General features: G+C 66.8%; 117 protein-coding genes and 1 riboswitch (2 of these 118 cut by a window edge). Of the genes, 68 read left to right on the top strand and 49 right to left on the bottom strand.

The annotated features are described in order from the left end of the window. Window positions 1–2,051, top strand: the 3' portion of a protein-coding gene (locus tag ATO6_RS05835) for an ABC transporter permease (protein WP_088622956.1). It extends 478 nt beyond the left edge of the window; only the last 2,051 of its 2,529 coding nucleotides appear in the window; its start codon lies off the left edge, out of view; it ends in the stop codon at window positions 2,049–2,051. 171 nt (window positions 2,052–2,222) lie between these two features. On the opposite strand, the gene gcvP is transcribed toward ATO6_RS05835, so the two are convergent. The 5 genes from gcvP to ATO6_RS05810 form a co-directional block, all read right to left on the bottom strand. Further along, window positions 2,223–5,066 (bottom strand): aminomethyl-transferring glycine dehydrogenase, encoded by a 2,844-nt coding sequence (gene gcvP, locus ATO6_RS05830; protein WP_088622955.1) that lies wholly within the window; start codon window positions 5,064–5,066, stop codon window positions 2,223–2,225. Beyond that, window positions 5,063–5,557: an SRPBCC domain-containing protein gene (locus ATO6_RS05825; protein WP_217898970.1), complete on the bottom strand. Its 495-nt coding sequence runs from the start codon at window positions 5,555–5,557 to the stop codon at window positions 5,063–5,065. The genes gcvP and ATO6_RS05825 overlap by 4 nt, the downstream gene beginning before the upstream one ends. Window positions 5,558–5,713: 156 nt before the next feature. Beyond that, window positions 5,714–6,073: a glycine cleavage system protein GcvH gene (gcvH, locus tag ATO6_RS05820; protein ID WP_088622954.1), complete on the bottom strand. Its 360-nt coding sequence runs from the start codon at window positions 6,071–6,073 to the stop codon at window positions 5,714–5,716. A 17-nt stretch (window positions 6,074–6,090) separates the two neighbouring features. Then, window positions 6,091–7,212, bottom strand: coding sequence for a glycine cleavage system aminomethyltransferase GcvT (gcvT, locus tag ATO6_RS05815; RefSeq protein ID WP_088622953.1), 1,122 nt, complete (start codon window positions 7,210–7,212; stop codon window positions 6,091–6,093). Window positions 7,213–7,367: 155 nt separating this feature from the next. Then, window positions 7,368–7,456: riboswitch (glycine riboswitch) on the bottom strand. Window positions 7,457–7,488: 32 nt separating this feature from the next. Further along, window positions 7,489–7,950: an Rrf2 family transcriptional regulator gene (locus ATO6_RS05810; protein ID WP_088622952.1), complete on the bottom strand. Its 462-nt coding sequence runs from the start codon at window positions 7,948–7,950 to the stop codon at window positions 7,489–7,491. Window positions 7,951–8,040: 90 nt separating this feature from the next. On the opposite strand from ATO6_RS05810, the gene ATO6_RS05805 reads away from it, so the two are divergent. Continuing rightward, window positions 8,041–8,607, top strand: coding sequence for a gamma-glutamylcyclotransferase family protein (locus ATO6_RS05805; protein ID WP_088622951.1), 567 nt, complete (start codon window positions 8,041–8,043; stop codon window positions 8,605–8,607). Here the strand turns inward: ATO6_RS05805 and ATO6_RS05800 are convergent. The 3 genes from ATO6_RS05800 to ATO6_RS05790 all read right to left on the bottom strand — a co-directional run bounded on the left by ATO6_RS05800 (window position 8,604) and on the right by ATO6_RS05790 (window position 12,476). Then, the gene (locus ATO6_RS05800) at window positions 8,604–10,775 is read right to left on the bottom strand and encodes a caspase family protein (protein ID WP_088622950.1); all 2,172 of its coding nucleotides are present in this window, start codon (window positions 10,773–10,775) and stop codon (window positions 8,604–8,606) included. The two genes, ATO6_RS05805 and ATO6_RS05800, sit on opposite strands and share 4 nt — an antisense overlap. Window positions 10,776–10,858: 83 nt before the next feature. Further along, window positions 10,859–11,812: a 4-hydroxy-3-methylbut-2-enyl diphosphate reductase gene (gene ispH, locus ATO6_RS05795; protein WP_088622949.1), complete on the bottom strand. Its 954-nt coding sequence runs from the start codon at window positions 11,810–11,812 to the stop codon at window positions 10,859–10,861. A gap of 94 nt (window positions 11,813–11,906) precedes the next feature. Beyond that, window positions 11,907–12,476 (bottom strand): NYN domain-containing protein, encoded by a 570-nt coding sequence (locus tag ATO6_RS05790; RefSeq protein ID WP_088622948.1) that lies wholly within the window; start codon window positions 12,474–12,476, stop codon window positions 11,907–11,909. Window positions 12,477–12,564: 88 nt separating this feature from the next. On the opposite strand from ATO6_RS05790, the gene folK reads away from it, so the two are divergent. Genes folK through rnc form a run of 10 tightly spaced genes read left to right on the top strand, consistent with a single transcriptional unit; the run spans window position 12,565 to window position 20,218 of the window. Beyond that, window positions 12,565–13,191 (top strand): 2-amino-4-hydroxy-6-hydroxymethyldihydropteridine diphosphokinase, encoded by a 627-nt coding sequence (gene folK, locus ATO6_RS05785; RefSeq protein WP_254919074.1) that lies wholly within the window; start codon window positions 12,565–12,567, stop codon window positions 13,189–13,191. 53 nt (window positions 13,192–13,244) lie between these two features. Next, complete coding sequence (gene rpoZ / locus ATO6_RS05780) at window positions 13,245–13,598, top strand: DNA-directed RNA polymerase subunit omega (protein WP_088622946.1); 354 nt, start codon at window positions 13,245–13,247, stop codon at window positions 13,596–13,598. Window positions 13,599–13,636: 38 nt separating this feature from the next. Then, window positions 13,637–15,796 carry a bifunctional (p)ppGpp synthetase/guanosine-3',5'-bis(diphosphate) 3'-pyrophosphohydrolase gene (locus ATO6_RS05775; RefSeq protein WP_088622945.1) on the top strand — a complete coding sequence of 720 codons (2,160 nt, stop codon included), beginning with the start codon at window positions 13,637–13,639 and terminating at the stop codon, window positions 15,794–15,796. After that, window positions 15,786–16,445 carry a DUF2062 domain-containing protein gene (locus tag ATO6_RS05770; protein WP_088622944.1) on the top strand — a complete coding sequence of 220 codons (660 nt, stop codon included), beginning with the start codon at window positions 15,786–15,788 and terminating at the stop codon, window positions 16,443–16,445. Before ATO6_RS05775 ends, ATO6_RS05770 begins: the two co-directional genes overlap by 11 nt. 13 nt (window positions 16,446–16,458) lie before the next feature. Next, a complete protein-coding gene (locus ATO6_RS05765; protein WP_088622943.1) occupies window positions 16,459–17,205 on the top strand; it encodes a pyridoxine 5'-phosphate synthase in 747 nt (248 codons plus the stop codon). Window positions 17,206–17,241: 36 nt separating this feature from the next. Next, a complete protein-coding gene (locus ATO6_RS05760; protein WP_088622942.1) occupies window positions 17,242–17,718 on the top strand; it encodes a nucleoside deaminase in 477 nt (158 codons plus the stop codon). Beyond that, complete coding sequence (locus ATO6_RS05755; RefSeq protein WP_088622941.1) at window positions 17,715–18,179, top strand: hypothetical protein; 465 nt, start codon at window positions 17,715–17,717, stop codon at window positions 18,177–18,179. Before ATO6_RS05760 ends, ATO6_RS05755 begins: the two co-directional genes overlap by 4 nt. A 7-nt stretch (window positions 18,180–18,186) precedes the next feature. Beyond that, complete coding sequence (gene acpS, locus ATO6_RS05750) at window positions 18,187–18,633, top strand: holo-ACP synthase (RefSeq protein ID WP_088622940.1); 447 nt, start codon at window positions 18,187–18,189, stop codon at window positions 18,631–18,633. A 54-nt stretch (window positions 18,634–18,687) separates the two neighbouring features. Continuing rightward, complete coding sequence (lepB, locus tag ATO6_RS05745) at window positions 18,688–19,527, top strand: signal peptidase I (RefSeq protein ID WP_088622939.1); 840 nt, start codon at window positions 18,688–18,690, stop codon at window positions 19,525–19,527. Between the two features lie 7 nt (window positions 19,528–19,534). Then, window positions 19,535–20,218: a ribonuclease III gene (gene rnc, locus ATO6_RS05740; RefSeq protein ID WP_088622938.1), complete on the top strand. Its 684-nt coding sequence runs from the start codon at window positions 19,535–19,537 to the stop codon at window positions 20,216–20,218. Between the two features lie 6 nt (window positions 20,219–20,224). Here rnc and ATO6_RS05735 read toward each other — a convergent pair whose 3' ends face one another. Next, window positions 20,225–20,545: a VOC family protein gene (locus ATO6_RS05735; RefSeq protein WP_088622937.1), complete on the bottom strand. Its 321-nt coding sequence runs from the start codon at window positions 20,543–20,545 to the stop codon at window positions 20,225–20,227. A 188-nt stretch (window positions 20,546–20,733) separates the two neighbouring features. Here ATO6_RS05735 and era point away from each other — a divergent pair, with 188 nt between their 5' ends. Then, entirely contained in the window at window positions 20,734–21,639 is a 906-nt protein-coding gene (gene era / locus ATO6_RS05730; protein WP_088622936.1) for a GTPase Era, read from the top strand. Between the two features lie 4 nt (window positions 21,640–21,643). Here era and ATO6_RS05725 read toward each other — a convergent pair whose 3' ends face one another. After that, window positions 21,644–21,847, bottom strand: coding sequence for a hypothetical protein (locus ATO6_RS05725; RefSeq protein WP_141101941.1), 204 nt, complete (start codon window positions 21,845–21,847; stop codon window positions 21,644–21,646). Between the two features lie 71 nt (window positions 21,848–21,918). Between ATO6_RS05725 and ATO6_RS05720 the strand changes: the two genes are divergently transcribed. Together ATO6_RS05720 and ATO6_RS05715 are read left to right on the top strand one after the other, a co-directional pair. After that, window positions 21,919–22,248, top strand: coding sequence for a DUF1491 family protein (locus tag ATO6_RS05720; RefSeq protein ID WP_088622934.1), 330 nt, complete (start codon window positions 21,919–21,921; stop codon window positions 22,246–22,248). Window positions 22,249–22,321: 73 nt separating this feature from the next. Further along, window positions 22,322–22,855, top strand: coding sequence for a TetR/AcrR family transcriptional regulator (locus tag ATO6_RS05715; protein WP_088622933.1), 534 nt, complete (start codon window positions 22,322–22,324; stop codon window positions 22,853–22,855). Here the strand turns inward: ATO6_RS05715 and ATO6_RS05710 are convergent. The 3 genes from ATO6_RS05710 to ATO6_RS05700 form a co-directional block, all read right to left on the bottom strand. Beyond that, window positions 22,852–23,265, bottom strand: coding sequence for a thioredoxin family protein (locus ATO6_RS05710; RefSeq protein WP_088622932.1), 414 nt, complete (start codon window positions 23,263–23,265; stop codon window positions 22,852–22,854). The two genes, ATO6_RS05715 and ATO6_RS05710, sit on opposite strands and share 4 nt — an antisense overlap. Window positions 23,266–23,279: 14 nt before the next feature. Next, window positions 23,280–23,993 carry a cytochrome c biogenesis CcdA family protein gene (locus tag ATO6_RS05705; RefSeq protein WP_088623426.1) on the bottom strand — a complete coding sequence of 238 codons (714 nt, stop codon included), beginning with the start codon at window positions 23,991–23,993 and terminating at the stop codon, window positions 23,280–23,282. A gap of 67 nt (window positions 23,994–24,060) precedes the next feature. Beyond that, a complete protein-coding gene (locus tag ATO6_RS05700; RefSeq protein WP_088622931.1) occupies window positions 24,061–24,759 on the bottom strand; it encodes a YafY family protein in 699 nt (232 codons plus the stop codon). 71 nt (window positions 24,760–24,830) lie between these two features. Here ATO6_RS05700 and ATO6_RS05695 point away from each other — a divergent pair, with 71 nt between their 5' ends. From ATO6_RS05695 to ATO6_RS05660, 8 genes are all read left to right on the top strand, one after another. Continuing rightward, on the top strand, window positions 24,831–25,442 hold the full coding sequence (locus tag ATO6_RS05695) for a glutathione S-transferase family protein (protein WP_088622930.1): 612 nt from the start codon (window positions 24,831–24,833) through the stop codon (window positions 25,440–25,442). Window positions 25,443–25,516: 74 nt separating this feature from the next. Next, on the top strand, window positions 25,517–26,878 hold the full coding sequence (locus ATO6_RS05690) for an MFS transporter (RefSeq protein WP_088622929.1): 1,362 nt from the start codon (window positions 25,517–25,519) through the stop codon (window positions 26,876–26,878). Further along, the gene (gene mepA / locus ATO6_RS05685) at window positions 26,863–27,810 is read left to right on the top strand and encodes a penicillin-insensitive murein endopeptidase (RefSeq protein WP_088622928.1); all 948 of its coding nucleotides are present in this window, start codon (window positions 26,863–26,865) and stop codon (window positions 27,808–27,810) included. Before ATO6_RS05690 ends, mepA begins: the two co-directional genes overlap by 16 nt. Further along, complete coding sequence (locus tag ATO6_RS05680) at window positions 27,783–28,676, top strand: esterase-like activity of phytase family protein (protein ID WP_088622927.1); 894 nt, start codon at window positions 27,783–27,785, stop codon at window positions 28,674–28,676. Before mepA ends, ATO6_RS05680 begins: the two co-directional genes overlap by 28 nt. A 66-nt stretch (window positions 28,677–28,742) precedes the next feature. Beyond that, window positions 28,743–29,366, top strand: coding sequence for a queuosine precursor transporter (locus ATO6_RS05675; protein ID WP_088622926.1), 624 nt, complete (start codon window positions 28,743–28,745; stop codon window positions 29,364–29,366). A gap of 313 nt (window positions 29,367–29,679) precedes the next feature. Further along, entirely contained in the window at window positions 29,680–30,093 is a 414-nt protein-coding gene (gene arfB / locus ATO6_RS05670) for an alternative ribosome rescue aminoacyl-tRNA hydrolase ArfB (protein WP_088622925.1), read from the top strand. A 243-nt stretch (window positions 30,094–30,336) separates the two neighbouring features. After that, on the top strand, window positions 30,337–30,717 hold the full coding sequence (locus ATO6_RS05665) for a hypothetical protein (RefSeq protein WP_088622924.1): 381 nt from the start codon (window positions 30,337–30,339) through the stop codon (window positions 30,715–30,717). A gap of 7 nt (window positions 30,718–30,724) precedes the next feature. After that, on the top strand, window positions 30,725–31,624 hold the full coding sequence (locus tag ATO6_RS05660; RefSeq protein WP_088622923.1) for a hypothetical protein: 900 nt from the start codon (window positions 30,725–30,727) through the stop codon (window positions 31,622–31,624). Between the two features lie 15 nt (window positions 31,625–31,639). On the opposite strand, the gene pncB is transcribed toward ATO6_RS05660, so the two are convergent. Beyond that, entirely contained in the window at window positions 31,640–32,932 is a 1,293-nt protein-coding gene (gene pncB, locus ATO6_RS05655) for a nicotinate phosphoribosyltransferase (RefSeq protein ID WP_088623425.1), read from the bottom strand. A 163-nt stretch (window positions 32,933–33,095) separates the two neighbouring features. Here pncB and ATO6_RS05650 point away from each other — a divergent pair, with 163 nt between their 5' ends. Next, window positions 33,096–33,629, top strand: coding sequence for a hypothetical protein (locus tag ATO6_RS05650; protein ID WP_088622922.1), 534 nt, complete (start codon window positions 33,096–33,098; stop codon window positions 33,627–33,629). Between the two features lie 4 nt (window positions 33,630–33,633). Here ATO6_RS05650 and pncA read toward each other — a convergent pair whose 3' ends face one another. Beyond that, on the bottom strand, window positions 33,634–34,230 hold the full coding sequence (gene pncA, locus ATO6_RS05645; protein ID WP_088622921.1) for a bifunctional nicotinamidase/pyrazinamidase: 597 nt from the start codon (window positions 34,228–34,230) through the stop codon (window positions 33,634–33,636). Between the two features lie 109 nt (window positions 34,231–34,339). Here pncA and ATO6_RS05640 point away from each other — a divergent pair, with 109 nt between their 5' ends. From ATO6_RS05640 to ATO6_RS05625, 4 genes are all read left to right on the top strand, one after another. Further along, on the top strand, window positions 34,340–34,588 hold the full coding sequence (locus ATO6_RS05640) for a hypothetical protein (RefSeq protein ID WP_088622920.1): 249 nt from the start codon (window positions 34,340–34,342) through the stop codon (window positions 34,586–34,588). Then, window positions 34,585–34,956: a hypothetical protein gene (locus ATO6_RS05635; RefSeq protein WP_088622919.1), complete on the top strand. Its 372-nt coding sequence runs from the start codon at window positions 34,585–34,587 to the stop codon at window positions 34,954–34,956. Before ATO6_RS05640 ends, ATO6_RS05635 begins: the two co-directional genes overlap by 4 nt. Window positions 34,957–35,027: 71 nt before the next feature. Further along, entirely contained in the window at window positions 35,028–35,567 is a 540-nt protein-coding gene (locus tag ATO6_RS05630) for an NADPH-dependent FMN reductase (protein WP_217898969.1), read from the top strand. Between the two features lie 54 nt (window positions 35,568–35,621). After that, window positions 35,622–36,524: a rhodanese-related sulfurtransferase gene (locus ATO6_RS05625; RefSeq protein ID WP_088622917.1), complete on the top strand. Its 903-nt coding sequence runs from the start codon at window positions 35,622–35,624 to the stop codon at window positions 36,522–36,524. A 15-nt stretch (window positions 36,525–36,539) separates the two neighbouring features. On the opposite strand, the gene ATO6_RS05620 is transcribed toward ATO6_RS05625, so the two are convergent. Together ATO6_RS05620 and ATO6_RS05615 are read right to left on the bottom strand one after the other, a co-directional pair. Next, window positions 36,540–37,211 (bottom strand): SDR family oxidoreductase, encoded by a 672-nt coding sequence (locus ATO6_RS05620; protein ID WP_088622916.1) that lies wholly within the window; start codon window positions 37,209–37,211, stop codon window positions 36,540–36,542. A gap of 68 nt (window positions 37,212–37,279) precedes the next feature. Continuing rightward, window positions 37,280–38,491: an MFS transporter gene (locus ATO6_RS05615; protein WP_088622915.1), complete on the bottom strand. Its 1,212-nt coding sequence runs from the start codon at window positions 38,489–38,491 to the stop codon at window positions 37,280–37,282. Window positions 38,492–38,590: 99 nt separating this feature from the next. On the opposite strand from ATO6_RS05615, the gene ATO6_RS05610 reads away from it, so the two are divergent. Beyond that, a complete protein-coding gene (locus ATO6_RS05610; protein ID WP_088623424.1) occupies window positions 38,591–39,358 on the top strand; it encodes a cyclase family protein in 768 nt (255 codons plus the stop codon). 355 nt (window positions 39,359–39,713) lie between these two features. Here ATO6_RS05610 and ATO6_RS05605 read toward each other — a convergent pair whose 3' ends face one another. Then, window positions 39,714–40,322 (bottom strand): alpha-ketoglutarate-dependent dioxygenase AlkB, encoded by a 609-nt coding sequence (locus ATO6_RS05605; RefSeq protein WP_088622914.1) that lies wholly within the window; start codon window positions 40,320–40,322, stop codon window positions 39,714–39,716. Continuing rightward, the gene (locus ATO6_RS05600; protein ID WP_176440838.1) at window positions 40,315–40,893 is read right to left on the bottom strand and encodes a TetR/AcrR family transcriptional regulator; all 579 of its coding nucleotides are present in this window, start codon (window positions 40,891–40,893) and stop codon (window positions 40,315–40,317) included. The genes ATO6_RS05605 and ATO6_RS05600 overlap by 8 nt, the downstream gene beginning before the upstream one ends. A 111-nt stretch (window positions 40,894–41,004) precedes the next feature. Here ATO6_RS05600 and ATO6_RS05595 point away from each other — a divergent pair, with 111 nt between their 5' ends. The 5 genes from ATO6_RS05595 to ATO6_RS05575 all read left to right on the top strand — a co-directional run bounded on the left by ATO6_RS05595 (window position 41,005) and on the right by ATO6_RS05575 (window position 47,514). Then, window positions 41,005–41,997 carry an SDR family NAD(P)-dependent oxidoreductase gene (locus ATO6_RS05595; RefSeq protein WP_088622912.1) on the top strand — a complete coding sequence of 331 codons (993 nt, stop codon included), beginning with the start codon at window positions 41,005–41,007 and terminating at the stop codon, window positions 41,995–41,997. Window positions 41,998–42,259: 262 nt separating this feature from the next. Next, the gene (gene dnaK, locus ATO6_RS05590) at window positions 42,260–44,170 is read left to right on the top strand and encodes a molecular chaperone DnaK (protein ID WP_088622911.1); all 1,911 of its coding nucleotides are present in this window, start codon (window positions 42,260–42,262) and stop codon (window positions 44,168–44,170) included. A gap of 78 nt (window positions 44,171–44,248) precedes the next feature. Next, entirely contained in the window at window positions 44,249–45,400 is a 1,152-nt protein-coding gene (gene dnaJ, locus ATO6_RS05585) for a molecular chaperone DnaJ (protein ID WP_088622910.1), read from the top strand. Between the two features lie 210 nt (window positions 45,401–45,610). After that, window positions 45,611–46,330 carry a DNA repair protein RadC gene (gene radC, locus ATO6_RS05580; RefSeq protein ID WP_254919073.1) on the top strand — a complete coding sequence of 240 codons (720 nt, stop codon included), beginning with the start codon at window positions 45,611–45,613 and terminating at the stop codon, window positions 46,328–46,330. Window positions 46,331–46,596: 266 nt separating this feature from the next. Then, window positions 46,597–47,514: a cation diffusion facilitator family transporter gene (locus ATO6_RS05575; protein WP_088622908.1), complete on the top strand. Its 918-nt coding sequence runs from the start codon at window positions 46,597–46,599 to the stop codon at window positions 47,512–47,514. A 6-nt stretch (window positions 47,515–47,520) separates the two neighbouring features. Here the strand turns inward: ATO6_RS05575 and ATO6_RS05570 are convergent, their stop codons facing one another. The 4 genes from ATO6_RS05570 to ATO6_RS05555 form a co-directional block, all read right to left on the bottom strand. Beyond that, window positions 47,521–48,219 carry a YafY family protein gene (locus ATO6_RS05570; protein ID WP_088622907.1) on the bottom strand — a complete coding sequence of 233 codons (699 nt, stop codon included), beginning with the start codon at window positions 48,217–48,219 and terminating at the stop codon, window positions 47,521–47,523. Beyond that, on the bottom strand, window positions 48,219–48,593 hold the full coding sequence (locus tag ATO6_RS05565) for a VOC family protein (protein ID WP_088622906.1): 375 nt from the start codon (window positions 48,591–48,593) through the stop codon (window positions 48,219–48,221). The genes ATO6_RS05570 and ATO6_RS05565 overlap by 1 nt, the downstream gene beginning before the upstream one ends. Before the next feature lie 91 nt (window positions 48,594–48,684). Next, window positions 48,685–49,434: a hydroxypyruvate isomerase family protein gene (locus ATO6_RS05560; RefSeq protein WP_088622905.1), complete on the bottom strand. Its 750-nt coding sequence runs from the start codon at window positions 49,432–49,434 to the stop codon at window positions 48,685–48,687. Between the two features lie 83 nt (window positions 49,435–49,517). Beyond that, window positions 49,518–50,123: a DUF1285 domain-containing protein gene (locus tag ATO6_RS05555; RefSeq protein WP_088622904.1), complete on the bottom strand. Its 606-nt coding sequence runs from the start codon at window positions 50,121–50,123 to the stop codon at window positions 49,518–49,520. 54 nt (window positions 50,124–50,177) lie between these two features. On the opposite strand from ATO6_RS05555, the gene ATO6_RS05550 reads away from it, so the two are divergent. Genes ATO6_RS05550 through ATO6_RS05535 form a run of 4 tightly spaced genes read left to right on the top strand, consistent with a single transcriptional unit; the run spans window position 50,178 to window position 56,918 of the window. Further along, window positions 50,178–51,203, top strand: coding sequence for a MoxR family ATPase (locus tag ATO6_RS05550; protein WP_176440837.1), 1,026 nt, complete (start codon window positions 50,178–50,180; stop codon window positions 51,201–51,203). Continuing rightward, window positions 51,200–52,078: a DUF58 domain-containing protein gene (locus ATO6_RS05545; protein ID WP_088622903.1), complete on the top strand. Its 879-nt coding sequence runs from the start codon at window positions 51,200–51,202 to the stop codon at window positions 52,076–52,078. The genes ATO6_RS05550 and ATO6_RS05545 overlap by 4 nt, the downstream gene beginning before the upstream one ends. After that, window positions 52,075–54,867 carry a DUF4159 domain-containing protein gene (locus tag ATO6_RS05540; RefSeq protein WP_088622902.1) on the top strand — a complete coding sequence of 931 codons (2,793 nt, stop codon included), beginning with the start codon at window positions 52,075–52,077 and terminating at the stop codon, window positions 54,865–54,867. The genes ATO6_RS05545 and ATO6_RS05540 overlap by 4 nt, the downstream gene beginning before the upstream one ends. Then, on the top strand, window positions 54,864–56,918 hold the full coding sequence (locus ATO6_RS05535; protein WP_088622901.1) for a hypothetical protein: 2,055 nt from the start codon (window positions 54,864–54,866) through the stop codon (window positions 56,916–56,918). Before ATO6_RS05540 ends, ATO6_RS05535 begins: the two co-directional genes overlap by 4 nt. Window positions 56,919–57,122: 204 nt before the next feature. On the opposite strand, the gene ATO6_RS05530 is transcribed toward ATO6_RS05535, so the two are convergent. Beyond that, window positions 57,123–58,151 (bottom strand): NADP-dependent oxidoreductase, encoded by a 1,029-nt coding sequence (locus tag ATO6_RS05530; RefSeq protein WP_088622900.1) that lies wholly within the window; start codon window positions 58,149–58,151, stop codon window positions 57,123–57,125. Between the two features lie 103 nt (window positions 58,152–58,254). Between ATO6_RS05530 and smpB the strand changes: the two genes are divergently transcribed. From smpB to ATO6_RS05495, 7 genes are all read left to right on the top strand, one after another. Continuing rightward, window positions 58,255–58,728 carry an SsrA-binding protein SmpB gene (smpB, locus tag ATO6_RS05525; RefSeq protein WP_088622899.1) on the top strand — a complete coding sequence of 158 codons (474 nt, stop codon included), beginning with the start codon at window positions 58,255–58,257 and terminating at the stop codon, window positions 58,726–58,728. Window positions 58,729–58,798: 70 nt separating this feature from the next. Continuing rightward, window positions 58,799–59,413: a ribonuclease D gene (locus ATO6_RS05520; RefSeq protein ID WP_088622898.1), complete on the top strand. Its 615-nt coding sequence runs from the start codon at window positions 58,799–58,801 to the stop codon at window positions 59,411–59,413. A 71-nt stretch (window positions 59,414–59,484) separates the two neighbouring features. Beyond that, window positions 59,485–60,096 carry an LPS export ABC transporter periplasmic protein LptC gene (gene lptC, locus ATO6_RS05515; RefSeq protein WP_176440836.1) on the top strand — a complete coding sequence of 204 codons (612 nt, stop codon included), beginning with the start codon at window positions 59,485–59,487 and terminating at the stop codon, window positions 60,094–60,096. Further along, entirely contained in the window at window positions 60,093–60,596 is a 504-nt protein-coding gene (gene lptA, locus ATO6_RS05510) for a lipopolysaccharide transport periplasmic protein LptA (protein ID WP_088622896.1), read from the top strand. Before lptC ends, lptA begins: the two co-directional genes overlap by 4 nt. Continuing rightward, window positions 60,596–61,354 (top strand): LPS export ABC transporter ATP-binding protein, encoded by a 759-nt coding sequence (lptB, locus tag ATO6_RS05505; protein WP_088622895.1) that lies wholly within the window; start codon window positions 60,596–60,598, stop codon window positions 61,352–61,354. Before lptA ends, lptB begins: the two co-directional genes overlap by 1 nt. A gap of 254 nt (window positions 61,355–61,608) precedes the next feature. After that, the gene (gene raiA, locus ATO6_RS05500) at window positions 61,609–62,178 is read left to right on the top strand and encodes a ribosome-associated translation inhibitor RaiA (protein WP_088622894.1); all 570 of its coding nucleotides are present in this window, start codon (window positions 61,609–61,611) and stop codon (window positions 62,176–62,178) included. A gap of 58 nt (window positions 62,179–62,236) precedes the next feature. After that, the gene (locus ATO6_RS05495) at window positions 62,237–62,701 is read left to right on the top strand and encodes a PTS sugar transporter subunit IIA (protein ID WP_088623422.1); all 465 of its coding nucleotides are present in this window, start codon (window positions 62,237–62,239) and stop codon (window positions 62,699–62,701) included. Window positions 62,702–62,755: 54 nt separating this feature from the next. Here ATO6_RS05495 and ATO6_RS05490 read toward each other — a convergent pair whose 3' ends face one another. The 8 genes from ATO6_RS05490 to cysQ form a co-directional block, all read right to left on the bottom strand. Then, complete coding sequence (locus tag ATO6_RS05490; protein ID WP_088622893.1) at window positions 62,756–64,186, bottom strand: sulfotransferase domain-containing protein; 1,431 nt, start codon at window positions 64,184–64,186, stop codon at window positions 62,756–62,758. A 6-nt stretch (window positions 64,187–64,192) separates the two neighbouring features. Continuing rightward, window positions 64,193–65,893, bottom strand: coding sequence for a beta-1,6-N-acetylglucosaminyltransferase (locus ATO6_RS05485; protein ID WP_088622892.1), 1,701 nt, complete (start codon window positions 65,891–65,893; stop codon window positions 64,193–64,195). Window positions 65,894–65,909: 16 nt separating this feature from the next. Continuing rightward, window positions 65,910–66,920, bottom strand: a complete 1,011-nt coding sequence (locus ATO6_RS05480; RefSeq protein WP_088622891.1) for a glycosyltransferase family 2 protein — start codon at window positions 66,918–66,920, stop codon at window positions 65,910–65,912. A 48-nt stretch (window positions 66,921–66,968) separates the two neighbouring features. Further along, complete coding sequence (locus ATO6_RS05475; RefSeq protein ID WP_254919072.1) at window positions 66,969–68,111, bottom strand: glycosyltransferase family 1 protein; 1,143 nt, start codon at window positions 68,109–68,111, stop codon at window positions 66,969–66,971. A 67-nt stretch (window positions 68,112–68,178) separates the two neighbouring features. Further along, on the bottom strand, window positions 68,179–69,162 hold the full coding sequence (gene galE, locus ATO6_RS05470; protein ID WP_088622889.1) for a UDP-glucose 4-epimerase GalE: 984 nt from the start codon (window positions 69,160–69,162) through the stop codon (window positions 68,179–68,181). Between the two features lie 8 nt (window positions 69,163–69,170). Continuing rightward, the gene (gene galU, locus ATO6_RS05465; protein ID WP_176440835.1) at window positions 69,171–70,061 is read right to left on the bottom strand and encodes a UTP--glucose-1-phosphate uridylyltransferase GalU; all 891 of its coding nucleotides are present in this window, start codon (window positions 70,059–70,061) and stop codon (window positions 69,171–69,173) included. A 115-nt stretch (window positions 70,062–70,176) separates the two neighbouring features. Continuing rightward, window positions 70,177–71,445, bottom strand: a complete 1,269-nt coding sequence (locus ATO6_RS05460; protein WP_088622887.1) for a glycosyltransferase family 2 protein — start codon at window positions 71,443–71,445, stop codon at window positions 70,177–70,179. Window positions 71,446–71,488: 43 nt separating this feature from the next. Next, window positions 71,489–72,286, bottom strand: a complete 798-nt coding sequence (cysQ, locus tag ATO6_RS05455; RefSeq protein WP_254919071.1) for a 3'(2'),5'-bisphosphate nucleotidase CysQ — start codon at window positions 72,284–72,286, stop codon at window positions 71,489–71,491. A 134-nt stretch (window positions 72,287–72,420) separates the two neighbouring features. Here cysQ and ATO6_RS05450 point away from each other — a divergent pair, with 134 nt between their 5' ends. Both ATO6_RS05450 and ATO6_RS05445 read left to right on the top strand, forming a co-directional pair. Next, window positions 72,421–73,242, top strand: coding sequence for an ABC transporter permease (locus ATO6_RS05450; protein ID WP_088622885.1), 822 nt, complete (start codon window positions 72,421–72,423; stop codon window positions 73,240–73,242). Next, window positions 73,239–73,874, top strand: a complete 636-nt coding sequence (locus ATO6_RS05445) for an SH3 domain-containing protein (RefSeq protein WP_088622884.1) — start codon at window positions 73,239–73,241, stop codon at window positions 73,872–73,874. Before ATO6_RS05450 ends, ATO6_RS05445 begins: the two co-directional genes overlap by 4 nt. Here the strand turns inward: ATO6_RS05445 and ATO6_RS05440 are convergent, their stop codons facing one another. The 7 genes from ATO6_RS05440 to ATO6_RS05410 form a co-directional block, all read right to left on the bottom strand. Further along, window positions 73,875–75,191, bottom strand: a complete 1,317-nt coding sequence (locus ATO6_RS05440) for a pitrilysin family protein (protein WP_088622883.1) — start codon at window positions 75,189–75,191, stop codon at window positions 73,875–73,877. It lies immediately after the preceding gene. After that, complete coding sequence (locus ATO6_RS05435; RefSeq protein WP_088622882.1) at window positions 75,188–76,543, bottom strand: pitrilysin family protein; 1,356 nt, start codon at window positions 76,541–76,543, stop codon at window positions 75,188–75,190. Before ATO6_RS05435 ends, ATO6_RS05440 begins: the two co-directional genes overlap by 4 nt. Window positions 76,544–76,730: 187 nt before the next feature. Next, on the bottom strand, window positions 76,731–77,252 hold the full coding sequence (locus ATO6_RS05430; protein ID WP_088622881.1) for a DUF3035 domain-containing protein: 522 nt from the start codon (window positions 77,250–77,252) through the stop codon (window positions 76,731–76,733). Between the two features lie 52 nt (window positions 77,253–77,304). Continuing rightward, window positions 77,305–77,814, bottom strand: a complete 510-nt coding sequence (gene lspA, locus ATO6_RS05425) for a signal peptidase II (RefSeq protein ID WP_088622880.1) — start codon at window positions 77,812–77,814, stop codon at window positions 77,305–77,307. An 8-nt stretch (window positions 77,815–77,822) separates the two neighbouring features. After that, window positions 77,823–79,424 (bottom strand): bifunctional phosphoribosylaminoimidazolecarboxamide formyltransferase/IMP cyclohydrolase, encoded by a 1,602-nt coding sequence (gene purH, locus ATO6_RS05420; RefSeq protein ID WP_088622879.1) that lies wholly within the window; start codon window positions 79,422–79,424, stop codon window positions 77,823–77,825. Window positions 79,425–79,451: 27 nt separating this feature from the next. Further along, a complete protein-coding gene (locus ATO6_RS05415) occupies window positions 79,452–81,194 on the bottom strand; it encodes a heparinase II/III family protein (protein WP_088622878.1) in 1,743 nt (580 codons plus the stop codon). A gap of 96 nt (window positions 81,195–81,290) precedes the next feature. Then, window positions 81,291–82,679 (bottom strand): RsmB/NOP family class I SAM-dependent RNA methyltransferase, encoded by a 1,389-nt coding sequence (locus ATO6_RS05410; protein WP_088622877.1) that lies wholly within the window; start codon window positions 82,677–82,679, stop codon window positions 81,291–81,293. Window positions 82,680–82,745: 66 nt separating this feature from the next. Between ATO6_RS05410 and ATO6_RS05405 the strand changes: the two genes are divergently transcribed. Then, window positions 82,746–82,931 carry a DUF1674 domain-containing protein gene (locus tag ATO6_RS05405; protein ID WP_088622876.1) on the top strand — a complete coding sequence of 62 codons (186 nt, stop codon included), beginning with the start codon at window positions 82,746–82,748 and terminating at the stop codon, window positions 82,929–82,931. Window positions 82,932–82,948: 17 nt separating this feature from the next. On the opposite strand, the gene ATO6_RS05400 is transcribed toward ATO6_RS05405, so the two are convergent. Continuing rightward, window positions 82,949–83,308: a dihydrodipicolinate reductase gene (locus tag ATO6_RS05400; protein ID WP_088622875.1), complete on the bottom strand. Its 360-nt coding sequence runs from the start codon at window positions 83,306–83,308 to the stop codon at window positions 82,949–82,951. Window positions 83,309–83,385: 77 nt separating this feature from the next. Beyond that, window positions 83,386–84,195 (bottom strand): 4-hydroxy-tetrahydrodipicolinate reductase, encoded by an 810-nt coding sequence (gene dapB / locus ATO6_RS05395; RefSeq protein WP_088622874.1) that lies wholly within the window; start codon window positions 84,193–84,195, stop codon window positions 83,386–83,388. 85 nt (window positions 84,196–84,280) lie between these two features. Between dapB and rbfA the strand changes: the two genes are divergently transcribed. After that, a complete protein-coding gene (gene rbfA, locus ATO6_RS05390; RefSeq protein WP_088622873.1) occupies window positions 84,281–84,691 on the top strand; it encodes a 30S ribosome-binding factor RbfA in 411 nt (136 codons plus the stop codon). Continuing rightward, window positions 84,688–85,434, top strand: coding sequence for a phosphodiester glycosidase family protein (locus ATO6_RS05385; protein ID WP_088622872.1), 747 nt, complete (start codon window positions 84,688–84,690; stop codon window positions 85,432–85,434). Before rbfA ends, ATO6_RS05385 begins: the two co-directional genes overlap by 4 nt. Window position 85,435: 1 nt before the next feature. Here the strand turns inward: ATO6_RS05385 and ATO6_RS05380 are convergent, their stop codons facing one another. Next, complete coding sequence (locus ATO6_RS05380) at window positions 85,436–85,882, bottom strand: cytochrome c (protein ID WP_088622871.1); 447 nt, start codon at window positions 85,880–85,882, stop codon at window positions 85,436–85,438. Between the two features lie 132 nt (window positions 85,883–86,014). On the opposite strand from ATO6_RS05380, the gene ATO6_RS05375 reads away from it, so the two are divergent. From ATO6_RS05375 to ATO6_RS05345, 7 genes are all read left to right on the top strand, one after another. Further along, window positions 86,015–87,673 carry a DNA polymerase Y family protein gene (locus tag ATO6_RS05375; RefSeq protein ID WP_088622870.1) on the top strand — a complete coding sequence of 553 codons (1,659 nt, stop codon included), beginning with the start codon at window positions 86,015–86,017 and terminating at the stop codon, window positions 87,671–87,673. Window positions 87,674–87,881: 208 nt separating this feature from the next. Then, window positions 87,882–89,057: an acyl-CoA dehydrogenase family protein gene (locus tag ATO6_RS05370; protein ID WP_088622869.1), complete on the top strand. Its 1,176-nt coding sequence runs from the start codon at window positions 87,882–87,884 to the stop codon at window positions 89,055–89,057. A gap of 48 nt (window positions 89,058–89,105) precedes the next feature. Continuing rightward, window positions 89,106–90,095 (top strand): amidoligase family protein, encoded by a 990-nt coding sequence (locus tag ATO6_RS05365; RefSeq protein WP_088622868.1) that lies wholly within the window; start codon window positions 89,106–89,108, stop codon window positions 90,093–90,095. Continuing rightward, window positions 90,095–90,811, top strand: a complete 717-nt coding sequence (locus ATO6_RS05360; RefSeq protein WP_088622867.1) for a gamma-glutamyl-gamma-aminobutyrate hydrolase family protein — start codon at window positions 90,095–90,097, stop codon at window positions 90,809–90,811. The genes ATO6_RS05365 and ATO6_RS05360 overlap by 1 nt, the downstream gene beginning before the upstream one ends. Window positions 90,812–90,906: 95 nt before the next feature. Then, window positions 90,907–91,356 (top strand): peptide-methionine (R)-S-oxide reductase MsrB, encoded by a 450-nt coding sequence (msrB, locus tag ATO6_RS05355; RefSeq protein ID WP_088622866.1) that lies wholly within the window; start codon window positions 90,907–90,909, stop codon window positions 91,354–91,356. Beyond that, on the top strand, window positions 91,353–91,862 hold the full coding sequence (msrA, locus tag ATO6_RS05350; RefSeq protein WP_088622865.1) for a peptide-methionine (S)-S-oxide reductase MsrA: 510 nt from the start codon (window positions 91,353–91,355) through the stop codon (window positions 91,860–91,862). The genes msrB and msrA overlap by 4 nt, the downstream gene beginning before the upstream one ends. A 230-nt stretch (window positions 91,863–92,092) precedes the next feature. Continuing rightward, on the top strand, window positions 92,093–93,625 hold the full coding sequence (locus ATO6_RS05345; RefSeq protein ID WP_088622864.1) for a hypothetical protein: 1,533 nt from the start codon (window positions 92,093–92,095) through the stop codon (window positions 93,623–93,625). 305 nt (window positions 93,626–93,930) lie between these two features. Here the strand turns inward: ATO6_RS05345 and ATO6_RS05340 are convergent, their stop codons facing one another. After that, entirely contained in the window at window positions 93,931–95,436 is a 1,506-nt protein-coding gene (locus ATO6_RS05340) for a malonyl-CoA synthase (RefSeq protein WP_088622863.1), read from the bottom strand. A gap of 135 nt (window positions 95,437–95,571) precedes the next feature. Here ATO6_RS05340 and ATO6_RS05335 point away from each other — a divergent pair, with 135 nt between their 5' ends. Further along, window positions 95,572–96,489 carry a DMT family transporter gene (locus ATO6_RS05335; protein ID WP_088622862.1) on the top strand — a complete coding sequence of 306 codons (918 nt, stop codon included), beginning with the start codon at window positions 95,572–95,574 and terminating at the stop codon, window positions 96,487–96,489. Window positions 96,490–96,501: 12 nt separating this feature from the next. On the opposite strand, the gene ATO6_RS05330 is transcribed toward ATO6_RS05335, so the two are convergent. The 3 genes from ATO6_RS05330 to ATO6_RS05320 all read right to left on the bottom strand — a co-directional run bounded on the left by ATO6_RS05330 (window position 96,502) and on the right by ATO6_RS05320 (window position 99,061). Then, window positions 96,502–97,743 carry an MFS transporter gene (locus tag ATO6_RS05330; protein WP_088622861.1) on the bottom strand — a complete coding sequence of 414 codons (1,242 nt, stop codon included), beginning with the start codon at window positions 97,741–97,743 and terminating at the stop codon, window positions 96,502–96,504. A gap of 110 nt (window positions 97,744–97,853) precedes the next feature. Continuing rightward, a complete protein-coding gene (locus ATO6_RS05325; RefSeq protein ID WP_088622860.1) occupies window positions 97,854–98,567 on the bottom strand; it encodes a response regulator in 714 nt (237 codons plus the stop codon). Beyond that, the gene (locus ATO6_RS05320; RefSeq protein ID WP_088622859.1) at window positions 98,564–99,061 is read right to left on the bottom strand and encodes a MarR family winged helix-turn-helix transcriptional regulator; all 498 of its coding nucleotides are present in this window, start codon (window positions 99,059–99,061) and stop codon (window positions 98,564–98,566) included. The genes ATO6_RS05325 and ATO6_RS05320 overlap by 4 nt, the downstream gene beginning before the upstream one ends. Window positions 99,062–99,235: 174 nt before the next feature. On the opposite strand from ATO6_RS05320, the gene ATO6_RS05315 reads away from it, so the two are divergent. After that, entirely contained in the window at window positions 99,236–100,108 is an 873-nt protein-coding gene (locus tag ATO6_RS05315) for a branched-chain amino acid aminotransferase (protein ID WP_088622858.1), read from the top strand. A gap of 93 nt (window positions 100,109–100,201) precedes the next feature. On the opposite strand, the gene ATO6_RS05310 is transcribed toward ATO6_RS05315, so the two are convergent. Next, window positions 100,202–100,630 (bottom strand): organic hydroperoxide resistance protein, encoded by a 429-nt coding sequence (locus tag ATO6_RS05310; protein WP_088622857.1) that lies wholly within the window; start codon window positions 100,628–100,630, stop codon window positions 100,202–100,204. Between the two features lie 111 nt (window positions 100,631–100,741). Between ATO6_RS05310 and ATO6_RS05305 the strand changes: the two genes are divergently transcribed. Together ATO6_RS05305 and ATO6_RS05300 are read left to right on the top strand one after the other, a co-directional pair. After that, window positions 100,742–101,188, top strand: coding sequence for a MarR family winged helix-turn-helix transcriptional regulator (locus ATO6_RS05305; protein ID WP_088622856.1), 447 nt, complete (start codon window positions 100,742–100,744; stop codon window positions 101,186–101,188). Between the two features lie 37 nt (window positions 101,189–101,225). Continuing rightward, on the top strand, window positions 101,226–101,999 hold the full coding sequence (locus ATO6_RS05300) for a 23S rRNA (adenine(2030)-N(6))-methyltransferase RlmJ (RefSeq protein WP_088622855.1): 774 nt from the start codon (window positions 101,226–101,228) through the stop codon (window positions 101,997–101,999). Window positions 102,000–102,001: 2 nt separating this feature from the next. Here ATO6_RS05300 and ATO6_RS05295 read toward each other — a convergent pair whose 3' ends face one another. Next, the gene (locus ATO6_RS05295; protein ID WP_088622854.1) at window positions 102,002–102,289 is read right to left on the bottom strand and encodes a DUF1330 domain-containing protein; all 288 of its coding nucleotides are present in this window, start codon (window positions 102,287–102,289) and stop codon (window positions 102,002–102,004) included. A gap of 19 nt (window positions 102,290–102,308) precedes the next feature. Beyond that, window positions 102,309–103,703, bottom strand: coding sequence for an aspartate aminotransferase family protein (locus ATO6_RS05290; RefSeq protein WP_088622853.1), 1,395 nt, complete (start codon window positions 103,701–103,703; stop codon window positions 102,309–102,311). A 138-nt stretch (window positions 103,704–103,841) separates the two neighbouring features. Here ATO6_RS05290 and ATO6_RS05285 point away from each other — a divergent pair, with 138 nt between their 5' ends. The 7 genes from ATO6_RS05285 to ATO6_RS05255 form a co-directional block, all read left to right on the top strand. Then, complete coding sequence (locus tag ATO6_RS05285; protein ID WP_088622852.1) at window positions 103,842–104,927, top strand: polyamine ABC transporter substrate-binding protein; 1,086 nt, start codon at window positions 103,842–103,844, stop codon at window positions 104,925–104,927. A gap of 76 nt (window positions 104,928–105,003) precedes the next feature. Further along, a complete protein-coding gene (locus ATO6_RS05280; protein ID WP_088622851.1) occupies window positions 105,004–106,125 on the top strand; it encodes an ABC transporter ATP-binding protein in 1,122 nt (373 codons plus the stop codon). A 100-nt stretch (window positions 106,126–106,225) separates the two neighbouring features. Next, complete coding sequence (locus tag ATO6_RS05275) at window positions 106,226–107,116, top strand: ABC transporter permease subunit (protein WP_088622850.1); 891 nt, start codon at window positions 106,226–106,228, stop codon at window positions 107,114–107,116. Window positions 107,117–107,210: 94 nt separating this feature from the next. Continuing rightward, window positions 107,211–108,026 (top strand): ABC transporter permease, encoded by an 816-nt coding sequence (locus ATO6_RS05270; protein WP_088622849.1) that lies wholly within the window; start codon window positions 107,211–107,213, stop codon window positions 108,024–108,026. Next, window positions 108,023–109,357, top strand: coding sequence for an FAD-binding oxidoreductase (locus ATO6_RS05265; RefSeq protein ID WP_088622848.1), 1,335 nt, complete (start codon window positions 108,023–108,025; stop codon window positions 109,355–109,357). The genes ATO6_RS05270 and ATO6_RS05265 overlap by 4 nt, the downstream gene beginning before the upstream one ends. A gap of 89 nt (window positions 109,358–109,446) precedes the next feature. Continuing rightward, a complete protein-coding gene (locus tag ATO6_RS05260) occupies window positions 109,447–109,941 on the top strand; it encodes a hypothetical protein (protein ID WP_088622847.1) in 495 nt (164 codons plus the stop codon). Window positions 109,942–109,988: 47 nt separating this feature from the next. Continuing rightward, window positions 109,989–110,752, top strand: partial view of a histone deacetylase family protein gene (locus ATO6_RS05255; RefSeq protein ID WP_088622846.1) — the 5' portion only. 163 nt of this gene lie beyond the right edge of the window; the window shows 764 of its 927 coding nt (coding positions 1–764); the start codon lies at window positions 109,989–109,991; its stop codon lies beyond the right edge, outside the window.

Genomic DNA, 110,752 nt, shown 5'->3' with positions numbered 1-110,752 from the left:
ACACGGTCAGGCTGGGCACGCAAGAGTTCGTGCTGACCGCCGCCCTGACCCGCGAACCGGATGCCGGGGCGGCTGGCTTCTCGCTCGGGCCACGCACCATCGTTTTGCGGACCGACCTCGCCAGTTCGGGCCTGCTGGAACCCGGCACGCTGTTCGACTCGAAATACCGCCTCGACCTGCCGCCCGAGGCCGACCTCGCCGCGCTGAGGGCCGAGGCCGAGGGCCAGTTCAGCGACAGCGGACTGCGCTGGCGGGATTCCCGCGACGGGGCCCCCGGCGTGCGGACCTTCGTCGAACGGCTGGGCGCCTTCCTGATCCTCGTCGGCCTCTCGGGCCTCGCCGTCGGTGGTGTCGGCGTTGCCGCCTCGGTGCGCGGCTACCTCGCCGACAAGACCTCGGTCATCGCGACGCTCAGGACGCTCGGGGCGGAACGCGGGACGATCTTCGCCACCTACTTCATCCAGATCGGCGCGCTGGCGCTCTGCGGCATCGTCATCGGCCTGATCCTCGGGGCGGGGACACCGATCCTGCTGGCCCCGGTGATCTCGGCGGCCCTGCCCGTACCGGCGGCCTTCGGCATCTACCCCGAACCGCTGGCCGAGGCGGCGGTCTACGGCATCCTCACCGCGCTGCTCTTCACCCTCTGGCCCCTGTCCCGCGCCGGTGACGTGCGCGCGGCGGCGCTGTTCCGCGATGCGATGTCGGCGGGACGCGCCCTGCCCCCGCTGCCCTACCTGATCGCCACGATCCTGCTGGCGATCCTGCTGACCGCCACCGCCGCGCTGTTCTCGGGCAACCTCGAACTGACGCTCTGGACGGCGGGGGGCATCGCCTTCGCGCTCTTCGTCCTCGCGCTGTCGGCCTCCGGCATCCGCGCGCTGGCCCGCGCCATCCGCCGCCGCGTGACTCGTCGCCCGCCGCTCCGCTGGGCGCTGGCGGCCATCGGCGGGCCGCGCAGCGACGCGATCTCGGTCGTACTGTCGCTGGGGCTCGGCCTGTCGGTCCTCGCCGCCGTCGGCCAGATCGACGGCAACCTGCGCGCCGCCATTTCCCGCGACCTGCCCGACCGCGCGCCGTCCTTCTTCTTCGTCGACATCCAGAAGGACCAGATCGCAGGCTTCCTCAACCGGGTCGAGACCGATCCCGCTGTCAGCCGCGTCGACAGCGCGCCGATGCTGCGCGGGGTCATCACCCGGATCAACGGCCAGCCGGCCAAGGAGGTCGCTGGCGATCACTGGGTCCTGAACGGCGACCGCGGCGTGACCTACTCCGCCGCGAAACCCGACAGCACCCGCCTGACCGAGGGCGAGTGGTGGCCCGAGGATTACAGCGGTGCGCCGCAGATGAGCTTTGCCGCCGACGAGGCCGCCGAGATGGGGCTGAAACTGGGCGACGAGATCACGATCAACATTCTCGGCCGCGACATGACCGCCACGCTGACCTCGTTCCGCGAGGTCGACTTCTCCTCCGCCGGGATGGGTTTCATCACCGCGATGAACCCCGCCGCGATCGAGGGCGCGCCGCACACTTTCATCGCGACCGTCTATGCCGACGGCCCGGCCGAGGCGGCGATCCTGCGCGACATCTCGAACAGCTATCCGAACGTCACCGCCATCCGCGTCCGCGACGCGATCGACCGGGTGTCCGAGATCCTCGGCGGGCTCGCCTCGGCCACGTCCTGGGGCGCGGGCGCGACTCTGTTGACCGGCTTCCTCGTGCTGATCGGCAGCGCCCTGACGGGCGAAGGCGCGCGGGTGCACGAAGCGGCGGTGCTCAAGACCTTCGGCGCCACCCGCGCACGGATCCTGACCAGCCTCGCCCTGCGTTCCGCACTACTCGGTGCGGCGGCGGGGGTCGTGGCGCTCGGCGCGGGGATCGCGGGGGGCTGGGCGGTCTGCACCTTCGTGATGGAGACCGAATATGCGGTGATCTGGCCGTCCGCGCTGGCCATCGTGGCGGGCGGGCTGATCGCCAACCTTGCCGCCGGGCTGGTGTTCGCGTGGCGTCCGCTCTCCGCCCGGCCCGCGCGCGTGCTGAGGGCGCGCGAGTAGATCTTATGCCTCCGGCGGGAGTTTACCCGGCCAGATGAAGCAGGGGATCGGCACCCTTGTTCATCTGGTCCGGGTGCGCCATTGGGCCGGTCGACACGGGCTTCCGGCAGCGCGCCAAATCCACTGAAGGAATGCGCCGCAGGCGCGCAATCAGGTTAGGCCCGGTTGGCCCTATTCCGCGGCCTCGGCATAGTCCGACATCGGCGGGCAGGTGCAGGTCAGGTTGCGGTCGCCCCAGACGTTGTCCACCCGGTTCACCGGCGGCCAGTACTTGTCCACCCGGAACGCGCCCGGCGGGAAACAGCCCTGCTCGCGCGGATAGGCGCGGTCCCAGTCACCGACCAGATCCTCGACTGTGTGCGGCGCGAAGGCCAGCGGCGAGGCGTCGTGCGACAGGTGCCCTTCCTCGATGTCGCGGATCTCGGCCCGGATCGCCAGCATCGCCTCGCAGAAGCGGTCGAGCTCGGCCTTGGTCTCGGACTCCGTCGGCTCCACCATCAGCGTCCCGGCGATCGGCCAGGACATCGTCGGGGCGTGGAAGCCGCAGTCGACCAGTCGCTTGGCGATATCGTCGACGGTCACGCCATGTTCCGCGAAGGGCCGGGTGTCGAGGATGCATTCATGCGCCACCCGCCCCGTCGGCCCCTTGTAGAGCACGTCATAGGCCCCCTTCAGCCGCGCCGCGATGTAGTTGGCGTTCAGGATCGCCACCCGCGTCGCCTGCGTCAGCCCCTCGCCGCCCATCATCAGGCAGTAGGCCCACGAGATCGGCAGGATCGACGGCGAACCGTAGGGCGCCGCCGACACCGCGCCTTCGGTGCCGAAGTGCGGATGGCCCGGCAGGTGCGGGACGAGGTGCGCCTTGACCCCGATCGGGCCCATGCCGGGGCCGCCGCCGCCATGGGGGATGCAGAAGGTCTTGTGCAGGTTCAGGTGGCTGACGTCCCCGCCAAGGTCACCGGGCCGCGACAGGCCGACCATCGCGTTCATGTTCGCGCCGTCGATATAGACCTGCCCGCCATGCTCATGGGTGATGCGGCAGACCTCGCGCACCGTTTCCTCGAACACACCGTGGGTCGAGGGGTAGGTGATCATGCAGCCGGCGAGGTCGTCTGCATGTTTCTGCGCCTTTTCCAGGAAGTCCGACAGGTCGATGTCGCCGTTGTCCATCGACTTCACCGGCACGACCTTCCAGCCCACCATCTGGGCCGAGGCAGGGTTGGTGCCATGGGCCGAGGTCGGGATCAGGCAGACCTTGCGGTGCCCCTGTCCCTGCGCCTCGTGATACCCCGCGATGGTCAGCAGTCCCGCGTATTCCCCCTGCGCGCCGGAGTTCGGTTGCATGGAGAAGGCCGCGTAACCCGTCACGTCGCAGAGCTTGGCCGACAGGTCGTCGATCAGTTCCTTGTAGCCCTGTGCCTGATCCTCGGGCGCGAAGGGATGGAGCGCGGCGAATTCGTCCCAGGACACCGGGATCATCTCGGCGGCCGCGTTCAGCTTCATGGTGCAGGACCCCAGCGGGATCATCGCCCGGTCGAGCGCGAGGTCGCGGTCCGAAAGGCGGCGCATGTAGCGCATCATCTCGGTTTCGGCACGGTTCATGTGAAAGATATCGTGGGTCAGGTAGTCGCTCTCGCGCACCAGCCCGTCCGGCAGGTCATACGAGGGCGTCGCCGCCGCGCCCCGGTCGGTGATGCCGAAGGCGCGCCAGACCGCCTCGATCACCTTGGGGGTGGTGCATTCGTCCAGCGCGATGCCGATCCGCGTGTCGCCGACGCGGCGCAGGTTGATCCCCTCTTCCCGCGCGGATTTCAGGATCGCGCCCTGGAACGGGCCGACTTCGACCGTGACGGTGTCGAAGACCTTCTTGGGGAACACGTCGAACCCTGCCTCGCGCAGCCCCTCGGCCATGTCGACGGTGCGGGCGTGGACCCGCTGCGCGATGGCTTTCAGCCCCTTCGGGCCGTGGAACACCGCGTACATCGACGCCATCACCGCCAGCAGCGCCTGCGCGGTGCAGACGTTCGACGTCGCCTTTTCCCGCCGGATGTGCTGTTCGCGGGTCTGCAGCGCCAGCCGGTAGGCGCGGTTGCCGCGCGCGTCGATGGAGACCCCGACCAGACGGCCGGGCATCCCGCGCTTCAACTCGTCCTTGCAGGCCATGTAGGCGGCATGCGGACCGCCATAGCCCACGGGCACGCCGAACCGCTGGGTGGACCCGACGGCGATGTCCGCGCCCATGGCGCCCGGTTCCTTCAGCAGGCACAGCGCCAGCGGATCGGCGATGACGATGCCGATGGCCTTGGCCGCATGCAGCGCCTCCATTTGCGGTGTGAAATCCCGCAGCACGCCGTTGGTGCCGGGATACTGGAAGATCGCGCCGAACACCGTCGAGGCGTCGAGGTCCGAAGGCCGCCCGGTGATCACCTCGATCCCCAGCGGTTTCGCCCGCGTGCGGATCACAGCGATATTCTGCGGGTGCAGCGCCTCGTCCACGAAGATGGCCATAGCCTTGGACTTGGCCGACCGCTGCGCCATGGTCATCGCCTCGGCCGCTGCCGTCGCCTCGTCCAGCAGCGAGGCGTTGGCGATCGGCAGGCCGGTGAGGTCCGAAATCATCGTTTGGTAGTTCAGCAGCGCCTCGAGCCGGCCCTGCGAGATCTCGGGCTGGTAGGGCGTGTAGGCCGTGTACCACGCCGGATTCTCGAAGATGTTCCGCTTGATCGCGGGCGGGGTGATCGTGGCGTGATAGCCCTGCCCGATCAGCGAGGTGAAGACCTTGTTCTTCTTGGATACCGCCCGCATGTGGACCAGCAGTTCCTGTTCCGACAGCGGCGTGCCGAAGTCGAGCGGGTCGTCCTGCCGGATGCCCTTGGGCACCGTGTCATCGATCAGCGCGTCGAGGCTTGCGGCGCCCACCACCTTGAGCATCTCCGCCATCTCGGACGGCGAGGGTCCGATGTGGCGGCGGTTGGCGAAGTCATAGGGCTCGTAGTCGGTGGGCGAAAAGCTCATGCGGCCTCCTTGGCGAGGTAGCGGGACAGGTTGGTGAGGGACGAGGCAAGCCCCGCCTCGTGATCGCGGGGGTCGATTCCCGGCGGGACGTTCCACGCGGCGATCCGCACGGTCGTGCCCATCTTGTCGGTGGTGAAGGTCCATTCCATCGTCATGGTCCCCTGGAACTCGGGGCGCTCGGAGTCGAAATCGACCTCGACCGAGATCCGCGCATGGGGCTCGACCACGACGAAGCGCCCCTCGACGACATCGCTGTCGTCGGTCGACTTGGCATCGGCGGCGGGGCCGTCCGTGCGGGTCAGCGTCAGGCGGAAGCTGCCGCCCGGCTGCGGGTCAAAGCGCGCGACCCGGCCGCGCATCCCTTCAGGGGGCAGCCATTCGATCAGCGCGCGGGGATCGGTCCATGCGTTGAACACGCGGGGCGCGGGGGCGTCGATCCACAGCATGGCATGGTCGACGCGGGGCATCTGCGGGCGGGCAAGGTCGGTCATTCGGTTTTCTCCTCGGCGGTTTGTCCGGCACAAAACGCCGGGCGACGTCGGAGGGATCCGCCGGTCGTGACCGACCGGCAGGGAATCGCGTGTCGGGCCCGCTTCGGCAGAACGCCGCGCCCCGTGGGCGATATGTTGCGGGATCCCGTCATGGCGTCAGGAGATCATGTCCTTGTATTCGGACTCGGACATGTAGTCGTCCATCTGGCTGGCGTCCGCCGGCTTGATCTTGAAGAACCATGCTTCCCCCAGCGGGTCGTCGTTCACCATGGCCGGGTTGTCGATCAGCGCGTCGTTCACCTCGACGATCTCACCATCGATCGGGGCGAGGATGTCGGACGCGGCCTTGACCGACTCGATCACCACGCATTCGTCGTCCTTGGACACCTCGGTGCCGACCTCGGGCAGTTCCACGAAGACGATGTCGCCCAGCTGTTCGGCGGCATGTTCGGTGATGCCGACGACGACCACGTCATCCTCGGGCCGCAGCCATTCGTGTTCTTCGGTGAATTTCATGGGACCTCACTGTTGGATCAGCGCTTGAACCGCGCGGGGACGAAAGGGAGTTCGGCGACCGTGGCCGGCAGGCGCTTGCCGCGCACTTCGCCGTAGACCGTGGTGCCGGGCGTGCCGAGGGTAACGGGCAGATAGCCCATCGACATCGGCGCCTGAAGTGTCGGGCCGAAGGCGCCCGAGGTGACATGGCCGACCGGCTCTGCCGCCGTTTCGTCGGCAAAGAGCGCGGTGCCCTCGCGCATCGGGGCGCGGCCATCGGGCAGCAGGCCGACGCGCAGGCGGGACGGGCCATCGGCCAGTTCGGACAGGATGCGGTCGGCACCCGGAAAGCCGCCCGCGCGCTCGCCACCGGTGCGGCGGACCTTCTGGATCGCCCAGTTCAGCCCCGCCTCGACAGGCGAGGTGCTGGTGTCGATGTCATGGCCGTAAAGGCAGAGCCCCGCCTCCAGCCGCAGGCTGTCGCGTGCGCCGAGGCCGATCGGCAGGACGCGGTCGTCGGCCAGCAGGGCGCGGGCGATCTCTTCGGCGCTGGCTTCGGGAATCGAGATCTCGAACCCGTCTTCGCCCGTGTAGCCGGAGCGGGAGATCCAGACCTCGGCCCCCAGCATTTCGGTCGTGAGGACATCCATGAATTTCATGTCCGCCACCGCGGGGGCCAGCGCGGCAAGCGCGGCCTCGGCCTCGGGGCCCTGCAGGGCGATCAGGGCGCGGTCGGTGATCTCGGTGATCTCGACCCCGCCCAGATGGGCCCGCATATGCGCCAGGTCCTCGGCCTTGCAGGCCGCGTTCACCACCATGAAGACGTGATCGCCCCGGTTCGCGAACATCAGGTCGTCGAGGATGCCGCCCGTCTCATCCGTGAAGAAACCATACCGCTGCCGCCCCGGCTGCAGGGCCGCGACGCTGACCGGGATCAGCCCCTCCAGCGCCAGCGCGACGGTTTCGAAACTGTCGGCCTTCAGGATCACCTGCCCCATGTGCGACACGTCGAACAGACCGGCGGCGGCGCGGGTGTGCAGGTGTTCCTTCATCACCCCGGCGGCATATTGCACCGGCATCGCGTAGCCGGCGAATTCCACCATCTTCGCGCCAAGCGAAACATGCAGATCGTAGAGCGGTGTCTTCAACAGGTCGGCCATCCATCCTCCGGCTCATCCTGCCGGGTCTGGCTGTTCAGACCGGCATCACATAGGCGCGCGGACACGTCCCGCACGCTGCAATGCCCCCTCTGTCCGTTTGCCTGAGATCGCTATCCCTTCGGCGGACGCGTCTGGCGCGCCTCTCTCCAGAGTTCAGTCTTGGAACGGTCCGTTTGGCCTGAGAGTTTCCGGGGCGGTTGCTCCTTCGGCACCGGCGCGAAGCCGGTTCTCCCGATCCATTACGGGATGATTATCAGCCGTGGTCGCGGATGCAAGTCAAACCGTCGCAAACGTGCCGCAGCTGACCTTGGGCGCCATGATTTCCATCAGGGCGGTGTTGCCGCAGACCAGCCTGTCCAGCGTCACCTGATCCATACGGGCATAGAACGCCTCGGTCGCGTCGGCGATGGCGGGGCGCAGCAGGCAGGCTTGGGTCAGGGGACAGGTGTTGTCGTCATCCGCGAAGCATTCGGTGATCGGCACGGTCGATTCGATGGCGCGGAACACGTCGCCCACCTTGATCTGGTCCTTGGGCCGGCCCAGCGTCATGCCCCCGTTGCGGCCCCGCTGGGTGTGCAGAAAACCGAGCTGCGCCAGACGGTTGATGACCTGGGCAAGGTGGTTTTCCGACGTGTTGCAGCACTCGGCGATCTCGGATTTCGTGACCAGCCGGTCTTCGTGCACCGCGCAATACATCAGAACGCGCATCGAGATGTTGGTCCGCTTTGTCAGCCGCATGATCGGTCCCCTTTGCCAGAGTGACCGAAAGATGACAGAAGGATGCACCTGAAAACATGATGCAGATCAAATAGGAGCCACGACCCACCCGTGACCGGCGACCCCTGTTTCTTTGGCTATGGCAGCCTCGTGAACCGCAAGACGCACACCTATCCGAACGCGCGGCCCGCCGTCGCGCATGGGTGGCGACGGATGTGGCGGCACATGCAGACGCGGCAGGTGGCCGTGCTGACCGGGGTGCCCGCGCCGGGGTCCGAGATCGAGGGGCTCGTCGCGGCCGTGCCCGGCGCGGACTGGCATGCGCTGGACCAGCGCGAGGCGGCCTATGACCGGGTGCTGACGCGGGACGTGGCCGATGACGGCGGCGCGTCCGAGTTGGCGATCTACTGGATCCCCGAGACCAAGCACCGCCTGACGGATGCGCCCCGCCCGATCCTGCTGAGCTATCTCGACGTCTGCGTGCAGGGCTACCTGACCGAGTTCGGCGAGGACGGCGTGCAGCGCTTCTTTGACACGACGGAAAACTGGGGCCCGATCCGCGACGACCGCGCCGCCCCGGTCTATCCGCGCCACCAGCAGCTGACCGGGGCCGAACGCGACCTGGTCGACGGCCATATCGCCCGGCTGGGTCTGGACCGGCTGGGTCCCTCAGGCTAGCCGTCGTCCTTCAGCAGAAAGACGAAGTCGCCGCCGTCATGGCCCGCGCCTCTCACCTCGCGGAAGTCCGGCTCCTGCGGGGCCTTTCGGATGACGTCGGAATAGATGCGCGCCTGCAATTCGCGGGCCGAGAACACGCTTTCTGCCGGGCTTTCCAAGGCGTCCAGCAGGGCGCGGGCAAAGACCGAATGCCCGCCGCCCCCGCCATCCAGGACCGGCGTGTTGCCCCCGGACGAGATCACGACCCGCGACCGCCGCTCCGCCAGACGCTGCAGCGCCAGCAGCCTGTCGCCTTCGGGCAGCGGCGGCTTGTCCGCGCTGTCGCGGGCCAGCATCCCGGAATAGCAGCTGTCCGAGATCACCAGCACATTGCCCGCCCGCATCAGGTTCAGCGCGTCGGTGACGATCTTGGCGTCGAAATAGGTGGTGGACAGCCCGTCCACCGCGTCGGACGTCAGCCAGTACGCGGTGCCCGTCGCCTGCGTGTAGACGCCATGCCCCGCATAGAAGATCAGCACGGTGTCCTTTTCGCCCGCGTAGCGCGTCAGCATCCCCAGGGCGACCTGTATGTCGCGATAGGAGGCGTCGCGCAGCATCAGCGGCTGCACCCGTCCGTCCGGCAGGGTCAGCTCGGTCTCGAAGCCGTAGCGCTCGGTCAGCACCTTGGCCACCGCCTCGGCATCCCCGATCGGCGTGTCGAGATTGGAGATGCCACTGCCGTCCCCGTAGGACTGGATCCCGATCACCAGCGCATAGCGCCGCCCCTCGCCGATTACTGCGCGGATGTCGCCCTGATAGGTCAGTTCGAACACCCGGCTGATCGTTTCGTCGGCGCGGGTCAGGGCGACGACCTCGACCTTGTTCACGCCGGCCTTGAGTTTCAGCCGCCCTGTGAAGCTGCCATCCTCGCTGAATTCGGCCGCCACCCCGTTCACGGTCACGCGGATCGGTGCGCCACGGGCGGCGATCCGGCCCGCGACCTCGATCTCGGGCCGGGTCAGCGGCACGGCCGCGCGGGTGATCTGGGGCGAGTCGATGATGATCTCGCCACCCGGCGGAGTCTCGGGCCGCTCCTCGGCGATCAGGTCGAGGTCGGGCGAGGTGGAGATCATGCGGTAGGTCTGCCAGCGATCCACCGTTTCCGGCTGCGCCTCGATCCGCCGCGCCAGTGCGCCCAGCGTGGTGCGCCCGTCGCTCGCGATGGCGACGGCCATCTGATAGCTCATCAGCCCGTAGGTCTTCTTGTCAGGCGCGCCTTCGGGCAGTTCCCGCTCTGCGCCGGGATCGTACTCCTCGGTGCTGTAGAACACGGAGAACTGCCCGGCGCGCGGCGACAGGCTGTCGGTGCCGGTCAGGCCGGGGTCGCGGCAGGCGGCGTTCAGACAGTCGGCCCCGCCCGGCAACCGAAACATCGGATAGCGCGTTCGGTCGTGGCGCGCCTGACGCTCGATCAGGTCGAAGCTGACCGCAGACGGCACGTCGAGCGACACGGTCACATCCGCGCCGCGGTTTCTCAGCCTCAGGATCAGGCGCGACAGGTCGGCGGCGCTCAGCAGATCAACGATCCCGCTGTCCGACCGGTTCAGCAGGACATAGGGGCCGTCGTCCAGCGCCTGCCCCGCGGCACCGGGCGAGGTGAAGGTCCCCTGAATGTCGCCAAGCATCCGTGCGTTTCCGATACCGCTGCCTCGCTGGTCCAAGCCGATCAATGCCGCGGGCATTGCGTAGGCCGAGACATGCAGGAACACGGAATCCCCGCACCCGGTCGCGGCGAGCAGGTCCTCCACCGTCTCGGTCAGCCCCGCTCGCGTGGCATCCCGGCCATTCAGCAGCGTGATGGCGTCGGCGCCGACCCCGCGCGAGACCAGCGCATTGGACAGCAGGGCAAGGTCATTGGGCGGTCCCGCCAACGCTGGGAACGCCGGATTGTTCGCCTGTTCCGCGCCGATCATCAGCGCCCGCGTCCTCGCGGTCCGGTCAGGCACACATTCGGGGATGTCCTCTGCATCGGGCAGGGTGAACAGCGCCTCGCCCAGCCCGATATAGACCGAGCGAAACGCCTCCATCGGATCGGCGCGCTGTTCGCTTGGACCGCGCGGCTCGATCAGCACACCGGCGTGCACGGGCAACGCCAGACAGGTCAGCAGAATGATCGCAAGCCATCGCATCGGGCACCTCCGGTGCGGAGGATCGCCCGTAGACCGCGGCCTGTCATGTGAAAAAACCTGTCCTGAGACGCGGGGCGCCGCGATCAGGCCGGTTCGCGCAACACGCGGGGCACCTTGAACTCCACCCGCTCCTGCGCCGTCTCGACCAGTTCGACGGTCACATCGTATCGCGCCTTGAGCGCCGCGATGACCTCGTCCACCAGCACCTCGGGCGCGCTGGCGCCGGCTGTGATGCCGATGCTGCGGATGCCCTCCAGCGCGCGCCAGTCGATTTCCGTGGCCCGCTGCACCAGTTGCGCATAGCCGCAGCCCTGACGCGCCGCGACCTCGACCAGACGGCGCGAGTTGGACGAATTCGGCGCACCGACCACCAGCATCGCGTCGATCTTGCCCGCCATCGCCTTCACGGCCTCCTGCCGGTTGGTGGTGGCGTAGCAGATGTCTTCCTTGTGCGGGCCGACGATAGCCGGGAACCGCGCCTTGAGCGCCGCGACGATCCCGGCGGTGTCGTCGACCGACAGGGTCGTCTGGGTGACGAAGGCCAGCTGTTCCGGATCGCGCACGGACAGGGTCGCGACATCCGCCTCGGTCTCGACCAGCAAGACCTCGCCCTGCGGCAGCTGACCCATCGTTCCGATCGTTTCCGGATGCCCGGCATGGCCGATCATGACGATCTGCAGGCCGTTCTCGGAATGACGCTCGGCTTCGATATGCACCTTGGAGACCAGCGGGCAGGTGGCGTCGACGAACACCATCTCGCGCTGCGCGGCCTCGGCCGGGACGCTCTTGGGGACACCGTGGGCCGAGAAGATCACCGGGCGGTCCGGCGGGCATTCGTCCAGTTCCTCGACGAACACCGCGCCCTTGTCGCGCAGGCCATCGACGACGAACTTGTTGTGCACGATCTCGTGCCGCACGTAGACAGGCGCGCCCCATTTCTGAAGCGCCATTTCCACGATCTTGATCGCACGATCGACCCCCGCGCAGAATCCGCGCGGTGCGGCGAGGTAGAGCGTCAGCGGCGGTCGGTCGGACATGCGGTCACCTGAGTGAAGGGTGTCTGCCTGACGACCTAGGCCAGCGGGCCGCCGACGTAAAGACGCGGACGGCCCCTCGGGCGGTTGTCTGCGATCAGGAACCCGCGACCGCGCGCACGCGGTCGTCGGTCTGATCCCGCGGCGGACGACCGATCACTTCCTTCAGCTCGTCGAGCTCGATGAAGTTGTCGGCCTGACGCCGCAGTTCGTCCGCGATCATCGGCGGCTGGCTGCGGATCGTGGAAACGACAGAAACCCTGACTCCTTGACGCTGGAGGCTTTCCACCAGCGGCTTGAAGTCACCATCCCCGGAAAACAGCACGATATGGTCGACCCGCGGCGCAAGTTCCATGGCATCGACGGTCAGTTCGATGTCCATGTTCCCCTTGACCTTGCGACGGCCCTGGCTGTCGACATACTCCTTCGCGGCCTTGGTCACCATGGTGAAGCCGTTGTAGTGGAGCCAGTCGACCAGGGGGCGGATCGGCGAATATTCGTCGTTTTCGAGGAGGGCTGTGTAGTAGAACGCGCGCAGCAACTTGCCGCGGCGCATGAATTCCTGACGCAACAACTTATAATCAATATCGAACCCGAGCGCCTTGGCAGCGGCGTACAGATTCGATCCATCGATGAACAGCGCCAGCCGTTCGTCTTTGTAGAACATCAAAAACCCTTCCGACTATTTGGGCCGCCTGGCATCCGTGAGTGTCTAATATGGTGCGGCGACCAAGGCTTAATTAGGCTGAACGCGAGTGTGCATCAAGACGGCCACTCTGTCCAAAGGTATAGGAATTTCCGGCATGACTTTGCGTTATCTGGCCGCAATCGGCGGGAATCAGCCACTTGACGATGCTCAACCTCTGGATGTCCTCCATGCAGCACTCAAAAGGATTCGCGGGACCCGTCTTGCAGAACTGCAGGTCAGCAGCCTGTATCGCACCCCCGCCTTCCCCCCCGGCAGCGGGCCGGATTTCGTCAACGCGGCCTTCGCCGCGGACAGCGATCTGCCGCCCCGCGCCGTCTTGGATCTGCTGCATGAGATCGAGACGGAGTTCGGCCGCACCCGCACCCTGAGATGGGGGGGCCGCACGCTGGACCTCGACCTGCTGGCTGCCGGAAACACGGTCGCCCCGGACCCCGTCACATGGTGGCACTGGCACGATCTGCCCGCCGACAGGCAGGCCGCCGAAGCACCGGGCCAGATGATTCTCCCCCATCCCCGGATGCAGGACCGGGCGTTCGTCCTCGGCCCCCTGATGGACATCGCGCCGGACTGGCGTCACCCGGTTCTGGAGCGCAGCGTCGCGGAAATGTGGGCGGATCTGCCCGCGACAGAACGTCAAAGCGTCGTGAGACTGGCCGATTCGCCTTGTGTTTGACGCTGCGAGTGCATAGAAAACGCTCTCTACCTTCCCATGCACTGGAGTGATCCATGGCCCGCGTGACCGTCGAAGACTGCGTTGACAAGGTTCCGAACCGTTTCGAGCTCGTGATGCTCGCCGCACATCGTGCGCGCGAAGTGTCCGCCGGGGCGGCCATTACGGTGGACCGCGACAACGACAAGAACCCGGTGGTCGCCCTGCGCGAAATCGCCGAGGAAACCCAGAGCGCGGACGAGCTGCGCGAACGCCTGATCGAGGCCAACCAGAGCCAGATCGAGGTCGACGAGCCCGAGGACGACAACATGTCCCTGCTCATGGGCGCAGAGATCGACAAGCCCGCCGAAGACGACATGAGCGAAGAGCGCCTGCTGCGCCAGCTCATGGAAGCGCAGGGGCAGGGGTAAGCGGGCCCGACCCGGCAGAGACGAGGCGCAAAGGTAAAATGATCGCCTGCGACGACCTGATCGCCCTGGTCCGCGCCTACAATCCCAAGACCAACGCCAAACTCATCAGCGCGGCCTATGACTATGGCCGCGCCGCGCACGAGGGGCAGTTCCGCCAGTCGGGCGAGCCCTATTTCACGCATCCCGTCGCGGTCGCCGCGATCCTGACCCAGCAAAAGCTGGACGATGCGACGATCATCACCGCCCTGCTGCACGACACGATCGAGGACACCAAGGCCAGCTATGGCGAGGTGGCCGAGACTTTCGGCCGTGAAATCGCGGACCTTGTCGACGGCGTCACCAAGCTGACCAAGCTGCAGCTGTCCTCGACCGAAACCCAGCAGGCCGAGAACTTCCGCAAGCTGCTGATGGCGATGTCCAAGGACCTGCGCGTCATCCTCGTCAAGCTGGCCGACCGCCTGCACAACATGCGCACCATCCGGGCGATGAAGCATGAAAAGCAGGTCCAGAAGGCGCGCGAGACGATGGACATCTTCGCCCCCCTCGCCGGGCGGATGGGGATGCAGTGGATGCGCGAGGAGCTTGAGGACCTCGCCTTCAAGGTGCTGAACCCCGAGGGGCGCCAGTCGATCCTGCGCCGCTTCGTGACGCTCCAGTCCGACTCGGGCGACGTGATCGAGCGGATCACCAGCGACATGCGGACCGAACTGGCTCAGGCGGGCGTCGAGGCCGAGGTCTTCGGTCGCGCCAAGAAGCCCTATTCGATCTGGCGCAAGATGCAGGAAAAGGGCGTCGGATTTTCGCGCCTGTCCGACATCTACGGCTTTCGCATCATCACCCGCAGCGACGACGCCTGTTACCGGGCGCTCGGCGCGATCCACCGCCGCTGGCGCGCCGTGCCGGGGCGGTTCAAGGATTACATCAGCCAGCCCAAGTCGAACGGCTACCGCTCGATCCACACCACGGTGTCGGGCCGCGACGGCAAGCGGGTCGAGGTGCAGATCCGCACCCAGCAGATGCATGACGTGGCCGAGGCGGGCGTGGCCGCGCACTGGTCCTATCGCGATGGCGTCCGGTCCGAGAACCCCTTTGCCGTCGATCCGGCCAAGTGGCTGGCGGGGCTGACGGAACAGTTCACCTCCGAGGAAGATCACGAGGACTTCCTCGAGGCGGTGAAGCTGGAGATGTACACCGACAAGGTGTTCTGCTTCACGCCCAAGGGCGAGGTGGTGAAACTGCCACGCGGCGCGACGCCGATCGACTTTGCCTATGCCATCCACACAAGGATCGGCAACGCCTGCGTCGGCGCCAAGATCGACGGGATGCGGGTGCCGCTGTGGACGCGGATCAAGAACGGCCAGTCGGTCGAGATCACGACGGCCGAGGGTCAGACCCCGCAGGCCACGTGGCTGGAAATCGCCGCAACCGGTAAGGCCAAGACCGCCATCCGCCGCGCATTGCGCGAGGTCGACCGCGAACGCTTCATCAAGCTGGGCTGGGAACTCGCGCGCTCGGCCTTCGAACATGTCGGACGCAAGGCCACGGACAAGGCGCTGGACGCGGCTGCCAAACAACTGCGCCTGCCGGACCGGGACGAGGTTCTGGCCCGTCTGGGCTCTGCCGAGATGTCGGCGCGCGAGGTGGTCAAGGCGATCTATCCCGACCTCGTCCCGCCCGACGGCGATACAGTGGCATGGGAACGCGCGGTCATCGGTCTGGCCGCCGGTCAGAGTTTCGAACGCGCGACCTGCTGCCAGCCGCTGCCGGGGGAACGGATCGTCGGCATCACGTGGCGCGGGCGCGGCGTGGTGGTCCATGCCATCGACTGCGAACGGCTGGCGGATTTCGAGGATCAGCCCGACCGCTGGGTGGACCTGCACTGGCACGCTGGCAAGCACAAGGCGGTCTATCCGGTTACGCTCGACATCACGATGGGCAACGACGCGGGCGTCCTGGGTCGAATCTGCACATTGATCGGAGAGCAGAAGGCCAATATCTCGGATCTGAGATTCGTGGATCGGAAGCCGGATTTTTACCGAGTGTCCGTAGACCTCGAACTCAGGGACGCCGAACACCTTCACACCGTCGTCTCCGCACTCGAAGCGGAGACCGATGTTGCGTCGGTCGAAAGGCGCCGGAATGCGTCGGCGGATCATACTGCAGGCGCCGAGACGCGGAGAGAGGCGGTTGGTCTTTAAGCGACGGGACAGACGACCGATCTGGCAGATCGTGGCCGAATTCCTGTGGCCCCGGACTGGCTGGGCCCGTGCGTTTCACTATGTCAAACACCGCGTCCGCCGCCTGCCCGACAGCCCCGACCGCATCGCACGCGGGATCTTCGCCGGGGTCTTCACCGTCTTCACGCCGTTCTATGGCCTGCATTTCGTGACCGCCGCACTGATCGCCAAGATCATGCGCGGCAACATCATCGCCGCGCTGCTGGCGACCTTCGTCGGCAACCCGCTGACGTACCTGCCGATCGCCGTGATCTCGCTTCAGACCGGGCATTTCCTGCTGGGCCGCCCGCCCCGCCCCGACGGCGAGGTGCACCGCACCATCGGCGGCAAGTTCGCGGACGCCTTCGCCGACCTGAAGGACAACGTGATCGCCGCCTTCACCGATCACGACATGGACTGGCACGGGCTGACGGTGTTCTATCACGACATATTCTACCCCTACATGATCGGCGGCATCCTGCCCGGCCTGATCGCCGGGATCGTGGCCTATTACCTGTCGCTGCCGGTGATCCGCGCCTACCAGCACCGCCGGAAAGGGGCCTTGCAAGAGCGGATCAAACGCATCAAGGCTGCCAAGGCGGCGAAAGCCGAAAGCAAGTCATCGTCCTGAGCGGAGGCACCCCATGCCCCAGCCCCACCTGCGCCTCGGCGTGAACATCGACCATGTCGCCACCGTGCGGAACGCCCGTGGCGGCGCCTATCCCGACCCGCTGCGCGCCGCGAAACTGGCCGAGGAAGCCGGGGCCGACGGCATCACCGCGCACCTGCGCGAGGACCGGCGCCACATCTCGGACGCGGATATCGAAGGGCTGATGGAGGTGCTGTCGGTGCCGCTCAACTTCGAGATGGCGGCGACCGACGAGATGCAGAAAATCGCGCTTCGCCACAAACCGCACGCCGTCTGCCTCGTCCCCGAAAAGCGCGAGGAGCGGACGACCGAAGGCGGGCTGGAGGTCGCGCGCGAAGAAAACAAGCTGGCGCATTTCATCGCGCCGCTGCGCGAGGCCGGGTGCCGCGTCTCGATCTTCATCGCCGCCGACATGAAACAGATCGAGGCCGCGCACCGCATCGGCGCCGAGGTCATCGAACTGCACACCGGCGCCTATTGCGACGCCCATGCCGAGGCGCGCCTGGCAGAGCGGGACGAGGAACTGGTCAAGCTGGCCGAGATGTCCGCGTTCGCCCATTCCCTCGGGCTGGAGGTCCATGCCGGGCACGGGCTGACATATGACACCGTCAAGCCGGTCGCCGCGTTCCCCGAGGTGCGCGAGCTGAACATCGGCCACTTCCTGATCGGCGAGGCGATCTTTCGCGGGCTGGAACCGGCGATCCGCGAAATGCGCCGCCTGATGGACGAGGCACGCGGCTGACGGGAACCGCGATCGGCGCAGCGGGGTTGAGGCGTCATGCCCGAGCTGTCACCCATCACCGAAGCCGAGGACGCCGTCCTTGTCCGCATCAACACCCGCGCCCGTGAACTTGCCGGCGACGGCGCCAAGGCAGGCATCGTCGCCGCCGTCATGCGCGGGGAAGAGGTCCTCGCCCTTGGCGAGAACGAGGTGCATCTGAAGCACGATCCGACCCGTCACGCCGAGATCGTCGCCATCTCGCGCGCCGCCGAGGGGCTGGGCCACTCCGACCTGTCGGGCTGCACGCTCCTTTCCAGCCTTCAGCCCTGCGAGATGTGTCTGGCGGCGATGCGGTTCGCCGGGATCGACCGTGTGATCTTTGCCGCCGGCAAGGCCCATGTGGCGGGCAAGTACTTCATGTTCCCCGGTCTCGATCTGGACGATTTCCGGCAGGCCGCGAAAGGCGGCTTTACCGCCTTCGGCCCGCTGCGCGAGGCCGAGGTCATCAAGCTATACGAGGATGCGCAGGAATGATGCGACACACAGCGACCTTCACCGCCATCGCCTTCGCGGCGATCACCGCCGTCCCGGCCATGGCCGCAGACGTCTCCGAATGCGACGTGCGCGGCTCGGCCCAATTCCTTGCGGAACCGTGGGAGGACAACACCCGCACCTATGCGCAGGGGGCGATCCGCATCGCGGCCATCGACATGATCGAACCCGCCGGCGCGCCGTTCCACCTGCTGATCGTTTCGCCCCCGACCAACGAGATCGGAGAGCGCCAGTGCCGGATCGTCGACCGGGGGCCCGGCGGCTACGGGTTCTATGCGCTCGACATCTCCGCGATCGAGGCCAGCTATGATCCTGCGCGCGGCCTGACGCTCTACGTGCCGGCCGCCGACTATCCGGCCGATGTCTCCCGCCCGGAGTTTCGCACGCTGACAGTCACGATCAATCAGGCTACAGGTCGGATAACGGCGGACTATCCGGACTGACCCCTTCATGATCCTCGGCATCGGCACCGATCTCGCGAATATCGAGCGCATTCAGGGCACGCTCGACCGTTTCGGCGACCGGTTCCGGAACCGCGTCTTCACCGAGGTCGAGCAGCGCAAGGCCGAACGCCGTCACGACACCGCCGGAACCTATGCCAAGAGGTGGGCCGCAAAAGAGGCCTGCTCCAAGGCGCTCGGCACCGGGCTGCGCATGGGGATCGCGTGGAAGGACATGGCGGTGTCGAACCTGCGCACAGGCCAGCCCGTCATGCATGTCACCGGCTGGGCCGCCGAACGGCTGGCCCGCATGACCCCGCCGGGGCACGAGGCGATCATTCACGTGACCCTGACCGACGATCACCCCTGGGCGCAGGCGTTCGTGGTGATCGAGGCGCGGCCGCTCTCGGAAAAAGTGACCGGCGACGCGGGGTCGCCCGTACCGCCTTCACCTTGACACCACGCCCCCCCGACCTCATGAACTTCTGAGGCAGAGCAGAAGGCATCCGACATGGCAGAAGAAGGCGGTTTCGGCAGCGCGATCTGGGAAACCATCAAGACGGTCTTCTGGGCGCTGATCATCGCGGGCATGTTCCGCACGGTCTTCTATCAGCCGTTCTGGATCCCCTCGGGCTCGATGAAGGACACGCTGCTGATCGGCGACTTCCTGTTCGTGAACAAGATGGCCTACGGCTATTCCTATGCCTCCTGCCCGTCGATCCGGCTGCAGCGGTTCGGGATTGACGTCGATGCCAAGGACATCTGCGGCTTCCTCGACGGCGACAACACCCGCATCATGGGCGGCGAGCCCGAGCGCGGCGATGTCGTCGTGTTCCGCCACCCGGCCACCGGTCAGGACTATATCAAGCGCCTTGTCGGGATGCCCGGCGATACGATCCAGATGATCAACGGCGTGCTGCAGATCAACGGCGAGCCGGTCAAGCTGGAAGACGGCGGCCAGTTCTCCGAGGTGTTCGAGCGTCAGGGCCCCGAAGGCCGTCCCCCGCGTTGCGAGAACGGCGCGGTCGGCCCCGGTGCCGAATGCCTCAAGTCGCGCCAGATCGAGACGCTGCCGAACGGCACCCGGCATTCGATCCTGAACATCGGCAGCTTCCGCGGCGCGGATGATACGGGCGTGTTCCACGTCCCCGAAGGCCAGTATTTCATGGTCGGCGACAACCGTGACAACTCGCTCGATTCGCGCTTTGCAACCACTGCGGGCGGCGTCGGCTTCGTGCCCTATGAAAACCTGATCGGCCGCGCTGACCGGATCATCTTCTCGTCCGCCGGACGGTCGATGCTGTTCTTCTGGACATGGCGCAGCGACCGGTTCTTCAAGGGCATCGAATAAGACGGCGATGAAGCTGTCGCGCGATCAGATCGAGTTCCAGACGCGGCTCGGCCACGCGTTCCGCCGGCCCGAGATCCTGCAGCGCGCGCTGACCCATTCCTCGGTCGCCTCGCCGACCCGGTCCGACAACCAGCGGCTCGAGTTTCTGGGCGACCGCGTGCTTGGCCTTGTCATGGCCGAGGCGCTGCTGGACGAGGACAAGAGCGCCACGGAGGGCCAGTTGGCCCCCCGCTTCAACGCCCTGGTTCGCAAGGAAACATGCGCCGAAGTCGCGCGCGAGATCGACCTCGGCGCCGTGCTGCGGCTCGGCCGGTCAGAGATGATGACCGGCGGACGGCGCAAGCAGGCGCTGCTTGGCGACGGCATGGAGGCGGTGATCGCCGCCGTCTATCGCGACGCGGGTTTTGCCGTGGCCAAGGCGGTGGTGCTGAAGCTTTGGGGCAGCCGCATCTCGCGGGTCGAGGCGGATGCCCGCGATGCCAAGACCGCCCTGCAGGAATGGGCACAGGCGCGCGGGATGCAGCCCCCGGCCTATGTGGAACTGTCCCGCGAAGGGCCCGACCATGCCCCCGTCTTCACCATTGCCGCCCGCCTGTCGACCGGCGAGGAAGCGGTGGCAAGCGCGGGCAGCAAACGGCAGGCCGAACAGGCCGCCGCGACCGATCTGCTGTCGCGGCTCGAGGACAACTGATCTGACCTAGAGAGTCAGCGTGACGATGTTCCCGTCCGGATCGCGCAGCCGCGCGAGATAGCGATGATCGCCCGAGGCACCGATGGCGAGCGGTTCGATCCGTTCGCTGCGCGTGCCGATCCCGCGCACCCGCAGGATCAGCGCACCGGTCCCGGCCCGCGTCACATCACGCACAAGCGCCAGCCCCTCGGCCAGCCCGTGCCGCCATTCCGCATGGCTTTCGCCGTGGCGCAGGTCGGGCGCACGGTCGAACAGGTCGGCATACCAGATGGTGCTGGCCTCCAGATCGCGGCAGGCCATGACCGCCGTGGCGGATTGGGACGTCATCGGCTGTTCCTTTCACAGATCCGACAGGAGGGGCGCAGATACCCCTGCCGTCGGCCGATGTCTCGCGCGGAATCGTTACGGCAACATGAAGATCGCCCCGCTGTGGCAATTTTCCGCCCGGCCTTACCGCTGGCGCGGCGCACCGGTTTCCGCTAGACCCGCGCGATACCACTTCCCGGAGTCGCCAGATGACCACACGCGCGGGTTTCGTCGCCCTGATCGGAGAGCCGAACGCCGGCAAATCCACCCTGACCAACCTCATGGTCGGGGCGAAGGTGTCGATCGTCACCCACAAGGTCCAGACCACACGCACACGTATCCGCGGCGTCGCGATCGAGGGCGACAGCCAGATCGTGTTCGTCGACACGCCCGGCCTGTTCCAGCCGAAACGGCGGCTGGACCGCGCCATGGTCGCCGCCGCATGGGGCGGGGCGTCGGATGCGGATGTGATCGTGCTGATGATCGAGGCGCATCGCGGCGTGACGGACGGGGTGAAGCGGATCCTGGACGGTCTGGCCGACCTGCCGAAGGGCCGCAAGGTGGCACTGGCGATCAACAAGATCGACCGGGTCGAGGCGCCGGTGCTGCTGACGCTGGCCGAGAAGATGAACGAGGCGTTTCCCTTCGAGAAGACCTTCATGATCTCGGCCGAAAAGGACCGCGGCGTCGACGATCTGCGCGAATGGCTCGCGCAGGAGCTGCCCGAGGGCCCGTGGCTCTACCCCGAGGATCAGATCGCGGACCTGCCGCTGCGCATGATCGCCGCCGAGATGACGCGCGAGAAACTCACCCTGCGCCTGCATCAGGAACTGCCCTATCAGCTGACCGTCGAAACCGAGAGCTGGCAGGAACGCGAGGACGGATCGGCGCGGATCGACCAGATGATCTATGTGTCCCGCGACGGTCACAAGGGCATCGTGCTGGGCAAGAAGGGCGAGACGATCAAGGCGATCTCGACCGCCGCGCGCGAGGAGATTTCCGAGTTCCTCGGCAGGCCCGTGCACCTGTTCCTGCAGGTCAAGGTGCGGGAGAACTGGCAGGAGGACGCCGCGCGCTACTCCGAAATGGGTCTCGATTTCCGCGACGGGAACTGAGCGCTCAGCGCCGGGCCCGGTCCATCCGCCACCGGAACCGGGCGACCATGTGCCAGGCCACCCCGACCAGGGCCATCACGCCGCCGATCAGCGAGACGATGACGCCGTAGTTGAAGTTGCGCGGCAGGTACGTCGCCCCGACTGTGATCAGAATGCCCGCCACCATCATGATAAGCGCGCCTTTCGGCGGTACGAAACGTTGTGCCATGAAATCCCCCATGCAAATCCGCGTCCGAGATTGTCTGGACCCGATGATCCGATCAAGTGAAAATACCTGACATGAGACTGACCGCATCACTCTGGGTCTCGGCCTATCTGACCCGCCTGCGGCTGGCCGACATCCCCGCCTTTGTCACCGCGCATGGCGACGACACCGGGGGCGCGGTGCTGGTCAAGATGAACACGCTGGACGGCCACGCCACGGCCTTCACCCGCAGCTTCGACCTGATGACCGGCGCACGAGCATGGATCGAGCTCGCGGCCGGGACGGAGGCGGATGTTGATGCGGCGATCGTCCGTCAAAGGGGCTTCGATCCCGACCTGTGGGTGATCGAGGTGGAGGACCGGAATGGCCGTCACTTGCTCGACGAACCCGGCCTTTCGGACTGACATTCCCCACCGGATCGCTGCAATGCAGAAGATTTCACATGCAGAATCGGACAATCCGGTCTAGTTTCGCCGCATGGCAGAGAGACAGCGACTTTCCCCTGACGATTGGCTGAATGCCGGCCTCGACGCCCTCGCCCGGCTTGGGCCCGAGGGGCTGAAGGCCGAGCCGCTGGCACGTGCGCTGGAGACGACCAAGGGGTCATTCTACTGGCATTTCGACGATGTGCCCGCCTTCCAGAAGAAGGTGCTCGATTTCTGGGCGGAAAAGACCGTCCCCGCCGAGGAGCTTCCGAAGAAGAAGAAAGAAGCGGTGGCCGAGCTCAAGGAGCTCATGGAGGACGGGTTCAATTCCGACAACGCGGCTGAGGCTGCGATGCGGGCCTGGGCGCGGACCGATCCGTCTGCGGCCGAGGCGCTGGCCCGGATCGACGGGCAGCGGCTGGAACGCCTGTCGGCGCTGCTGAACAAGATCGGCGTGACGAACCCCGACATTCCCCGCGCGCTCTATGCCGCGCGGATCGGGGCCGGGCAGATCGCCAAGGGCAAGGACAAGGCCAACAAGGCGGCGATCCAGACCCTCGTCGACCTCGTCCTCGCGCTGCGTTAGGCCGTCGCCGCCCCGAGCGCGGCATCCATCAGCATCTTGATCTGGCCTTCGCGCGTTTCCGCGACAAGCCGACCGATCTCGCGGTTGCCCTTCAGCACGACCAGCGTCGACCGGCGCGGAATGCGCAGGCTGCGGGCGAGGTCGGATTTGCCGTAATCGTCCCAGTCGACGTTCACGAAGGTCACCGCCTGTTCGTAGGCCGGGTTGGCCGCCTTGAGCTTGGTCAGCACCTTCTCCTGCGCCTTGCATGTGCTGCACCAGCTCGCCTTGAAGTCGAGGAAAACAGTCTCGCCCTTGGCCAGCCGGTCCTCGACCATGCCGGGGGTGTAGTCGAGCGGCGCGGCGGAGAGGCCGGTGGTGGGCAGGATCAGCGTGGCCGAGCCGAGAGCGATGAAGTGACGTCGGTTCATGGGGTGTCCTTTCGTCAGACGGAAACGGAGAGGTTCAGAAGCCAGTCGGGCATATGCTCGACCGCCCAGGCTTCGGCGATGTGGTGAAGGCGGAACAGGATCGCGAGGCCGACCGCGACGAAGATCACGCCGAGCACGGTCTTGGAGCGCTGCGCGATCGCTTGCATCAGCGCCCGGTTGCGGGTCAGCAGGCCCCGCGCGCCATAACCGAGCCCGAGGATCAGCGTGGCGACCCCGGCGGCGAAGGCGGTCATGATCGCCCCGGCCCGCAGCAGGCTTTCGCCCTGGCTGGCAAGCGAGATGGCGGCACCGAGCGTCGGGCCGACACAGGGGCTCCAGACCGCGCCGAGGAGGATACCGCCGACGAACTGCCCGCCCGCCCCGGTCCGGTCCAGCCGGTCGATACGCGCATCGGCCCCGGCGGCGACACCGGCGGTCGCGGTGGAAAAGACCGTGCCGAACCGGGGGACCAGCAGGATCAGGCCGAAGCCGATCATCAGCACCGCCCCGGCCTGCGCGATGGTCCCTTCGTCGATGCCCAAAGCGTAGCCGAAGGCCGACACCGTCACGCCCAAAGTGACAAAGGCCAGCGCCATCCCGGCGGACAGTGCCAGCGGACCGGCGCGGCTGGCCTGCAGTGCGGAGCCCAGCACAATCGGCAGCACCGGCAGAACGCAGGGGTTGATGAGCGTCAGAAGGCCCGCGATGTATCCGAAGATCAGGTCCATATCCGACCATACGAAGCGGATCGGCATTTGGTTACAAGCGCCGTGCGCCAGCGTCTTCACATCCGCGTCAGCTTTGTTGCGGTGACGCGTTGCCGCGCATCTCTTCCATGATTCCGCGCAGCAGGGCGACGCGTTCGGGGCGAAAGCTCTCCTCGGTCAGCCGCGCCTCGCTGATGCGCGGCAGGCGGAAGCGGCGAAAGCCCCGGCGCAGGCAACACCATGCCAGCAATGTCGTGGCGCGGTCGGTGAAGACGAGGGCCAGTGGCTTCACCCGGCGCCTTGTCATCTGGCCCTGAGCGTCGGAATAGGCGATCTCGACCACCCGCTCTTCCCACGCGGCGTCGCGCAGCAGCTTGGCATGGACACCGGGCGAAGGCGGCGCGAACTGGTAGGACATCGTCACGGCGTGCAGCAACTGGCGCTGCACCCGCTCCGGCACGCTGGCCGCCAGCCGCGCCAGCGCGCTGTCCGCCGCCGCCGCGAGCTCGGCATCCGCCATCTGCCGCACCTCGGCCAGCCCGAGGACCAGCGCCTCGATCTCCAGCCGGTCGAACATCAGGGGCGGCAGGGCCGGATCCTCGGCCAGCGTATAGCCATAGCCCGCCTCACCCTCGATCCGCGCACCCGCGCTGCGCAGGGCGTCGATGTCGCGGTAGAGCGTGCGTTCGCTGACGCCGGTCTCCTCGGCCAGCCGCGCGGCAGTCACCGGCTGCGGAAGGCGGCGCATCAGGTCGAGCAGGCGGAACAGGCGGTCGGTGCGGGGCATGGGCCTCCTGACGGAAACTGACAGGATGGGGGCAGCATAACCGGCGCATCACCCCACACAAGGAGAGACCGATGCTGACCTTCTACCACTCCCCGCAGACCCGCTCGACCCGGATCCTCGCGCTGCTCCGCGACCTCGGCGCGCTGGAGCATGTCACCGTCAAGACGGTGACGATCCCCCGTCAGGACGGCAGCGGGCAGCGCGATCCGGCGAACCCGCATCCCGAGGGCAAGGTGCCGCTGCTGGACCATGACGGCACGCTGATCTGGGAAACCACCGCCATCGCGCTCTACCTCACCGACCTGTTCCCCGAGGCGGGCCTCGGTCCCCGCATCGGCGAGCCGGAGCGTGGCGCCTACCTGTCCTGGCTGGCGTGGTACGGCGCGGTGCTGGAACCGGTCTACATCCTGCACAACGCGGGCCTGTCGCACCCCTGGGTCACGGCGGCGATCCGGGGCGTCCCCGAAGCCGCGGAACGTCTGACGGCAGCCTTCGCGGATGGCCGGCCATGGCTGCTTGGCGAAAGCTACAGCGCGGCGGACCTGATCCTGCATTCGCCCTTCGCCTTCTTCCCCGACAGCGCGCCCGAGGACGCGCGGGTCAGGGACTGGATCGCCCGTTGCATGGCCCGTCCGGCCTATCGCTGGGCCTGGGAACGGGATGCGGCGGCGCTTGCCGCCTGACGCAAGGTCGAAACCTGTTGCCATAGGCACCCCGCCCCGGTCATATCGCAGCAAAACGGGGGCGGGGACACGACATGACCAATCGCAAGCGGATCTGGGGCTGGTATTTCTTCGACTGGGCCAGCCAGCCCTACAACACCCTGCTGATCACCTTCATCTTTGCCCCTTACGTCAAGGAGCTGATCGGCGACGGCGCGCAGGCGCAGACGGTCTGGGGACTTGGCATCGGCATGGCGGGGATCTGCATCGCCGTCCTCGCCCCGATCCTCGGTGCGATCTCGGACGTGTCGGGCAACCGGCTCAGGTGGATATGGCTGTTCTCGGTCATGTATGTCGTGGGCGCCTATGCCCTGTGGTGGGCCGCGCCGGGCGATTTCAACGTGACGACCACGCTGATCTTCTTTGCCATCGGCATGATCGGGATGGAGTTCGCGACGATCTTCACCAACTCCATGCTGCCGGACCTCGGCCCGCGTGAAGAGGTCGGGCGCATTTCCGGCTCCGGCTGGGCCTTCGGCTATCTGGGCGGGCTGATCGCGCTGATCATCATGCTGGCGCTGCTGCAGGAGAACGCGGCCACCGGCAAGACGATGATCGGCATCGACCCGATCCTCGGCCTCGACCCGGCAGAGCGGGAAGGCACCCGCGCGGTCGGGCCGCTGACGGCGATCTGGTACGTCGTCTTCATGATCCCGTTCTTCATGTTCGTGCGCGACCCCAAGCCGCCGAAGCCGCCCAAGGGCGCGGTGGCAGCAGCGCTGCGCGGCCTTGGGGGCACGATCCGCAGCCTGCCGAAACGGCCCTCGCTCTTCGCCTACCTCGGGTCGTCGATGTTCTACCGCGACGGGCTGAACGGGATGTACACGTTCGGCGGCATCTACGCCTCGGGCGTGCTGGGCTGGTCGATCACGCAGATCGGGATCTTCGCGATCATCGCCATCGTGTCGGGCGCCGTGTTCGCCTTCCTCGGCGGTCGGGCCGACCGGGCCTTCGGGCCCAAGCCGGTCATCACCGTCTGCATCCTGATCCTGACCTTCTGCGCGATCTCGATCGTGCTGGTGTCGCGCGACAGCGTCTACCTGATGCCGGTGGCGGCGGGCTCCAGCCTGCCCGACATCGTGTTCTACGTGATCGGCGCGTTGATCGGCGCGGCGGGCGGCGTGATCCAGGCGGCCAGCCGGACGATGATGGTGCGGCAGGCCGACCCGGAGCGGATGACCGAAGCCTTCGGGATCTACGCCCTGGCGGGCAAGGCGACCTCGTTCCTCGCGCCCCTCCTGATCGCCGCGACGACGGCCCTGACGGACAGCCAGCAACTCGGCGTCTCCCCGCTCATCGCCCTTTTCCTGATCGGCCTGATCCTGCTAGGCTGGGTCCATCCCGACGGCGCACCCGCGCCCGAGAAAGAGGACCGAGCAGAATGGCCCGCCACCTGACACTAGCCGCCATCCTTGCGCTGACACTCGCTGCCTGCGGCGGCGGGTCGTCTGACAGCGGGGACGAGGAAACCGGCGCGATGCAGCGTCTGTCGACGCAGCAGGAAATCCCCGCCTCCATGCGCGGCAAGCCCGCCAAACAGTTCTTCGGCGCGCAGCCTGTCGCGGCCGCCCTGCCGCCCGCGCCCTTCGGCAGCTATGCCAAGGGCTGCGTCGCCGGCGCGGCGCAACTGCCGGAGACCGGGCCGACATGGCAAGCCATGCGGCTTTCGCGGAACCGGAACTGGGGTCATCCGACCACCATCTCGTTCCTGCAGGACCTCAGCCGCAAGGCCGCCGCACAGCCCGGCTGGGCCGGCCTCTACGTCGGCGACATCTCGCAGCCGCGCGGCGGGCCGATGACCAGCGGCCACGCATCCCACCAGATGGGGCTGGATGCCGACATCTGGATGCTGCCGCCCAAGTCGCTGTCCCTGTCGCGGGCCGAGCGGGAGAGCATTTCCTCGATCTCGATGCGTCGCGCGAACGGGGCCTACACCAACAGCAGCTGGACCCGGCAGCACCACGAGATCGTCAAGGCCGCCGCCTCGGACCCCCGTGTCGCGCGGATCTTCATCTTCCCCGGCGCCAAGGTGCAAATGTGCGAGGATGAAAAGGGCGACCGCAGCTGGCTGCGCAAGGTCCGGCCCTGGTACGGTCACCATTACCACTTCCACGTCCGGCTCAGCTGCCCGCCCGGCGCGTCCGGCTGCGCGAACCAGGCGCAGCCCCCCGCCGGTGACGGCTGCGAAGAGGCGCGGCAGTGGGTGCGTAACATCCTCAACCCGCCGAAGCCCGACCCGAATGCGCCCAAGGTGAAACCCAAGCCCAAGCGCGAACTGACGATGGCGGACCTGCCCGGACAATGCGTCAACGTACTTCAGGCGCGCTGATCGCGCTTGCCGGTCTGTGCCTCGCGGGACTCGTCTACGCCGGCACGGGCCCCGGCCCCTCGTCACGCATCGACCTGAAATCCGCCCGCGCGGGCCTTGGCGGCCTGTCCGCCGTCGAGGTGTCCGCCGACGGCACCGGTCTGGCGATGATGTCGGACCGCGGCACCTTCGTGCGCGGCACGCTCCGGCGCGAAGGCGGGCGGATCACCGCTGTCGCGCTCGGGCCGGACATCCCGCTGACGGTCGGACGCGGTGCGCATCCGGACGACATCGACGACACCGAGGGCCTGGCCATCGCGGCCGACGGCACTGTGTTTGTGTCCTACGAAGGCCGCCCGCGCATCGTCCGGTTTTCCCGCCCCGACAGACCGGGCGAAGCGCTGACCCTGCCGCCGCAATTCGCCGCCCTGCAACAGAACTCCGGGCTGGAGGCGCTGGCCATCGGACCCGACGGATCGCTCTACACCCTGCCCGAGCGTTCCGGCAACGTCACCCGCCCCTTCCCGCTGTGGAAACGTGACCCCAACGGCCGCTGGAGCATTGTCGCGCAGATCCCGCGTCACGGCGGCTATCTTCCCGTGGGTTCTGACATCGGGCCGGATGGCAAGTTCTACCTGCTTGAACGCAACTTCACCTTTCTCGGCTTCAAGAGCCGTGTCCGCCGGTTCGACCTTTCCGCCCCCGGCGACGGCGAGGTGGTGCTGGAGACCGACCGACTGACCCACGGCAACCTCGAGGGGCTCGCCGTCTGGCGCGACGCCAGCGGGGCGATCCGTCTGGTGATGGTGTCCGACGACAACTTCAACGCCGCGCTCCGGTCCGAGCTGGTGGAATACATCCTTGCGCCGGACGGCCCGAGCCGGTAAACGCCGCCCGTTCCCGGCCTCCGGGACACAAGTCGCCGCTACCTTGTCTAAAAAACGGGCTTCATCATGAACCGCACTCACCTGCCCGGCATTCTTGCCATGGCCGCGATCGTCGTGGCCTCGAATATCCTCGTCCAGTTCCTTTTCGGCCAGTGGCTGACCTGGGGCGCCTTCACCTATCCCTTCGCCTTCCTCGTCACCGACGTGATGAACCGGGTCTATGGGGCCGCCGCCGCGCGTCGCGTGGTGCTGGCGGGCTTTGCCGTCGGCGTCGTCTGCTCGCTCATCGGGACCCAGATCATGGGCGAGTTCGGGCCGCTCGTCACCCTCCGCATCGCGCTTGGATCGGGGCTGGCCTTCCTCGTCGCACAGCTGACGGATGTCTTTGTTTTCAACCGCTTCCGCGAGGGGCGCTGGTGGCGGGCGCCGCTGGTGTCGACGCTGGTCGGGTCGTCGCTGGACACCGCGATCTTCTTCTCCGTCGCCTTCTCGGCCGCGCTGAGCTTTGTCGAACCCACCAACGACACCTCCTGGGCCACCGAGGCGGTGCCGCTCCTGGGGGTCGGACCGGCCCTGCCGCTGTGGGTTTCGCTGGCCGTGGCGGACTGGATGGTGAAGCTTGCCCTCGCTTTGATCGCTTTGGCACCATTCCGTGTGGTTGTCGCCAAATTGACCGCAAAACCTGCCTGAATTCGTTTGGAGATACGGCGAATCTGTGAGACGATTCCCTTATCGAAACAAACCAGAAAGGAGGTGCTCTAGTGTCTATTGGGACTTTGGAGAAAGGTGTTGGAACAGTCCGGAAGGAGGTCAGCTGAGGCAGCCCTTGGCTGAATGACAACCGGATTGGTGGGCAACCTAACCGACCCCACCTCCTTATCTCGAGAGGGGCCGTTCCGTAGATCGGGGCGGCCCTTTCACTTTGCCATTTGCGGCATCGGCATTACCTCGGTATCGCACAGGCCACAGGTCGGTAATCGTGTCGGTGCAAGGAGTTGGCCCCGTGCTGAGGATCACGGATCAGATCAGCCTGCAGGACTGGGAGATGACGGAGCAGTTCATCCGCGCCTCGGGTCCCGGCGGGCAGAACGTGAACAAGGTGTCCACGGCGGTCGAGCTGCGCTTCGAGGCGGAGCGCTCGCCCTCGCTGCCGCCGCCGGTCAAGGCGCGGCTGAAGCGGCTGGCGGGACGGCGCTGGACCAAGGACGGGGCGGTGGTGATCCAGGTCTCGGAGGAACGCTCGCAGGCGAGGAACCGGGAGATCGCCCGGGACCGGCTGGCGGAGCTGGTGCGGCAGGCGACGGTGGCGCCGAAGCGGCGGGTGAAGACGAAGGTGCCGTTGGGGCAGAAGCGGCGACGGCTGGAGGAGAAGAAGGCGCGGGGGGAGGTTAAGGAAGGGAGAGGGTGGGAGCGGTGATCAACTTCGCCTTCGTAAATGAAGCAAGTCAAAGTACATGCCAAGTGAATGATTCGAGTCTTCCTGGCAACACTTTGCCTAACGTGAATCAACATATAGCCCCACGCACACCAAAACTAACAAAAGATGTAGTAGTTGCGTTAGCATGGTCGCACGATGCAGTATCAACCGATCGGGAACATTTAAGTTCTAAGATTGTTTGGATGTGTCGGGAAAGATGGGCAACAATAATTCGAGCATCCTATGACATTCTTTGACCCAGCAGTAAACAACGAGCGCCTCGAGAAAGCCTTGGCGGCAGTCATGGTCTCCGAGATAGTGGAGTTCACCTCGTCAGGCTCGACTAGGCACGTTGTAGTGTTCGATGATCCAATCGACCCTGACTACGTTGGGAGCAGGGTGCGTTTCTATCAATCTGCCGTTTTCTCCTTAGTTGGTAGCTACCCGGAGATAGAGAAGGCTGTCCCCTCATGCCTGAAGATATTCTTCTCACTTCCACCTTTGTCGAAAGAGAACTCAGAAAGAATGAAGCAGTTCTTTGTCGGAAGTGAGTTTAAAAAGCTTTGCGAGGAGGTTTCGATAGTATACGTACAGTTCGGCGGAGCAATTTTCAGACCAAACTGAAGGCACTATGTTCAAAAGATTTGACATGGCGCTCATGTGCGCCAAGGTTGAGGAGTTGGCTGTTGTTCAATCTGTTTTTCGAGAGAGATTCGAACGAATAAGTGACGCTGACAATCCCTACTCCCAGATTTACAGGGTCGAGGGCAGGACAGGAGAGAAGCGGTTACTGTTGAGAACCGCTGGCCAAATGGGTCATATGGCAGCTTCCGCATTGGCCGGAAGTATTATTTCTGCGCACCAACCTTCCGTTATGCTGCTGGTCGGCACTGCCGCAAGTCTAGATCCTAAAAAGGTACAACTTGGCGACGTGGTGGTGCCTAGAAAGGCTGTATTTCGCCTTTATGACAAGGTTTCCGAGGAAGGCCAGCAGGACTATCAGGTCCGAGTAAATGAACATGCAAGCGAAGAATTGTTCTTGCGTAACAACGTGTTGTGCGCTGAATTAGAAACCCAGTTGATTTCTCCACGAATTCTAGAGGCTGTAGCTGGGGTAACTTTTGACGACGTAATTTCAAGGCTGCGGAAGGGACACCCCGAATCAGTCTCACTCTCATCTGAAGCTGAAGTGATTTCGCTTCGAGATCCAAAACTTCACCTTGATGAAGACATCTTTTCGTGCGGCATGGTCGTCGATAGCGTTTCTTATCGCAACTTCATAAATCGTTTGACTGCCGCTGTTAGCCGTAAGTCTACGGTCATCGACATGGAGACATTCGGATTTTTCTCTGCGATAAGCGCATCCAGCTTATATGGCGTTGGCTCCAGTTGTTCCGGGATAGCCATCCGAGGCATCTCAGACTACGCAGGTAGGAAGTCACAAACTGAGCTATTGCCATCTGATTGGAAGTCTATGTCGATGACCAATGCCGCGCTTGTAGCAGCTGAAGTCATTGCTCAAATTGCGTAATCGAATACCAACTCCCTAAACCACAACCTCCATCCGCTCCTGCTCCCCCACCCCGAACACCCGCTTGTACCGGGCGACCTCGTCCGCCGGCCCCATGGCCTTCTCGGGGTTGTCCGACAGCTTCACCGTGGGCCGTCCGTCCGCCGACACCGCCTTGCACACCAGTGAGAACGGGGCCAAAGCGTCCCCCGGCACCAGCCCGCGGAAATCGTTGGTCAGCAGCGTCCCCCAGCCGAAGGACACTCGGACGCGGCCCGAGAACTGGCGGTGCAGCTCCTCGATCTTCTCCACATCCAGACCGTCCGAGAAAATGACGAGCTTGTCGCGCGGGTTCTCTCCGCGCGAGCGCCACCAGTCGATGGCGGTCTCGGCCCCCACAGCCGGGTCGCCGGAATCGATCCGGATCCCCGTCCACCCGGCCAGCCAGTCCGGCGCGCGGTCGAGGAAGCCCTTGGTGCCGTAGGTGTCGGGCAGGATGATGCGCAGGTTGCCGTCGTGCTCCTCGTGCCAGTCGGCCAGCACGTCGTAGGGCGCGCGGGCCAGCGCCGCGTCGTCCCCGGCCAGCGCGGAATAGACCATCGGCAGTTCATGGGCGTTGGTGCCGACCGCCTCGAGGTCGCGCAGGCGGGCGATCAGGCAGTTGGAGGTGCCGGTGAACTTGGGCCCCAGCCCCTCGATCATCGCCTGCACGCACCAGTCCTGCCAGAGGAAGGAATGCCGCCGCCGCGTGCCGAAATCCGCGATCCGCAGCCCGTCGAGCTGGTTCAGCCGTTCGATCTTTTCCCAGATCTTGGTCATCGCGCGGGCGTAGAGGACCTGAAGCTCGAACTTGGCCATGGTGTCGAGGATGGCGCGGCCGCGCAGCTCCATCAGGATGGCGAGGGCGGGGATTTCCCAGAGCATGACCTCGTGCCACTTGCCCTCGAAGGTCAGCTCGTACTGATCTCCGACCCGTTCGAGGTGGTAGGGCGGCAGGCGCAGGCCCTCGAACCACTCCATGAAGTCGGGGCGGAACATCTGGCGCTTGCCGTAGAACATGTTGCCGCGCAGCCATGTGGATTCGCCGCGGGTGAGCGAGAGGGAGCGGACATGGTCCAGCTGTTCGCGCAGCTCGCCCTCGTCGATCAGCTTGGCGAGGGGGACATGCTTGGAGCGGTTGATCAGCGAGAAGGTGACGGTGGTGTCAGGCTTGTTGCGGAAAACCGACTGGCACATCAGCAGCTTGTAGAAATCCGTGTCGATCAGGGAGCGGACGATCGGGTCGATCTTCCAGCGGTGATTCCAGACACGGGTGGCGAGATCGGTCATCATGGGCTCCGGCATTGTTGACCCATGGTTATCAGGCTGTGACCGGCTGGCAAGTCGATGGGCACGGGGGACACAGGTGGGGATTATTCCCCGTGCGTCGGGATTCGCCCGATTTTCGCCTGTATCGTGGGGGACGTTGAAGGTCTTGCTGAGAGGCCAAGCCATGCCGTCCTACGATTTCGACATCGACCTGGAATGCGACCCGCACCGCGCGGGGAGCGCGCGTGCCGTCGCGCGGTTCCGCGATGCGGAGACGGTGGCGGCGCTGTCGCGGGCCGGCGCGGATGTGCGCGACGTCTTCGTCAAGGCCGGGTTCCGGCTGGAGGTGTCCGGGCGCGTGGATCCGGTCGGCACGTTCCGGGCGGGTGAGCGGCACTGGCGCACCTCGGTGGCCGAGCGCGTGGAGCGCGGGTTGCTGGGGCTGGGCGGCAACGTCGCGCGGCTGGACTGGGGCGGGTTCTCGGTCGACGGGTTTCTCTACAACGTGGCGCGGGCGCGGGCGGTCGAAGGACCTGCGATGCCGGAGCCCGAGGTGCGGGCGGCTGTGCCGTCGGAACTGGGTGCGATGCCGCTGGCGCGGCTGGACCAGCCGGTCTCGCTCATCTCGCGGCTGATGTCGAACACCTTCGCCCGGCTGGCGATTTTTGCCGGGGCGATCGCGCTGGTTGTCGTGCGGTCCGACGTGGCGGGGTTCTGAGCCGTCAGACCAGCGTCACACCGGCCGTCAGCATCCCCTCCTGCGCCGCGGCCAGCGACCCATCGAGGTCAATCGCCCAGCAGAGCTGGTTCTGGACCGTGACCGTGAAGCCCAGCTTCGCCGCGTCCACAGCCGAGAAGTTCACGCAGAAATCGGTGGCAAGGCCGACCATCGTCAGGTCGGTGAGGCCGCGCGTTCTCAGGTAGCCCTCGAGCCCCGTGGGCGTGGAGTGGTCGTTCTCGAAAAAGGCGGAGTAGCTGTCGATCGCCGGGTTGTAGCCCTTGCGGACGATCAGGTCCGCGCGGTCGGTGTCGAGCAACGCATGGAACGCCGAACCCGCCGTGCCCTGCACGCAGTGATCGGGCCAGAGCACCTGCGTGCCGTAAGGCATTTCCACCGTGCCGAAGGGTTCCTTGCCGGGATGCGAGGAGGCGAAGGAGGAATGGCCCGCCGGGTGCCAGTCCTGCGTCAGGATCACGGCGTCGAATTCGGCCATCAGCGCATTGATGCCCGGCACGATCTCGTCCCCGCCCGCCACGGCCAGCGCGCCGCCGGGGCAGAAGTCGTTCTGGACGTCGATCACGATCAGGGCGCGGGACATGGCTCTACCTCTCTGCTGCTGGTGCGAAGGTGGCAAGGTGGGGGGCGGGCGTCAATGCGGCTGCATGTGTTGTCTTGTTGTCATGACACGAATCGGTCATCCTTTGCGCATGGCCAAGATCGAACGCATGCAGACCGGCCTGAGGCTGGAAAAACGGATGGTGAAGGTGCTGAAGGGCACGGCGGAGTATCTCGACATGTCGATGTCGGAGCTTGTCGAATGCATGGTCCTGCACGCCTTCGACGGGAAACAGGTCTTTCGCGAGGAAACACGCGCGAAGATCGCGCAGCTGAGCGAGGTCTACGGGTTCAGCCTGACCTCGGAGGATGCGCACGGGCTGGAGGAGGAATTCCGGTGAATTACGACCACATCCTCGACGAGATGGCCGGGGGCGTCTTGCCCTGCACCGGCTTCGGCCACGCGGTGCATCTGGGCACCGCCCATGCGGCGCTGAAACGGTGGGAGTTCTTCGAGGCCGCGCACCGCTATGCCAGTGCGATCCGCGCGGCGGCCAGCGCGGCGGGCGCGCCCGAGAAGTTCAACGCGACGCTGACGCTGGCCTTCCTCTGCCTGATCGCGGAACGGATGGGCGACGAGGACAGCGCGACCTTCGTGGCGCAGAACCCGGACCTTGGTCGTGACGCTTTGCTGGCGGCGGGCTATGACGCGGCGCGGCTGGCCGATCCCAAGGCACGGCGCGTCGGATTGCTGCCCCGCGTGGCCTGACCGCGCCGCCTGCGGTTGCCCGTCCCCTGCCCTGCGCTATCCTGACGGCGGACCAGTCTGGAAGGATGACAATGAAAATCGCCGGTTTCGTCGGATCGCTGCGCCGCGCCGCCTATTCGGGCGTCGTGATGGACACGCTGATCGAACTTCGCCCCGAGGGGATGGAGATCGAGCGGCTGAGCATCGGCGACCTGCCGCTCTACAACGAAGACCTGAAGGAAGACGGCTCGCCCCGGCTGGTGATCGACCTTGCCGACAAGGTGCGCGCAGCGGATGGCGTGCTGATCGTGACGCCGGAATACAACCGGTCGTTCTCGGGCGTGCTGAAGAACGCGCTCGACTGGATCTCGACCGAGCTGGACATGCCGTTCCGGGGCAAGCCGACGGCCATCGTGTCCCAGTCGACGGGGATGCGCGGGGGCGCGCTCGCGAACTACCACCTGCGCCAGACACTGTCGGTGATCGGCGCGGCGATGCTGACGGGGCCAGAGGCGGCGGTGGCGCAATCCGGCGATCTGGTGAAGGACGGCCGGATCGAGGACGAGCGGACGCGCAAGCGCCTGCGCAAGGAGCTCGACATGCTGGCCGAGGCGATCGCCCGCGCCGGCTGAACCTGCGACACGCCCGCGCTTGCGGGAACGCGGACCGGGGTCTATCTGGGCGCCATGTTCACCGTCGCCGCCCTGTATCACTTCACGCGTTTCGAAGACCCTGCCGCGCTGCGCGCGCCGCTGGCCGCGCTGTGCGAGGCCGAAGGCGTCTGCGGGACGCTGCTGCTGGCCGCCGAGGGGATCAACGGCACCATCGCGGGCCCGCGCAATGGCATCGACGCGGTGCTGGCCCATATCCGCGCCCTGCCCGGCTGCGCGGGTCTGGAGTGGAAGGAAAGCACCGCCGCCGCCAAGCCTTTCGCCCGGATGAAGGTCCGGCTGAAGCAGGAGATCGTGACGATGGGCCAGCCCGGCGTCGATCCCCGCGCCAGCGTCGGGCACTATGTCGAGCCCGCCGAATGGAACGCGCTGATCTCCGCCCCGGACGTTGCGGTGATCGACACGCGCAACGACTACGAGGTCGCCATCGGCACCTTCGCGGGCGCGGTCGATCCGGAAACCGAAAGCTTCCGCGACTTCCCCGCGTGGTGGGCGGCGAACCGCGACCGGTTCCACAACAAGCGGATCGCGATGTTCTGCACCGGCGGCATCCGCTGCGAGAAGTCCACGAACTGGCTGCTGAGCCAGGGGGTGGAGGAGGTCTATCACCTCAAGGGCGGCATCCTGAAATACCTCGAGGAGGTGCCGGAGCAGGACAGCCTCTGGCAGGGCGAATGCTTCGTCTTCGACCGCCGCGTCAGCGTCGGCCACGGGCTGACCGAGGGTCCGCACATCCTCTGCCACGCCTGCCGCCGCCCGATCCTGCCCGAGGACCGTGCTCGGCCCGAGTACGAGGAGGGCGTGGCCTGTCACCTCTGCGTGGACGAGACGTCCGAGGCCGACAAGACCCGCTTCCGCGAGCGCCAGAAGCAGATCGCGCTTGCCCGTGCGCGCGGCGAGTCGCATCTCGCCGACTGATCCAAGACGGCGAGGTCAGCCTGTCGGCATGACGTGGACCTCGCGGACCTCGGCCCTCGGGCTGGCGTTCATGGCATAGACCACCGCCTCGGCGATATCCTCGGGTTTGAGCTTGTCGGGCTTGGCCTCGCTGAAGAAAGGCGTGTCGACCATGCCGGGCGAGATGACGGTGCAGCGCCCGCCCCACTCGCGCATCTCGTCGGCCATGTTGCCGCCGTAGCCATGCACGAACCACTTGGTGGCCGAATAGATCGACCCCTTGATGTGCCGACGGCCAGCGGCGGAGCCGGTCATCAGCAGGTGGCCCTTGGTCTTGCGCAGTTCCGGCAGCGTGGCGCGGGCGGTGTAGAGCAGGCCCATCACGTTCAGGTCGATCATGCGCCGCCATTCCTCGGGATCGCCCGCCTCGGTCCCCGGCGTGTCGAGGCCCATCCCCGCATTGGCGAAGGCCGCGTTCAGGCCGCCGAACGTCTCGACCGTCCGTGCCACGGCCCGCTCCAGCGCGGCGAGGTCGGTCACGTCGGCGGGGATGGCCAGCGCCGCGTCGCCGATTTCATCCCTGAGCGCGTTCAGCTTGTCCTCGGACCGGGCCACGAGGGCGACGTTCCATCCGGCGGCTGCGGCGCCCCTTGCGCTGGCCGCGCCGATGCCGGTCGATGCGCCAGTGATCAAGAGTGTCCTGCTCATATCGGCTCTCCTTTTCGTCGTGTTCGACGGTCAAGGTGAGGCGACAGGCGCGCAGGGCAAGCGCGGGTTCAGGCCATCGCGATCCGGGGCCGACCGCGCATCAGCACGATCAGCACGATCCCGATGTTCAGCAGGTTCCACGCGATGCCGTTCACGAAGGCCGCCGTGTAGCTGCCGGTGACGTCGTAGATCCAGCCCGACATCCACCCGCCGAGCGCCATGCCGAAGATCGTCGCCATGATGACGAACCCGGTCCGCGCCCCGGCCTCGCGGGCGGGCATGTATTCCCGGACGATCACCGCGTAGGAGGGCACGATCCCGCCCTGGCTCAGGCCAAACACCAGCGACACGATGTAGAGCGAGGTCAGCCCGTCCGACGGCAGGTAGAGGATCAGACCGATGGTCTGCAGGGCGGAGCCGATCAGCAGCGTCCGCACCCCGCCCAGCCGGTCGGCGACCAGCCCCGACACCAGCCGCGACACGACCCCGCCGAGCAGCATCAGCGACAGCATCTCGGCCCCGGCGGCGGGGCCATAGCCGAGGTCCATGCACAGCGCCACGATATGCACCTGCGGCATCGACATCGCCACGCAGCACCCGATCCCCGCCAGCCCGAGCAGCCACATCAGCGCCCTTGGCGACAGCCCCGTCGCGCCGCGCCGCGCGGCCGAGGCGGCGTCGGAGGCGGCCACGGCCTCGAGCGGCAGGCGGCGGCGCAGGAACCATGTCAGGGGCAGCATGCCGACCAGCGTGATGACCGCGATCGCGTCATAGGCGTAGCGCCAGCCGCCGGCGGCGATGAAGCCCGACATGACCAGCGGCGTCGCGGCCCCGGACAGGTAGTTGCCGCAGGCGGCGATGGCCACCGCGATGCCGCGTCGTTTCAGGAACCACAGCGAGATGTCGGCGATCAGCGGCCCGAAACAGGCGGCGGTGGCGAAGCCGATGGCCAGCTGTGCCGCGCAGATCATCCACAGCGACGGCGAATGCGCGGCAAGCGCGTAGCCCGCCGCGCTGACCAGCGCCGCGCCGGTCAGGGCCGCGGTGACGCCGTGCCGGTCGATGACCCGCCCGATCAGCAGGTTGCCGAAGGCGAACCCGAACATGGTAAAGGTGTAGGGCAGCGAGGCCGTCGCGCGGTCCAGAGCGAATTCGGCCTGCATCAGCGGCAGCACGACGATCGAGGCCCACATGCCGACGTTGCCGATCACCGCGATGATCAGCGACAGCGCCAGCCTGCGCCAAGAATAGGAACTGTCGAGAACATCCGCGCCCGTCATGGCGCGACGCTATGCCGGGCCGCAGACGCCCGCAAGCGGGCTTGAACGTTGCCGATGCACGCGACCCGTGCCTACTGTGCGCCGAAGGAGGAGACCGACATGCAACTCATCGACCTGGCCCGCCCGCTGGAGAACACGACCTATGCCGATCCGCCGGGCCTGCACCCGACGATCACCTATCTGGATCACGAGCAGACGGCGCAGCAGATCCTCGGTTTCTTTCCCGGCGTGACCCGCGACCAGTTGCCCGGCGGCGAGGGTTGGGCGGTCGAGCAGGTCCAGCTGTCGACCCACAATGGCACCCATCTGGACGCGCCGTATCACTACCATTCCACCATGGACGGCGGGCAGCGGGCGATCACCATCGACGAGGTGCCGCTGGAGTGGTGCATCGGGCGCGGGGTGAAGCTCGACTTCCGCCATCTGCCGGACGGGCATGTCGTGACGGCGGCCGAGGTGGAGGCCGAGTTCGACCGGATCGGGCATGATCTGGCGCCGGGTGACATCGTGCTGGTGAACACCGCCGCCGGAGCGGCCTATGGCCTGCCGCAGTACGTTGCGACCGGCTGCGGCATGGGGATGGAGGCGACCTGCTGGATGACCGAGCGCGGGATGCGGGTCTGCGGCACCGACGCGTGGAGCTGGGACGCGCCGTTCATCCACACCGCCAGGCGCGTGGCCGAAACCGGGGATGCCGGGCTGATCTGGGAAGGCCACCGCGCCGGGATGGTGCGCGGCTATTGCCACATGGAGAAGCTGGCCAATCTCGAAACGCTGCCCGCGACGGGGTTCGAGGTGCAGTGCTTTCCGGTGAAGATCAAGGGGGCGAGCGCCGGGTGGTGCAGGCCGGTGGCGATCGTTCGGTGAGGTGGTGGGTGTCGGTTGGTTTGGCTAGGTCATCATCCGGCTTGACCGGATGATCTTGGGGTCACGAGGTCCTCGGGTCGAGCCCGAGGATGACAGCTCTCTGAACCAACCGCGCAACAAGCCCGACGCGCGCTGTGCAGGCGCCGGCCCTTGGGATGGCGCTCCTGCCGATTGATCCGCGCGGTTAATGCCGCCACGGCCCTCCCATGCCCGAGGTCCGCGCAAGCGTCACCAAAGCGCCAGCCCGTGGGGACGGGCCGGCGCTTGCACGGCGGCCTTCGGCCTTGATTCCGCGCAGGGAAACGCTCGGACCTGGACCGTAGGGTGCGTGCTCGCACGCACCGCCCCGACCGCCTCAATCCACCACCCGCAGCGTCAGGTTGATCCGCCCGCCATCCGCCAGCAGCGTCGAGGACCCGGCGCGGATCCGGTCGATCCCGTGATGCACCAGCCGCGCCTCTCCGCCGATCACGCAGACATCGCCGGAGTTCAGCCAGACCGACTCGGTTTTGCCGCCCCGCTCGACCGAGCCGATCCGGAACAGCGCCGAATCCCCGAGCGAGATCGACAGCACCGGCCAGCCGAAATCGGCCTCGTCCCGGTCCTGGTGCAGCCCCATCCGCGCGCCTTCGCGGTAGAAGTTTACCAGGCAGCAGTCCGGCGCCCGCTCCACCCCCGTCACAGCGTGCCAGACCGCCAGCACCGAGGCCGGGATCGGCGGCCAGTCCACGCCCGACGGATGCCGCCGCTCGTACCGGTAGCCGCGCCGGTCCGAATACCAGCCGTATGTCCCGGCCGAGGTCATCTGCACCGACATCTTCTTGCCGAACCGCGTCTCGGGCGAGAACAGCGGCGCGGCACGGGCGACATCGCGGATGTCCTCCACCATCTCCTCCTGCGCGGCGCGGTCGAGGTATCCGGGGCGGATCTCCACCCCACGCAGGAAAACCGGCGCCTCACCCATCGGCACCTTCCCGGAGTTCGGGCAACAGGTCGAGGATGCCGATCTCCCGCATCGCCTCCTTGTCGAAGACCCCCTGCGCACCCAGCGTGGCGAAGCCGTGGACGAGGCTCCAGACCCGGATCTCCTCCACCCCGAACCCCGCCCCGGCGGGCCCGCCGCCCGCACCGCTGACGTCACGCAGGACCTCGGCGCAGATCGCCAGCGGCGCGGCGATGGCCGGGTCGTGGAATTCGACCTTGCCGGGCGAAAACATAAGTTCGAACAGCGCCGGGTTCTGGCGGGCGAAGGCGACGTAGCCTGTCAGCGCCGTGCGGCGCCGGTCGGGGAGCGTGGCGTCCGGCGCCGCGCGGATCATGTCGTTGAGGCGCAGGAACCCCTCGCCCGCGATGGCGGTCAGCAGGCCGGTCACATTGCCGAAGTGGTTCTTGGGCGCCGTGTGGCTGACCCCGACCCTTTCGGCGCAGGCGCGCAGGGACAGCGCGCCGAGGCCCTCGGCTTCGAGGATAGCGAGGCCCGCATCGACGAGGGCCTGTTTCAGGTTGCCGTGATGGTAGGACTTGGAAGCGGTCATGGCGGTGTTATGGCGGGCCATCTTTCCGGTGTAAATATTTTCCTTGACGGGTCGCCGTGCCCCGAATATTTCCGATGTAAATTTACACCGTAAATATACCGGAGATCACCTATGCCCGCCCGTGCCCCACTGAAGACCCTGCATTACCATGACCTCGTTGCCTCGCTGCCCGATCTCGCGGGCAGGACGGTCGCGATCACCGGCTGCACCTCGGGGATGGGGCTGATTCTTGCCCATACCGCCGCCGCGAAAGGAGCGCGGGTGCTGATGATCAACCGGCCGTCCGACCGAGCCGACCGGGCGCTGGCCGAGATCCGGGCGACCGGGGCCGAGGCGCATGCGGTGCCCTGCGACCTGCTGAGCTTTGACAGCGTCCGGGCGGCGGGGCCGGTGCTGGACAGCCTGTGCGGCGAGACGGGGCTGGACGTGCTGGTGGACAATGCCGGGCTGATGGGGCTGGCGGACGAGGCGACCGGTGACGGGTTCGACGTTCAGATGCAGGCCAACCACCTGTCGCACTTCCTGCTGGTGCACCTTGCATGGCCGCACCTGGAGACGGCGGCGGCACTCAGGGGCGAGGCGCGGGTGGTGAACCATTCCTCCGGCGCGCGGAATTCCCCGAAGCGTCCGTTGACCCGCAAATACCTCGAACCGAACGGCGGGAACCTCGGCGGCGATGGCTGGCCGGGAATGCAGAAGTGGGTCCGCTACCAGCAGTCCAAGCTTGCGAACCTGCTGTTCACCTACGCGCTGCAGGACCGCGCCGGGGCGCGAGAGGGCAATGCGGTCAAGGTGCTCTGCGCCCATCCCGGACCGACCGACAGCGGGCTGCAGGCGAAATCCGCGCCGGGCGGGACCACCATCCTGGACCGCTACATCCTGCGCCGCACCCTGAACGAGGCGCACAGTGTCGAGGACGGGACCTGCGGGCTGGCCCGCGCCGCGTTCGAGCCGGGCGTTGCGGGCGGCGAGTTCTACGGACCGGACGCCAAGGCGCGCACCGGCCCCGCCCTGCGCCTGCCGGCCGAGCGCGACGAGATGGCCGAGGCGATGCTGTGGCAGGCCAGCCTTGCCGCGACCGGGATCAGCGACTTCTTCCACTGAAGGATCTCCCGGCCGGTGCGGGTATCTGCCCGCCTCGCGCGCAGGGCTGTGTTGCCCGTGCCAGATGCCCCGCATTTTGCCGATCCCGGTACGTGTCGCCGCTTGCAGCCCCCAGAACCCCTTCCTATATACGCCCGGAAGCGTGGCGGACCGGCCACATGGCCAATCGGCCCTGCCCCGGCCGCTGCAAACCAGTCCGGGCGCGGATGCCGCAACGGGTCCGTTTCCCGTCCATCGCCTGAAGTGAAAGGGATCGAAAAACATGTCGAAAGTGATCGGTATCGACCTCGGGACCACCAACTCCTGCGTCGCCATCATGGATGGGTCGCAGCCGAAGGTCATCGAGAACTCCGAAGGGGCCCGCACGACCCCGTCCATCGTGGCGTTCACCGAAGATGAACGTCTCGTCGGCCAGTCCGCCAAGCGGCAGGCCGTCACCAACCCGACCAACACCATCTTTGGCGTCAAGCGTCTGATCGGCCGCCGGTTCGACGACTCGCACCTGGCCAAGGACAAGAAGAACCTGCCGTTCAACGTGATCGACGGCGGGAACGGCGACGCATGGGTTGAATCCCGTGGCGACAAGTATTCGCCCTCGCAGATCTCCGCTTTCATCCTCGGCAAGATGAAGGAAACCGCCGAATCCTACCTCGGCGAGGAAGTCACGCAGGCCGTCATCACCGTGCCCGCCTACTTCAACGACGCCCAGCGTCAGGCCACCAAGGACGCCGGCAAGATCGCCGGTCTGGAAGTGCTGCGGATCATCAACGAACCGACCGCCGCCGCGCTTGCCTATGGCCTCGACAAGAAGGACAGCCAGACGATCGCGGTCTATGACCTCGGCGGCGGCACGTTCGACGTCACGATCCTCGAGATCGACGACGGCCTGTTCGAAGTGAAATCGACCAACGGGGACACGTTCCTCGGCGGCGAGGACTTCGACATGCGGATCGTCAACTACCTCGCGGACGAGTTCAAGAAAGAGCACGGCGTCGACCTGACCAAGGACAAGATGGCCCTCCAGCGCCTGAAAGAGGCGGCGGAGAAGGCCAAGATCGAACTGTCCTCGTCCAGCCAGACCGAGATCAACCAGCCGTTCATCTCGATGGGCTCCAACGGCCAGCCGCTGCACATGGTGATGAAGCTGACCCGCGCCAAGCTGGAAAGCCTCGTCGGCGACCTGATCAAGGCCTCGCTGAAGCCCTGCCAGGCCGCGCTCAAAGATGCCGGTATCTCGACCTCCGAAGTGGACGAGGTCGTTCTGGTCGGCGGTATGACCCGGATGCCGAAGGTCATCGAAGAGGTGACCAAGTTCTTCGGGAAAGAGCCGCACAAGGGTGTGAACCCGGACGAAGTCGTCGCCATGGGCGCCGCGATCCAGGCCGGTGTTCTGCAGGGTGACGTGAAGGACGTGGTCCTTCTGGACGTGACCCCGCTGTCGCTGGGCATCGAGACGCTGGGTGGTGTCTTCACCCGCCTGATCGACCGCAACACGACGATCCCGACCAAGAAGAGCCAGGTCTTCTCGACCGCCGAGGACAACCAGAACGCCGTGACCATCCGGGTCTTCCAGGGTGAGCGCGAGATGGCGGCCGACAACAAGATGCTCGGCCAGTTCAATCTGGAACAGATCCCGCCCGCCCCGCGCGGCATGCCCCAGATCGAGGTGACGTTCGACATCGACGCCAACGGCATCGTGTCGGTCAGCGCCAAGGACAAGGGCACCGGCAAGGAGCAGAAGATCACGATCCAGGCTTCGGGCGGTCTGTCCGATGACGACATCGAGAAGATGGTCCGCGACGCCGAGGAAAACGCCGAGGCCGACAAGGCCCGCCGTGGCCTCGTCGAAGCCAAGAACCAGGCCGAAAGCCTCATCCACTCGACCGAGAAGTCGATGGAAGAGCATGGCGACAAGGTGGACCCGTCGACGATCGAAGCGATCGAGCTGGCCATCGCCGCGCTGAAGGACGAGCTGGAAACCGACAATGCCGACAAGATCAAGTCGGGCATCCAGAACGTCACCGAAGCCGCGATGAAGCTGGGCGAGGCGATCTACAAGTCGCAGCAGGACGGCCCGGACGACGAGCCGATGGCGGCCGATTCGGGTTCTGCCGACGATGACGACATCGTCGATGCCGACTTCGAGGATCTTGACGACAACAAGCGTGCGTAAACCGCACGGGAACCTCTGGGGCCGGTCCGTCGCAGGGCGGGCCGGCCCTATGCGTTCCTGAGAAGGGGGACCCCCTGAATGGCAAAACGCGATTATTACGAAACGCTCGGCGTCGCCAAAGGCGCCTCGGCGGACGAGATCAAGAAGGCCTATCGCTCCAAGGCGAAAGAGCTTCACCCCGACCGCAACAAGGACAACCCGGACGCAGAAAGCCAGTTCAAGGAAGTGAACGAGGCCTACGATGTCCTGAAGGACGGCGACAAGAAAGCCGCCTATGACCGTTTCGGCCATGCCGCCTTCGACGGCGGAATGGGCGGCGCGCGCGGCGGACGCCCCGGCGCGGGCGGCCAGGGTGACTTCGCCAGCGCCTTCTCGGACGTGTTCGACGACCTGTTCGGCGACTTCATGGGCCAGCGCGGCGGCGCCGGCGGGCGGCAGCGCGCCGCACGCGGGTCCGATCTGCGCTACAACCTGCGGGTCACGCTGGAAGAGGCTTATTCCGGGCTGCAGAAGACGATCAACGTGCCGACCTCGGTCCAGTGCACCTCGTGCAACGGATCGGGCGCCGAAGGCGGGGCGGAACCGACGACCTGCCCGACCTGTTCGGGCATGGGTAAGGTCCGCGCGCAGCAGGGCTTCTTCACGGTCGAACGGACCTGTCCGTCCTGTTCGGGTCTGGGGCAGATCATCCAAAACCCGTGCAAGACCTGTCACGGCCAGGGCCGCGTCGAACGCGACCGCTCGCTGTCGGTGAACATCCCGGCAGGGGTGGAAACCGGCACCCGGATCCGTCTGGGCGGCGAAGGCGAGGCGGGGATGCGGGGCGGGCCGTCCGGCGATCTCTACATCTTCATCGAGGTGGTGAAGCACAAGATCTTCGAACGCGAGGGCTCGAACCTCTACTGCCGCGTGCCGGTGTCGATGATCAAGGCCGCGCTCGGTGGTGACATCGAGGTGCCGACGATGGATGGCGGCCGCTCGCGCGTGAAGATCCCCGAAGGCAGCCAGTCCGGCCGCCAGATGCGCCTGCGCGGCAAGGGCATGCCCGCCCTGCGCGGCGGTCCGGCGGGGGACATGTTCATCGAACTGGCGGTCGAGACCCCGGTGAACCTGACCGCGCGCCAGAAGGAGCTGCTGAAGGAATTCGAGCCGCTGTCGGAGGACAACAACCCCGAGAGCAAGAGCTTCTTCTCCAGTGTGAAAGGCTTCTGGGACTCGATGAAGGGGTGATTTGACGGACCCGGGCCCATGGCCCGGGCGGAACGTCCAGTGGACGTTCCGGTCAATTCACGGGCGGAGCCCCGGTCACGCCAGATACCAAAAAAGCGCCGCCTTCGCGGCGCTTTTCCTTTCCGCGCCCCTTCGCAGTTAACCCCTCGCTAACCATTCCATCTGCAAGCTCGGCCCATGCCGCGCCCTCATTCCTTTGACGAAGCCCCGATGCTTCCATTCTCCACGACACGGACCACTGCGCCCGCGCCGAAACTTCCCTCCTACATAGCCGACCACCGCAAGCGCCTCCGCACGCGCTTCATGTCCGACTGTGGCGCGGCGATGCCCGACTACGAACTGCTGGAGATGATCCTCTTCCGCGCCAACGCCCGCGCGGACATGAAACCGCTGGGCCGCCGCCTTCTGGAAACCTTCGGCGACTTCAACCGCGTCCTCGCAGCGCCGCCCGAGCGACTGCGCGACGTCGAAGGCGTCGGCGACGCCATAATCTGCGAACTCAAGCTGATCGAGGCAGCCGCACAACGCCTCGCCCGGTCGCGTGTGTTGCAGCGGCAGATCATCAGCTCGTGGACCGCGCTGATCGACTATTGCCACACCGCGCTGGCACATCGCGAGACTGAGCAGTTCCGCGTCCTCTACCTCGACCGCAAGAACGTCCTCATCGCGGACGAAGCGCAGGGCGAAGGCACGGTCGACCATGTCCCCGTCTACCCGCGCGAGGTGGTCAAGCGCGGGCTGGAACTGAACGCCTCGGCCCTGATCCTCGTCCACAACCACCCCTCGGGCGACCCGACCCCCAGCCAGGCCGACATCGACATGACCCGCCAGATCCAGTCCGCCGCCGAATCCCTGTCGATGACGGTCCACGACCACATCATCGTCGGCAAATCCACCGAACTCAGCTTCCGCGCCGAAGGCTACCTCTAGGCGCCGCACCGCTCCTTCATCTTGCCGGAAATATGCCCGCCGGAGGCGGGGCGGGCGAAGACCTCCCCTTCAGGGGAGGAATTCGTCCGCACCTCACAGCGCGACGCCCCATGGGCGGCGCAACCTCCGGCGCCCGATTTCGCATTGCCCTGCAATGCGAAGCCTCCGGCGGGAGTTTTTCCGGCCAGATGAAGCTGCGGGATCCTCGCCATTCCGGGCGGGGGTGCTAGTCTCGGATCAGACGGACAAGCACAGGACCCGAGCACGTGCCCCACGATCACGGACATCATCACCACCATCATCACGTGGCCCCGGCCGAGGGCGACCGGCGGGTCTGGGCGGCGATCGCGGTGAACATCGGGCTGACCTTCGTGCAGATCGTCGCCGGGGTGCTGTCCGGCTCGCTCTCGCTGATCGCGGATGCGGTGCACAACCTCAGCGATGCGCTGTCGCTGGTGATCGCCTTCTTCGCGCGCCGGATCGCCCGGCGGCCCGCCGACACCGCGATGACCTTCGGCTATGGCCGGGCCGAGGTTGTGGCCGCGCTGGTGAACTACACCACGCTGATCGTCATCGCCCTCTACCTCGCCGCCGAGGGGGCGCAGCGCCTGTTCGATCCGCAGGATGTCGAAGGCTGGACTGTCGTGATCGTCGCCGCCGTCGCGCTGGTGGTCGATACCGTCACCGCGCTGCTGATCTTCAGCCTGTCCAAGGACAGCGTGAACATCCGCGCGGCTTTCCTGCACAACGTGGCCGATGCGCTCGGCTCGGTCGCGGTGATCGTGGCGGGCGTGGTGATCCTGATCTACGACTGGCGGCTGATCGACCCGCTCGTGACGCTGGGGATCGCCGCCTACATCCTGTGGCACGCCGCCTCCGAGATCGGGCCGGTCGTCCGCATCCTGATGCTCGGCAGCCCCGACAGCCCGCATGTGGACGACGTACTGAGCCATATGCGCGGGGTCGATGAGGTGGAAGACGTGCACCACCTGCATCTCTGGCGGATGCAGGAGCACGAGATCGCGCTCGAGGCGCATATCGTGGCAGGCGAGGATGCGGAGCCGGACAGCCTGCGCACGCGGATACAGGCGGCGCTGGACCAGCATTTCGGCATCCACCACACCACCCTGCAGATCGAGACCCGCGGCAGCGCCTGCGACGGCGCGCCGGTGATCGGTCACTGAAACCGCTCACTGGCGGGGAATGCGGCCCATGGTGCGTTCGCGTTCGTAATAGGCGCGGGCGGACTTGTCGCGCTCGGGGCGGAAGCGCTCGCCCTCGGCCATCGCAGCCACCCGGTCGAGGCGGAAGGTGCGGAAGTCTCCACGCAGCTCGCACCAGCCGAGGAATGTCCAGACCTTGCCCCAGAAATAGAGGCCGAGCGGACGGATGCGCCGGTCGGTGGCCTGTCCGGCCTCGTCCAGGTAGCTGACATGCAGCGTCACGTGGTCGTTGGTCGCCCGTTCGATCCGGTCCAGCCTTTCGCGCACGTCCGCGGTCATGCCGGAGGCGCCGAAGGCGTGGATCTGGACGGAATCCGCCCGCGCCCGCGCACCGTCGGGCAGGACATCACCGATCTTGACCAGCGCCTCCTCGGCTGCCGCCGCCATCGCCGCGCCGCCCCAGGCCCGCAACAGCCGCGCGCCCGCGACCAGCGCCACGATCTCGTCCGCCGTGAACATCAGTGGCGGCAGGTCATATCCCTGCCGCATGACGTAACCGATCCCGGCCTCGCCCTCGATCGGCACGCCCGATCCCATCAGGTCGGCCACGTCGCGGTAGATGGTGCGTTTCGACACCTCCAGCCGCTCGGCAAGGTCCGAGGCGGTGACGAGCCGGCCGCCGCGCAGATGCTGCACGATCTGGAACAGACGGTCGGCCCGGCGCATCAGGTGGCCTTCCTGGGTTCGAACAGGCCGATGGAATTGCCGTCCGGGTCAATGATGTAGGTGAAGCGGCCCGGCGGGATCTCGATCGGGCCGTAGAGCACCTTGGCCCCCGCCCCCCGCGCCCGCTCCGTCGCCGCCTCGAGCGCGTCGGGCACGGCGAGGTGGATGGTCGGGCCCGCCCCGTTCGCGGCGGGGGTGCCGGGGTAGATGTGGCCGCCGGTCGCACCCATGTCGCCGCCGAAGACGGCCATCGGGTTCGGCCCGCTCTCGTCCAGTTCCAGCGACCAGCCGAACACCGTGTCGTAGAAGGCCATCGCTTTGGCCATGTCGGACACCGGGATTTCGGTCCAGACCACGTATGCCTTGTCTGTCATGTCTCCATCTCCTTTGCTCAGGGACAGGACTGACATGACATACCCCTGCTGACAGCTTTCTGTCAGCATGAGTCAGCGGGGCGCGGAAATCTCAGGGACGCCAGCCGAGGCCGTCTTCGGTCGCGCCGGCAGGGTGGTATTCGGCGCTGACCCAGCCGTCGTAGCCCTGTGCGTCGAGCATCCGGAAGAAGGCCGGGTAATCGACCGCTCCAGCGACCGGTTCGTGCCGGTCCGGCAGGCCCGCGATCTGGATGTGCCGGGCCAGATGGCCGTGCCGGTCCCACACGGCGAAGGCATCGCCCGTGATCTTCTGCGCGTGATAGGCGTCGAACTGGAGTGCGAGGTTGGGGGCCGCGACCTCGGCGATGATCTCGGCGGCGAGGTCGAAGTCGGACAGGAAGTAGCCCGGCATGTCGCCCTGGTTGATCGGCTCGATCGTCAGCGTCAGCCCCGGTGCGGCCGCGGTGGCGTGGCGCAGGTTCTCGACGAATGTCGCGCGGGCCGCCGGGCCTTCGGCCACGCCCGCCATGATGTGCAGCTTTTGCGCCTTGAGCGCCGTGGCGAACCGCAGGGCGCGGGCGAAGTCGTGACGGAAGCGGTCCGAGCCGCCGGGAATCGCGGCGAACCCGCGCTCGCCCCCGGTGTAGTTCGGCGGCGGCACGTTCATCAGCACGAGGGGCAGGCCGCAGATCGTCAGGGCGCGGGTGATCTCGGGGACCGGATCGTCATATGGAAACAGGATTTCGACGCCCGAGAAGCCATGTTCCCTGGCCGCGTAGATGCGATCGACCAGGGGCAGGTCAGTGAACAGGAACGAAATGTTCGCCGCGAACTTTGGCATGGATCTCCACCGGTCAACCCCGGTGTTCTAACCTGTTGCCGGGGTTCGAAAAAGAATATCAGGGATGTATGTCCAGGGACGGCTCAGTCGGGGGGCAGATCGGCCGCCTGTTCGATGGGAAAGAAGGCACCGTCGGACCACAGGCCAAACCACTCCGCCCCCTCGTGCGGCACCGTCTCGCCGGTGTCGACGATCCGGTAAAAGCTCTTGCGGTCGATCAGCGCCTCGAGCCCGCCGCGCACCAGCACGTAGGGCGCGGGTTCGCCGGTTTCGTCGTCCTGCGCCACGCGGATCGGGTGATCCGGCCCCGCCGTGACCTTGTCGCCAACGTTGGTGAGAAAGGTCAGGCTCTGGTCGCGCCCTTCGCCCTCGACCTCGACATCCACCGCAAGGAACGGCGCGTCCTCGACGCTGATCCGCCATTTCTCGACCGGCGTGACGAGGAAGAATTCATCACCGTCGCGCCGCAGGATGGTCGAGAACAGGCGCACCAGTTCGGGCCGGGTAAAGGCGGTGCCCTCGTGGAACCACGTCCCGTCACGCGCAATGTGCAGGTCCATGTCGCCAGACAGGTCGGGGGACCATTTGTCGACCGGCGGCAGGCCGCGGCCCTCGGCTGCACGAATGGAGGCGGCGATGGAAAGGGCAGATGGTTTCACGTCAATTTGTCCGTCGTTCAGTTTTGCCATTCGGGTGGAACAGCATACACTCACCTTCAAATAGAGTTCGACAGGGACACATCCATGACCGAATCCCCCACCATTCTGAACGAAGAGGACCTCGTCGCCGAGATCGAGGCGACCGAGGCCAAGCTTGCCGAGGCGAAGGCGTCGATCACCCGGCGGTTCGTCGGGCAGGAAAAGGTGGTCGAGCTGACGCTGTCCTCGCTCCTGTGCGGGGGCCATGCGCTGCTGATCGGCCTGCCGGGTCTGGGCAAGACGCGGCTGGTGGAGACGCTGTCGACGGTGATGGGTCTGCACGGCAACCGTATCCAGTTCACGCCGGACCTGATGCCGGCGGACATCCTCGGCTCCGAGGTGCTGGAGACGGCGGCGGACGGCAGCCGGGCGTTCCGGTTCCTGCAGGGCCCGATCTTCTGCCAGCTTCTGATGGCGGACGAGATCAACCGCGCCTCGCCCCGGACGCAGTCGGCGCTGCTGCAGGCAATGCAGGAAAAGAAGGTCACCGTCGCGGGCGAGGATCGCGACCTCGGGATGCCGTTCCACGTTCTGGCCACCCAGAACCCGATCGAGCAGGAGGGCACCTATCCCCTGCCCGAGGCGCAGCTTGACCGCTTCCTCGTCCAGATCGACGTCGAATACCCCGACCGCGAGACCGAGCGCGCGATCCTGACCACCACCACCGGCGTGATGGAGGAAGAGGCGCACGAGGTATTCACCGCCGCCGAGCTGATCCGCGCGCAGACCCTGCTGCGGCGGATGCCCGTGGGCGAGACTGTGGTGGAGCGGATCCTCGATCTCGTCCGCGCCTGCCGTCCCGACGATCCGAGCGCCAGCCAGCAGGTGCGCGACACCGTGAACTGGGGCCCCGGCCCGCGCGCCGCGCAGGCGCTGATGATGACGGTCCGCGCCCGTGCCATGCTGCAGGGCCGCCTCGCCCCGTCGGTCGAGGATGTCGCGGCGATGGCACGTCCCGTGCTGCAGCACCGCATGGGCCTGAACTTCGCCGCCCGCGCGCGTGGCGACAGCCTGCCGCGCCTGATCGAAACCATCGCCTCCGGCATCACGCGGGTCGAGGCCGCGGCGTGACCGAACCGACCGCCCTTCGCGGCCGCGCCGAGGAGGAAGCCGCCCGGCTTCCGGCCCTGCTGGCGCGGGCGGAGCATCTGGCCGGGACCGTCCTGCTGGGCGATCACGGCAGGCGGCGCGCGGGGCTGGGCGACGATTTCTGGCAATACCGTCCGGTGCAGCCGGGCGATCCCAGCCGGACCATCGACTGGCGCCGTTCGGCGCGGGGCGACGACCGGTTCGTCCGCCAGCGGGAATGGCAGATCGCGCAGAGCGTCATGCTCTGGGTCGATCAGGCCTCGTCCATGGCGTTCACCTCGGACGACAAGAAACTGCCGACCAAGGGCGAACGCGCCCGGCTGGTGGCGCTGGCGACCGCGATCCTGCTGGTGCGCGGCGGCGAACGGGTGGGCCTGACCGGCACGCTTCTGCCGCCCCGGCGCGGCAACAACCAGATCCTGCGGCTGGCCGAGTTCTTTTCGCGCGACGACGACAGCGATTACGGGGTGCCCGAGCACCGGGCGATGATCCCGAACGCTCGGGCGGTCTTCGTCTCGGATTTCCTCGGCGACGTGTCCGAAGTGCGGCTGGCGCTGACCAAGGCCGCCGACCGGGGCGTGCGCGGGGTGCTGCTGCAGATCCTCGATCCGACCGAGGAAGCGTTTCCGTTCCAGGGGCGCACGATATTCGAAAGCATGGGCGCGACGGTCCGGCACGAGACGCTGAAAGCCGGCGACCTGCGTGACCGCTATCGCCAGCGGCTCGCCGAACGCAAGGCCGAGCTGCACGATCTCTGCCAGCGCACCGGCTGGCAGTTCGAGACCCATCACACCGACGCCTCGGCGCAATCCGCCCTGCTGTGGATTTACCGTGCGCTCGACCGGGGGACATCATGACTCTAGGCGCAATCGGCTTCTCGGCCCCTTGGCTTCTGCTGGCGCTGGTGGCCCTGCCGATCCTGTGGATCATCCTGCGGGCCGTGCCGCCCGCACCGATCCGCCGCCGGTTCCCCGGCGTGGCGCTGCTGCTGGGGCTGAAGGACGACGAGAGCGTCACCGATCGCACGCCGTGGTGGCTGCTGCTGCTGCGGATGCTGGCGGTCGCGGCGGTCATCATCGGGCTCGCCGGTCCGGTGCTGAACCCCGAGGACGAAGGCGCCACCGCCGGGCGCGGCCCGCTGCTGATCCTCACGGACGGAAGCTGGGCCAGCGCCACCGACTGGGCCGACAGCGAGGAATCGATCGACGACCTGCTGGCCGAGGCCGCGCGGCAGGGCCGCACCGCCGCCGTCGTGCGCCTGACCTCGCCCGAAGCGCCCGTGTTCCAGACGCCCGACCTGTGGCGCTCGCGCCTGCCCGGCCTCGCGCCGCTGGCATGGGCCCCGAGCGAGGCGCAGATGGAGGAACTGGCTGAGGAACTGGGCGACACCGGCTTTGAAACCTACTGGTTCTCGGACGGGCTGGACCGCGAAGGTCGCGGCACCCTGCTCGAGGCGCTTCAGGATCGCGGCCCGGTCCGCGTCTTCGAAGGCGGCGCGCCGGTCATGGGCCTGAAGCCCGTGACCTTCGACGATGGCGCCGTCACCGTCACCGCCCTGCGCGCGATCCCCGGATCCGAGCGCGAGATCAACGTCAACGCCCATGGCCGCGACCCGGCGGGCGTGATGCGCATCCTCGCCACCGTCCCGGTCACCTTCGGTTCGGGCGAGACCGAGGCAACCGCCGAATCGCGCATCCCCGCCGAACTGCGCGCCCGCATCACCCATTTCGAACTGGCCGGTGCCCGCAGCGCCGGGGCCGTCAGCCTGACCGACGACAGCCTGCGCCGCCGCGAGGTCGCGCTGATCGCGGGCCGCGAGGATCGCGAGGGGCTGGAGCTGCTGTCGCCGCTGCACTACCTGCAACGCGCGCTCGAACCCTCCGCCGACCTGCTGCACGGCGCGCTGACCGACATCCTGCCCGCGAACCCCGACGTGATCGCGCTGGCCGATGTCGCCAAACTGTCCGAGGCCGAGACCGAAGGCCTCACCGCATGGATCGAGAAGGGTGGCATGCTGCTCCGCTTTGCCGGGCCGCGTCTTGCCGCCAGCGACGTCAGCCGCGATTCCGAAGACCCGCTGATGCCCGTCCGCCTGCGCGCCGGCGGCCGCAACGTCGGCGGCGCGATGAGCTGGGGCGAACCCAAGACGCTCGCCCCCTTCGAACAGGACAGTCCCTTCGTCGGCCTGCCGGTGCCCGAGGACGTCACCGTGTCCTCGCAGGTGATGGCCCAGCCCGATCCGACGCTGGCCGAACGGGTGATCGCGCGCCTCAGCGACGGCACCCCGCTGGTCACACGCAAACGGATGGGTGACGGGCAGGTCGTGCTGTTCCACGTCTCGGCCAACGCCGAATGGTCCAGCCTGCCGCTGTCGGGCCTCTTCGTTCAGATGCTGGAACGGCTCGCCGTCTCCTCCGCCGTCGCCCTGCCCGAAGCGGCGGACATGGCGGGCACCACGTGGCGCCCGGTCCGCATCCTCGATGCCTCGGGCACGCTCTCGACCGCGGGCACCCTGCCCGGTGTAGACGGTGCCGACCTGCTGACCCTGCCGCTCGGCCCCAACCTGCAGCCCGGCCTCTACGAGGGCGAAGACCGCCGCATCGCGCGCAACGTGCTGGATGCCGAAGCCTCTCTGGAGTCCTACGCATGGCCCGCCTCGGTCCCGGTCGAGGGCCTGTCGCGGGTCGAGGAAACGCCGCTCGGCGGCTGGCTGCTCGGGGCGGCGCTGATGCTGCTGGTGGCCGATATCCTCGCCTCGCTCGCCCTGTCGGGCCGCCTGACCGGCCCGCGCTCCGGCGTCGCCGCGACGCTGCTGCTGGCCGCCGCCGTCACGCTGACCCCCGCCGCGCCCCGCGCACAGGACACCACGGCACCCGAGGAGACCGGCGACGACGCGCTGGCCGCGCTGGCCACCGCCGAGGTCGTGCTGGCCCATATCGTCACCGGCAACCGCGAACTGGACGACATGGCGCAGGCGGGCCTCAAGGGCCTGTCCGACACGCTGTTCTTCCGCACCTCGGTCGAACCGGCGGAGCCGATGGCGGTGAACCTCGAAACCGACGAACTGGCCTTCTACCCGTTCCTCTACTGGCCGATCACCCCCGATCAGCCGACCCCCTCGGCCGAGGCCTATGCCAAGCTGAACCGTTACCTGCGGTCCGGCGGCATGATCCTGTTCGACACCCGCGATGCCGACATCGCCCGCTACGGCTCGGCCAGCCCGAACGGCCGCAAGCTGCAACAGCTCGCCGCCCCGCTCGACATTCCGCCGCTGGAGCCTGTACCCGCCGACCACGTCCTTACCCGCACCTTCTACCTGCTGCAGGACTTCCCCGGCCGCCATTCCGGCGGCACCGTCTGGGTCGAGGCCGCGCCCGCCGATGCGCAGCTGATCGAAGGCATGCCCTTCCGCAACCTGAACGACAACGTGACCCCGGTGGTCATCGGCGGCAACGACTGGGCCGCCGCATGGGCCGTGGATTCGCGCGGCAACCCGATGGTCCCCGTGGGCCGCGGCTATTCCGGCGACCGCCAGCGCGAGATCGCGAACCGCTTCGGCGTAAACCTCATCATGCACGTGCTGACCGGCAACTATAAGTCCGACCAGGTCCACGTGCCCGCACTGCTCGACAGGCTTGGCCAATGACCGGCACCATCGTTTTCGACCCCCTCCTGCCCTGGCCGGTGCTCGCCGTGCTGGCTGCTCTGTCGGCCGTCGGCATCGTCCTCGCGCTCTGGCGCGGCCTGACCGGCTGGGCCCTGCGCGGCCTTGCCGCGCTCGTCGTGCTGGGCGCACTGGCCGGTCCCGTCCTAAGGCAGGAAGACCGCGCGCCGCTGACCGACATCGTCCTGCTGGTCGACGACCGCTCCGCCAGCCAGGGACTGGCCGACCGTCCCGGACAGACCGACGCGGCGGTCGAGTCGCTGGAATCCCGCCTCGCCGCGCGCCCGAACACCGAGGTCCGCCGCGTCACCGTCGGCGACGGCCCGGACAACGCGGGCACGGAACTGATGAGCGCCGTCTCCGAAGCGCTGGCCGAGGAGCCGAGCGCACGGGTCGCCGGCACGATCATCGTCTCCGACGGCCGTCTGCACGACGTCGAACGCGCGCCTGACCTGCCCGCGCCCATGCACCTGCTGCTGACCGGCCAGCCCGAGGACTGGGACCGCCGTCTGATCGTCCGCAACGCCCCGGCCTTCGCCATCCTAGGCGAGCCGGTGACGCTGACCATCCGGGTCGAGGACATGGGCGCCGCCCCGGAGGGCGAAGTTCAGGCCCCGCTCGACATCTCGGTCGACGGGGGCGAGCCGCAGCGCTTCATGGTGGACATCGGGCGCGACATCGACCTGCCGATCACCCTGCCCCACGGCGGTCGCAACGTGATCCAGTTCTCGGTCCCCGAGGCCGAGGGCGAACTGACCCCGCGCAACAACACCGCCCTGATCCAGATGAACGGTGTCCGCGACCGGCTGCGCGTCCTGCTGGTGTCGGGCGAACCCCACGCCGGTGGCCGCACATGGCGCAACCTGCTGAAATCGGACAGTTCCGTCGACCTCGTCCACTTCACCATCCTGCGGCCCCCGTCCAAGCAGGACGGCGTGCCGGTCTCGGAACTCTCGCTGATCGCCTTCCCGACGCGCGAGCTGTTCCTCGAGAAGATCCACGACTTCGACCTGATCATCTTCGACCGCTACAAGCGGCGCGGCATCCTGCCCTCGCTCTACCTCGACAACGTCCGGCAATATGTCGAGGACGGCGGCGCGGTGCTGATCGCCGCCGGACCCGACTTCGCCTCGGCGGATTCGATCTACCGCTCGCCGCTGTCGGAAATCCTGCCCGCCCGCCCCTCGGCGCGGGTCATCGAACGCCCCTACCGCCCGCAGGTGACCGAGCTTGGCAGCCGTCACCCGGTGACGGCGGGGCTGATCAACGAGTGGGACGGCGACTGGGGCCGCTGGCTGCGCCAGATCGACGTCGCGCCGGTGGACGGGCGCGGACAGGTCGTCATGTCGGGGGTCGAAGAACGCCCGCTGCTGGTCCTCGAACGGGTCGGCGAAGGCCGCGTGGCGCTCCTGGCCTCGGACCACGCGTGGCTCTGGTCGCGCGGCTACGAGGGCGGCGGCCCGCAGCTTGAACTGTTGCGCCGCCTCGCCCACTGGATGATGAAAGAGCCGGAGCTGGAGGAAGAGGCGCTTTGGGCCGAGCCCACCGGCCAGACCATGCAGATCATCCGCCGGACCCTGTCCGAAACCGTGCCGCCGGTCGAGATCACCACGCCCTCGGGCGAGGTGGTGACGCTGGAACTGGAAGAAGTCTCGCCCGGTCGCTTCGAAACCATCTGGCGCGGGCCCGAGATCGGCCTCTACCGCCTGAAGAACGGCGAGGAAGAAGCGGTCATCGGCCTCGGCCCCGCCGCCCCGCGCGAGTTCGAGGCGACCATCGCCACGGGCGAGACCCTGCAGCCGGTGCTGGACGAGGTGCGCGGCGGTGCGATGGCCCTGAGCGAGGGGATGCCCTCGATCCGCGACGTCCGCCCCGGCCGCCCGGCCGCCGGACGCGGCTGGATCGGCCTGACGTCCCGCGATGCGCATGTGACGCAGGACGTGACGCTGACGTCGCTGCTGCCGCCCTGGCTGGTGCTGCTGCTGGCGGCCTCGCTGATCCTCGGCGCATGGCTCCGCGAAGGCCGGCGCTGACGGAAAGCGCGGACCGGGGCTCCGCCCGTCGCAAATACCGCCCGCACCGATGGCGGCCCCCGACGCCATCCGACCCGACCAGGCGACGATCCCGTGTTCATCTGGCCGGGTAAACTCCCGCCGGAGGCGCCGCGATTTGCGGGCTTCAGCCCGGAAATCGCCAAGTAAAGGCGCGCGCGGCCCGCAGGGCCGCGCTCCGTTCGGTCAGGCGTCCGAGATCTTCACCACCTGTTTGCCGGTGTTGCCGCCCTTGAGCAGCGACATGAACGCCTTGGGAGCATTTTCCAGCCCCTCGGCCACGTCCTCGACATAGGCGATCTCGCCCGATTTCACTTTCGGCGCGACCTCCTTGATGAATTCCGGGAACCGCGCGACGTGGTCGGTCTGCAGCAGGCCCTGCACCGTCAGGCGGTTCACGAGGATCATCCGCCACAGCTTGCCCGTCGGGAAACCCGCCGTCTCGTCCTCGGCCCCGTTGTACCAGGCGATCATGCCGCAGACGATGATCCGGCCGTGCAGGTTCATCAACGGCAGCACGCCACCCAGCGTAGGCCCGCCGACGTTCTCGAAATACACGTCGATCCCCTTGGGGCATTCCGCCGCCAGCGCATCCCGCATGGCGCGGGCATCCTTGCCGCGGTGGTCGATGCAAGCGTCAAATCCGAAGGTCTCGACCGCCATCCGGCACTTCTCGGCCCCGCCAGCGACGCCGATCGCCCTGAGCCCCGCCTGTTTCGCAAGCTGCCCGACCATCGAGCCCACCGGGCCCGTCGCGGCCCCGACGACCAGCGTCTCGCCCTCCTTCAGCTTCCCGTAGGCCGTGATCCCGGCCCAGGCGGTGAAGCCCGGCATCCCGAGCACACCCAGCCCGGCCGAAAGCGGCGCCATGTCCGGATCCCACTTGAAGGCCAGATCGCCCTTGATCACCCCGTGGTCCGCCCAGCCGAAGCGGCCGACCGCATAATCGCCGGGGGCAAAGTTCGGATGGTTCGACTTCAGCACCTTGCCGATGCCGCCCGCCTCCATCGTGCCGCCGATCGGCACCGGCTGGGCATAGCTCTTCACGTCGTCCATCCGGCCCCGCATGTAGGGGTCGAGCGACATGTAGGCGACCTGAACGAGGATCTCGCCCTCGCCCGGTTCGGGCATCTCGGCGGTTTCGAGACGAAAGTTTTCGTCCTGCGGCGCGCCGGTCGGACGGCTGGCGAGCACGATGCGGTTCATCTTGGTCATGTGGTTTCCTCCCTTTCCCGCAACACTAGCGGCAGGGACGGCAGTGCCAAGGGCCAAGGCAGGCGTGGACTTGTGGCCGCGAATGATTATATCCAGCGCCATCATGGCCAAGAAAGACGACAACCCGAACTACAAGGTGATCGCCGAGAACCGGCGCGCGCGGTACGATTACGCGATCGAGGAAGATCTGGAATGCGGGATCATCCTGACCGGATCCGAGGTCAAGAGCCTGCGCACGGGTCAGTCGAACGTGGCCGAGAGCTATGCCGAGGTGAAAGAGGGCGAGCTGTGGCTGGTGAACAGCTATATCGCCCCCTACGAACAGGCGATGTTCGGCCACGAGGAACGGCGGCGGCGCAAGCTTCTGGTCAGCAAGCGCGAACTGGCGCGGCTGTGGAACGAGACGCAGCGCAAGGGCATGACGCTGGTTCCGCTGGTCATGTATTTCAACCACCGTGGCATCGTGAAGCTGAAGATCGGCATCGCCAAGGGCAAGAAGAACGTCGACAAGCGCGAGACGCAGGCCAAGCGGGACTGGAACCGCCAGAAGCAGCGGCTGCTGAAAGAGCACAGCTGAGCGGCCGCGTTGCAAGCCGCCCCGGCGCGGGCTATGCCGGGGCGATCCAAGTCAGAACGGACCCGGCCAAGTGACCAACCACCTCTACAAGCGCGATCTGCCCGACGGGCTGGACCTTGGCCCCGTCGTGGCCATCGACTGCGAGACGATGGGCCTGAACCCGCATCGCGACCGGCTCTGCGTGATCCAGATGTCGGGCGGCGACGGCAACTGCCACATCGTGCAGGTCGGGATCGGCCAGACCGAGGCGCCGAACCTGTGCCGGATGCTCGAGGACCCCAAGGTGCTCAAGCTGTTCCACTTCGGCCGCTTCGATATCGCCGCGATGTATCACGCCTTCGGCGCGCTGGCGGCCCCGGTCTACTGCACCAAGATCGCCAGCCGTCTGATCCGCACCTATACAGACCGGCACGGTCTCAAGAACCTGACGCAGGAGCTGATCGGCGTGGACCTGTCCAAGGTCCAGCAGATGAGCGACTGGGGCGCAGAGACGCTGACCGACGCGCAGCTGGAATATGCCGCGTCGGACGTGCTCTACCTGCACCGCCTGCGCGAAAAGCTGGACGAGCGGCTGGCGCGCGAGGGGCGGACCGATCTGGCGCAGGCCTGTTTCGACTTCCTGCCGACCCGCGCGCGGCTGGATCTGGCCGGATGGCCGGAAACGGATATCTTCGCGCATACCTGAGGCACATATGACCGGACCCGCCACACCATCCACCGCCTCGGCCCATGCGACCGGCGGTGCGGGGCGGGCTGATGCGTGATCTGCGCAGCCGTGTCGTCGGAGTGCTGGGGATCGCCCTGCCGGTGGCCGCGCTGTCCCTGCTGACAGGGCTGTTCCTGTTTGCCCGCAAGGCTGCACCCCCCGACGATCTGCCCTTCGGTCAGAGCGAGCTGGAAACCCGCGCCGAGCGGCAGCAGGTCACGCTGCCGAGCGTCGCCGGTGCCACCGCGCGCGGCGACCTGATCGAGCTGACCGCGAACGAGATCCTGCCGGACCCGACCGACCCGCAGAGGCTCAGCGCGAACGGCATCGCCGCCGCCATCGACATGGTCGACGGCACCGCCATACGCTTCCGCGCCGACAGCGCCGAGGTGGACCGCGGTCGCGACATCGCCGCCCTGCGCGGGGCCGTGACGGTCAGCGCCTCGACCGGGCACGACATCCGGACCGAGGAGATCGAGATCGTCCTGTCGACCCTCGAAGCGCGCGCGACCGGACCGGTGACGGCGCAGGGCCCGGAGGGCACGGTCACGGCAGGTGGCATGGTCCTGCAGCCAACGCGCGAGGGCAATGACGCGCATTTGGTTTTCATGCGGGGGGTGAAGCTGGTATACGTGCCCGACCGATCGAAGGACCGACCATGAATTACGTCGCGCACCGCCTCCTGCTTGCCCTGTCCCTTTGCGCTTTCGCCCTGACCGCGGCGCCCGCAATGGCGCAGGGATCGAACCTCGCCTTCGGGCAGAACGCCCAGAACAGCGATGAACCGGTGGAGGTCGAGGCGGACAGCCTTGCCATCAGTCAGAACGATGGCACCGCAGAGTTCACCGGAAACGTGAAGATGACGCAGGGCGACCTGCGGATGACCGCGCCGCGCGTGCTGGTGCGGTATGCCGAGGACCAGAGCCGGATCCAGAGCCTCGAGGCGACCGGCGGCGTGGTGATCGTGAGCGGCGAGGACGTCGCCGAATCCGAACGCGCGGACTACGACGTGGATGCCGCCGAAATCGTGCTGAGCGGCTCCGTGACCGTGGTGCAGGGGCAGACGACGCTGACATCGGAACGGATGACGATCAGCCTCGATAACGGCACCGCAGTAATGCAGGGCCGGGTCCGCACGCTGCTGCAGCCGGGCAGCAACTGATGGCCGCGCCGGAGCTTTCCGCCATCGAAGGCTCCTCGGGGCTGCGGATCGTCAATCTGCGCAAGAGCTACCGCAAGCGCGTGGTGATCCGCGACGTGTCGATCTCGCTCGACCGGGGCGAGGTCGTGGCGCTGCTCGGCCCGAACGGCTGCGGCAAGACGACGACATTCTACTCCATCGCGGGGTTGGTGGTGCCCGAGGGCGGCCATGTCGTCGTGGACGGGCGCGACGTGACCGGCCTGCCGATGTATCGCCGGGCCCGGCTCGGCATCGGCTATCTGCCGCAGGAGATGTCGATCTTTCGCGGGCTGAACGTCGAAGACAACATCATGGCGATCCTCGAAATCAGCCAGAAGGACCCTCACAAGCGGCGCGAGCGGCTGGAGGAACTGCTGTCCGACTTCTCGATCGGCCACCTGCGCCAGGCCCCTGCCCTTGCCCTGTCCGGCGGTGAACGGCGGCGGGTGGAAATCGCGCGCTGCCTGGCGGCCGATCCCAAGTATCTGCTGCTGGACGAACCGTTCGCGGGGGTCGATCCGATCTCGGTCGCCGACATCCGGCACCTCGTGCATGACCTCAAGAACCGTGGGATCGGTGTCCTCATCACGGACCATAACGTCCGCGAGACGCTGGAGATCGTGGACCGCGCCTATATCCTGCATGACGGCAAGGTGCTGATGTCCGGCAGCCCCTCCGAGGTGGTGGAAAACGAAAACGTGCGCCGGGTCTATCTGGGCGACAGTTTCCGTATCCACTGACCCTGTCCCGGCGTCGTTTCGTAAGCCCGCGGACACCCTGCGCGACGGATTCGATTGACAGAACGGGGGGCGCTCGACTCAAATGGGCGTATGACCGCCATGCGTTCCGCCAGTTGCAGCCGATGGTCCGGGACACCCGGAACGGCGGCTTGCATGGAACTCAGGCGGTCTTATCTCGGTTAGGCGGCCCTGTTCAATCCGGCGCGGTGCACGCCCCGGATCCCGGCCGCCTTGCCCATCGGGAAGGAGTCAAAATGCGCTACCAGATCACCGGAAAACAAATCGACATCGGCGACGCCCTGCAGACGCACGTCAAGGACGGGCTGGGCGAGGTCGTGGCGAAATACGCCGAGCGTCCGACGGATGCCATGATCATATTTTCCAAGAGCGCGCACGAATTCGTCTGCGAGGCGACCGTGCACCTGAGCACCGGACTTACGGCTCAGGCCAAGGCCCACGCCAACGAGATCTATGCGGCATTCGAGTCCTGTAACGAGAAGATGGAGAAGCAGCTGAGGCGCTACAAACGGCGCCTGAAAGACCACCACAGCAAGCGGACATCGCCGGTTGAACAATTGGAAGCGTCCTCGTATATCCTCGCCGCGGATCAGGCCGAAGAGGAATCGGACGGCTCTGATCTGCAGCCAATCATCGTGGCCGAGATGGAGACACGGATCCCGTCTCTCTCGGTCGGTGAGGCAGTTATGCAGATGGAACTCGCGGGGGCTCCCGTTCTTGTGTTCCGCCACGAAGGCAAGGATGCGCTGAACGTGGTCTACCGGCGCGATGACGGCAACATCGGCTGGATAGACCCCCGCGCATGAACGGATGACGCATCGCCGCCCCAAGTGGGCGGCGATTGCCAAAACGCAACGAGGCGACATGAACCTGTCGGCAATTCTGAAATCCGAGGCCGTCAAGGTCATCGGGTCTGCGTCGAGCAAGAAGCGACTGCTGCACGATCTGGGCGAACTGGCCAGCGGGGCCTACGGGCTCGAGGCCGGACTGGTCGTCGAGGCGCTGATGGAGCGTGAGAACCTCGGCCCGACCGGCGTCGGCCACGGTGTCGCCCTGCCCCACGCCCGGCTGGACGGGATCGATGATGTGCGCGGCGTGTTCATCCTGCTGGAGAAGCCGGTGGATTTCGACAGCCTCGACCGGCAGCCGGTCGACCTGGTGTTCGGCCTGCTGGCCCCCAAGGACGCGGGCGTCGAACACCTGAAGGCGCTGGCACAGGTGTCGCGCACGTTCCGCGATCCGGCGATGTGCAAGAAGCTGCGGTCGAACGACGATCCGGCGACGCTCTACGCGATCCTGACCTCCGATCAGGACATGCAGGCCGCCTGATCGGTCTGCCTCGACAGGGCACCGGTATCGCCTGTCAGGCGGACCGGCCGCCCGTCACCCTTTCCACGGACCGTAGCCAAAGATCATGTAGTCGCGCTGATAGACATCCGCGACCTTGGCCTCCAATTCGGCGTCGTAGACATCCGCCAGCGGCACCGGTCCGGTGTCCGGCAGGATTGCGGGCCGGGGCGCATCCTTGACGCCGGCGCTGGCGGCCAGCGCCGGCAGCCAGTCCGCCATCTCCTCCTCGCGCACCACCATGTCCGGCAGGGCGAACTGGCCGAAGCCCTCGACCGTGGCCGCCTGCGTGGCCCATGACGGATCGTTGCGGATGTTGGTCTGCCCGGCGAGGTTGGCCTTTACGAAATCCAGAAACGCCATCAGCGCCGTCCGGTGCTGCGCGGCATCCCAGTCCGCGCCCGGTCCCTGCCCCGGTATCGGCAGTTTGTATTTCTGCCGCAGGATGCGCCGGATCTCGGACAGCGAACCGGCGCCGGTGTCGAGGATACGTTCGCAGAAGGCCGCGTTGATCCGGGCGACGGGGTGCCGGAGGACGGTAAAGCTGCGATGTCCCGGATTGCGCCGTTTCCACTGGCGCAGCTCCTTCTGGGAAAGCCGGTCGCGCAATTGATCCTCGGCCACGCCATCCAGCGCCGCCATCCACGCACGCACCGCATCCTCGGGCCCCGAGCGGACGGGCAGATACATCAGTTTCGCCTCGGCCGCCGCGACGTATGACGGCACCGCGGCACCACGGCGCGGCTCGAAATTCGGGGTGCGGGACAGGTTGAACCGGTCCAGCCGCGCCAGCGCCTGTTCCATGCCGGCAAAGTTCGTCACCTTTTCCTCGACCGGGGCCGGGTTCTGGCGCTTGAGGCTCTGGTCCAGTCGCTCAAGCCGGTCTTCGATCCCGAGGAACTGGGCGATCCCGTTCATCACGGCAACGTCCTGCAGGTCCTCGTAGGCCACGTAGAACGCCGTCTGACCGCTGCGCTGGAGCGCGTTCATCAGCCGGACCTGAAACGCCTGCAGCGCCTCCAGATGGGCCTCGAACTCGGCGGTGTCGAACTCCACTGCCTCTTCCTTGCGGCGACGGACGTCGGTCAGTTTCCACTGACCGGTGGACTGCGCGATCTTCCAGCTGACATAGCTGTCGACCGGGTTGCGGGTCAGCACGATCTTGGCGCAGCGGGGGTCGTCGACCACCATGTCGAACACGCGCGGGTCGTGGTCGTGGAAATAGCGGAAGCCGCCGATCCCCTCCGTCCGATCCCGTATCGTGGCGATCAGGCGGGCCGGGTCGGCATTGCGCTCGGCCTCGGTCACGCCAAGGATCTCGGTCCGGTTCGGATAGCCGATGAAATGCGGATTGAATGCCTCGCCGTGGCAGGTGACGGAGGCGAAGGCGTTCAGGTTCGCCTCCAGGAAATTGGAACCTGTCCGCATCTCGGCGAACATGACGAAGTGGTCGAACGGCCTGCTCATGTGTCCTTACTTCTGCACGAGGTAGGGTTTCGGTTTCTTGGCCACCCGCGGCGCGGGTTCCGAGGCGGCCGGGAAGTCGCCCATCAGGTAGGGGTGCATCCCCTGGTTCTTGAGGTTCTGCAGGAACTGGCCAAAGCCGGTCAGGTCGACCATCTTGGGCACCTCGGACAGCCGACGCGCGGACCGGATGCCAAGCTCCTCGATCACCATCTGCAGCGGCTCCATCGGGGCCTCGATGAATTCGGCCATCGTCCAGATGCGGATCCGGGCCTTGGCATAGGGCGACCTGAGCGCATCGAGGAACTTGGCCTCGATCTTCTGCATCTTCGCAGCCTCGACCCGCAGCTCGCCGAAATTGCGGTTCGAGTTGAACAGCGGCAGCGCCCAGGCCCCCGAGATCACCGAGATCTGGGCGTTGGCGTCCTTGGACAGGTCCCAGATGATCTTCTGATTGTCGTTCGGCCCGAACTGGAACGCCTGCCGCTCGCCCCGCGTCGCCCAGATCAGGTTGGTCAGAAAGCTGCGCGGATTGTAGTCGCGGATCGCCGCGCTGTCGGAAATCGCACCGTTGATGACCTCGTGTCCGGCGGCGAATTCCACCCGGTCGGGACCATAGAGATGCCCGTGCACCCGGATGTTGGTCATCCGTGCCAGCCAGGGCTCGAAGTCCTCGAACAGCTCGGAAAAGCCCTGGAACACCGAGTATTCGGCGCAGGTTGCGCCGTTTTCCCACCCGCTGTTCGGCCAGCGCGACTGCATGTAGAGGCCCGACCGGCCCCGCGTCCGCCGCTCCACCGCGCGGCGGAAGATGCGGTCGATCTTGCCGGGGTTGGGTTCCGTCCGTTTCAGCGCACCCTCGGCATCGGTCAGGAAGGCGCGGTAGAGACGGTTCGCATGCGGCCAGATCTTTCGGGCGACAAAGCAGTCGGACCGGCGCAGCAGCTGCAGGTGATCGTCGTAGAAGATGTGCGGCTTGCCCTGAAAGTCGAACTTGCTCAGCGTCAGGGACCGGCTTTCGACGTGCTGCGAGTAGAGCCGGGTCAGTGTCTGGAAATAGCTCTCGTCGGGGATCCACACCCGCTTGAAGAACCGGTCATACACCGGGCGTTCCGGGTCCTGCAGGATGGCGGACAGGGTCTGCCGCGTCAGACACCACCATTGCGATCCCATATGCGGCGTGACCCCGTTCGGCATCTTGCGCCGCAGGGCGAACCGGCGCTGCAGCGCGACGTAGCGGTCAAAGAGATACCGGTTCTTCTTCCACGCGAAGGGAAAGCGCAGGGTGAACCGTTCGCTGTCCAGCCCGCCCACTGTCCAGGGCACATCGGCGGTCGTAGCGCTTTCGATGAAGTCCGTCTTGGGCCGCGCGGCGAGGTAGTCCTTCAGCTCCTGCACCGGCCGCAGCGGCAGGCAAGAGCCCGAGGCGAGGTAGACATGCCGCACCTCGGGAAACTCCTTCAGCATCAGCTCGGACGCTTCCTGCGTGGCGGCGACGATACCCCATGTCCCCCATTCGCAGCGGTGGCGATGCGAAAAGCGGACGATGTCCACGTCGGACAGCGACTTGCGGAAGGCGTTGTAGACCGAGCGGGGCACGTTGGTGTCGGCGTGAATGACAACAGGACACCCGGCCGCGGCCCAGTGGCGCGCGACTTGCTCGGCCCTGTTGAGGGCCGTGTGAACGAGCATCACTATGCCGACGGTCACATGGGCTCCTCCGCCATCATGCCCAGTTGCCTTTGGACATCAGCCCGAGGATCTCGAGCTGTCGCCAGTTTATGTATTTTTCCGACCACCGGCACCAGAGGTCCGGGTTCTCCTGCAGGGTTTCCGCATAGGCGCGGTATTCGACAGAGGCCGAGTAGTGCTGTTTACGCGACAGTTCCTCGGCCGCCTTGTCGCCGAAGGTGTGCAGGAACTTGGTGTGCAGCAGGATGCCGCTGGCCTTTTCCCCGCCCCATTCGTCGTAGACGAGGTTCAGCCCGCGCGGCAGCAGCATGTGGGTGGAACTGACGAAGGCGTATTTGCGATCCCACTTGACCAGCGGCACCTTGTTCAGCGCCGGCGCCTTTTCCGGGGTGTCAGGGAAGAAGACCCGCATCCGGGGCCCGCCCTGGATCCACAGGTTGCCGAACCGCTTGTTGCGGGAAATCACGTAGTTTCCGGAATCGAACCACGACGCGATCTCCATCGGGTTCTGACCGGCCTTGTAGGGCTCCGCGTCGATGCGACCCTTGGGATACATGTCCAGCAGCATGGCCGAGAACGACTTGATCGACGAGGCGTCCAGCCAGTCGGTCAGCGCCGACAGAGGGCGGGTGTCGCAGAACGGGTAGATCAGGAATTCGTCGGGATCGACGGTCAGCGTCCAGTGGCCGTGGCCATAACGCATCTGCAACCAGTTCAGCCAGTCCACGCCGAAGCGCGAGCGCTTGTAGCTGCGGGTCGTCGACCAGAGCGACACGTCGGGCTGATCCGCGAGGTATTCGCGCGTGCCGTCGGTGCTGTCGTTGTCGACCATCAGGAAATGCGCGACGCCCATGTCCCGGTAATATTGCAGGAAATAGGGCAGGCGGATCTTCTCGTTCCGCATGGTCGAGAACAGCAGGATATCCCGCTTGCGGATCTGGTCCGTACGGTCAGAAACGTTCCTGAGTTCGCGGCGTTTCCGAAACGCGCGGATCAGCCAGCGTTTCCGCTGGAGCCTCAGCCGGTATGACTGCACGACGCCCAATTCTGCCCCATCCGCCCCGGCGGTCCGGTGCCGGCAGGTCTGCGGCTATCACGTCATCTTTAAGACGACGTTGAAATGTTCCTCCCACCGGGGCGGTACATAGCCGTTTCTCATACCCGTGCCGGTCGTTCTGCCGTCAGCCTCTGTCAAGTTATTTATGGTCTTGCGCCACGATAGCCGATCCGTGACGGGCAGGTAAACGGGAATATCCCCAAGGATTTCGCGGTATACGTGCAGATCAACACAAACGACTGGGGTTCCGAGGGCTGCGGCCTCTACTGGTGGCAGGCCGAAGCCCTCGGCGATGCTGGGCTGAAGCAGCGCCCGCGCGCCGGTGACCAAGGCGGAAATCGCGCCGTCGGTCAGGTCGGACAGCTCCCGTACGGGACCGTCCGGCGGCAGCGAGTCGAGCCGGGCGAACACGTCCTCGTTGCGCCAGCCCCGCGCGCCGCAGATCAGCAGCGGCGGCGCGGCGGGGCCCATCTCGGCCCACAGGTCCAGCAGCAGCGCGTGGTTCTTGCGTGGCTCGATCGTGCCTACGGCGATGAAATACGCGCCCCCTGTCGGCAGGTCGGCGGGCACGGCGCCCGCATCCGGGCGCGGCGGCTCGACACCCAGATGCGCGACCACGACATCGGGACCACCGGCCGCCGCACCGCCGTGGCGCATCACGTCGCGGCGGGTCTGTTCGGAATTGCAGATGATCAGGTCAGCCTGCCGCAAAACGCGGTCGAACATCGCCCGGAACCGGGCGACTGTGCCCTCGCGCTGCATCTCCGGCAGGTCGAGCGGGATGGTGTCGTGTATCAGCACCGCGATCCGTCCGCCGGGCACGGACCGCACGGCCCGCAGCACCCGGTCGGTCAGGTTGGAGTGGCCGGTGTTGAGATAGGCCGTCCCGGCAGGCAGCGCCGCGCGCAGCATCCGCTCCAGACCCGGCCGCGTGGACCGCCGGATGGCCAGTCTCCGCAAATCCGCGTCGGCCTGTCTCTGCGCCGGGCTCAGTGACCGGCTCAGCCGGGCACGCAGGTCCGCCGGACCCCAAGGGGTGTCGCCATCCACCCGCGACAGCAAACCCGCCAGCCCGGCCCGATCCAGCAGCACGTAACCCGCGACGACCCGCGCCAGCCCGTAAAGCGGCGTGTCCTCCTGCAGAAGCCGGACCAGATAGGCGCGCTCAACCCGGTCCACCCCGGTCAGCGCGCGCCCGGCGCGGCTCGCCAGTCGCGTGACGTCCAGGCACCGCGCGGGGGGCGGGTTATTTGTCGTAGTGGCCAGTCTGATGCCACCGCCATGCGTCGGCGATCATCACCGGCAGGGTCGAGCGGGTCGGGGTCCAGCCCAGTTCCGCCTCGGCGCGGGTCGACCCCGACACCAGCCGCGTGCAATCTCCGGGCCGCCGCGGGCCTTCTTCGTAGGGCACCGCGCGATTGGTGACCGCGTTCGACTGTTCGATCACCTCGCGCACGGAAAATCCGGTGCCGGTGCCGAGGTTGAAAACCCGGCTGCCCTTGCCGTCGAGCAGACGCCGCAAGCCCAGCACATGGGCATCGACCAGATCGCAGACATGCACGTAGTCGCGGATGCAGGTCCCGTCCGGTGTGTCGTAATCGGTGCCAAAGACGGTCAGCGCCGGGCGTTTGCCGTCGATCGCGTCCAGCATGACCGGGATCAGGTGCGTTTCGGGGCGGTGGTGCTCGCCGATCTCGCCCTCGGGATCGGCCCCCGCCACGTTGAAGTAGCGAAAGATCACGTGCCGCAGCCCGTCCGAGGCTTCGAAGTCGCGCAGGATCTCCTCGATCGCCCGCTTGGACGAACCGTAGGAGTTGATCGGCATCTGCACGCTGTCCTCGTCCAGCACCACGTTGTCCTGCTCGCCGTAGGTCGCGCAGGTCGAGGAGAAGACGAAGTTCATGCAACCCGCCGCAACCGCCGCCTCGATGAGCGTCAGCGATCCGGTGACGTTGTTGTGCCAGTATTTCCCCGGCACCTGCATGGATTCACCGACCTGGCTGAGGGCGGCGAAATGCATCACGGCGACCGGGGCATGGGTGGCAAAGACCGCGTCCAGCCGGGCGCGGTCAGTCAGGTCGCCCTCTTCGCAGGGGCCGAACTTGACCGCATCACGCCAGCCGGTGACGAAGTTGTCGAAGGTGACCGGGGTAAATCCTGCGGCTTTCAGCGCCTTGCAGGCGTGCGAACCGATGTACCCGGCACCGCCGGTGACGAGTACCTTTGTCATGACCCGCCCTACTGTGCCGCCTGATCCATGTGAACCGTCTCGCGCAGGTAGGCGAGCAGCTCGTCACGCAATTCCGGCCGGCTGAGGCCGAAGGCGACGGTCGCCTGAAGGAAGCCTGCCTTGGAGCCGCAGTCATACCGCTGGCCCTGGAACCGGAAGCCATAAACCGGCCGGTTTTCGGTGATTTCCTGGGCGATGGCATCCGTCAGCTGGATCTCTCCGCCCGCGCCGGTGTTCTTCGCGTTCAGGTTCTTCAGCACCTGCGGGGTGAGGATGTAGCGCCCGATGACCGCAAGGTTCGACGGTGCGTTTTCCTTGGGCTTTTCGACCATACCCTTGACCGAAACGAGGTTGCCGTGATCCTCGGCGACGTCCAGCATCCCGTAGTTCTTGGCCTTGTCCATCGGCACTTCCATGGCGGCAACCATGTTGCCCGGCGTTTCCTCGAAGGCTTCGACCATCTGCTGCAGGCAGGACTTCTCGGCCGCGATCACGTCGTCGGGCAGGATCACCGCAAAGGGCTCATTCCCGATCAGCCGCCGTGCGCACCACACCGCGTGGCCCAGGCCCATCGGTTTGTGCTGACGGATATAGGCGATCGCGCCGCTGTCCATGTCGGTCTGCCGCAGGACTTCCAGAAGGTCGGTCTTGTCCTTGCGCTTCAGCTCGGCCTCGAGCTGCGGGCTATGGTCGAAGTAGTCCTCGAGCGCGGATTTTCCGCGCGACGTCACGAAGATGAATTCCTTGATACCGGCGGCCCGAGCTTCGTCGATCGCGTATTGGATCAGCGGTCGGTCCACCAGGGTCATGATCTCTTTCGGAACCGATTTCGTGGCTGGCAGGAAACGGGTTCCAAGTCCGGCAACCGGGAAAATGGCTTTACTGACCTTCGATCGCATAATGTCTCCTTGTCCTCGCAGCGCCAGAAACTGCGCTTTAGAGGTCCTCTAAGTTCTTAGCAGGTCAAAATAGTGGTGAAAACGCGTAAACAAGTAACGGCTTGTTTATAGAACGTCACTGCAGGTTCTTTGCATCGGACGGCTCCACAATCGGCAAGTTCCGGCTCAGAGCGACGCGAAACGCCTCATCGTTGATCCTGCGCGCGAACGTCGTCAGCCGGACGCGACCCTTATCGCGGCCGCTGCGCCCCCAAAGGCCGCCGATCTGTTCCCACACGCCGTCGCGGGTGAACCGGACCCTGTGCGCGAGCGCGGTGCGGGACAACAGGAAGAGCGAAACGGTATGCCCTTGCTCCGCGGCCTGTCGTGCCTTCTGCCGATGACGGCGCGCCCGGACCAACCGTCCGCCGATCACCTTCGTCTCGCCGCTGGCGCGGCTTTCGAAGGGCAGGAACCAGTGCTGGGCGCGCGCGATAGGCGGCATCTGCGACACCGGGCGCGCGATGCCGTCAGCGATCCCTTCATCCAGCCGCCGCATCAGTCGCGCGACGTCGCGCGGTTCTATGCGCCCGTCGACCATATAGCCGATCAGCGCGCGCCTGCGGCCCTCGCGGAGGCGTTGAAAAATGCGGGCGTGTTCCTCTTCGGGGCAATGCCTGCGCAGGAAAACGGCCGTGCTGGCCCCGATCTCGAACAGGTCGAGCGGTGCGCGGGTGCGGGTGCGCCGGTCGCTCTCGGCATAGGCGTGATGCACCAGCGCCAGCGGAACGATCGCCGTTGCATGCCCGGCTCGCGCCAGACGCAGGTTGAGATCCGTTTCGTCGAGGTAGAAGCGGTAGGCCGGATCGAACCCGCCCATCTCGGCCAGCACGTCCCGGCGGACCGCCATGTTGGTGCCCTCGGTCTTGATCGCCCGGCCATCGGCCGGCGTCAGCAGCACCGGGGCGTCGCCGGGCACGTCAAGCGGCTGCGCCAGGCCGGTATGATCTACGCTGCGCGCCTTCCACTGGAACGAGATACCGTTCCGCCCGAGCACGTAGCCGCCCGCCGCAGCCGCCTCAGGGAACCGGAAACCCTGCACGAGGTGATCGAGCCACGCGGGCTCCGGCACGGCGTCGTCGTCGATAAAGGCCACGATCTCGCCCGCCGCCTCTGCGATACCGAGATTGCGCGCGGCCGAGATGTTGGGTTCGTCGCACCCGACCGTCTTGATCTCCTCGGCGAACCCCGCCGCACGGACGGCCGCCAGCCCCGTCCGGTCCGCGACCACGATGATCTCGTAAGCCGGATAATACAGCCGGGCCAGCCCGGTCAGACACAGGGTCAGACTTACCGGACGGCCCCGGCTTACAACGATCACACTGACCGTCGGCGCGCCGGTCATGGCCGGGCTACGGCCATTGCGGCGACGGTGATCTGCGCCGGCTTCACGCGGGTTTCAGGTCCACGTCCGGCGCAAAGGCGATGAAGAACGGGTTCGCGAAATCCGCCTTGCCATAGGTCAGCGGCGTGTGGTCGTCGAACCGCACGACCTTGCCCCCGGCCCCGGCCAGAACTGCATGGCCCGCGGCGGTGTCCCATTCCATCGTGCGGCCGACGCGCGGATAGAGGTCGGCCTCGCCCGTCGCCACCAGGCAGAACTTGAGCGAGGATCCCGCGCTCTTCATGTCCTTGACGGCGTATTTGCCAATGTAGTCGTCGGTCGCCTGGTCGCGGTGGCTCTTGGAGGCCACGACCATCAGCGCCGCGTTGTCCGATGCCGCGACCCGGATCGGCGTGGTTGCGCCGGGTGTGTCCAGCGTGAAGGGACCGGCCTCCTCGACCGCGGAGCCGTCTTCCAGCGTGTAGAACATCCGCCCCTTGGCGGGCGCATAGACCACCCCGCGCAGGGGCACGCCGTTTTCGACATAGGCGATGTTCACGGTGAAATCGCCGCGCCGGTTGACGAATTCCTTGGTTCCGTCCAGCGGGTCCACGATCAGGAAAGTGCTCGCACTTTCGCCATGGGTCGCAGCCTGTTCCTCCGTCACCAGCGCGACGTCCGGGAAAGCCGCGCGCAGCCCCGCCGAGATCAGCGCGTCGGCGGCCTCGTCGGCTTCGGTCACAGGACTGGCGTCGGATTTCGTCTTAACCTCGAAATCGTCGGCGTCGTAGATCTCCATGATCTTCTCGCCCGCTTCGAGCGCCAGACGGCGCATAACGGTGGTCAGCTTGGCGTGATCCAAAAAGCACTCCTTCCACACTGGGGCAACAGCGTGTTGATTTGAAAACATTTGCCGTTCACGTTATGGTCAAACCTCGACGGATCGGCAAGATTTCCCTGTCACGATCCGCCAGAGGGCAAGAGGCCGGGCGCATCATGTTTGAGCAGAACACACCCCGCACGACCATGGCGTCGGCGGCACAGCACGCCAACCTGATCTATCATTCCATCGTCCGGGACGTGCGCAAGTCGCACAACAACGCCGTTCTTTCTATCCTGTTCAACATGCTGCAGGCGGCGATGTTCGTGATCGCCTTCTACGTCATGTTCTCTGTCCTCGGCCTGCGCAGCTCGGCCGTGCGGGGGGATTTCCTGCTGTACATCATGTCGGGGATTTTCCTCTTCATGACGCACACCAAGACGCTGGCTTCGGTCGTCGGGTCAGAGGGGCCGAACGGCCAGATGATGAAGCACGCGCCGATGAACACGGCGATCTCGATCCTGTCGGCGGCGCTCGGCACGCTCTACATCCAGGTGCTGTCGCTGGTGGTGATCCTGTTCATCTACCACGCCATCTTCAGCCCCATCACCATCGAGGAACCCATCGGCGCGCTTGGCTGCCTGCTGATCGCGTGGTTCTCGGGCGGGGCGATCGGGCTCGTGTTTCTGGCGATCAAGCCGTGGTTCCCGCGCACGGTCGGCATCATCTCGACCATCTACCAGCGGGCGAACATGATCGCCTCCGGCAAGATGTTCCTGGCCAACACCCTGCCGGGCTACATGCTGGCGATGTTCGACTGGAACCCGCTGTTCCACGCCATCGACCAGGCACGGGGACATATCTTCATCAACTATTACCCGCGCTATTCCAGCGTGGAGTATCCGATCTACCTCAGCCTTGTTCTGCTGATGATCGGCCTGATGATCGAGTTCTACACCCGCCGCCACGCCTCGGTCAGCTGGGGCGCGCGGCGATGATCCGGCGCGCGGGTCCGCTGCTGGCACTGGTCGCCGCGCTGGCCTGCGCCGGCCCCGCGGCCGCCACGCAGGACGCCTATCCCGCCCTCTACAATGTCCGTGGGGTCGCATCGAACGATGTCCTGAACGTCCGGGCGGAGCCAACCGCATCGGCACCCATCGTGGGATCGCTTGCCTTCGACCAGATGGATGTGGAGGTGCTGGAACTCGCGCCGGGCGTCAACTGGGGTCTGGTGAACACGCAGGAGGGCACCGGCTGGGTCTCGCTGGCCTACATGTTGCGGCAGCCGGGACAGTATTTCGGCGCGTTCCCCGAGGTGGCGCGGTGCAGCGGGACGGAACCGTTCTGGGGCCTGAGCAGCGACGGCATCGGCTATGTCCTGAGCGGGCCCGACATGCCGGACACCGCCTTTTCCGAGACATGGCGCGGTTCGTCGATCGGACGGCGCGACCGTCACGCGATGACGCTTCAGTCCGCCGATCCGGCACTGTCCGAGGGGACCGCCGTCATCGCCTATGCGGAATGCAGTGACGGGATGTCCGACCGGCAATACGGCTTGACGGTCGATCTGCTGCTGCGCGGAACAGCCGGTGTCACCTACTACACCGGCTGCTGCACGCTTCAGCCCTGATCAGTTCGACGTCCCGTCCAGCCCCTCGGGCTTGCCGGCGACGACGAAGGTCAGTTTTTCCGGGTCCATCAGCTCTGCCGCGACGCGGTTCACCTGTTCCAGCGTCACCGCGTTCACCCGGTCGTTCCGGGTGGCGGCATAGTCGATCGGCATCCCCTGGATCTGCATCCCGACGATGATGTTGGCGATCGGGCCGTTGCCGTCGAACCGCAGCGGGTAGGAGCCGGTCAGGAACTTCTTGGCATCCTCGAGCTGTTCCTCGGTCACGCCTTCGGCCGCGATCTTGGCCCATTCGTCACGGACCACGCTGATCGCCTCGGCCACGCGGTCGTTCGCGGAGGACACGGAGCCGATCCACAGTTTGGCCAGGTCCTTGTCCACGAGGTAGGAATAGACCCCGTAGGTCAGGCCCCGCTTTTCCCGCACTTCGGTCATCAACACGCTGTCAAAGCCGCCACCGCCGATGATCGTGTTCAGCAGGAACGCCGCGAAGAAATCCGGGTCCTCCTGCGACATGCCCGGCTGGCCGAAGCGCACGACGGATTGGGGTGTGTCGAACTCCTGCACATGGGTGCCGCCGTCAAAGGCCAGCTCCGCCACGGGCGGCAGGTCGGGTCCGGTCTCGGGCAGCCCGCCCAGCAGGTCGTCCAGCATGACCTTCAGCTCCTCGGCGGTGATGTCGCCGACGACGCCGATATACAGGCGGTCACGCACCAGCGCGTTCTGCCATGCGGTCACGATGTCATCGCGGGTCAGCGCCGTGACGCTTTCCTCGGTCCCCTGCCCCGGCGTGGCATAGGGGTGATCCCCGTAGACGCGCAGATCGAAGGCCTCGCCCGCGATATCGTCGGGGTCGGTCTTGTTGGACCGGATGTTCGACAGCACCTGCTGGCGCACGCGGTCGATCGCATCCTGTTCGAACGTCGGCTCGACGAGGCTGAGACGGAGCAGGTCGATGGCCTCGGCCCGGTTCTCGGTCAGGAATTTGGCCGAAACGGTGAAGGTGTCGTCATAAGCGCCATAATCGAACCCGGCGGCGAGGCTGTCGACCTCGCGCGCAAAGCCGCGCGCGTCCAGATCGCCCGCGCCTTCCTCCAGCAGTCCGGCCATCAGGTTGGTCGCCCCACGTTTACCCGGCAGGTCGAGCGAGGTGCCGCCCCGGAACCGCAGTTCCAGCGCGACGAAGGGGATCGAATGTTCCTCGACCAGCCAGGCGGTGATCCCGCCGGCCGAGGTGACTTCCTGAATCTTCACCTCGGCCCGCAGCGGCAGGGCGGCGAAGACGGTCATAGCGAAGACGGCGACGAAACGGATCATTGGGTCATCTCCTGGGTCTGGAGCCAGCCGGTCACGGATTTCTCGCGGTGATCGAAAACGTCGCGGGCAGCCTGCATGATGTCCTCGGCCGTCACGGCCTGCAGGATGTCGGGCCATGCCTGCACATCCTCGACGGTCAGCCCCTGCGTCAACCCCGCGCCATAAAGCCGGGCCACCGCGCTCACGTCGTCGCGGGCGTAGATCTGCGAGGCACGGATCTGGGTGCGGATGCGCTCCAGCTGGTCAGGGTCGACGCCTTCTTCCATGAACTCGGCAATCGCCTGATCCAAGGCGTCCTCGGCCTCCTGCAGGCCCAGACCCGGAACCGGGACGATGTAGATGCCGAAGGTCGTGTCGTCGAGCGCGCTGCCGTCATAGAAGGCCGAGGCATAGAGCGCCTTCTTGTTCCCGAACTGCAGCTTCTCGTTCAGGACGGAGGTCTGCCCGCCGCCGAGGATCTCGGCCAGCATCGTTAGCGCCGCGGCCTTTTCCTGATCGCCCGAGTCGCGCTCCGGCGCGAGGTAGGAGCGGCTGACATAGGGCTGCGCCACGCGCGGATCGCGGAAGATGATCCGCCGCTCGCCGGTCTGCGGCGGCTCCTGCGGGCGGGCACGCTCGGGCAGGTCGGGGTTCGGGGGGATCACGCCGTAATACCTGTCGGCCAGCGTGCGAACCTCGTCGGGGGTCACGTCACCCGCGACGACGAGGATCGCGTTGTTCGGCGTGTAGAATTGCTTGTAGTAATCCAGCGCCGCCTGCCGCGACAGGCCCTCCATCTCGTGTTTCCAGCCGATGATGGGCACGCCGTAGCGGTGGTTCAGATACTGCGCCGCCATCGCCTGTTCGCGGTAGAGTGCGCCTGCGCTGTTCTCGGTCCGCTGGTTGCGTTCCTCGATGATGACGTTCCGCTCGGTCGCGATATCGCTTTCCGACAGCTTGAGATTGACCATCCGGTCGCTCTCCATCTTCATCATCAGCTCCAGCCGGTCGGCGGCCACGCGCTGGTAATAGGCGGTGTAGTCATAGGCGGTGAAGGCGTTGTCGGTGCCGCCGTTCTCGGCCACCGTCTTGGACAGCTCGCCCGACTCCATGTTCTCGGTCGCCTTGAACAGCAGATGTTCGAGGAAGTGCGCCACGCCCGACACACCCGGCGTTTCATCCGCGGAGCCGGCCCGATACCAGACCATGTGCACCACGACCGGGGCGCGGTGATCCTCGACCACGACGACATCCATGCCGTTGTCCAGCGTGAAGGTGGTCACCTGATCGTTCAGATCGCTGGCCAGCGCGGGCGCGACGGGCCCCAGCACTGTCAGCATCAGGCTGAGGGAAATGGCTGCAAACCGCTTCATCGACGCTCCTTTCGCGGACGCTGTGTTCCGGGTGCGTCCCTTGCGCCAACATAGAGACAGGCCCCGATGCCGCAAGCGGGGTGACGCGGAATTGACCGGAAGCGGACAGCATGGCGCAGGCCCGTCCATTCGCAACGCGGCGGGTCATGCCGCCGCGTGGAACGAAGACCTCAGCCTTGGGTGAGACTTACCGGCCCGGCGGGAAGCTGGGCGTCTCGTAGCCGGAACGGCGGTAGGTGCGCGCGGTGGTGACCGGTTTGAGCGACTGCTTCTTGTAGGCCGGATAGTAGCGGTCCGTGCGGAACAGCCGGATCTTGGCGAACAGCGACTCGCGCTTGCGATAGGCCAGGTCCTCTTCGCGCAGCGTCTCGCGGATCGCGGGATCGCGGCCCTGACGGCTGGCGTAGTTCACAAGGCCGCCTTCGCTGGCCGGCACGCCCGTTGGCTGCATCGCCGAGGGGCGCCCGCCGAGCGCGGCGACCGCATCCTCGCGCGGGGTCAGATCGGTGCGGTTCGACCCGCCGGGGGTCGGCTGCGGAAGCTCGCGAAAACTCTGCGGCTGTTCCAGCGGCTTGGTCGGCAGGATCGCGAATTCCTCGGGGCCGCCCGTGTTGGTATTGAACGACCGCAGGCGGATGTCCCGCTCTTCGCCCGTGCAGGCGGCGAGCAGGGGCAGCGCCAGAATGATGATCGCTGTGATGGCCTTCATCGCGTGCTCCGTTCCGTCTTAACGCCTCGTTTACCGTATCGCGCCGCCCGCGTCACCCGGCCTTTTTCTCGTCCGGGGCAAAGATCAGCCCGACCACGCCGACGAAGATCGCGATGTCGGCGACGTTGAAGGCATAGGGGTTCTCGATACCGCAGCAGGACATGTTGAGAAAGTCCGCAACCGCCCCGTAAAGCAACCGGTCGATCACGTTCCCGATGGCGCCGCCAACGACCAGCCCGACCGAATAGCGGGCCAGCCGTCCGGGGCGACTGACCGCCTTGCCCTTGCGCGACCACGGCAGGGTATTGCCGTAATGCACCCACCACAGCAGCATGACGCTGACCACGATGGCCACCACGATCAGCAGCCACCGCATGAAATCCGCGCTGCCCGAGAACAGGCCGAAGTTGATGCCCTGATTCCACGCCATCCGGAAGTTGACGAAGGGCGGGAAGACGTCGATCTCGCCCCTGTTCTTCAGGTTCATCAGGTGCACGACCAGAACCTTCGTCACCTGATCGAGGACGAAGATCACCAGGGCCGTTTTCAGGACAAGCCGCATCTCGGCCCCTAGTGCCGGAAGTGGCGCATGCCGGTCAGCACCATCGCCAGCCCGGCCTCGTCCGCCGCCTCGATCACCTCGTTGTCGCGCATCGAGCCGCCCGGCTGGATGACAGCCGTCGCGCCCGCGTTCGCCGCAGCCAGCAGGCCGTCCGCGAAGGGGAAGAAGGCGTCGGAGGCCACGACCGAGCCCTTGGCCGGCGTTTCGGAAAGCCCGATCTCCTCGGCCATCCGCTGCGCCTTGAGCGCGGCGATGGTGGAACTGTCGACACGGCTCATCTGCCCTGCGCCGACGCCGACGGTCGCGCCGTCCTTGACGTAGACGATGGCGTTGGACTTCACGTGCTTGGCGACGGTCCATGCGAACATCAGGTCGCGCAGTTCCTGATCCGAGGGCGCGCGCTTGGTCACGACCTTCAGATCGGCGGGCAGGATGCGCCCGTTGTCGCGATCCTGCACCAAGAGGCCGCTCGACACCTGCTTGAACGCCACGCCCGGCGCCGCCGGATCGGCCAGCCCGTCGGTGGTCAGCAGGCGCAGGTTCTTCTTCTTGCCGAGAATCTCGCGCGCGGCCGCATCGGCGCCGGGGGCGATGATGACCTCGGTGAAGATGCCCGCGATCTCTTCGGCAGTGGCCGCATCCAGCACCATGTTCAGCGCGATGATCCCGCCGAAGGCCGACGTGCGGTCACAGTCGAAGGCCCGCATGTAGGCGTCCCGGAGCGTTTCGCCACGGGCCACGCCGCAGGGGTTCGCGTGCTTGATGATCGCGCAGGCCGGACCGTCCTCGGGCCGGAACTCCGACACCAGTTCGAACGCGGCGTCGGTGTCGTTGATGTTGTTGTAGCTCAGTTCCTTGCCCTGATGCTGGGTCGCGGTAGCGACACCGGGGCGGGACGAGCCGTCACGGTAGAACGCCGCCGCCTGATGCGGGTTCTCGCCATAGCGCAGCGTCTGCGCCAGCGTGCCGGCAAAGGCGCGGCGGCGCGGGGTCGGCTCGCCGATCGCGCCGGCCATCCATGCGGAAACCGCGGCGTCGTAGGCGGCGGTGCGGGAATAGGCGGTCAGCGCCAGCCGCTGGCGGAAGGCGTAGGTGGTGCGGCCCTCGTTGGCTTCCAGTTCGTCCAGCAGCGCGGCGTAGTCCTGCACATCCGTGACCACGCTGACGAAGGCGTGGTTCTTGGACGCGGCGCGGATCATCGCCGGGCCGCCGATGTCGATATTCTCGATGCAGGTCTCGTAATCCGCGCCCTTGGCGACGGTTTCCTCGAACGGGTAGAGGTTGACGACCAGCAGGTCGATCGCCTCGATCCCGTGCTGCAGCATCGCACTGACATGACCGTCATTGTCGCGCAGCGCCAGCAGGCCGCCATGCACCATCGGGTGCAGCGTCTTGACCCGGCCATCCATCATCTCGGGAAACTTGGTCACCTCGGACACGTCCCGCACCTTGAGCCCGGCATCGCGCAGCGCCTTGGCCGTGCCGCCGGTCGACAGAAGCTCGACCCCGCGATCGGCCAGCGCGCGGGCAAAGTCCTCCAGCCCGGTCTTGTCGGAAACGGAGATCAGCGCGCGGCGCAGCGGTTGCAGGCCGGTATCGGTGGTGGTCATCGGATCGAATATCCCTTTGCTTCGGTCTCAGGCGTTCTGGTCCGCCTCGTCCCGCGTCAGGTCGCGGATGGAGACGGGTGTCTCCTGCGCCTTGGCGAGGGACCAGCGGACGCGGGTCGCATACTCTATCGCGCGGCCGGACAGAACGATCTGTTTGGTCGCACGCGGTTTGAGCCGGTTCTTTTCGAGATAGACCGAAGGGTCAAGCCGCATTTGTGTGCGGCCGTCATGGCGGAAGATCCAGATCTCGCCCGACCGCAGCGCCAGCGACACCGCAGATCCACCAAGGTCGATCTCGGCATCCACTTCCGGATGCAGGTGGAACCGGACCTGATAGGGCAGCCCCGCCAGCCGCACCGCGTCCATCGCCTTGTCGAAACGCCGCTTGTCCGCCTCCTCCAGCGCCAGCAGCATATCCTCGCCCGCCATGCCGCGCCCGTCGAAGGTCAGTTCCAGCCGCCGGGCATGGGTCAGGCCGAAGCCTTCGACATAGGCATCGTGCCCGCCCTCGAACCGCAGCCCGTCGCTGGCCTGGCTGATCTGGATGGGCACCCGTTTGGGCCCGTCGATCAGCATCTCGCGGCCTTCGTCCTTTTTCGCCGGGACGACGCGGGCCGAGGACAGCCCCTCGAGCGACAGCGTCGAATGGCTGGGCGTCGCGCGACCGGCCCGCCGCCACTCCGCGCCGAAGCTGACGCCGGAGCCGCAGTTGACGATCAGCGGCCTGCGCCCCGAGGTCAGTTCGAACGCCAGCGTCGAGGCATGGGCGTTGTAACTCGCCCGCCCCTGCGGCGCTTCGCTGGCGTCGATGATGATGCTGGTGCGCCCGGAACTGATCCGCGCATAGCCCATGGCCAGCCCGTCGGCGTGCCGCCCCTTGACCCCGCTTTGTGCCAGCGCGTGATCCAGCCGCCCCTCCAGCCCCTTGCCGCCGCCGTGGAACCGCGCAAGCGCGCCGTCGGCATGGCGCAGGGTGCGCAGCGTCGGGGCGATGCGCTCTATCGCGGAGGTCTGGGCATCCGGGACCTTGCGGTCGGTGTCGACGAGGATCGCGGCAGCCCATGTCAGCAGGGTGAAGACCTCCAGCAGCTCCTCGGGGTTGCGGGTCGGGATGCCCCCCTGATCGTCCACCCGCGCCTCGCATTCGCGGGCGAGCGCAGGCAGGGCGATGTCGACATATTTCTCCATCCCCTCCAGCGACAGCCCGGCATAGATCATGCCGGTCAGGGCCTCGAACCGGGGCAGGCCCGTGCCCGCGCTTTTCCAGCGACGGCCGAGGAAGATCGTCTGCTGCCCGAGCGAGCGGTAGAAGGCGCGGCTGCGTTCGCTGTCCAGGCTGCGCTGCAGGAACAGCGCGTGCGTCACCCAGCGGATCAGACGCCGACCGGCCAGGTCGGGCACCCAGCCCGGTCCGTGTCCGCGCCCGTAGCGCTCGATCCACTGCCAGAGCCAAGTCTGCGCCCGGTCCCGCGCATTGGCGTCACCGACCGCGGCAAGGTCGTCGAGCCAGGAAAAGCCGTGGATCTCTTCCTCGAAGGCCAGATCGGGCGGCTCGATGTCCCAGATTCCGTTGTCGGGGTCGGACACGAGGCTGCCCGCGAACAGGTAATTCCCGACCAGCAGCTGCCGCCCCTTGGCGAAACTGCCGATGGTGCGGGGTTCGGGCTGGGACACGAAGGTGGTGACGGGGCGCGACAGGACGCTCAGCCGTGCGTGCAGACGGTCGAGGAATCGACCGCGTCTGGCCGAAGGTCTTTCGGGACGTGTCATCTGCCTGCCTCTCACGCTCTGTGGCGTCTGCCGGGGCAGGATACCGCCGGGGGTCGGGAAAGTCATCGGGATTCGCCCGCGTGCCCCCGCTTGGGGTCAGAGGCGCAGCGCGACCATGTAGAACCCGTCGATCCCGCCGCGATCGCCCCAGTGATCGGGACGGATGCGCAGGCCGCCTTCGCTGCTGTGCCATGCCTCGGGCACGCCGGGCAGGTTGCGGGCGTCGGTGTCGACGCGCAGGCCGGGATGACGCGCCAGCGCCTCGTCGGTCTGGCATTCGCCTTCGTCCGGGATCAGCGAACAGGTGCAGTAGACCAGACGCCCGCCGGGTTTCAGCAGGGTCAGCGCGTGGTCGATCATCTGCGCCTGCAGGTCGATCAGGTCCGAGATGTTCCGCCCGTCCGCCGCATGGGGCAGGTCCGGATGCCGCCGGATGGTGCCGGTCGCGGAACAGGGCGCGTCCAGCAGGATGGCGTCATAGGGGCCGCCGTGATGCTCCAGCACGTCGCCGGTGATGGTGGTGGCCGTCAGCCCGGTGCGGGCAAGGTTCTCGGCCACCCGTTCCATCCGCTTTTCAGACAGGTCGAGCGCCGTGACCCCGGCCCCGGCAGCGGCAATCTGCAACGTCTTGCCACCCGGCGCGGCACAGAGGTCGAGCACGCGGTCACCCGGCTTGATCCCCAGCATTCGCGCCGGAAGCGCGGCGGCTGCGTCCTGCACCCACCACCGGCCCGCGTCATAGCCCGGCAGGGCGCTGACCTGGCCCGGCGCCGAAAGGCGCAACGAGCCGGTCGGCAATACCTCGGCGCCGAGTTCTGCGGCCAGTGCCTCCGTCTCGGCGGCATCGCGCGGCGTCAGGTCAAGCGGCGCCCCTGCGAAATGCGCCGCCTCCATGGCGGCTACGGCCTGGGGGCCCCATGCCTCGGTCAGGGGGAGGCGCAGCCACTCCGGCAGCCGGGGGACGCGCAGCCGGGGCCATTCGTTCTGCGCTTCGGCCGCGATCTTGCGCAGCACGGCGTTCACCAGCCCCTTCATGGACGCACCGCGCGGCGCCTCACCTGCCAGCGCCACGCAATCGTTCACAACCCCATGCGCCGCTTCACCATGGCTCAGTTCCCACGTGCCAAGCCGCAGGATGTTCTGGACGGTCAGCGGCGGTGCCTTGGTCAGATGTTTCCCAAGCAGACGATCCGCCCGGTCGAGGCCACGCAGCACCTCGGTCGCCAGCCGCTGCGCCCGCGCCCGGTCGGCGGGGGACAACGGATCGAGCGGCCCGCCCGCCACGGTCAGATCGGACATCAGCCGCGACCGGCCCAGCACGGCGTCGAGCAGCGCGACCGCGCCGCCGCGGGCCGATGTGATCCGGGGCGCTTCGGGACGGGGTTTGCCCGCGCCGCCGCGATCAGGCTTGCCACCCCTGCCCCTGGGCCCGCCGGGTTTACCGCCGGAGCGCGGGGGACGGGGGGATCTGGGCGGGGTGGGCATCAGGGCAATCCTTGCGATTGGACAGGGGCGGCGTATATCAACGCACAACACCGGAAGGAAGCCGAGATGAGCAACGCCGACACACCCCGCCAAGATCTGCCGCCCGCCGCGCAGCGCGCGCTGGCCGAAGCCGAGGCGCGGCGCCGGGCCGCACAGCCTGCCGACATGCCCAAGGAACTTGGCGGTCGCGACGGTCCCGAACCCGTTCGGTACGGCGATTGGGAGAAGAAGGGCATCGCCGTCGATTTCTGACGGCGTTCCGCTGCGGCCTATCGCAGTGACAGCTTGGCCGTCTGCCCTGTGCCCCTGTCAGATGTGAAACGGACGCCGCTGTCTCCGGCGTCGACCTTCTGACAGTTCCGGTCGAAGGGCTTGTCCCCCCAGTTCAACGTCCGGCAGAAGAATCCGTCCTGCCAGTTCCACGACCCGGTGACCTCGCGCCCGAACGCCCGGCCGGTGATCCGGCCATCCCGGAAGACACGCAACGACACGCCCAGATAGGTCAGTTTGCGTCCCTCGACGATATTGATGAACTCCGACCGCTTGTCGATACGCCTTTCAGCCTCGGCCAGAGAGGGGCCGGCAGTCGCTAGAACGGCGAGCATGGCGGCGATTGGAACAGCACGCATGGTGATCTCCTTTCACGGGGGTTACGCGCCCTCCGAGCGATTGGATCACTTCGGCGTTTCCAGACCGTGAATACCGGTCAGAATCCCAGCACGTCCGCCATGTCGTATTCGCCCGGCGCCCGGTCCAGCCCCCAGAGCGCCGCCTTGACCGCGCCGCGCGCGAATATCGCCCGGTCGGTCGCGACATGGCGCAGGATCACCCGCTCGCCCTGCCCGGCGAACATCACGTCATGTTCGCCCACGATGTCGCCGCCCCGGATCGCGGAAAAGCCGATATGCCCCGGCTGCCGCGCCCCCGTAATGCCGTCGCGGCCCCGGTCCGACATCTGCCGCAGCGACACGCCGCGCCCCTCGGCCGCGGCCTCGCCCAGCATCAGCGCGGTGCCCGAGGGCGCATCGACCTTGTGGTGGTGGTGCGCCTCGATCACCTCGATGTCGAATTCCTCGTCGAGGGCCTGTGCAACCCGTTTCGTCATTTGCACCAGCAGGTTGACCCCGAGGCTGAAGTTGCCGGCCCTAATGATGACCGCGTGCCGCGCGGCGGCGGCGAACTTCTCGAGATGTTCCGGCTCCAGCCCCGTCGTGCCGATGACATGCACAGCCCGCGCCTGCGCCGCCAGCGCCGCGAACTCGACGCTCGCCTTCGGCGCGGTGAAGTCGAGCACCGCCCTTGCGGTGGCGAAAGCCTCCAGCGGATCGTCCGTCACGATCACGCCGGTCGCCGCCCCGCCCATGCATTCGCCGATGTCCCGGCCGATCCAGTCGTGACCCTGACGCTCGACTGCCGCCGACAGCCGTGCGCGGCCCGATTCGGCGATCGTCCGGATCAGCATCTGGCCCATCCGGCCCGATGCGCCCGTCACCACGAAATTGGGAAGTTCCGTCATCCGCCCTGTCTCCATTGTCCGGGTGCCTCAATAGCGGCTGGCACGCGCCTTGGCAAAGGGCCCGCAAACGCGTAGATGCGGAGGCATGAACAACCCCTCCGCCCAAGGGGGCCGCGGCCCCTCGCAAAGACAGCTTCGCGTCGGCGAACACATCCGGCGTATCCTGTCGGAAACGCTGCAGCGGGCCGAGATCCACGACCCCGACCTGAATCGCATGTCGATCACCGTGGGCGAGGTGCGCGTGACGCCCGATCTCAAGATCGCGACAGCCTTCGTCCTGCCGCTCGGCGGCGAAGGTCAGGACGACCTGATCACTCTGCTGGCGCGCAACAAGGGCGAGTTGCGGCGCATCGTCGGCAAGAAGGCCGGGCTGCGCTTTGCCCCGGACCTGCGATTCCGGCTGGACGACACGTTCGACCGGATGGACGCGACCCGCGCACTCTTTGAACGCGACGAGGTCCGGCGCGATCTGGACGACGACGGAGACGACAAGTGAGAGGCTGGCTCGCCGGCCTCACCCTGCTCACCGCCGCAGCCGCAACGTCGGCGGGCGCGGTCGAGTGCCGCGAGGAGAACTACAGGGGCAACGCCTATGTCGTCTGCGAGGTCGATCCGGCCGCCGAGGACCTGCGCCTGTTCCTGAACGACACCTCCGGCACCCCCTTCGGCCATTTCGAAACGCTGAACACCGCGCTGCGCGAGGACGGCAAACAGCTGCTCTTCGGCATGAACGCCGGCATGTATCACGAGGACCGCCGCCCGGTCGGCCATTATGTCGAAGAGGGCGAGGAGCTGATGCGGGTGATCCCGAATCCGGGACCCGGCAACTTCGGCCTCGTTCCGAACGGCGTCTTCTGCTTCGGCGAGGGCAAGGCCGAGGTCATCGAGACGCTGAAGTTCGTCGACACCCGGCAGGGCAAGTGCCGCTTCGCGACCCAGTCCGGCCCCATGCTGGTCATCGACGGCGAGCTGCACCCCAAGTTCCTGCCGGAAAGCAACTCGCGCTACCTGCGGAATGGCGTAGGCACCTCGGCCAGCGGCGACCGCGCGGTCTTCGTCATCTCGCGCAACGCGGTGACCTTCCACGAATTCGGCAGCTTCTTCCGCGATCAGCTCGGCCTGCCGCAGGCGCTCTATTTCGACGGCAACATCTCCCGGCTCTACGCCCCCGGCCTCGGGCGGGCGGACGGCGGGCGGACGATGGGCCCGATCGTCGCCGTCGTCGCCCCGGTCGAGTGACCTAGTTCTCGATCCGGTAGAGCTTGTGGCAGCCTGAGCAGGCCTGCCCGATTTCGCCAATCCCGGCCTTGAGGTCATCCAGCGATCCGGTCCCCAGCTTGGTCGCCGCATCCTCCAGCAGCTTCGCCTTGGCGGTGAAATCCGCGAAATCCTCCCAGATCGCCGGGGCGGCCTCGGTCGCCGGATCGGTCGCGCGCTGCTCGAAGGCGGCGGGGATTTCCGAGGCGTCCTCGGCCAGCGCCCGCCGTGCTTCCGCCGCCGCATCCGCGTCGAAGGCCATCTTGCCCTGCGCCATGCCGCCCAAGGTGCCCATCTGGGCGCGGATGTCCTTCATCAGCTCCATCCGCGCCTTCACCGTGGGATCGGTGGGCTCGACCTGCGCGAGGGCCCCGGTGGTGAATGCAGCGATGGTGAGGATGAGGACAAGCGTCGGGCCGTTGCGCGTCATGGAAAACTCCTTTGTGTCGAGGGAAGTGTAGGTCAGACCGGCCCGCGGAAAACCGCTGTGACTCGACACCGGCGGATTCCCGCGCCACTATGGAACAAATCATGAACAATTCGACTCGCCGCTGCCCTGCCCATGCCCGCCCCGTCGCGCCGCATCCTGTCCGTCTGGTTCCCGAGGCTGGGGGCCGAACGCCTGCTGCGAGAGGCGGGCGGCGATGACGGACGGCCCTTCGCGGTGGTCGAGGAAAGCGGCAGCCTGCAGACGCTGTCGTCGCTCTCTGCCGGGGCCTCGGCCGCCGGGCTCACCCGCGGACAGCCGCTGCGCGACGCCCGCGCGATGTGCCCGGACCTGCTGACCCGCCTGCGCAACCCGCAGAAGGAGGCCGCATTCCTGACCCTGCTCCGACGCTGGGCGGGCCGCTATTCGCCCTGGGTGGCCGAAACGCCGCCCGAGTCGCTGGTGCTCGACATCTCGGGCTGCGCGCATCTCTTCGGCGGCGAGGCCGGGCTCATGGACACGCTCGCCGCCGACTGCGCCCGGCTGGGGCTGACCCACCTCGCCGGGATCGCGGACACGCCGGGTGCGGCCTGGGGGCTGGCGCGCTACGCGGGCCGCGCGCCGGAACACCGCCGCACCGGCGACGCCGTGGATGCCGAGGCGCCGGCCACCCGCTCGCGCGCCGCGCGGCGGCACTGGGTCAAGGGCGGCGCGGCGCCCCGGCCCACCGCCGATGCCGCGCCCGAGGTCCGGATCGCCGCCCCCGGCCAGACCCGGCAGGCCATCGCGCCGCTGCCCGTCGCGGCGCTCAGGCTCGACCGCCCCGTCCTCGACCAGCTCGCCCGGCTGGGGCTGCGGCGCATCGGCGACCTGCTCGACCAACCCCGCGCGCCGCTGGCCCGCCGCTTCGGGCGGCAACTGGCGCTGCGCCTCGACCAGGCGCTCGGCCATGCGCCGGAGCCGGTCTCGCCCGCCCGCGCCGACCGGCCCGACGCGGTGCGGATGACCCTGCCGGAACCGATCGGACTAGAAAGCGACATCCTCGCCGGGCTGGACCGGCTGCTGACCCGCCTCTGCGCGACGCTCGAGACGAAGGCCATGGGCATCCGCACCGTGCGGCTGCAGATCTTCCGCACCGACGGGACGATGCAGTGGATCGAGGCGGGCGTCGCCCGGCCCAGCCACCAGCCCGACCGCATCCGCCCGCTGCTGGCGATGAAGGTGCCCGAACTCGACGCAGGCTTCGGCATCGACATGCTGCGGCTCGAGGCGGTGCAGACGGAAACGGTGCACCGCACCCAGTCCCGCGGCCATCTCGACGCGGCCGAGGCGGTGACGGCGCGCGCGCGCGGCGACCATGCGCTCGACGACCTGATCACAAGGATCGGCGCGCGGACGGGGATGGAGGCGATCACCCGCCTGCACCCCGCCTCCTCCCACATCCCGGAAAAAGCGGCCCTCACCCTCGCCGCCGCATGGTCCGACCCCGCCGGGCCATGGCCGCAGCCCCCGGTCGCCCGGCCCCTCTTGCTCTGGCGGCCCGAGCCGGTGCAGGCCCCCGACAGCCCCGGCCCGCCCGCCGCCTTCCGCTGGCGCCGCCGCGACCTCATCGCCGTCGCGGCCACCGGCCCCGAGCGGATCGCGCCGGAATGGTGGCTGGACGACCCCGACTGGCGCACCGGCGTCCGCGACTACTGGCGCGTCACAGTCGAGGGCGGCGAACGCCTGTGGCTCTACTACGCGCACGGCGCCGCGCTCTCGCCCGGCTGGTTCTGCCAGGGCCGTTTCCCCTGATACAGCCGACCCGACCGGCCGCTCATCACGCCTGACGGCATGTCTCGCGCAGGCCCCCTGCTTCATCTTGCCGAAAATATGCCGGGGGTCCGGGGGCAGAGCCCCCGGCCTCTCCGCAAGCGCACCGCCACCCACCTGAAACGCCACCGAATGCGCGTGACACCCCGGTGCAAATCGCCTTCACTCCCCCGACCCAAGGAGGAGCTACATGGATTTCTCGCTGACCGAAGAACAGCAGATGCTGCGCGATCTCGTCGCCCGGTTCGTTCGCGACCACCTGATACCGCTGGAGCCGAAAGTGCTGGCCCGCGAGGCCGAGGGCGGCCCGATGTCCGTCGTCCCGGAAGAACGCGAGGCGCTGGACGCGAAGGCCGAGGAATTCGGCCTGACCCGGCTGGAAAGCCCCGAGGAATTCGGCGGCATGAACCTCGACGCGACCTCGATGGTCGGCGTGTTCGAAGAGCTCGGCAAGAGCTGCATCGACTACAACTTCCCGCCCGACAGCCCGAACCTGCACATGCTGATGAAGACCTGCAGCGAGGAGCAGCGGAAGAAATACCTCGAACCCTATGCGCGGGGCGAGGCGATCAGCGCCATCGCAATTTCCGAACCCAACGGCGGCGGCGACCCGGCCTCGATGATCACCCGCGCCGTGCAGGACGGCAACGGGTGGAAGATCAACGGCCGCAAGATCTGGATCTCCAAGGCCGACAAGGCCGACTTCACCATCCTCATGGCCGTCACCGACCCCGGCAAGGGCGCGCGCGGTGGCATCTCGGCCTTCGTCGTCGACAAGGACACGCCCGGTTTCAACATCGCCCGACGCATCCGGATGCTCGGCGGCCGGTCGACCTACGAGATCGCGATCGAGGATCTGAAGCTGCCCGGCAGCGCCCTGCTGGGTGAGCTGGGCAACGGCTATGGCCCGATGCAGCTGCGCCTGTCGATGCGGCGGGTCGAGATGGGGGCGAAATGCGCGGGCATGACGCGCCGGGCGCTCGACCTGATGAAGGAATGGGTCAAGCAGCGGAAGACCTTCGGCGACCTGCTGTCGAACCGCCAGTCGATCCAGTGGTGGATCGCCGATGCCGAGATGCAGCTGCATGCCCTGCGGCTGATGGTCTACAACACCGCCACCAAGATCGACCGGGGCGAGCAGGCGCGGACCGAATGTTCGATGGTCAAACTCATGGGCACCGAACTGGCGTGGGACACGGTCGACAAGGCGATGCAGGCCTTCGGCGCCATGGGGATGACCAAGGAACTGCCGCTGCAGATGATGGCCAACCTCGTCCGCGGCATGCGCATCTACGAAGGCCCGTCCGAGGTGCACCGGATGCTGATCGCCCGGCATTCGCTGCAGGATCGCATTCCCGGCCTTTGACCTTGCGTCGGCGGGGAACCGCCGGCGGGGCGCGGCGTTCCATATGGTATGACCGCGCCAAGTTCACATTCCCCCTTCCCCGCCCTGCCACGGGACCGGACGCCTGACGGCGAACCGCGCCTGACGGGTGTCGAAATTGAATTCTCCGGCCTCGCCGAAGGCGACGCCGCCCGGATCGTCGCACGGGAAACCGGCGGCACCGCGCGGCAGACCGACACGCATGACTGGGTGGTCGAGGACGGCGCGCTCGGACGGATCGAGGTCTATCTCGACACCGCCCTGCGAAAGGCCGGACCGGACCGCCTGACAGAGGCCGGGCTGAAGCTGGGTCGCGACCTGATCCCCGTCGAGATCGTGACAGAACCGCTCAGCCGGTCCGGTCTTGCCCGGCTCGATGCCCTGCGCGACGTGCTGCGGAAGGCGGGCGCGGAAGGCTCGGGCCAGGGGCTGTTCTACGGGTTCGGCGTTCACCTCAACGTCGAGGTGGCGAGCGAGGATGCCGCAGGCGTGACGCGGCCCCTGCTGGCCTATGCGCTGATCGAGGACTGGATGCGAACGGCCGCCCCGATCGACCCGAGCCGCCGGGCCCTGCCCTTCACCGATCCCTACCCGACCTCGCTGGTGCGCGACCTCGCCCGAGCCGGGTCGGGGGCCGCAACGGACGAGGTCATCGGCATCTACCTCGGGCATGATGCCAGCCGGAACCACGGGCTCGACATGCTGCCGCTGTTCGCGCATCTCGACAAGGACCGTGTGCGCGAGGCCGTCGATCACGCCAAGGCGCTCAAGGGCCGGCCCACCTTCCACTTCCGACTGCCCGACAGCCGCATCGACGAGGCCGGCTGGTCCCTGCGTCAGGAATGGGAACGCTGGCGGCTGGTCGAACGGATCGCCGCGGACCGCGCTCTGCTGGATCGGCTGGCCGAGGCGTGGCTGGACGATCACGGGCTGATCACGCTCAGCCGGTCGCATTGGGCCGGGCGCTGCGGCGAGCTCCTGAAAAAGGCCGGCCTCATAACAGAAACGGAGGCCGCGTGATGCGTCCACTCATCGGTGTCACCACCTCCCGCCGCTCCGGCTGGCGCATCTTCCCGCTGGTCGCCCTGAACATCTGGATGGCCGGCGGCCGCGCGGTCCGCTGGGGTGTCGGACGGCCGTCCGACGTGTCGCGCGTCGCGGGTATCGTGATCGGCGGCGGCGACGACATCTCGCCCGACCTCTACGGCGGCGAGCTCATGTCGAGCGCGCGGCTCGACCCCGAACGCGACGCGATGGAGCGGCGGCTGGTCGAGGCGGCGATGGCCGAGGGCAAGCCGGTGCTCGGCATCTGCCGGGGCAGTCAGATGCTGAACGTGGCGCTCGGCGGCACCCTGGATCAGGACGCTTATGCGACTCACACCGACAGCCGCCGCTACAAGACCATCCTGCCCCGCAAGACGGTGCAGGTCATGGCCGGCACCCGGCTGGCCGACCTGGCGGGCACCGCGCCGATGAAGGTGAATGCGCTGCATTCGCAGGCGGTGCAGCGCCTCGGCAACGGACTCAGGATCGCGGCGCGGGACGAAGGCGGCATGATCCAGGCCGTCGAACGGGACCGCGATCCCTGGGCGCTCGGCGTGCAGTGGCACCCCGAGCACCTGTTCTACGCACACCGTCAGCAGGCGATCTTCAGGGGGCTGGTCGCAGCGGCCAAAGCGCGGATGGAGATGGAATCGCAGGTCGATGCCGTGACATCCGAAGCGGCGCAGGCCTGAACGCAGGACGTTCACGTCAGGCGGCGCGGCCTGAAACAGGGCTTTTCTTTCCCCCGTTCGATGCCATCTACTGTGCCCAAGGACAGGAGATGCGCATGAGTGACTATCGCAAGGACGCCGACGCCATCGCCGCGCTGAGCCCGGAACAGTTCTGGGTGACGCAGGAAAGCGGAACCGAACGGCCCGGCACCGGGGAATACCTCTACAACAAGGAACCCGGCATCTACGTGGACATCGTGTCGGGCGAGCCGCTGTTCGCCTCGGCGTCGAAATACGAAAGCGGCTGCGGCTGGCCCAGCTTCGTGAAGCCGATCGAGCCCGAGAACGTGATCGAGCTGCGCGACACCAGCCACGGCATGGTCCGGGTCGAGGTCCGGTCCAAGCACGGTGACAGCCACCTCGGACACGTCTTCCCGGACGGGCCGCGCGACCGTGGCGGGCTGCGCTATTGCATCAACTCGGCTTCGCTGCGGTTCGTGCACCGCGACGACATGGAGGCCGAAGGCTACGGCAAATACATCGACCAGGTGGAGGATGTGGCATGAGTGAAGAACGCGCCGTTCTGGCAGGAGGATGCTTCTGGGGCATGCAGGACCTGATCCGCAAGCTGCCCGGAGTGAAACGCACGCGCGTCGGATATACCGGCGGGGACGTGAAGAACGCGACCTACCGCAATCACGGGACCCACGCCGAGGGGATCGAGATCTTCTTTGAGCCCGAGACGATCAGCTACCGGCAGATCCTTGAGTTCTTCTTCCAGATCCACGACCCGACCACGGTGAACCGGCAGGGCAACGACATCGGCATGTCCTATCGCTCGGCCATCTACTACCTCGACGAGGCACAGAAGCAGACCGCGCTGGATACCATCGCCGACGTCAATGCCTCCGGCATCTGGCCGGGCCGCGTGGTGACCGAGGTCGAACCGGTCGGCGATTTCTGGGAGGCGGAGCCGGAACATCAGGACTACCTGGAGCGGATTCCGAACGGCTATACCTGCCATTATCCGCGGGCAAACTGGGTCCTGCCCCGGCGGGATGCCGCTGAATAATCGCGATGCCTGCCGCCCGGTGCGGCAGGCGTCATCCGATCTGCCACAGAGCAAGGTAAATCCTGTGACACCCCTTGCTCTTTGAACCTGCGGCGGGTTTTGTTGACGCAAATGTCCGACTGGCAGGTTAAGTCATGACTCCGGTTTCCAGTTTTCTTCGCCCGACCCGCAGACGCGCCAGCGCTGCATCGCTGGCCTTGGCCCTGACCTGCGCCGCAGCCGGGCCTGCCATGCCGGAAACGGTCACGGCGATGGAGCGTCAGCCCGACGCGCTGTTCAATTTCACCACCGGCGATGTCCTGCCGCGCGGTGCCTTCCGGTTCCGGCTGGGGTTCCTCCAGACCAACCCGTCGATCCAGACTGCGGGCACCGGCAACCAGATCTATCAGTCCGGCGCGGCGTTTTCGCCGATGGAAGGGCTGCAGTTCGGCGTCGATTACATCAACCATGTCGATCCGCCGCCCCGCCCGATCGCCACGGATACGCCCGGCCGCAGTGCGCAGGTCGTCGGCGGCGGCGCGCATGTGAAATACCGGTTCTACGACGAAGGTCCGCTGACGATGTCGGCGCAGATCGCGGGGGAATTCCTGAAGTTCTCTTCCACGATCTTCGGCAAGTTTTCCCAGGACTATGAATTCGTCGGTTCGGCGCATCTGCCGGTCAGCTACGATGTCGCGCCCGGTATCCGCCTGCACCTGACGCCCGGCGTCTCGATCTTTCCCGGTTCGCGCGGGGGCAGCACCTTCTATGGCACCGTCGCCAGCGTCGGCGCAGGTGTGACGTGGCAGGTCGTGGAACGCCTGCTGGTCTACGGGACCGTCACGCAGCCGCTGACCGGCGCGAACACGATCCGCTCGGACGGCAGCTATGGCCGCAAACCGGTCATCACCGGCGGCGCGCGGTTCCTTTTCGCACCCAACAGCTCGGTCGAAGTGTTCGCCACCAACGGCATGGGCACGACGCCGACTACCAGCGTGCTGACCTATTTCCCGAACGGCGACATGGTCATGATCGGCGCGATGCTGAACCTGACCTTCGGCCGCGGCAGCCCGGAAAAGCCGATCTACGATCGCGCCCCCGGCACCACCCTGACAAGCTACCAGACCGCGCTGCAGTCGAACGGCTTCACCCTGCAAACACCGCGCACGCGCGATCGCGGCACGGTCGAACTGCATGGCGAGATCGGCACGGACGGCGCGCGTGCGGCGCATGTTTCGGTTTCGCCCGACCACTTCCTCGAACTCGGCGCCAGTTACGAAGAGGTGGCGAACGACGGCAGCGCCGCGATCAACGCTCTGCCGGGCACCACGGGCCGCTGGTCCGGGACGTTCAAGCTGCAGTTCATGGATCAGGTCGACGGCTTCCCCGTCAGCCTCGGCTATACCTTCCAGGCCGGGCGCGACCGGCAGAAGAATGGCGTGCTCTACATGTCACTGCCGATGATGCGCGAATTCGGTCCGAACTTTGCCATGACGGTCGAACCCAAGGCAGCTTTCTTCGGCAGCCAGGAAATCTATGCGGTCGGTCTGGGCGCGAGCTATTCCGTCACGCCGGACATTCGCGTGATCGGGGAATACACGGTCCGGGACGGCGGGCGTGATATCTGGGCGATCGGGGCCAAGACACGGGTGCAGGGCATGCCGCTCGATGTCGGGCTGCATGCGACCAACGCCATCGGGGCTTACGGCATCAATGCGATGACCGGGCAGAGCGATCCGAAATTCGGCCTCTCGATCTCGGTTCACAACAAGCTGTTCCGCTAGGCCGGGACCGAATCGCCCACGACCCATTCCGCGTTTTCAAAGGGAGAATGCCGTTTTTAATGGCATTCCCTGCGTCCGGCTGACTTGGGCCTGCAAGAATTACCGTTTGAGCACATACAATCGGGCTTTGGAACCGCCGTAACCGCGGAACAGCTTTTTGACCCGATGGTCGAGAATTGACACAAAACCGGTCATCGCCCTAGCGTCTTCCACCATTGGGGGAGGAGATCCTCATTTCGCTTTGAGTGACCAACCGATTGTTTCGAGATGCCGGTCTGCCGTCAGGGCAGACCGGCTTTTCAATCTCAAGCGCCGGCGAACAGGCCGGCATATTCGTCCCGCAGCGCCTTCTTCTGGACCTTGCCCATCGTGTTACGGGGCAATTCGGGGACGATGAAGATCCGCTTCGGCTGCTTGAACTTCGCCAGTTGATCCTTCAGCGCCCCGGCGATGCCATCCTCGGTCACGCTGCCGTCCGCGACCACCACGGCGACCACACCCTCTCCGAAGTCGGGATGCGGCACGCCGATGACGGCGCTTTCCACGACGCCCGGCATGTCGTCGATCGCCTCTTCCACCTCTTTCGGATAGACGTTGTAGCCCCCCGAGATGACCAGATCCTTGGCGCGTCCGACGATGGTCACGTATCCTTCGGCGTCGATCATCCCGAGATCGCCGGTGATGAACCAGCCATCCGCCTGCAACTCCTCTGCCGTCTTCTCGGGCATCTGCCAGTAGCCCTTGAACACGTTCGGACCGCGCACCTCAAGCACGCCGATCCCGCCCTCGGGGACCTCCGCGCCGTCCAGCATAACCCGCACCTCGATCCCCGGCAGCGGGAAACCGACCGTCCCTGCCCGGCGGTCGCCGTCATAGGGGTTGGAGGTGTTCATGTTGGTTTCCGTCATCCCGTAGCGTTCGAGGATGCGATGGCCGGTCGCCGCCTCCCACTGGCGGTGCGTCTCGGCCAGCAGCGGGGCCGAGCCGGAGACGAAGAGCCGCATGCCCGCGCAAAGTTCGGGCGTCAGGCGGCTGTCCTTGAGCAGCCGGGTGTAGAAGGTCGGAACGCCCATCATCGCGGTCGCCTCGGGGATCGCCTGCAGGATCGCCTCGACGTCGAAACCGGGCATGAAAATCAGCGTCGCCCCCGCCAGCAGCGAGGTGTTGGTGGCCACGAACAGCCCGTGCGAGTGAAAGATCGGCAGGGCATGGATCAGCACGTCGCGGTCGGTGAAGCGCCAGTAGTCGCGCAGGACCTCGGCGTTCGACAGCAGGTTCTCGTGCCTCAGCATCGCGCCCTTCGACCGGCCGGTCGTGCCCGAGGTGTAGAGGATCGCCGCCAGATCCTCCGCCCCGCGCGCCACGGCCTCGAACCCCTCGGCGTCCGCCAATTCCGCGGTCAGCGTCCCGCTTCCGTCGGCGCCCAGGTCGAATACCGTGGCCCCGCGCGCCAGCGGTTCGACCGCCGCGCGGCGGGCCGGGTCGCAGACGACGACCGCCGGGGTCGCGTCGCCCAGAAAGTAATCAAGCTCGGCCACCGTGTAGGCCGTGTTCAGCGGCAGGAAGACCCCGCCCGCCATCACGGCGGCAAGGTAGAGCTGCACCGCCTCCAGCGACTTTTCCACCTGGACGGCCACCCTGTCGCCCGGACCGACGCCCGCCGCGATCAGCCGGGCGGCGATGCGTTCGGCACCGGCAAACATCTCGCCATAGGTCGTGTCCGGCCGCCCCGCGCGCCGGGCAAAGACCCGTTCGGGCGTCAGCTGGGCGTGACGGGCAAGACGGCTGGCGAGGTGGTTCTGATCGTACATGGCGGGCCTTCCGATGGCGGTTTGCGGTTTTGTCCCCGCCGGTCCCGCGAAATGCAAGGGCAGGAATGAGATTGACCGCATCGCAGCGTGCGCTTACCGGGTGCGTCATCCACAGGCCAGATCGTCAGGACCGCCATGTATCCGCTTCGCGGGATCGCCCTCAAGCTCGGCGCGGTGATGTGCTTCATCGTCATGTTCGTCCTGATCAAGGCCGCGCGGGTCCCCGCGGGCGAGGCGGTCTTCTTCCGCTCGTTCTTCGCGATGCCCGTGATCATCGTCTGGCTGATCATGCGGCGAGAGCTGAAGAGCGGGTTCAAGGTCAAGTCCGTCAGCGCCCATGCCCTGCGCGGGGTGATGGGCACCATGGCCATGGGGCTGAACTTTGCCGCCCTGACCCTGTTGCCCCTGCCCGAGGTCACGGCGCTCGGCTATGCGATGCCGTTGCTGGTGGTGGTCTTTGCGGCAATGTTCCTGAACGAGAAGGTCGGCATCTTCCGCTTCGGCGCGGTCGGTGTCGGTCTGGTCGGGGTGATGATCGTGATGGCGCCGCGCCTGACCCTGACCGCTGGCGACAGCGTGCAGACGACCCAGTTGATCGGCGTTGTGCTGGTGCTGTTCGGCGCGACCTTCGGGGCGCTGTCGCAGATCCACATCCGCAACATGGTGCAGTCGGAACAGACCTCGGCCATCGTGTTCTTCTTTTCGCTGACCTCGTCGGCGCTGGCACTGCTGACGCTGCCCTTCGGCTGGGTCGTGCCGCAGGGTTGGGACTGGGCAGCGCTGATCTGCTGCGGACTGGTCGGGGGGCTGGGGCAGATCCTGCTGACCTCGTCCTACAAGTTCGCCGACGCCTCGCTGGTCGCGCCGTTCGATTACGCCTCGATGATCTTCGCGGTGCTGTTCGGCTATTTCCTGTTCGACGAGGTGCCGACGATCCAGACGCTGGTCGGTGCGCTGATCGTGATCTGCGCGGGCGTCGCCATCATCCTGCGCGAACGGCATCTCGGCATCCAGCGCGGCAAGGCGCGGCAGGCCAAGAACCCCTTCGGCTGAGCCCCGTCAGGGTCAGGCAGGCTGCGGCGCGCCCGGCGTGCCGGAGCGGCGGGACAGCGCGACGGCGATCTGCACGATCCCGGCGAACAGGCCTAGCGAGACGCCGAACTTGACGGCGACGTCGTAGTTTCCGAACAGGTCGAACACCAGCCCGCCGCCAAGCGCGCCGAGGAAGCTGCCGATCTGGTGGAAGGAAAAGGTCACACCCTGCAGCATCGCCTGCCAGCGCAGTCCGAAGCGTTCGGCCACGCTGCCCGCGATCAGCGGCCCCACGCCCAGCCACAGGAAGCCCATGATCGCGGCAAAGATTACGGTGTTCTGCGGTGTCGGCACCTGCAGGAAATACCAGGCGATGGTGAAGGACCGCCCGCAGTAGATCATCCCGAGCAGCGCCTGTTTCGACCACCGCCCCCCGGCCCAGCCGAAGAACAGGCTGCCGAGGATGTTCATCCCGCCGATCACCCCGATCGCCGTCGCGGCCAGCATCGGATCCGCCCCGCAGAGCGCGAGATAGGCGGGCAGGTGCGTCAGCAGAAAGATCAGCTGCATCCCGCAGACGAAATAGGCCATCGTCATTACGACAAAGCTCAGGTCGCCAAGCGCCATGCGCAACGCGTCGCGCAGGCTCTTGTCGTCGGCGCTGTCCTTCTGGATCGGCGGCGCGGGCAGCCTGTCGACCCGGCCCGCCATCCATGCGGCAGGCACGATCAGCAGCGCGAGCGCGGCGAAGACGGTCAGCGCGACGCGCCAGTCGAAGGCGGCCATCACCGACTGGCCGAGCGGCGCGGCGATCAGCGACCCGAGCGACCCGACGGCCGAGACGATGCCCAGCATAACGGACCGGATCGAGGCCGGAACGGTCCGCGCCGTCACCGCCATCGCCAGCGCGGTGGAGGAGCATGCCATGCCGATGCCGATCATCACGCCCGCGCCGATCACGATGGTCAGGAACCCCTGCGACACCGACAGCAGCGCCATGCCGCCGAGGTAGATCGCCCCGCCCCCGACCATCACCGGCCGGAACCCGTAGCGCGGGGTCAGCGACCCGACGATGGGCTGGAAGATGCCCCAGCAGAGGTTCTGGATCGCGATGGCCAGCGTGAACTGCGTGACCGTCACCGAGATGTCGTTGGTGATCGCGGGCATGAACAGCCCGAGGCTCTGACGCAGGCCCATCGTCAGGGTGAGCATCAGGGCGGAGCCGATCAGGATCGGCAGGATCGGGCGAAGCTGGGACGCGGTGGACTGTTGCATGACGCACTCCGAAACGACTCGGTCCACGGCAGGCCGGTCGCCGCGATACTAACCGACCGGTCGGCAAGCGCAACGGGCGATTGGACCGATCGGTCCAGCCCGCTCCGGGATCAGTCCGGCGCCAGCATGTAGCCCGCGCCCCGGACCGTCTGCAGGTAGCGCGGCTGTTTCGGATCGTCCTCGATCTTGCGGCGCAGGCGGGTGATCTGGACATCGACTGCACGTTCCTGCGCCCGCCCGCCGTCGCGACCCGAACTACGCCCCAGGTCCGCGACTAAGCTGGTGCGTGAAATCGCCTCGCCCGGCGCGGCGGCGAACAGACGCATCAGCTGGCTTTCCGTCGCGGTCAGCCGCACCGGCTTGTCGCCGCGCCACATCTCGCCCTTGTCGATGTCATACCGGATCTCGCCCATGTGCAGCACCTTGGGCGCGGACTTGGCCTTTTCCGCCTCGGGCATACGCCGCAGGATGGCGTTGATCCTGAGCAGCAGCTCCCGCGGCTCGAACGGCTTGGTCAGGTAATCGTCCGCCCCGGCCTCCAGCCCGTTGATGCGGTCGCGCGTCTCGCCCCGCGCCGTCAGCAGCAGGATCGGCGTCGCGATCTTTTCCCGCAGCGCGCGGGTCAGCGTGATCCCGTCCTCGTCCGGCATCATCACGTCCAGCACGATCAGGTCGAATTCCAGCCCCGACAGCAGGCGGCGGGCATGGGCCGCGTCGCGGGCAGCCGAGATCAGGAAACCGCTCCGCTTGAGGAACTTGGCCAGCAGGTCGCGGATGCGTTCGTCGTCGTCGACGATCAGCAGATGCGGGGTGGGATCGCTCATGCCCCGGTCGCGCGCAGCGAGGCGTAGGTGGCCCGCATGCCCGGTTCCATCATCGCTTCCAGCACCTGCCGGAACCCGGCCACGGCGTCGGGCCCAGCATGGCGATAGGCGGCGCGCATCTGGCGGCGCTGCGCATCGGACAGGCGGCTTTCCAGATCGGCCCCTGTTTCGGTCAGGAACAGGTGACGTTCGCGCTTGTCCGAGGTGCCGACGCGGCTTTCGACCAGCCCGTCCTCGATCAGCGTGCGCAGCACGCGGTTGAGGCTCTGCTTGGTGACGCCCAGGATTTCCAGCAGCCGCTTGACGTTCATCCCCGGCACGCGGGCGATGAAGTGCAGCGCGCGGTGATGGGCGCGACCGTAGTCCAGACCCTCGAGTATGGCGTCGGGTGCGGCGGTGAACCCGCGATAGGCAAAGAACATCGCCTCGATCCCCTGACGCAGTTGCTCGTCAGTGAGGAACAGAAGCGCATCGCCCCCGCTTATGTCGCCCATGCGTCTGTCTGGCCGTACGGTGCTCATCCCGGTTTCATCATATGTCAGCCTTGTTGACATTCCAAGACCCATTTGTTAGCGAGTCGCAGCTTTGGCGCAACTTTATGTCCGATGCGGCCATAAGCTGAGCAACAAATGGAAAGCCGCAGGGGCGGCGCTTGAAAGGACGAGACCATGGCAACCGGGGCTTACGACGATCGCGACGGCAAGATCTGGATGGACGGCAAGATGGTGGACTGGCGGGAGGCGAACGTGCACCTGCTGACCCATGCGCTGCACTACGCGTCATCGGTATTCGAAGGCGAGCGCTGCTATAACGGCAAGATCTTCAAGGGTGTCGAACATTCCAAGCGGCTGAGGGCCTCGGCCAACATGCTGGATTTCGAAATCCCCTACTCGGTCGAGGAGATCGAGAAGGCGAAGTACGACATGCTGGCCGCCAACGGCTGGACCGACGCCTATGTCCGCGCGGTCGCATGGCGCGGCGCGGGCGAGGACATGGGCGTTTCGGCAGCGCGCAACCCGGTCCGGCTGGCCATCGCGGGCTGGGAATGGGGCAACTACTACGGCGACGCCAAGATGAAGGGCGCCAAGCTCGACATCGCCAAGTGGAAGCGCCCGTCGCCCGAGACCATCCCGGTCCACGCCAAGGCCGCCGGTCTCTACATGATCTGCACGATGTCCAAGCACGAGGCCGAGGCCAAGGGCTGTTCCGACGCGCTGTTCATGGATTACCGCGGCTACGTGGCCGAGGCGACCGGCGCGAACATCTTCTTCGTCAAGGACGGCGAGGTGCACACGCCCAAGCCCGACTGCTTCCTCAACGGCCTGACCCGTCAGACGGTCATCTCGATGCTCGAGGACAAGCAGATCAAGGTGCACGAGCGGCACATCATGCCGGAAGAGCTGGAAGGCTTCGAACAGTGCTGGCTGACCGGCACCGCCGCCGAAGTGACCCCGGTCGGGCAGATCGGGACCTACAACTTCGAGGTCGGCGCGATCACCAAGGACATCGCGGAAAGCTACGAGAAGCTGGTCCGCAGCTGAGGCTCGGGCCTCAGTATCTGAGCTGGAATCAGGAACGGCGCGGGAATACCCCGCGCCGTTCTTCTTTTCCGACGTCTTCAGACGGTCAGACGGTCAGACGACTTCGGTCGTGACCTCGATGTTGCCTTTGACCGCGTTCGAATACGGGCAGATCTTGTGGCCCGCCTCGGCGATCCGCTCGACCTCGCCTTTTTCGAGACCGGGCATCGACACCTTCAGGTGCACCTTCAGGCCGAACCCGCCATCCTCGCGCGGGCCGATGCCGACCTCTGCCTCGACCTTGGTGTCGGTGGGCACCTTGGCCAGCGACTTGTCCTGGGTCGTCGCGAATTTCATCGCGCCGATGTAGCAGGCGGAATAACCGGCCGCGAAAAGCTGTTCGGGGTTCGCGCCGTCGCCCTTGCCGCCCATTTCCTTCGGCGGGTCGAGCTTGATGGTCAGGTCGCGGGCGGGAATGCTGGCCACGCCATCGCGGCCACCGGTGGCGAAACCATGTGCGGTGTAGATCGGGGATACGGACATCGTGCGCTCCTTTATATCGCAAGCGTTTATATCGTGTGCGATACAGATAGCGGCGCCGCGCGCCCCCTTCAACCCCTTGCGACTATATCGTGCACGATTTATATTTCCGGGATGACCCAGACCGCTCACCCTTTGCCCGGCACCGGCGACATGCTGTGCTTTGCGCTCTACTCCGCGAACCACGCGATGACCCGGCTCTACCGCCCGTTGCTTCAGCCTCTCGGGCTGACCTATCCGCAGTATCTCGTGCTGGTCGCCCTGTGGGCCGAGGACGAGAAGCGGGTCGGCGCGCTCGGGGCCGAACTGGGCCTCGACACCAACACGCTGACGCCCCTGCTCAAGCGTATGGCCGAAGCGGGGCTGGTCACGCGCAGCCGCAGCGCCGAGGACGAGCGGGTGGTGACAGTCAAGCTGACCGACAGGGGCCGCAGCATGCAGGCCGAGGCGGAGCGCATCACCGGATGCGTCTTTGCGGCGACGGGGCTGTCGGTGGCCGAGCTCTCGGACCTGAGGGACCGGATCAACCGGCTGACCGAAGAACTCGAACAGCACGTCTGAGCGTTGACGCCCGGCGCGGCGCAGGGCACGAGAGATCATGCTTTCCTACCAGCACGCCTATCACGCGGGGAACCTCGCCGATGTCCACAAGCACGCGCTGCTGGCGCAGGCGCTGGACTATCTCGTGCAGAAGCCGAAACCGCTGAGCTATATCGAAACCCATGCCGGGCGGGCGCTCTATGACTTGTCGGGCACCGAGGCGCAGAAGACGGGCGAGGCGGCACAGGGGATCGCCAAAGTCGCGGGCTGGTTCCCGGCGGAACACCCCTATGCCCGCGCGCTTGGCGCTGCCCGCGCAGAGGGCGGCGCGACGGCCTATCCCGGCTCCCCTATGATCGCCCGGACTTTGCTGCGCGACGCGGACCGCATGCATCTGGCGGAACTGCATCCGCAGGAGCACGCCGCGCTGGAACGCGCGATGCCGGGGGCCGACGTGCGCAAGACGGACGGGCTGCAGATGGCCCTGTCGCTCTGTCCGCCGGAACCGCGCCGGGGCCTGTGCCTGATCGACCCGAGTTACGAGCTTAAGGACGAATACGCCACCATGCCGAAGGTGGTCAGCCAGTTGCACCGCAAGTGGAACGTCGGCGTCATCGTGCTGTGGTATCCGATCCTGACGAACGGCGCGCACAAGGCGATGACCGGGCCGCTCGACGCGCTGAAGATCGACGGCGCGCGGCGGCACGAGGTCAGGTTTCCGCCCGCCCGCGAAGGGCACGGCATGGTCGGATCGGGCCTCTACGTGGTGAACCCGCCGTGGGGTCTGGAAGAGGCGGCGCGGACGCTCGGCGCCCGGTTCGCCTCGCTCTGACGTCAGACGCCCTCGACCACCATGATGGTCGAGGTGGCAGACCGGCGACGGATGTCGGCGACCTTCTGATAGTCAGGGTCATGGTAGGCGGCCAGCGCCTCGGCATAGCTGGGGAACTCGATCACGACATGGCGCTGTTCCGCCGTGCCCTCGGTCACTTCCGCCTGCCCGCCGCGCACGATGAACCGCCCGCCCAGCCGTTCGAGGATCGGTGTGTCGAGGCGGATGTACTCCTTGTACTCCTCCATGTCGTTCACCGTGATGTGGCCGATGATGTAACCCTTTGGCATCTTCTCTCCTCCCACGCGATCAGGCCGAAGCCCAGAGCCCCGCGTCCTTCACGTTCGCCATCCCCTCGTCGAGCGATTTCCACGCCCGTTCGATCAGCAGGTCGATCTCGGATTTCGAGATCACCAGCGGCGGCGAGATGATCATCCGGTCGTAGACGTGGCGCATGATCAGGTTGTTCGCAAAGCACCGCTCGCGCACCATGTAACCGACCGTCCCGGCCTCGGCCGCGAACTTGGCGCGGCTTTCCTTGTGCGGCGTCAGCGCGATGGAGCCCATCATGCCGACGATCTTCGCCTCGCCCACCATCGGATGCTCGGTCAGGCTCTCGAACTTTTCCTTCAGATACGGCCCCGTCTCCTCGCGCACGCGGTCGACGATCTTTTCCTCCTCGAGGATGCGCAGGTTCTCAAGCGCCACAGCGGCGGCGACCGGGTGGCCGGAATAGGTGTAGCCGTGGTTGAACTCCGTCGCGCCGATCACCGCCGCGACCTCGTCGCAGACGATCGACCCGCCGATCGGCTGGTAGCCGGAGGACAGGCCCTTGGCGATCGTCATGATATGCGGGCGGATGTTCAGGGTCTGCGACCCGAACCAGTTGCCGGTCCGCCCGAAGCCGCAGATCACCTCGTCCGCGATCAGCAGGATGCCGTACTTGTCCACGATCCGCTGGATCTCGGGCCAGTAGCTGTCCGGCGCGACGATCACGCCGCCCGCGCCCTGCACCGGCTCCGCGATGAAGGCGCCCACGTTCTCGGGCCCGAGTTCGAGGATCATTTCCTCCAGCTCCCGCGCCCGCATCAGGCCGAACTCGTCAGGCATCATCTCGCCGCCCTCGGCCCACCAGTGCGGCTGGCCGATGTGGTGGATGTCGGGGATCGGCAGCCCGCCCTGGCTGTGGATGCCGACCATGCCGCCCAGCGACCCCGAGCCCATCGACGACCCGTGATAGCCGTTCCAGCGCGCGATGATCTTCTTGCGCTCGGGCTGGCCCTTTTCTGCCCAATAAGTGCGCACAAGCCTGATATTCGTGTCATTTGCCTCGGACCCGGATCCGGCAAAGAAAACGTGGTTCAGATCGCCCGGCGCCAGCTCGGCCAGCTTGGCCGCCAGCGCGATGGCGGGAATGTGCGAGGTCATGAAGAAGGTGTTGTAATAGGGCAGTTCGCGCATCTGCCGCGCCGCCGCCTCGACCAGTTCCTCGCGGCCATAGCCCACGTTGACGCACCAAAGACCCGCCATCGCATCCAGAATCTCCTCGCCTTCGCTGTCTTTCAGGAAACAGCCCTTGGACGAGGTGATGATCCGCACGCCCCGCTTGGCCAGATCGGCCTGGGTCGAGAAGGGGTGCATGTGGTGCGCGGCATCCAGCGCCTGAAGTTCGGCCGTCGGCATGTGGTTGGTGATCGCAGGCATGGTCTACCTCATTCTTGCATTTCGGCGCGACGCTACGCGCCTGACAGAGGAAACGCCATATTGCGTTGCAGCGAATTTGTTGCTTGAGTCGCGAGCCATGGACGCTAACTCACTCACGTCCCACGGGAGACACTCACAATGACCAAGACCCTCGTCACGCTCACCGCTGCCCTGGCGTTCGGCACCGCCGCCATGGCCGAGGAGGTGCATGTCTACAACTGGTCCGATTACATCGACGAAGAGCTTCTGGCCAAGTTCGAGGAAGAGACCGGGATCGACCTGATCTACGACGTCTTCGACTCCAACGAACTGCTCGAAACCAAGATGCTCGCCGGCGGGTCCGGCTATGACGTCGTGGTCCCGACCGGCACCTTCCTGCAGCGCCAGATCTCGGCCGGCGCGTTCCAGAAGCTGGACAAAGCACAACTGCCGAACCTCGCGAACATGTGGGACACGATCCAGAAGCGGACGGACACCTACGATCCGGGCGCGGAATATTCGATCAACTACATGTGGGGCACCACCGGCCTCGGCGTGAACGTCGGCAAGGTCAAGGAAATCCTCGGCGAGGACGCCCCGATGAACTCGCTGGCGCTGATCTTTGACCCCGCGAACGCGGAAAAGCTGGCCGCCTGCGGCATCCACATGCTCGACGCACCGACCGAGATCATTCCCGCCGCGCTGACCTATGCGGGCTTCGGCGATCCCGATGCCAAGACGGACGAGGCGATGGCCAAGGCCGAGGAAGTCCTGATGGCGATCCGTCCGCACATCCAGAAGTTCCACTCCTCCGAATACATCAACGCGCTCGCCAACGGCGAGATCTGCGTGGCGTTCGGCTGGTCGGGCGACATCCTGCAGGCCCGCGACCGCGCGGCCGAGGCCGACAACGGCACGGAAATCGCCTATGAGGTGCCGAAGGAAGGCGCGCTGATGTGGTTCGACCAGATGGCGATCCCGACCGACGCCCCGAACCCGGAAGGCGCGCACAAGTTCCTGAACTTCATCATGGACGCCCAGAACATGGCCGCCGCGTCGAACTACGTCTACTACGCGAACGGCAACAAGGCCTCGCAGGAGTTCCTGAACGAGGACGTGATCGGCGACACGGCGATCTACCCGGACGAGGCGACGCTGGAAAACCTCTACACGGTCACGCCGTTCGGGCCCAAGGAACAGCGGACGCTGACCCGCCTGTGGACAAAGATCAAGTCCGGCACCTGATCGGCAACGTATAAGGCCTGACAGGCCCACGGTCCGCGCGGCACGCCGCGCGGACTTTCCCCAAGCCGGAGGCTTCATGCCGCAGACCGTCTTCGCCCCATGGGACGACCCGAACGAAAAGCCGCTGATCCGATTCCAGAACGTCACCAAGCGTTTCGGCGACTTCACGGCGATCGACGACATTTCCCTCGACATCTACACGCGCGAATTCTTTGCCCTGCTGGGTCCGTCCGGCTGCGGCAAGACCACGCTGATGCGGATGCTGGCCGGGTTCGAGACGCCGACCGAAGGCACCATCCTGCTGTCCGGGCAGGACATTGCCCCCGTGCCGCCGAACAAGCGCGCGGTGAACATGATGTTCCAGAGCTACGCGCTGTTCCCGCACCTGTCGGTGTGGGAAAACATCGCGTTCGGCCTCAAGCGCGAAGGCAAGGACAAGGGCACGATAGAGACCCGCGTCGCCGAGATGCTCAAGCTCACGCGGCTGGAAAAGTTCAAGCACCGCAAGCCGCACCAGATCTCAGGCGGCCAGCGCCAGCGCGTGGCCCTCGCCCGGTCGCTCGCCAAGGCGCCCAAGCTGCTGCTGCTCGACGAACCGCTCGGCGCGCTCGACCGCAAGCTGCGGGAAGAGACCCAGTTCGAGCTGATGGACATCCAGGAAAAGACCGGCACCACCTTCGTCATCGTCACCCACGACCAGGAAGAGGCGATGACCGTCGCCTCCCGTGTGGCGGTGATGGACGAGGGCAAGCTGATGCAGGTCGCCACCCCCGACCGCATCTACGAGACTCCGAATTCCGTCTACGTGGCCGACTTCATCGGCGACGTGAACATCTTCGAGGGCCGCGCCCACCAGACCGGCGACAAGGTCCAGATGATCTGGGCCGACGGCCAGCCGCCGCTGTCCTGCACGACCAGCAAGAATTTCTCGCTCGACCAGAAGTGCTGGCTGGCGATCCGACCGGAAAAGATCGCGATCTCCGCCGAACGCCCGCAGGCGGCGAACACGGTCCGCGGCAAGGTCATCGACATCGCCTATCTCGGCAACATCTCGACGTATCATGTCGCCCTGCCCTCGGGGCAGATGATCAAGGCGCAGGCCGCCAACACCCGCCGGATCGAGCGCCGCACCTTCACATGGGAAGACGAGGTCTGGCTCTCCTGGACCGACACCGCCGGAGTGCTGCTGGACCGATGACCCGCTCCCCTGCTTCATCTTGCCGGAAATATGCCGGGGGAGTCGCCGAGCCCCGGCTCGGCGGCGGGGGCAGCGCCCCCGACCGCAACGGAGGCCGCGCATGAGACGTCTGGTCGTCATCGCCATCCCCTACCTCTGGCTGATCGCGCTGTTCCTCATCCCCTTCGTGATCGTCCTCAAGATCGCGCTCTCGGACACCGCGCTGGCGATTCCGCCCTACATGCCGCAGTTCGACATCTCGGCGGGCTGGCAGGGCATCCGCGACTTCTTCTCCCAGCTCGATTTCGAGAATTTCGTCTTCCTCACCACCGACGACCTCTACTGGAAGGCCTACCTCTCCTCCGTCCAGATCGCCGCGATCTCGACATTCTGCACATTGCTGATCGGCTTCCCGATCGCCTACGGCATGGCGCGTGCGCCCGAGGAATGGCGCCCGACGCTGATGATGCTGGTGATCCTGCCGTTCTGGACCAGCTTCCTGATCCGCGTCTACGCCTGGGTCGGGATCCTGTCGAACGAAGGCGTTCTGAACCAGTTCCTCATGGCCCTCGGCCTGATCGACAGCCCGCTGCAGATCCTGAACACCCCGACGGCGGTCTACATCGGCATCACCTACACCTACCTGCCCTTCATGATCCTGCCGATCTACGCCGCGCTCGAACGGCTCGACGGCGCGCTGCTCGAGGCGGCAGAGGATCTCGGCTGTTCCCGACTGACCGCCTTCTGGCTGATCACCGTGCCGCTGGCCCGCAACGGCATCATCGCAGGCTGCTTCCTCGTCTTCATCCCGGCGGTCGGCGAATTCGTGATCCCATCGCTCCTCGGCGGGTCGCGGACGCTGATGATCGGCAAGGTGTTGTGGGAGGAGTTCTTCTCCAACCGCGACTGGCCCGTCGCCTCGGCGGTGGCGGTAATTCTGCTGCTGATCCTCGTGATCCCGATCGCGCTCTTCCAGCGCAATGAACAGAAACAGAGGGAGGCCGAGGAATGAGCCGTCCCCGCGCGGTGCGTGCAAGCACGCACCCTACCCCGCACACCGTAGGGTGCGTGCTTGCACGCACCGCTCCCCGCGATGAGGTCCGCCCATGAAACGCCTCTCGTGGTTCAACGTCACCTCGCTGACCTTCGGCTTCGCGTTCCTCTACCTGCCGATGGTGATCCTCGTCATCTACAGCTTCAACTCGTCCAAGCTGGTGACGGTCTGGGCGGGCTTCTCGACACGCTGGTACGGCGAACTGCTGCAGAACGACCAGATGCTCGACGCCGCGTGGGTCACGATCCGTGTCGCGCTGGCCTCGGCCACGCTGGCGACGATCCTCGGCACGCTGGCCGCCTATGTGCTTGTCCGCAGCGGGCGGTTCCTCGGGCGGACGCTGTTCGGCGGGATGATCTACGCGCCCCTCGTCATGCCCGAGGTCATCACCGGCCTGTCGCTGTTCCTGCTGTTCAAGCCGATCTTCAACCAGCTCGGCATCCACACGATCATCCTCGCCCATGCCACCTTCTCGATGTGCTACGCCTCGGTCGTCGTGTCCTCGCGCCTCGTCAGCTTCGACCGCTCGCTGGAAGAGGCCGCGCTCGACCTCGGCGCGACCCCGTTCGAGGCCTTCCGCCTCGTGACCCTGCCGATCATCGCGCCCGCTGTGATCTCGGCGTGGCTCCTGTCCTTCACCCTGTCGCTTGACGACCTCGTGATCGCGTCCTTCACCACCGGCCCCGGCGCCACCACGCTACCGATGAAGATCTGGTCCGCCGTCCGTCTGGGCGTCTCGCCCGAGATCAACGCCCTGTCGACCATCATGATCGGCATCGTTACCATCGGCGTCATAACTGCCTCGCTCGCCTCCAAGCGCGCCGCCGTCCGGCGTGCCGGAGAAGAACGGGCCGCCGTGCGGACATGAAGCGGCCCTTCGGGTCCTTCGCCTATTCCGACGGACCGGCCGCCAACTGCTACTGGGGCGATGCGGTGCCGGAACAGGATCTGGCGATGCCGCAGGTGCAGGGCGACCTGACTGCGGATGTCGTCGTGATCGGCGGAGGCTACACCGGTCTGAACGCCGCGCTGGCGCTGGCCGAGGCGGGCGAGAACGTGGTCGTCCTCGACGCCCGTTACCCCGGCTGGGGCGCCTCGGGCCGGAACGGCGGCTTCTGCTGCCTCGGCGGCACGCGGGCCGAGGATCACCAGCTGGACAAACGGCACGGCGGCGGCGCCGCCGCCGAGGTGCGGCGGGCCGAACTCGCCTCGATCCGGCATGTCGAGGGGCTGATCGACCGGCTGGACCTCGACGTCGACCGCCATTCCGAAGGCGAGACCATCCTCGCCCATTCCCCCGCCAAGGCCGCCCAGCTGGACGACGACCGCCGCTGGTTCGAAGCCGCCTACGGCGTCGAATGCGACCTGATCCCCGGCGACCAGATGGTCCAGCACGGCCTCGGCGGCAGCTTCCACGGCGCGCTGACCGTCCCGCTCGGCTTCGCGCTGCACCCGCGCAAGTACCTCGCCGGTCTCGTCGACGCAGCCCGCGCGGCGGGGGCGCGCATCCACGGAAACAGCCCTGCCCTGTCGGTCACGCGCGCCGGCACCGGCTGGCGGGTCCACAGCCTGACCGGCCACGTCACCGCCCGCCGCCTGATCGTCGCCACCAACGGCTATTCCTCTGAGGACATCCCGGACTGGATGCGCCACCGCTTCCTGCCCGCGCAGAGCTCCGTCGTCGCGACCCGTCGGATAACCGATGAGGAGCGCGCGGCGCAGGGCTGGACGTCCTACCAGATGGCCTACGAGGACCGGCGGCTGCTGCACTACTTCCACATGACGCCCGACAACCGCATGGTATTCGGCCAGCGCGGCGGGCTGATCTCGTCCCGCGTCAACGAACGCCGGATCGCGAACCGGGTCCGCCGCGACCTCGCCCGGCTGTTCCCGAAATGGGCGGAGGTCGAGACCACGCACCAGTGGTCCGGCATGGTCTGCCTGACCGCCAGCCTGAACCCGTATTGTGGCCGCATCCCCGACATGCCCGGCGCCTTCGCCGCCTTCGGCTACCACGGCAACGGCGTCGCCATGGGGTCGCTCTGCGGCGCGTGGCTGGCTGCGCTGGCGCGCGGGGTGGAACCCGAGCACCCAATCCCCCGCGCCTTCGCCGCGCCGCCGCCGCCCTTCCCGCTGGGTCCGTTGCGCCGGGGCTGGCTGGCCGCCGAATACGCATGGGCCCGGCTGACCGACCGTTGATTGAATTCACTTGCCTGATGTGCGGACGCGGATCAAATGGCGGGCAGGACCGCGCTCAGAACGCGGCCTGCAAGGGAAGAGGTTAACCAATGAAATTCGTGCAAATCACCGCTCTGGCGGCATCTCTTGGCGTGTCGGCCCCCGCGGTCCAGGCCCAGGACCTCGTGTACTGGGACACGGTCGGCGGATGGGAAATCCTCGTCGATCCGACGCTCGGCAATGGCTGCCTGATCCAGGCCGAGTTCGACAACGGCGCCCTCGTCCGGATCGGCTTCGACCGGACCGAGGACCTGGGCTACATCACCGCCTTCCACGATGACTGGGGCGATATCGTCGAGGATCAGGTTTACCCGATCACCTTCGACCTCGACGGCCAGAGCTACGACGGCGAGGCGACGGGCATCTACTTGGAAGGCATGCCGGGGGCGGATGTCTATTTCGACAACCCGGACTTCCTGTTCGACCTCGCACGGAAGAACACCCTGACGCTGCACAACGAGAGCGGCGGCGTGATGTCGATCGACCTCGAAGGCTCGTTCGTCGCGCTCGAAGCGGCGATCGACTGTCAGGACCAGCAGGGCTGATCGCGCACCCGCTGGACGACCCCACGGGGCGCGGCTAGGCTCCGGCCATGACAACCGCGCTCCTCACCCATCCCGACTGCCTGAAACACGTCACGCCCGAGGGTCATCCCGAACGCGTCGCCCGCCTGAAGGCCCTGCTGCCCGCGCTGGAGGGCAAGGACCTGCTGTCCGAGGACGCGCCGCTGGCGACCCGCGACCAGATCCTGCTGGCCCACCCCGGCAGCTACTACGATTCCATCCAGGGCGCCGTGCCGGTGGACGGTTTCCGCCAGCTCGACCCCGACACCTGGCTGTCCCCCGGCTCCTTCCGCGCGGCGCTTCGTGGTGCGGGCGGCGCGGTGCGGGCTGTGGACATGGTGATGAACGGATATGCCGACAACGCCTTCGTCGCCTGCCGTCCGCCGGGCCACCACGCCGAGACGGCGGAGCCGATGGGGTTCTGTTTCTTCGGCAACGTCGCCATCGCCGCCAAGCACGCGCTGGACCATCACGGGCTGGACCGCGTCGCCATCGTCGATTTCGACGTCCATCACGGCAACGGGACCGAGGATCTGGTCAAGTCGGACGAGCGTATCCTGTTCATCTCGACCCACCAGATGCCGCTCTACCCCGGCACCGGCGATCCGTCCTTCACCGGCCCGCACGGCACGATCATGAACATCGCGCTGAACGAGGGCGCAGATGGCCGTGCCTATCGCCCGATCCTCGCCAACCACATCCTGCCGCGCCTGCGTTCGTTCCGGCCCGAGCTCATGATCATCTCGGCGGGCTTCGACGCCCATGCCAACGACCCCCTCGCCGGGCTGGAGCT

Origin of the sequence: Oceanicola sp. 22II-s10i, assembly GCF_002210105.1 — a bacterium.
Taxonomy (GTDB): domain Bacteria; phylum Pseudomonadota; class Alphaproteobacteria; order Rhodobacterales; family Rhodobacteraceae; genus Pseudooceanicola.
Note: the sequence above shows the minus strand (reverse complement) of the source record. Positions and strands in the feature narration are given on the sequence as shown.

Coding starts and splice junctions, on each gene's coding strand:
- gcvP (WP_088622955.1), bottom strand. CDS start 5,066: ATGAGCTTTTCGCCCACCGACTACGAGCCCTATGACTTCGCCAACCGC.
- ATO6_RS05825 (WP_217898970.1), bottom strand. CDS start 5,557: ATGACCGACCTTGCCCGCCCGCAGATGCCCCGCGTCGACCATGCCATG.
- gcvH (WP_088622954.1), bottom strand. CDS start 6,073: ATGAAATTCACCGAAGAACACGAATGGCTGCGGCCCGAGGATGACGTG.
- gcvT (WP_088622953.1), bottom strand. CDS start 7,212: ATGGCCGACCTGTTGAAGACACCGCTCTACGATCTGCATGTTTCGCTT.
- ATO6_RS05810 (WP_088622952.1), bottom strand. CDS start 7,950: ATGCGGCTGACAAAGCGGACCAACATCTCGATGCGCGTTCTGATGTAT.
- ATO6_RS05800 (WP_088622950.1), bottom strand. CDS start 10,775: ATGCGATGGCTTGCGATCATTCTGCTGACCTGTCTGGCGTTGCCCGTG.
- ispH (WP_088622949.1), bottom strand. CDS start 11,812: ATGTCCGACCGACCGCCGCTGACGCTCTACCTCGCCGCACCGCGCGGA.
- ATO6_RS05790 (WP_088622948.1), bottom strand. CDS start 12,476: ATGTTCTACAAAGACGAACGGCTGGCGCTGTTCATCGATGGATCGAAT.
- rpoZ (WP_088622946.1), top strand. CDS start 13,245: ATGGCCCGCGTGACCGTCGAAGACTGCGTTGACAAGGTTCCGAACCGT.
- ATO6_RS05775 (WP_088622945.1), top strand. CDS start 13,637: ATGATCGCCTGCGACGACCTGATCGCCCTGGTCCGCGCCTACAATCCC.
- ATO6_RS05765 (WP_088622943.1), top strand. CDS start 16,459: ATGCCCCAGCCCCACCTGCGCCTCGGCGTGAACATCGACCATGTCGCC.
- ATO6_RS05760 (WP_088622942.1), top strand. CDS start 17,242: ATGCCCGAGCTGTCACCCATCACCGAAGCCGAGGACGCCGTCCTTGTC.
- ATO6_RS05755 (WP_088622941.1), top strand. CDS start 17,715: ATGATGCGACACACAGCGACCTTCACCGCCATCGCCTTCGCGGCGATC.
- acpS (WP_088622940.1), top strand. CDS start 18,187: ATGATCCTCGGCATCGGCACCGATCTCGCGAATATCGAGCGCATTCAG.
- lepB (WP_088622939.1), top strand. CDS start 18,688: ATGGCAGAAGAAGGCGGTTTCGGCAGCGCGATCTGGGAAACCATCAAG.
- rnc (WP_088622938.1), top strand. CDS start 19,535: ATGAAGCTGTCGCGCGATCAGATCGAGTTCCAGACGCGGCTCGGCCAC.
- ATO6_RS05735 (WP_088622937.1), bottom strand. CDS start 20,545: ATGACGTCCCAATCCGCCACGGCGGTCATGGCCTGCCGCGATCTGGAG.
- era (WP_088622936.1), top strand. CDS start 20,734: ATGACCACACGCGCGGGTTTCGTCGCCCTGATCGGAGAGCCGAACGCC.
- ATO6_RS05725 (WP_141101941.1), bottom strand. CDS start 21,847: ATGGCACAACGTTTCGTACCGCCGAAAGGCGCGCTTATCATGATGGTG.
- ATO6_RS05720 (WP_088622934.1), top strand. CDS start 21,919: ATGAGACTGACCGCATCACTCTGGGTCTCGGCCTATCTGACCCGCCTG.
- ATO6_RS05715 (WP_088622933.1), top strand. CDS start 22,322: ATGGCAGAGAGACAGCGACTTTCCCCTGACGATTGGCTGAATGCCGGC.
- ATO6_RS05710 (WP_088622932.1), bottom strand. CDS start 23,265: ATGAACCGACGTCACTTCATCGCTCTCGGCTCGGCCACGCTGATCCTG.
- ATO6_RS05705 (WP_088623426.1), bottom strand. CDS start 23,993: ATGGACCTGATCTTCGGATACATCGCGGGCCTTCTGACGCTCATCAAC.
- ATO6_RS05700 (WP_088622931.1), bottom strand. CDS start 24,759: ATGCCCCGCACCGACCGCCTGTTCCGCCTGCTCGACCTGATGCGCCGC.
- ATO6_RS05695 (WP_088622930.1), top strand. CDS start 24,831: ATGCTGACCTTCTACCACTCCCCGCAGACCCGCTCGACCCGGATCCTC.
- ATO6_RS05690 (WP_088622929.1), top strand. CDS start 25,517: ATGACCAATCGCAAGCGGATCTGGGGCTGGTATTTCTTCGACTGGGCC.
- mepA (WP_088622928.1), top strand. CDS start 26,863: ATGGCCCGCCACCTGACACTAGCCGCCATCCTTGCGCTGACACTCGCT.
- ATO6_RS05680 (WP_088622927.1), top strand. CDS start 27,783: ATGCGTCAACGTACTTCAGGCGCGCTGATCGCGCTTGCCGGTCTGTGC.
- ATO6_RS05675 (WP_088622926.1), top strand. CDS start 28,743: ATGAACCGCACTCACCTGCCCGGCATTCTTGCCATGGCCGCGATCGTC.
- ATO6_RS05665 (WP_088622924.1), top strand. CDS start 30,337: ATGACATTCTTTGACCCAGCAGTAAACAACGAGCGCCTCGAGAAAGCC.
- ATO6_RS05660 (WP_088622923.1), top strand. CDS start 30,725: ATGTTCAAAAGATTTGACATGGCGCTCATGTGCGCCAAGGTTGAGGAG.
- pncB (WP_088623425.1), bottom strand. CDS start 32,932: ATGACCGATCTCGCCACCCGTGTCTGGAATCACCGCTGGAAGATCGAC.
- ATO6_RS05650 (WP_088622922.1), top strand. CDS start 33,096: ATGCCGTCCTACGATTTCGACATCGACCTGGAATGCGACCCGCACCGC.
- pncA (WP_088622921.1), bottom strand. CDS start 34,230: ATGTCCCGCGCCCTGATCGTGATCGACGTCCAGAACGACTTCTGCCCC.
- ATO6_RS05640 (WP_088622920.1), top strand. CDS start 34,340: ATGGCCAAGATCGAACGCATGCAGACCGGCCTGAGGCTGGAAAAACGG.
- ATO6_RS05630 (WP_217898969.1), top strand. CDS start 35,028: ATGAAAATCGCCGGTTTCGTCGGATCGCTGCGCCGCGCCGCCTATTCG.
- ATO6_RS05625 (WP_088622917.1), top strand. CDS start 35,622: ATGTTCACCGTCGCCGCCCTGTATCACTTCACGCGTTTCGAAGACCCT.
- ATO6_RS05620 (WP_088622916.1), bottom strand. CDS start 37,211: ATGAGCAGGACACTCTTGATCACTGGCGCATCGACCGGCATCGGCGCG.
- ATO6_RS05615 (WP_088622915.1), bottom strand. CDS start 38,491: ATGACGGGCGCGGATGTTCTCGACAGTTCCTATTCTTGGCGCAGGCTG.
- ATO6_RS05610 (WP_088623424.1), top strand. CDS start 38,591: ATGCAACTCATCGACCTGGCCCGCCCGCTGGAGAACACGACCTATGCC.
- ATO6_RS05605 (WP_088622914.1), bottom strand. CDS start 40,322: ATGGGTGAGGCGCCGGTTTTCCTGCGTGGGGTGGAGATCCGCCCCGGA.
- ATO6_RS05600 (WP_176440838.1), bottom strand. CDS start 40,893: ATGACCGCTTCCAAGTCCTACCATCACGGCAACCTGAAACAGGCCCTC.
- ATO6_RS05595 (WP_088622912.1), top strand. CDS start 41,005: ATGCCCGCCCGTGCCCCACTGAAGACCCTGCATTACCATGACCTCGTT.
- dnaK (WP_088622911.1), top strand. CDS start 42,260: ATGTCGAAAGTGATCGGTATCGACCTCGGGACCACCAACTCCTGCGTC.
- dnaJ (WP_088622910.1), top strand. CDS start 44,249: ATGGCAAAACGCGATTATTACGAAACGCTCGGCGTCGCCAAAGGCGCC.
- radC (WP_254919073.1), top strand. CDS start 45,611: ATGCTTCCATTCTCCACGACACGGACCACTGCGCCCGCGCCGAAACTT.
- ATO6_RS05570 (WP_088622907.1), bottom strand. CDS start 48,219: ATGCGCCGGGCCGACCGTCTGTTCCAGATCGTGCAGCATCTGCGCGGC.
- ATO6_RS05565 (WP_088622906.1), bottom strand. CDS start 48,593: ATGACAGACAAGGCATACGTGGTCTGGACCGAAATCCCGGTGTCCGAC.
- ATO6_RS05560 (WP_088622905.1), bottom strand. CDS start 49,434: ATGCCAAAGTTCGCGGCGAACATTTCGTTCCTGTTCACTGACCTGCCC.
- ATO6_RS05555 (WP_088622904.1), bottom strand. CDS start 50,123: ATGGCAAAACTGAACGACGGACAAATTGACGTGAAACCATCTGCCCTT.
- ATO6_RS05550 (WP_176440837.1), top strand. CDS start 50,178: ATGACCGAATCCCCCACCATTCTGAACGAAGAGGACCTCGTCGCCGAG.
- ATO6_RS05540 (WP_088622902.1), top strand. CDS start 52,075: ATGACTCTAGGCGCAATCGGCTTCTCGGCCCCTTGGCTTCTGCTGGCG.
- ATO6_RS05535 (WP_088622901.1), top strand. CDS start 54,864: ATGACCGGCACCATCGTTTTCGACCCCCTCCTGCCCTGGCCGGTGCTC.
- ATO6_RS05530 (WP_088622900.1), bottom strand. CDS start 58,151: ATGACCAAGATGAACCGCATCGTGCTCGCCAGCCGTCCGACCGGCGCG.
- smpB (WP_088622899.1), top strand. CDS start 58,255: ATGGCCAAGAAAGACGACAACCCGAACTACAAGGTGATCGCCGAGAAC.
- lptC (WP_176440836.1), top strand. CDS start 59,485: ATGCGTGATCTGCGCAGCCGTGTCGTCGGAGTGCTGGGGATCGCCCTG.
- lptA (WP_088622896.1), top strand. CDS start 60,093: ATGAATTACGTCGCGCACCGCCTCCTGCTTGCCCTGTCCCTTTGCGCT.
- lptB (WP_088622895.1), top strand. CDS start 60,596: ATGGCCGCGCCGGAGCTTTCCGCCATCGAAGGCTCCTCGGGGCTGCGG.
- raiA (WP_088622894.1), top strand. CDS start 61,609: ATGCGCTACCAGATCACCGGAAAACAAATCGACATCGGCGACGCCCTG.
- ATO6_RS05495 (WP_088623422.1), top strand. CDS start 62,237: ATGAACCTGTCGGCAATTCTGAAATCCGAGGCCGTCAAGGTCATCGGG.
- ATO6_RS05490 (WP_088622893.1), bottom strand. CDS start 64,186: ATGAGCAGGCCGTTCGACCACTTCGTCATGTTCGCCGAGATGCGGACA.
- galE (WP_088622889.1), bottom strand. CDS start 69,162: ATGACAAAGGTACTCGTCACCGGCGGTGCCGGGTACATCGGTTCGCAC.
- galU (WP_176440835.1), bottom strand. CDS start 70,061: ATGCGATCGAAGGTCAGTAAAGCCATTTTCCCGGTTGCCGGACTTGGA.
- ATO6_RS05460 (WP_088622887.1), bottom strand. CDS start 71,445: ATGACCGGCGCGCCGACGGTCAGTGTGATCGTTGTAAGCCGGGGCCGT.
- ATO6_RS05450 (WP_088622885.1), top strand. CDS start 72,421: ATGTTTGAGCAGAACACACCCCGCACGACCATGGCGTCGGCGGCACAG.
- ATO6_RS05445 (WP_088622884.1), top strand. CDS start 73,239: ATGATCCGGCGCGCGGGTCCGCTGCTGGCACTGGTCGCCGCGCTGGCC.
- ATO6_RS05440 (WP_088622883.1), bottom strand. CDS start 75,191: ATGATCCGTTTCGTCGCCGTCTTCGCTATGACCGTCTTCGCCGCCCTG.
- ATO6_RS05435 (WP_088622882.1), bottom strand. CDS start 76,543: ATGAAGCGGTTTGCAGCCATTTCCCTCAGCCTGATGCTGACAGTGCTG.
- ATO6_RS05430 (WP_088622881.1), bottom strand. CDS start 77,252: ATGAAGGCCATCACAGCGATCATCATTCTGGCGCTGCCCCTGCTCGCC.
- lspA (WP_088622880.1), bottom strand. CDS start 77,814: ATGCGGCTTGTCCTGAAAACGGCCCTGGTGATCTTCGTCCTCGATCAG.
- purH (WP_088622879.1), bottom strand. CDS start 79,424: ATGACCACCACCGATACCGGCCTGCAACCGCTGCGCCGCGCGCTGATC.
- ATO6_RS05415 (WP_088622878.1), bottom strand. CDS start 81,194: ATGACACGTCCCGAAAGACCTTCGGCCAGACGCGGTCGATTCCTCGAC.
- ATO6_RS05410 (WP_088622877.1), bottom strand. CDS start 82,679: ATGCCCACCCCGCCCAGATCCCCCCGTCCCCCGCGCTCCGGCGGTAAA.
- ATO6_RS05405 (WP_088622876.1), top strand. CDS start 82,746: ATGAGCAACGCCGACACACCCCGCCAAGATCTGCCGCCCGCCGCGCAG.
- ATO6_RS05400 (WP_088622875.1), bottom strand. CDS start 83,308: ATGCGTGCTGTTCCAATCGCCGCCATGCTCGCCGTTCTAGCGACTGCC.
- dapB (WP_088622874.1), bottom strand. CDS start 84,195: ATGACGGAACTTCCCAATTTCGTGGTGACGGGCGCATCGGGCCGGATG.
- rbfA (WP_088622873.1), top strand. CDS start 84,281: ATGAACAACCCCTCCGCCCAAGGGGGCCGCGGCCCCTCGCAAAGACAG.
- ATO6_RS05380 (WP_088622871.1), bottom strand. CDS start 85,882: ATGACGCGCAACGGCCCGACGCTTGTCCTCATCCTCACCATCGCTGCA.
- ATO6_RS05375 (WP_088622870.1), top strand. CDS start 86,015: ATGCCCGCCCCGTCGCGCCGCATCCTGTCCGTCTGGTTCCCGAGGCTG.
- ATO6_RS05370 (WP_088622869.1), top strand. CDS start 87,882: ATGGATTTCTCGCTGACCGAAGAACAGCAGATGCTGCGCGATCTCGTC.
- ATO6_RS05365 (WP_088622868.1), top strand. CDS start 89,106: ATGACCGCGCCAAGTTCACATTCCCCCTTCCCCGCCCTGCCACGGGAC.
- ATO6_RS05360 (WP_088622867.1), top strand. CDS start 90,095: ATGCGTCCACTCATCGGTGTCACCACCTCCCGCCGCTCCGGCTGGCGC.
- msrB (WP_088622866.1), top strand. CDS start 90,907: ATGAGTGACTATCGCAAGGACGCCGACGCCATCGCCGCGCTGAGCCCG.
- msrA (WP_088622865.1), top strand. CDS start 91,353: ATGAGTGAAGAACGCGCCGTTCTGGCAGGAGGATGCTTCTGGGGCATG.
- ATO6_RS05345 (WP_088622864.1), top strand. CDS start 92,093: ATGCCGGAAACGGTCACGGCGATGGAGCGTCAGCCCGACGCGCTGTTC.
- ATO6_RS05340 (WP_088622863.1), bottom strand. CDS start 95,436: ATGTACGATCAGAACCACCTCGCCAGCCGTCTTGCCCGTCACGCCCAG.
- ATO6_RS05335 (WP_088622862.1), top strand. CDS start 95,572: ATGTATCCGCTTCGCGGGATCGCCCTCAAGCTCGGCGCGGTGATGTGC.
- ATO6_RS05330 (WP_088622861.1), bottom strand. CDS start 97,743: ATGCAACAGTCCACCGCGTCCCAGCTTCGCCCGATCCTGCCGATCCTG.
- ATO6_RS05325 (WP_088622860.1), bottom strand. CDS start 98,567: ATGAGCGATCCCACCCCGCATCTGCTGATCGTCGACGACGACGAACGC.
- ATO6_RS05320 (WP_088622859.1), bottom strand. CDS start 99,061: ATGGGCGACATAAGCGGGGGCGATGCGCTTCTGTTCCTCACTGACGAG.
- ATO6_RS05315 (WP_088622858.1), top strand. CDS start 99,236: ATGGCAACCGGGGCTTACGACGATCGCGACGGCAAGATCTGGATGGAC.
- ATO6_RS05310 (WP_088622857.1), bottom strand. CDS start 100,630: ATGTCCGTATCCCCGATCTACACCGCACATGGTTTCGCCACCGGTGGC.
- ATO6_RS05305 (WP_088622856.1), top strand. CDS start 100,742: ATGACCCAGACCGCTCACCCTTTGCCCGGCACCGGCGACATGCTGTGC.
- ATO6_RS05300 (WP_088622855.1), top strand. CDS start 101,226: ATGCTTTCCTACCAGCACGCCTATCACGCGGGGAACCTCGCCGATGTC.
- ATO6_RS05295 (WP_088622854.1), bottom strand. CDS start 102,289: ATGCCAAAGGGTTACATCATCGGCCACATCACGGTGAACGACATGGAG.
- ATO6_RS05290 (WP_088622853.1), bottom strand. CDS start 103,703: ATGCCTGCGATCACCAACCACATGCCGACGGCCGAACTTCAGGCGCTG.
- ATO6_RS05285 (WP_088622852.1), top strand. CDS start 103,842: ATGACCAAGACCCTCGTCACGCTCACCGCTGCCCTGGCGTTCGGCACC.
- ATO6_RS05280 (WP_088622851.1), top strand. CDS start 105,004: ATGCCGCAGACCGTCTTCGCCCCATGGGACGACCCGAACGAAAAGCCG.
- ATO6_RS05275 (WP_088622850.1), top strand. CDS start 106,226: ATGAGACGTCTGGTCGTCATCGCCATCCCCTACCTCTGGCTGATCGCG.
- ATO6_RS05270 (WP_088622849.1), top strand. CDS start 107,211: ATGAAACGCCTCTCGTGGTTCAACGTCACCTCGCTGACCTTCGGCTTC.
- ATO6_RS05265 (WP_088622848.1), top strand. CDS start 108,023: ATGAAGCGGCCCTTCGGGTCCTTCGCCTATTCCGACGGACCGGCCGCC.
- ATO6_RS05260 (WP_088622847.1), top strand. CDS start 109,447: ATGAAATTCGTGCAAATCACCGCTCTGGCGGCATCTCTTGGCGTGTCG.